The following is a 115,343-nucleotide window of genomic DNA, read 5'->3' as shown; positions in this document are numbered from 1 at the left end:
GCGGCCTGGGCACGATGGGCGTTGGGCTGCCGTACGCCATGGGCGTGCAGATGCTGCATCCGGATGCCGACATCGCCGTCATCACCGGCGAAGGCTCGATCCAGATGAACATCCAGGAGCTGTCGACCTGCCAGCAGTACCATCTCAGCCCCAAGATCCTGTGCCTGAACAACCGGTACCTGGGCATGGTGCGCCAGTGGCAGCAGATCGACTACGGTTCGCGCTACGCCGAGTCGTACATGGATTCGCTGCCTGACTTCGTCAAGCTGGTCGAGGCCTACGGCCACGTCGGCATGCGCATCGAAAGCCCGCGCGACGTCGAGGGCGCGCTGCGCGAAGCCTTCACCACGCACAAGAAACGCCTGGTGTTCCTGGACATCATCACCGACCGCACGGAAAACGTGTGGCCCATGGTGAAGGCCGGCAAGGGCCTGACCGAGATGCTGCTCGGTTCCGAAGACCTTTAAGGAGCGCACATGAGACATGCCATATCCGTGCTCCTGGAGAACGAAGCCGGCGCACTTTCCCGCGTGGTCGGACTTTTCTCGGCCCGCGGCTACAACATCGAGACCCTGACCGTCGCCCCGACCGAGGATGCCACGCTTTCGCGCATGACCATCGTCACCTCGGGCTCCGACGACGTCATCGAGCAGATCACCAAGCACCTGAACCGCCTGGTCGAGGTGGTCAAGGTGGTGGACCTGACCGAGGCGCCGCACATCGAACGCGAACTGATGCTGATCAAGGTGCGCGCGGTGGGCAAGGAACGCGAGGAAATGAAGCGGATGGTCGATATTTTCCGCGGCCATATCGTCGACGTGACCGACAAGAGCTACACCGTCGAACTGACCGGCGACAAGGGCAAGCTGGACGCCTTCATCGAGGCGCTCGATCGTGCCAGCATTCTTGAAACGGTGCGCACCGGCAGTTGTGGCGTGGGCCGTGGCGAACGGGTATTGAAAATTTAACCCCCTGATTGGTAGTCCCCCCCTACGCGCTGACGCGCGCCCCCCAGGGGGCGGCACTGGCGGACCGGCAGAGCCGGATCCGCTGTGCCCTTGGTCTCTCGGGGTCATCCGAGGGGCTGAGGTGGGGGTGGTAAGTGTTTGATTGAATTTGAACTGATTCTGAATTGAATCTTGGAGAGCATCCATGAAGGTTTTCTACGATAAAGATTGTGATCTGTCGCTGATCAAGGGCAAGACCGTGGCCATCATCGGCTACGGTTCGCAGGGCCATGCCCATGCCCAGAACCTGAACGACTCCGGCGTCAAGGTCGTGGTCGGCCTGCGCAAGGGCGGCGCGTCGTGGGACAAGGCCGCCAACGCCGGCCTGACGGTCAAGGAAGTGAACGAGGCGGTGAAGGAAGCCGACGTCGTCATGATCCTGCTGCCCGACGAGAACATCGCCAAGGTCTATGCCGAGAACGTCGGCCCGAACATGAAGAAGGGCGCCGTGCTGGCCTTCGCCCACGGCTTCAACGTCCATTACGGCGCCGTCGTGCCCCGTGAAGACATCGACGTCATCATGGTCGCTCCCAAGGCCCCCGGCCACACCGTGCGCGGCACGTACACCCAGGGCGGCGGCGTGCCCCACCTGGTGGCCGTGCATCAGGACAAGTCCGGCGCCGCCCGCGACATCGCCCTGTCGTACGCCATGGCCAACGGCGGCGGCCGTGCCGGCATCATCGAGACCAACTTCCGCGAAGAAACCGAAACCGACCTGTTCGGCGAGCAGGCCGTGCTGTGCGGCGGTACCGTCGAGCTGATCAAGGCCGGCTTCGAGACGCTGGTGGAAGCCGGCTACGCGCCCGAGATGGCCTACTTCGAGTGCCTGCACGAGCTCAAGCTGATCGTGGACCTGATCTACGAAGGCGGCATCGCGAACATGAACTACTCGATCTCGAACAACGCGGAATACGGCGAATACGTCACCGGCCCGCGCATCGTGAACGAGGACACCAAGAACGCCATGCGCGCCGTCCTGAAGGATATCCAGACCGGCGAGTACGCCAAGAGCTTCCTGCTGGAGAACATGGCCGGCGCCCCGACGCTGAAGTCGCGCCGTCGCTTGAACGCCGAGCACGATATCGAAGTGGTCGGTGGCAAGCTGCGCGACATGATGCCCTGGATCCGCAAGAACAAGCTGGTCGATCAGAGCAAAAATTAGGCCCCCCCCTACGCGCTTGCGCGCGCCCCCCAGGGGGCGATGCGGGTGGACCGGCTGAGCCGGATCCACCGCATCCTGGGTTTGGGAACCCCTCACGCTTGCGTGGGGTGTGCCCTGGGTTTGGAACCCTCACGCTTGCGTGGGGGTTTTTCTTTTGGGGGCGGGTAGGGGGCGCTGCGTTGGCCGGGGGCGGGGTCGCGTCGCCCGAGTCCGGCCGTCAGCGGCGGGGGCCGTGCATCCAGCCGCCGCGGTGCAGGGTCCATTGTCCGCCCGAGCCGTGGGTCCAGCCAGGCTGGCGATAGAACATGCCGGGGCGCGGATGTTCATAGTGCCCCGGATACCAGACGTGGCGGCTGCCCACCCAGTCCCAGTATCCGCCCACCCAGATGGCGCCGGTGAACGGCGCCACGGGCACGGCTTCGACATACGGCACGGGCGGCGCGACGGTGGCGGTCACCACGTCGCCGTACCCGTAGTCGTAGCCCGGTGCCGGCACGACGGCGCAGCCGCCCAGGAGCGCCGCGCCCAGTACCGCCGCGGCGGCATGCCCCGGCCATTTCCGTGTGCCTCGCGCAGCGCGTTCGGCAGTGGTTTGAAGCAACGCGGTCGTCTTCATGGTGAGTCTCCTCGTGCACTGGGCACAGGCGATGACGAACCCATTCTCCGGCCGCCGGCTTAGGCGATTCTTAAGGCCGGGGCGAGGCCAGCGGCAGGTTGTCCCGGGAGGCTTCCCGCGGGGCGGAAAGGCCGGACGGGGCGGGGCCGGAGCCGGGGGGGCCGGCCATCGCCGCCGGCAGGCGGATGGCGATGGTCACCAGCCCGTTGGCCTGGCTCACGAGCACGTCGCCGGCATGCATGGCGGCGATGGCCTTGACGATGGCCAGCCCCAGGCCGTGGCTCTCGCCGCTGTTGTGGCGGGCGTCGTCCACGCGGTAGAAGCGGTCGAACAGGTGCCGCAGCTGCTCGGGTGAAATCGGATCACTGGCATTGGAGATCGCCAGTTCCGCCGTCATGCCGTCGCGCAGGCCGATCCGGACGGAGATCAGCTTGCTGCCCAGGGAATGCTGGATGGCATTCTGCAGCAGGTTGCTGAGCGCCCGGCGCAGCAGCGGCGTCTGGACGCGCACCTGCGCGTCGCCGTGGACTTGTACCCGCATGCCGGCATCGTCCAGCACCATGTCGAAGAAGTCGATGATCTTGCCCATTTCTCCGGCCAGCGACACCGCCACGAGGTCGTGCGCGCGTTCGCCTTGTTCCGCGCGGGCCAGGAAGAGCATGTCCGCCACGATGCCGCGCAGGCGCTCCAGTTCTTCGAGATTCGACTGCAACACCTCGCGCAGCTCGGCGACGCCGCGGCTGCGCGAGAGCACCACCTGCGTCTGGCCGATCATGTTGGCCACGGGCGTGCGCAGTTCGTGGGCCACGTCGGCATTGAAGGTTTCCAGCTGCTGGTACGCGGTATTGAGGCGGTCGAGCGCGGCGTTGAACGAGGCGGCCAGATCGAGCAGTTCAGCGGGCAGGACGGGCAGCCGCAGGCGTTCGCCGCCCCGGTTGCGGCCGATACGCTGCGCTTCGGCCGAGAGTTGCTTGAGCGGTTTCAGGCCGATCACCGCGATCCAGTAGCCCAGCGCCGCCACGAGCAGCGCGGCGGCCGGCGTCAAGGCCATCAGCGCGGTGCGGAAGTTGAGCAGCGTGCCGGCGATGGCGCCCGCGTCCATGCCTATCATCAGTTGCACCGCGGGCCGCACGTCGTTCGCGGGCAACTGCGCGCCCAGCACGGCGAAGCTCTCCTGGCCGGCCGCGTCGGGCACCACGCGGATGCGGCCGTCGGGATCGACCTCCCGGGCCAGGCGTTCGGCGCCGTCGCCGTAGCGGTACCTGGGGTCGTCGCTCCAGAGCCAGTAGCGGGTATGGGGATCGCCGCGCTCCATGTCTTCCATCTTGGCCGCCGCCCGGCTGGCCAACTGGGGCGAGCGGCCATGTTCCAGCAGGTAGCGCAGGTCGGCAAGCCGCCCTTGCATCTGCTCGCGCTGGTAGTGGTCGAGCTCGCGGTCGAGCACCCGGTAGAGCGCCGCGCCCATCAGCGTGAAGATGGCCACCGCGGTGACGGCGAACATCAGCGCGAGGCGCGCGGAGATCGACCACGAGCGGGATGCCTTGTCCGGAGCGGATCGCGTGGGCGCCGGTTCGCCGTCAGCTGGCATCGCGTTCCTCCAGCGTGTAGCCCATGCCGCGGATGGTATGCAGGAGCGGGGTGCCGAAGGGAAGATCCACCTTGGCGCGCAGGCGCTTGACGGCCACTTCGACGACATTGGTGTTGCTGTCGAAGTTCATGTCCCATACCAGTTCGGCGATGGCGGTCTTGGACAGGATCTCGCCCTGCCGGCGCGCGAGCAGCTCCAGCAGCGCGAATTCCTTGGCCGTGAGGTCGATGCGCTGCCCCGCGCGCGTGACCTTGCGCCGGATCAGGTCGATGGCGAGGTCTCCCACGCGCAGCAGCGTCTGCTCCTGCGCGCGCCCGCGCCGGGTGAGCGCCTGCAGGCGCGCCTGCAGTTCGATGAAGGAAAAGGGCTTGACCAGATAGTCGTCCGCGCCTTCGCGCAGGCCGCGCACGCGGTCTTCGACGCCGTCGCGCGCGGTCAGCATGATCACCGGCGTGCCTTTCACGGCGCGCAGCGAGCGCAGGATGTCGAAGCCGTTCAGGCCCGGAAGCATGACGTCGAGCACGATCACGTCGAAGTCGTAGTGCACGGCCAGGTGCTGGCCGTCGATGCCGTCGTGCGCGACGTCCACCGTCCAGCCCTGCTCGGTCAGGCCCTGGCACAGGTAGTCGGCGATCTTGCGCTCGTCTTCGATGATCAGCACTTTCATGGTTCACCTATCGTAGTGGGCGCGGGTGGCGTTGTCACGGGCCGGCTGCGGCGTGCTTTCCAGGCAGCCTTCCTGCGCTCGAACCAGTAATGCGCATCGTCCAGGTAAAGATAGATGATGGGGGTGGTGAACAGCGTCAGTACCTGCGAGAGCAGGAGACCGCCGACCATGGCGTAGCCCAGCGGGCGGCGCAGCTCGGAACCGGCGCCGTGGCCCAGCATGAGCGGCAGGCCGCTCAGGAGCGCGCACATGGTCGTCATCATGATGGGCCGGAACCGCAGCAGGCAGGCCTCGAAGATCGCGTCGCGCGGCGACAGCCCCTTGTCGCGCTCGGCATGCAGGGCGAAGTCCACCATCATGATGCCGTTCTTCTTGACGATCCCGATCAGCAGGATGATGCCGATGAGGGCGATCACGCTCAGGTCGTAGCCGCCCGCCATGAGCGCCAGCAGGGCGCCCACGCCGGCCGAGGGCAGTGTCGACAGGATGGTGAGCGGATGGATGTAGCTTTCATAGAGCAGGCCCAGCACGATGTAGACGGCGATCAGCGCGGCGGCGATCAGGTAGGGCTGGGTGCGCAGCGAGTCGCCGAACGCCTGCGCCGTGCCCTGGAAATTGCCGTGCAGCGTGGGCGGTACGCCCATGTCGGCCTGCGCCTGCTGGATCGCGTCGACGGCCTGGCCCAGCGAATGGCCGGGTTGCAGGTTGAACGAGATCGTCGCCGCGGGAAACTGGCCCTGGTGGTTCACCGCGAGGTAGCCCGTGTGCGTGGTGTCGACCTTCACGAAAGTGGACAGCGGGACTTGCTGGCCGGTGATGGGCGAAGTGAGATAGAGCTTGTCGAAAAGCTGCGGATCCTTCTGCAGGGCGGGGGTGACCTCGAGCACGACGAAATAGCTGTTGAGCTGGGTGAAGTACTGCGCGACCTGCCGCTGGCCGACGGCATCGTTGATGGTCGCGTCCACCAGCGCGGGCGTGATGCCGTAGCTCGATGCGCGTTCGCGGTCTATGGTGACCAGCGCCGTGGGCGCGGCGTTCTGCTGGTCCGAGGTCACGTCGGCGAGTCCGGGCAGGTCGCGCAGCCGGGCGGCGATCCGCGGCGTCCAGGCGTTGAGCTCCTCCAGGTCGGTGTCGGTCAGCGTGTACTGGTACTGCGCGCGCGAAATGCGCCCGCCCACGTTGATGTCCTGTCCGGCCTGCATGTAGAGGGTGATGCCCGGCACTTTCGCGAGCTTGGGCCGCAGCCGGGCGATCACCTCGTCGGCCGTGGCCTCGCGGCCGTCGTCGACCGACTTCAGGCCGATGAACATGTTGCCGGAGTTGAATGTGCTGGCGCCGGCCTGCATGCCGAAGGCCGTGACGTCCGGGTCCTGGCGGACAATGTCGGCGATGGCGAGCATGCGGTCGTGCATGGCGTCGGACGAGGTGTCCTGGCCGGCAACCGCCGAGCCGAAGATGAAGCCCGTGTCCTGCTGGGGAAAGAAGCCCTTGGGTATCATGATGTAGAGGATCACCGTCGCCGTCACCGTGGCGATGAAGCTCAGCAGCGTGATGAAGCGGTGGCGCAGGACCACCTCCAGGCCGCGGCGGTAGCCCGACAGCATGAGTTCGAAGCCGCGCTCGAACCACAGGTAGAGCCGGCCGTGATGGGGGGGGCGCGGTGCGCCGGGTTCGTCGTCCTTGTCCTCGTTGTGCAGGAACTTGGCGCACAGCATGGGCGTGACCGTGAGCGAAACCAGCACCGAGACCGCGATCGTGATGGTCACGGTGACCGCGAATTCGCGGAACAGCCGGCCCACGATGCCGCCCATGAGCAGCAGGGGAATGAACACCGCCACGAGCGAGACGGAGATCGAGATGATGGTGAAGCCGATTTCTCGCGACCCTTGCAGCGCGGCCTGCAAGGGCCGCATGCCGTCCTCGATATGCCGGTAGATGTTCTCCAGCATCACGATCGCATCGTCCACCACGAAGCCCACGGCGATGGTCAGCGCCATGAGGGAGAGATTGTCCAGGCTGTAGCCGACCACGTACATGACGGCGGACGTCCCCAGGATCGCGAGCGGTACGGTCAGGCTGGGGATGAGGGTGACCGCCACGTTGCGCAGGAACATGAAGATGACGGCCACGACCAGGGCGATGGAGAGCAGCAGCGTGAACTCCACGTCCTTGACCGAGGCCCGGATGGTCTGCGTGCGGTCGACCAGCGTGTTCACGGTGATGCTGGGCGGGATGCCTGCCGTGAGGGTGGGCATGGCGGCCTGGATGCGGTCTACCGTCTCGATCACGTTCGCCCCGGGCATCTTGGTGATGGCCAGCAGGATGGTGCGGCCATTGGCGATGTCGTTGCCCCGGTCGGCCGCCGGGCCGGCGAAGGCCCAGGCGGATACCTTGGCGTTCTCGGGGCCGTCGACCGCGATGCCGATGTCGCGCACGCGGATCGGCGCGCCGTTGCGCCAGGCCAGTACCACGTCGTTCCAGGGACCGGCCTTGAGGAGCTGGTCGTTCGTGTAGACGTTGAATGCCTGCGACGCGCCGTCTATGGTGCCGGTCGCCGCGCTGACCGTGGTGTTGGCGATCACGCCGCGGATGTCCTCCAGGCTCAGGCCGAGGGCCTTGAGCCTGGCGGGATCGGCCTGGATGCGCACGGCCGGTTTCTGCTGGCCGAACACGGTCACCAGGCCGACGCCCTGGATCCGCGAGATCTGCTGGGCGAGGATGTTCTCGGCCGTGTCATCCACCTGGGTGAGTGGCAGCACCTTGGATTGCACGCCCAGGATCAGCACCGGCGAATCGGCCGGGTTGATCTTGCGGAAGGTGGGAGGGGTGGGCAGCGTCTTGGGAAGCTGGCCCGTGGCGGCGTTGATGGCCGACTGGACGTCCAGCGCCGCGCCGTCGATGTCGCGCGCCAGATCGAATTGCAGCGTGATCTGCGACAGGCCGAGCGAGCTGGTCGAGGTCATCTGCGTCAGGCCCGGGATCAGCGAGAACTGGCGCTCCAGGGGCTGCGCCACGTTCGAGGCCATGGTTTCGGGGCTCGCGCCCGGCAGCCGGCCCGTGACCTGGATGGTCGGGAAATCCACCTGCGGCAGCGGCGCGACAGGCAGCAGGGGCCAGGCCGCGATCCCGACCAGCAGCAGCGCCACCGCCAGCAGGGTGGTGCCGATGGGACGCCGGATGAAGGTTTCCGAGATGTTCATGCGGCGCTCCCCTGGCGGGCGGCGGCGCTGTCCTTGGGCGGAGTGCCTTCGGGGCGGGCTTCCACGACGTCGGCGCCGGGCGTCAGGCGGTACTGGCCGTCGGACACGACGCGCTGGCCCGCCCGCAGGCCCTTGGTCACCACGGCCAGGTCGCCCTCGGTGCCGCGGACCTCGATCGGCTGCACCTGCGCCTTGCCTTGCTCGTCCACCACGTAGGCGAACAGGCCGTCCTGGCCGCGCTGCACGACGGCGTTGGGAACGACCAGCGCATGCGGTTCGGTGCCCAGCACCAGCCGCGCGTTGGCGGATTGTCCGGGCCAGAGCTTGTGCTGCGGGTTGGCAAAGCGCGCCTTCAGCGAAATGGTCCCGGTCGCGATATCGATCTGGTTGTTCAGGAGGGTGAGTTCCCCCGTGGCGAGTACCTCGCGCGTGCCCGGGTCCAGGGCCTGAACCTGGAGCGGGCGGCCCGAGTTGATGGCGCGGTTCACCGCCTGGAATTGTTCCTGGGGCAGGGTGAATTGCAGCGCGATCGGATCGATCTGGTTCACCACGAGCAGGCCGCCGGCGTCGCTGGCGTGGACGATGTTGCCGGGATCCACCAGCCTTGCGCCCACCCGGCCGGAGATGGGCGAGGCGATGGTGGTGAAGCTCAGGTTCACGCGCGCGAGATTCTCCTGCGCGGCATCGTTGCGCACCGTCGCCTCGAGCTGGCGCACCAGCGATTGCTGCGTTTCCAGCGTCTGGCGCGTGGTGGCTTCGTCGCGGATCAGTTCCGTATAGCGCTGCAGGTCCACCCTGGCGTTGGCCAGCAAGGCCTCGTCCTTGGCGCGCTGCGCCTGGACCTGCTGCAACTGCGCTTCATAGGCGCGCGCGTCCAGGCGGGCCAGGACCTGCCCGGCCTTGACGTCCTGGCCTTCCTTGAACTCTACCCGGTCGAGCTGGCCGTCCACGCGCGTATGTATCGTCACCGAGGCGACGGTGACGACCGTGCCCATGCCGGTCACCGCGATCGGCATGTCCATTTCCCGCACCAGCGCCATGTGTACCGGCACTTTGGCGGCGGCCTGCGCGCGCGTGCTGCCGGCTCGTGGTTCCTGGGACCGGGCCTGCCATTGCGGGAAAGCGAACGCCAGCGCGATGGCGGCAGCCACCGCCGTCAGGCCCCAGGCCTTGGCGCGTGTCTTGGGAGGGCGTCCGGCCGTCGGCGCCGCGGTTTCGCGGCCCTGGTCCTGGTCAATTTTCATGATGAATGTCCTTCGAATCCGCGGCGATTTCCTGGCGGCTCGCGGCGCTGTCCTCCGGCAGTTGCCCGGTGGTCCAGCCGCCGCCCAGTGCCTTCACGAGCGCGACGCTGGCCGCGAAGGCGCGTCCCTGCGCCTGCAGCGAGTTGCGCTCGTTGGTGAGCGCGAGCGCCTGGGCGGTGATGACGCTGGTGTAGGTGGCGGTGCCCGCGCGGTATTGGCTCAAGGTCACGCTTTCGGCCCGGCGCGCGGCCAGGAAGGCGCGACGATCGGCGTCGTACTCCTGCCGCAACGCGTGGACGGCCGCGAGGTTGTCCTCCACTTCCTGGAAGCCGTTCAGCACGGTCTGGCGGTAGGTGGCGGCGGCCACGTCGAAGTTGGCCCGTGCCCGGGCGAGTCCGGCGCTGCGCGCGCCGCCGTCGAAGAGGCTGCCGGCCAGCGCCAGCCCGAGTGCCCACACCTTGCCCGGCGCGGCGGTCCAGCTTGCCAGCCCGAGTCCGACCCCGGTGTTGCCGCCGGAGGCGTTGAGCGTCAGGTTCGGATAGAACGCCGCCTGTGCGACGCCGATCTGGGCGTTGGCGGCCGCCACGCGGCGCTCCGCGCCGGCGATGTCGGGGCGCCGTTCCAGTAATTGCGAGGGCAGTCCGGAGGGGACGCCGGGCAGCGCGGGCAGCTCGGCCGGGTCGTTCGCGGCCAGGGTGAAGTCCGAGGGCGTACGGCCCAGCAGCACGGCCAGGGCGTGTTCGAGCTGGCGGCGCGTGAGGTCCACGTCGATGGCCTGCGCCTGGGTGGCGGCCAGCGTGCTTTCCGCGAGCGAGACATCGGCCTGGGTCGCCACCCCCGCGCGGAACTGGGCCTGCGCGAGTTGCAGGGACTTGCCGTAGGCTTCGATGGTGCGCGCATAGAGCGCCTGCTGGCGATCCAGGATGCGTAATTGCAGATAGTCGTTGACTACGCTGGCCTGCACGGCCAGCCGCGCGGCGGCCAGGTCGGCGGCGCTGGCCTGGGCGGTGTCGGCGGCGGACTCCACGCCGCGGCTCACGCTGCCCCAGAAATCGGGTTCCCACGACGCGTTGATCGACCAGGCATGGCCATCGGCGAGGGTGCTGCGGCCGCCGCTGACGGTGCGCGCGCGCTGTGCCGAAGCGCTCGCGCCGACGACGGGATAGTAGGCGGCCTGCGCGCCCTGCACCAGGGCCTGCGCCGCGCGGTACTGGGCCTGGGCCTGGGCCAATGTCTGGTTCGCGGTGTTGGCCTGCTCGATGAGCGTGTCGAGGCGGCTGTCGCCGTAGGCCCGCCACCAGGGCTGATCGGGGTCTGGCGCGCTGGGCCTGGCCGTACGCCAGGCGCCGTCTTCCTTGAACGCGGCCTGGCTGGCGGCGCCATCCGGTGCCGCCGGGCGTACATAGTCCGGCCCCACGGCGCAGCCGGCCAGGAGGCAGGCGGCCGCCAGGCCGGGCCAAAGAGAGGGGCCGCAGATACGGCGGCGTCCCCGCGCGCGGCGTCTGGCGGTCTGGAGTTCGAAGGTGGGCATGGACGACCTCATTGGTGAGATCACTGTAGGAATCGCCGGGTAACAAATCGCTGACGGGGAAATGACAAAACTGTCAGCAAGGCAGTGTCCGGCGGCAGCCGTGTCCAGTCCTCGGGGTTTCCGTAAGGAATACGGTAGAATGCCGTACAAATTACGGAGATGCCCGGCATGGCCAAGAGCGAACGTTTCGAAATGCGCCTGGACGAGTCGTCCGCGGCGGCCATCGATGCCTGGCGCGACGCCAGCATGGCCGGCGCGTCGCGGGCGCAGGCGGTCAGGGCGTTGATCGAGCGCGGCCTGGCGGGCGCGCCCGGCGAGGGGCCCCGGTTCAGCGACGGCGAGAAGACGCTCATGGCGTTCATGGGCGACCTGTTTCGCCATCTGGGCGCGCCGGCGGAAAGGGTGGATGCCGTGTGCAGGGGGTTTGCCACCGGCAACCATTGGGCCGTCGATCTGGAGATGGGCGGGCTGTACGGTCCGCCATCGGCGGCATCGCCCGATGATGCGCGCTTCGTGCTGTCGGTGCTCGAGATGTGGGAGGTGTTCGAGTCCGCGTTCGAGGATTTTTCCGAAGCCCAGCGGGCGCAAGTGCTCGGGGGCGGGGAGGGGGCGCAGCGGCGCGCGCGGGGAGCGCGCCGGGCCGCCGAACCGCGGTTCGGCGGTTTCGATGCGGTCCACGAGCCCGAATTGCTGCGGATCGCGGAGTTCCTGGTGCGCGAGATGCGGCGTTTCGGGCGATTCGCCGGACGCAATCTGGTGGCGGCTCAGGGCGGGGCGCGTCGGGATCATGCGGCCCGCCTGCGGTACTACGAAAGGCTGCTGCCGACGCTGGCGGGGCGGCGGCCGACGCCGGACGAGGTCCGAGAGTTCCTGTGGCTGCGGGCCGAGGCGCCGGGCCATGCGACGGAGGCCGGGGACCGGAGCGTGTCTCATCTCAAGGAGTTCTCCTTCCATCGCTTCGGCCTGTTGGCGCCGCGCGTCAACGCGCTCAGCCGGGTGCTGACGCGCAGCGCGGTGCAGTTCGCCAAGGCGGAATACGGGCTGTCGCAGGTGGAGTGGCTGGCCGTCACCCTGCTGGGCGCGTTCGAGCCGGTCTCCATTGGTGAGCTGGCCTATCACGCGATGCTGGATGCGGGGCAGATGAGCCGGACGGTGTCCGGGCTGGTCGAGCGGGGGTTCGTCGAGCGTCGGCGCAGCGAGGCGGACAGCCGCGAAACCGTGTTGACGCTGACCGGCGAGGGCGAGGAAATGCGGCGGCGCCTGGCGGAGGCGGCGGCGGCCCGCAACCGCCACGTGGTCGGGGACCTGCCCGAGAGCGAGCTTGCCATCGTCTACGCCCGCCTGGACGGGTTCATCGCCAGGGCGCGGCAATTGGTGGACTAGCGGTCTGTACGTATAAATATGATTTATTCATATTAATTCGTATCGAGGACTGATCCGGCGAGTTGCGGTTTAGCCTTGATTTATATGGAGTATTTGGTTTTCACTGCTTGATGGCTAGCATCCTAGGGAAAACTCCACCATTTTTTTATTTGACTGAATCAAATAAAAAATCGCAGAATGCATCGTGTGAAGGAAGGGGTGCCCCGGCCATGCGCCGGGATGCGCCACCTGATTGCGTTCCATCCGATTCAGGAGCCCTGCGATGCCGGCTTTATCCCTTGGTCCTTTCTCTTCGTCGATCACCGCCGCGCGGTTCTTGTCGATCCTGGCCCTGTCGGCCGCCGCGTTCCCCGCGCTCGCCGCCGACGGCGATGCCTGCGCCGCGGTGGACCTGTCCGCGGCCAAGTCCCCGCCGGTCGCGATCCGCTACGGCACGACCGGCGGCGGCGAGGAGCCGCTGGCGCTGTTGTGGGCGGACCAGGCCAGCTATCCCGGCAATGGCAGGTTCTATACCTTGCAGGTCACGGAGTTCACGTCCACTGACCGCATGACGGCTTTCCAGGCCGGGCAGATCGATGCCGGCACGATCAGCTTTCCCTCGCTGGTGACGGCGGTGCACGTGGGCATCGACGCGCGGGCGGTCGCCTCCCTGATCCAGGTCAACGAGGCCGACAACGAAGGCGCGTTCGCGGCGCTGTCCAGCGGCGGCATCCGCGACATCAAGGACTTCAAGGGCAAGAAGGTCGGCTACTACGGGCCCAATACGATCAGTGAATACTGGGTCAAGAGCGCGCTGCGGCGCGCCGGCATGAAGCCGAACGACGTCTCGTTCGTGTCGCTGCCACCGCCCGCGCAGGAGCAGGCCTTGCGCAACGGCCAGATCGACGTGGCCTGGCTGGCCCGCCAGTTCCTGTTCAAGGCGAAGTCCGCGGGGGGCGTGGAAACCATCATGACGCCGTTCCAGGCCACGGGCGGCGCCAACCAGCCCAGCCTGCTGATTTTCTTTTCGCCCAGGTTCATCAAGGCCCATCCCCAGGCCTATTGCGCATGGCGCAAGGATTACCAGCAGGCCCTGGCCAACTGGTCGGCCAACCGCGACGCGGCCTATCCGAAGCTGATCGCCGCCAAGTACGTGACGCCGTTCTCGGCCAAGGCGGGCGCCGATGGCGGACGCAGTCCCGACGGCTCGGTCCTGCTGGCCGAGTTCGACGCCACGATGAAGGACATGGCGGCTTCCCGCTTCCTGCCGCCGTCCATGGTGCAGCCCGCCGCCAAGCTGGTGATGCCGGGCTATTCGCTCGTGAAATAGCCCACCCCCTACCCGCTGCGCGGGCCCCCTCGAGGGGGCGGCACTGGCGGACCGGCGGAGCCGGATCCGCTGTGCCCTGGATTGGGTCCGGGGCTGCATGGAAGGGTTTTCGCTTCGAGGAGTTCTCTTGCTGGAAGTCAAACGCGTGACGAAGACGTTTCGTCGCGGCAAGCACATCGTCAACGCGCTGGCGGCGGTCGACCTGACCGTCCGCAAGGGCGAGTTCCTGACCATATTGGGTCCCAGCGGCTGCGGCAAGACGACTCTGCTGCACATGCTGGGCGGATTCGAGTTTCCGACCGAGGGCAGTGTCGAGATCGAGGGCCGGCCCATCACCGGTCCCGGCCGCGATCGCGGCATGGTCTTCCAGGAGGCCATGCTGTTTCCGTGGCGCACGGTACGCGCCAACGTGGCATGGCCGCTGCAGGTGGCGGGCACGCCCAGGCGCGAGGCGCACGCGCGGGCCGACGAACTGCTGGCCATGGTCGGCCTGTCGCGGTTCGGCAATGCCTATCCCGGCGAATTGTCGGGCGGCATGCGCCAGCGCGCGGCGCTGGCGCGGACGCTGGCGATGGAGCCCAGCGTGCTGTTGATGGACGAACCTTTCGGCGCGCTCGACGCGCAGACGCGCGAGGTCATGCAGGAGGAACTGACGCGGCTGTGGCAGGCCTCGGGCCTGACGGTGGTCTTTATCACGCACGATATCAACGAGGCCATTTTCCTGGGCGACCGGGTGGTCGTGATGGGGGCTTCGCCCGGCCGCGTGGTCGAGGATCGCGCCATCGAGCTGGAGCGTCCGCGTTCGTCGGAAACCAAGGCCGATCCGCGCATCCTCGAATATCGCTCGCATCTGTGGGACGTGCTGCGCCGCGAGTCGGCCAGGAGCGCGCCCGAGATGGCGGAGGCCGGACGATGAGCACGTCGGGCAGCATGGCCGCGCAGTTGATGCGCAGGCAATCCTTCCTGGGCGCCTCGCGCGAACGGACCTGGCTGGTATCGAGCCTGTTCACGGCGTCCATCCTGGCCGCATGGGAAGCGCTGGCGGTGGCGGGCGTCTTGCCTGAATACCTCTACGGGCCGGTCGAGATCGCCCGGGCCTTCGTGGAACTGGCGCGCAGCGGCGACCTGGCGGCGCAGACCGGGCCGAGCCTCTACCGGGCATTGAGCGGCTTTTTCATCGGCAGCGCCATCGGCGTCATGCTTGGCCTGCTGGCCGGTGTCTCGCGGGTGTTCCGTGACCTGTTCGATCTGACCCAGTCGTTCACCCATCCCATTCCCAAGATCGCGCTGTTCCCGGCCATCGCGGTGCTGCTGGGTTTCACCGACAAGTCGCGCATCCTGGTGATCGCCATCAGCGCCTTCTATCCGTCCTACCTGAACGCGATGAACGGCGCGCTGGGCATCAACGCGCGGCTGCTCTGGGTGGCGCGCAACGTCGGCGCCTCGAAACTGCGCACCTTCTTCCAGGTTGTGGTGCCCGCGGCCATGCCGCGCGCGCTGGTGGGCGTGCGCATCAGCCTGATGATCTCCTTCGTCCTGATGGTCGCCACCGAGGTGGTCGGGCATTCCAACGGCCTGGGCGCCGGCCTGATGGAGGCGTACCGCGATGGCGAGTACGGCGCCATGTACGCGGGCATCGTCGCGGTCGCGCTGTGCGGCGTGGCCTCGAACGCCGTGCTGCAACTGGCGGCGCGCGCCCTGGGCGGCGGCCGCCATGCGGGAGGGGCCGGCCATGGCTGACGCCGATATCCGCGCGGCGCGCCCGGCTGCCGGAGCCGTGCCGGATACGTTCGCGGGACGTGGCCTGTCGGCGGTCCTGCTGTCGAGTCCCGTGCTCAAGGCGCTGGGCCTGGCCGCGGTGCTGGGGGCCTGGCAACTCTACGCGACCATCAACGGCACGCGCCTGACGCCGGGCCTGGAGGTCATCGGCCAGAGCTTCATGCAGTTGCTCGAGGACGGCGAACTGCTGGAGCACGCGGCCATCACGCTGACGCGCGGTTTCGCGGGACTGGCGATTTCGTTCCTGGTGGCCGGCCTGCTGGGTTTCGTGGCCGCGCGCAGCTGGGTGGTGGATGCCGCGCTGGGGCCGTTCGTCACCTTCGGCTACCCGGTGCCCAAGCTGGCGTTGTACCCGGTCATCATCCTGTTGCTGGGACTGGGCGCGGGCTCGCGCATCGCCCAGGTGGCGCTGGAGTGCTTTTTTCCGATCTTCGTGCACTGCTACGCCGGCGCCCGCGCCGTCGCGCCGAAGATGGAGTGGCTGGCGCGCAATACCGGCGCCGGCCGCTGGCGGCTGCTGGCCGATGTGATCGTGCCCAGCGCGCTGCCTTTCGTGTTCACCGGCTTGCGCGTGGCGGTACCCATCATGTTGATCGTCATGACCGTGACCGAGTTCATCGGCGACTCGCAGGGCCTGGGCTATCTGATCGCGCGCTCGGCATCGTATTTCGATACCGCATCGGCCTTCGCGGTGGTCGCCACGCTGGGAGCGATCGGCTTCGTCAGCGACCGGGTCGTCGTCAAGCTGCGCGGCCGCGTGGTGTTCTGGGAGAAAGGCGCCTCGCTCTGATCGTCTCCCTTTTCTTCACATCCCATTCTTTCAAAAAGAGCACATCGTGAGTACAGAACACATCGACGTCGTGATCGTCGGCGCCGGCCTGGCCGGTCTTTCTTGCGCGGTCTTCCTCGGCATGAACGGCGTGAAGGCGCTGGTGGTCGAGCGCCGCGAAGGCACCTCCATCCTGCCGAAGGCGCGTGGCGCCAACCCGGTCACCATGGAGGCGCTGCGCACCGCCGGCCTGGCCGAGGCCATCCACAGGGCCATGCCGCCGGGCAAGCCGGCGATCACCTCGGTGGTGTCGGAAAGCCTGACCGGCAAGGTGCTCTACGACCACGTCGCGCACCGTCCCGACTTCTCGAAGTTCTCGCCCGAGCGCCCGGGCATGGCCAGCCAGGCGCGCGCGGAAGAGGTCTTGCTGCGCCGGGCACTGGAGCTGGGCGCCCAGGTCCGCTTCAAGACCCGCTGCGAATCGCTGGCCCAGGATGACGAGGGCGTGGACCTGGGGTTGTGCGATCTCGATACCGAACGGACCCGCCAGGTGCGCGCCAGGTACGTGATCGCCTCGGACGGCATACGCGGCAGCATTGCCGGCTGGCTGGGCATAGGCACGCACGGCCTCGGCGCCATCAAGTCGGTCACCGCCGTGCGTTTCAAGGCCGACCTGGCCCTATGGGCCGGCGACAACGCCATGGTCATCCACTACCTGCAGAATCCCGCGCTGCCCGACGGCGCGGGCGTGCTGGTCAGCACCGACTACAAGGACGAGTGGGTCGCCAACATGTCCGCCGATCCCGAGCGCGACGAGGCCGGCATGCGCGAGATCATCAAGATCATGACCGGCCTGCCCGAGCTGGATTTCGAAATCATCGGCACGGTCAGCTACGACTACGGCCATCGCATCGCCGACCGCTTCCGCGCCGGCCGCGTGCTGCTGACCGGCGACGCCGCGCACGTGATGCCGCCCACGGGCGGGCAGGGCGGCAATACCGCCGTGCAGGACGGCTATTACCTGGGCTGGAAGCTGGCCGCGGTCATCCAGGGCAAGGCCGGCCCGGCGCTGCTGGACAGTTACGAGATCGAGCGCCAGCCCTATGCGGAAGAAGTCTGCAACTGGCAGGTCGCCAACCTGGCCGAGCGGCGCCGCATCGGCACGCTGGCCGAACAGGTCGGCGCACCGCTGGACCACGCCACCTTGCTGTTCGGCTATATCTGCCCGCCCAACGGCGCGCTGGTGCCCGAGCCCGGCAGCGAGGACCTGCGTTTCGAGCATCCCGCGCAGGCCTCGGGGCGGCCGGGCGCGCGCGTCCCCTATGTCGAGCTGGAAGGCGTGGATGGCCAGAAGGTTGCTCCGCGCCATCTGCTGGGACCGTGGTTCATGGCCTTCACGGCCGTGCCGGGAGGCGCCGAGGCGGCCTTGGCCGCGGCCGGAGAACTCGGCGTCGAGATGAAAGCGTATCCGGTCACATCCACCGCGCCGCTGCATGCCGGGGAACAGCAGACGGTGCTGGTGAGGCCGGACGGCGTCGTGGCCTGGCGTGGCGACGACAACGCCGGCATCGGCCGTGCGCTGCGCGCGGTCCTGTGCCGCTGAGCACGCCATGATCCTGGTGACCGGAGCGACAGGCAACGTCGGCAGGTGCGTGGTGCGCCGCCTGGCGCAGGCGGGCGAGCGCGTGCGTGCCGTGGCGCGGGACCCCTCGGCGGCCGGCTTCCCCGCTGGCGTGCAAGCCTGCGCGGGCGACCTGTCCGCGCCCGGGAGCCTGGAGCATGCGCTCGAAGGCGTGGACCGCCTGTTCTTGTTCACGCCCGCCTCCGGCGCCGGATTGATCGCGCGCGTGGCCCGCGAGGCCGGGGTGCGGCGGGTCGTGCTGTTGTCCTCGGCGGCCACCCAGAAGGCCGATCCGCGCATCAACCCGATCGCGGCGCGCCATGCCGCCGCGGAGGCGGCGGTGCGGGAGGCGGGGCTGGGATGGACTTTCCTGCGGCCCGACAGCTTCGCCGCCAATGCCTGCGCCTGGGCCGACTCCATCCGCCGCGAAGGCGTCGTGCGCGCGGCGTATCCCGACGCGCAGCGCAATCCCATCCACGAAGACGACGTGGCCGCGGTGGCGGTGGCGGCGTTGCTGGATGCGGCACATGAGAACCGGGCCTATCCGCTGACCGGGCCCGCCGTCATCACCCAGGCCGGCCAGGTGCGGGCCATCGCCGAAGCCATCGGCAAACCGCTGCGCTTCGAGGTGCTGACCCGGGAGCAGGCCCTGGCCGCACGGCCGGCAGGCACGCCGGTCGAGGTCGCGGAACGTCTGCTCGACTATGCGCTGAAGTCGGTGGCGACCGCGCCCGCGATCACCGATGCGGTCGAACGGGTGACGGGCCGGCCGGCCCGCCCGTTCGCGGAATGGGCGCGCGACCGCGCTGCGGCGTTTCGCTGACCGAGCGCGCCTGGGCGTTGCCGGCGAGGCTGGGAACGGATCCCGCTCTTTGTGCGCCGGGATCGATATTCAAAAAAGTTTGAAGATTCAAGGAAACGTAATGTAACATTTATTACTATTCAGACCCAATTAGAACGAGATACCGGCATGCCCAAATTCGCGCGATGGTTCGATTCCTTTCAAGGGCGTCGCGGATCCGGACCCATGCTGCGCCGCCTGGTCGTGCCAGGCTGGACCGTATTGTGCTGTGGCGCCCCGCTGGGGGGATTCGCCCAGTCCGTCACGACCGGTCCCAATTACTACGTTGATCCGGCCACGACGTTCAAGCTCGGGGCCAACGGCGCGCCGGGCCAGGACGCCAATGGCGATGGCGGCAAATGCCGTTCGGGGCCGGTTCCCGGGACGGCTGGCCACGATGGGCCGGCCGTCAATGCGGGGCTGACCTACAACCCCTCCACGAATCCCTATGGCGGCACCATCGTCGTGGCGGGCAGTTCCGGCGGCACGGGTGGCGCGGGCGGCAATGGCGACCCCCAGGGCGAATGCGGGAAAGGGGACTTCGACGGTCGTCCCGGCGGCGACGGCGGCAATGTCCAGGTCACGGTGACGCCCGGCGCCAGCGTACCGGCGGGCGGCTATACGATCGCCAACACCGGCATCGTCGCGCTGAGCCATGGCGGCATGGGCGGCAAGGGGGGCGACAACACGCGCGCCAAGGACCAGTACAGCGCGGGCGACGGCGGGGCGGCCGGGGATGCAGGTACGGTCAGCGTCACCAACAGCGTGTCGTTCTCGGTCACCGGGGGCCAGACGGCCTTCGGGATCGTCGCGCAGAGCGCGGGCGGCCAGGGGGGCGAAGGTGGCGAATCGTCCAATGGCAAGGCCACCGGCGGCAGCGGCCTGCCTGGCGGGAGCGGCAATACCGTAAGCATCAAGAACACGGGCGACATCACGACCAGCGGCGGCATTGCCATCGCGGCCCAGAGCATAGGCGGCTTCGGCGGCGACGCGGGGCTCAACACCAAAGGCTACGGCGGGGGTGGCGGCTATGGCGGCAACGGCGGCGCGGTGTCGGTGGACAACAGCGGCAGGCTGGTGGTCGGCTCGGCCCAGGCGGCCAATTGCGCGGAAGGGCAGACCTCGGGCTGCAATCCGGCCGCCGTGTTCGGCCTGGCCGCGCAGTCGGTGGGGGGCGGCGGCGGCAACGCCGGCGGGGCGGCCGGACTGCACGCGCTCGGCGCCAGCGGCGGCACCGCGGGCAGCGGGGGCAGTGTCATGGTCGTCAATTCCGGGTCGATCGCGGTCCATGGCGGGTCGGGCATCAGCCTTTACGCCCAATCCATAGGCGGAGGTGGCGGCAGCGGCGGCATGGCGGTGTCGTCGGGCTCGCATACGACGGCCATAGGCGGCAGCGGCGGCGACGGCGGCAGCGGCGGCGCGGTGACGGTGAACAACAGCGGCGACCTCTGTACCGGCGAGGCCTGCGTGGCGGAGCGGGCAGGTACCGCCGACGACACCACGGCGGGCGGCGCGGTGGGGTTGCTGGCGCAGTCCGTCGGCGGGGGCGGTGGCGTAGGCGGCTATGCCGAGGCCAAGGGCAAGACCAACTCGATCTTCGGCAGTTCGTCGGCCGTGGCCATCGGCGGTACGGGCGGCAAGGGCGGCAACGGCGGGCGCGTGGCCGTGACCAATACTGGCTCCATCCGGACCGTGGAAATCAATTCGGCGGGCATCCTGGCGCAATCGATAGGCGGAGGCGGCGGGGCGGGCGGCGGGGCGGTGGCTTATTCCACGGCCATGCTGGGCGATTCGGCCGCCATGGCCGTGGGCGCCTCGGGCGGTTCGGGCGGCTCGGGTTCGGCGGTATCGGTCAACTGCAACAGCTTCGGCGCGTACTCGGCCATCGCCGCGTGCAACGGCCAGGCGCGTTTGTCGACGGTCACGCCGGGTGCGTCGATCACCACCGCCGGCCTGGCTTCGGCGGGTATCGTGGCCCAGTCCATCGGCGGCGGCGGGGGAGCGGGCGGGTACGCCATGTCGCTGTCGGGCAGCTTCGCGGGATCCGCGGCGTTGGGCTTCGGCGGCTCGGGCGGCGCCGGGGGCGTCGGCGGCAGCGTCTACGCCGGCACCAACGGCGCGCAGATCACCACGCTGGGGGACTATTCCCAAGGCGTGCTGGCCCAGTCCATAGGCGGAGGCGGCGGCAGCGGCGGCAGCACCATGAACCTGAGCCTCGCCTACACGGGATCATCGGTGTCGGTGGGGATCGGCGGTTCGGGCGGTTCGGGGACCGCGGCCCAGGGCGTGGCGGTAGAGAACACCGGGGGGACCATCACGACGTATGGCGACGGCTCGCAGGGCATCGCGGCGCAATCGATAGGCGGAGGCGGGGGCAATGGCGGCTCGGCCGTCACCTACGCGGCATCGGGCACCTATTCGGCCGCGATATCCGTGGGCGGGTCGGGGGCCAACGGTGGCACGGGCGGCAGCGTCGACGTCATCAATGCCAGCGGCGCGGTCAATCCGGCCTACGGCAGCGGCGACATCACCACGCATGGCTACGCCGCCAGCGCCATCCTGGCGCAATCGATAGGCGGCGGGGGCGGCAACGGCGGCTACAGCGTGGCGGAGTCCGGGGCGTTGATGGCCGCGGGTGCGGCGGCCGTCGGCGGGTCCGGCGGATCGGGCAACAATGCGTCGTCCGTCAACGTCGCCAACTACGGGAAACTGACGACTACCGGCGGCGGGGCGGCGGCCTTGCAGGCGCAGTCGATAGGCGGGGGCGGCGGGTCGGGCGGCTATGCCTATGCCGGCAGTATCAGTCAGATCGGCGCCATCAGTATCGGCATCGGCGGGTCGGGCGGGACGGGCGGCGCGAGCGGCGCCGTGACCGTGAACAACTCGGGCGCGATCGCCGTGGATGCCACGACCACCGGCAACGCGCCGGCCATCCTGGCCCAGTCCCTGGGCGGGGGCGGCGGGTCGGGCGGCTTCGCCGCGGCGGGCGCCGCCGGTTTCGCGGGCGCCGCCAGCGTCGTGGTAGGCGGAGGCGGCGGCAATGGCGGTTCGGCAGGCGCCGTCACGGTCAACAACGGGTCCAGCCTGAATGTGGCTGGCGACATGTCTGCGGGCGTGGTCGCACAAAGCGTGGGCGGCAACGGCGGGATGGGCGGCTTTGCGCTGGCGGGCGGACTCGGGGCCGGCGCCAGCCTGGCGGCGGCCATCGGCGGCGGTGGCGGCAATGGCGGTTCGGCCTCGGCCGTCACGATGAACATGTGGGGCGGCGACCAGCGGGTCGCCACGTCCGGCAGCCAGTCCGCGGCCCTGCTGGCGCAGTCGATCGGCGGCAGCGGCGGCACGGGCGGCTGGAGCCTGGCCGCGTCGGGCAGCCTGATCGCATCGCCCAGCGTCAGTCTGGGCGGAGCGGGCGGCAAGGGCGGCAAGGCGGGCGCGGTCAACGTCTATACCGAGCAAAGCCTGTGGACCGATGGCCTGATGTCGGCGGGCATCCTGGCGCAGTCGATAGGCGGCAGCGGCGGCGCGGGAGGTTTTGCCGCCGCTGGGGCGGCCAGCAGCATCGCGGCCCTGGCCACTGCGGTGGGCGGCGCGGGCGGGACGGGCAGCATCGCCAATACCGTAGCCGTGACGGCCACGGGCGGCATTCACTCCCGGGGCGACCAGTCCATCGGCATCGTCGCCCAGTCGATAGGCGGCAACGGCGGCAATGGCGGCTCGGCCATGACCGGCACGGCATCGGCCGGCAATCCCGCCTCGCACGTGTCGGTGGGAGCCTCGGGCGCCAGCGGCGGCAACGGTGGTACGGGCCAGGCGGGCAGTTCGGTCAGCGTGACCACCACCGGCGGCATCACGACATCCGGCCAGCGGTCCGTCGGTGTCCTGGCGCAATCGATAGGCGGCGGGGGCGGCAATGGCGGCGACAGCGTGGCGTTCAGCGCCTCGGCGTCCAGCGGCAACTCCTCCAGCGCCTCCGCGTCGGTGGCGGTGGGGGGCAAGGGCGCGGCCGGCGGCAACGCGGGCCAGGTGACCGTGATGATGTCGGGCACGATCATGACAGGTTCGGAGCGCGCCGGCGGCATCAGCGACAGCGACCAGGCGGTGGGCATCCTGGCGCAAAGCATAGGCGGCAGCGGCGGCAACGGCGGCTCGGCCTATGCCAACGCGATGTCCGGCACGGCGGCGATGGCCGTGGCGGTCGGCGGAGGCGGCGGCGTCGGCAGCAACGGCGGCAATGTGCTCGTGTGCAGCAACTCGAGCGCGGGCGCATGTAGCAGTGCCGCCCGCCAGCAGGCGTCAGGCAACGGCATCGCCACGTATGGCGACATCGCTCCGGCCATCTATGCGCAATCGGTGGGCGGAGGCGGCGGCAACGGCGGCGCCTCGACCGCCAGCGCGACCAGCAACAAGTACGCCGCGTCGGTGGCCATTGGCGGCTATGGCGCAGGCGGAGGCAACGCGGGTTCCGTCACGGTGGACGCCGGGGGGGCGTTGATCACCGCCGGCAACCAGTCCAGCGCCATCTTCGCGCAGTCGGTGGGGGGCGGCGGCGGCAACGGCGGTTCGGCGTCGTCGTCGGCGGCGGGTGCCCAGGGCGCGGTGCAGGAGGCGGGGGTGGCGGCCTACACCGGCTTCGTCGGCAAGACCGTCGGCAATGCCACGGTATCGGCCGCGCAGAAGTTCCCCAGCAGCAGTACGCCGGCGAACCAGTCGGGCGCGGACAACGGCGTCGGGGCATCGTTGAGCATAGGCGGCGCGGGCGGCCTGGGGGGCAACGGCGGCGCCGTCAGCGTCGCCACCGTGGCGGCGATCAGTACCCTGGGCGACCTGTCCAGCGGCGTGTTCGCGCAGTCGGTAGGCGGGGGAGGCGGCAATGGCGGCTCCAGCAGCTCGAACGCGACGGGTGGCAACAGCTCGGCCTCTGTCAGCCTGGGCGGCTCCGGTTCGGTGGGGGGCGACGGCGGCACGGTTGCGGTCGTGAACAATGGCAGCATCGCCACGGTCGGCACTCAGGCGCTGGGCGTGTTCGCGCAGTCGATCGGAGGGGGTGGGGGCACGGGCGGCGCGGCCAGCAGCACGGCCGATGCCGGCGGCAAGGCCGCCGCGTCCTTCGGGCTGGGCGGCAGCGGAGGTGGGGGCGGCAACGCGGGTGGGGTCACGGTGACGAACACCGGCACGATCACCACGCAGGGCGCGAACTCGGCCGGCGTGTTCGCGCAATCGGTAGGCGGCGGCGGAGGCAACGGCGGTGCCTCGTCCAGCGCGGCCAAGGCGGCATCGGATTCGAGCGATACCGACGGCACCAGCGCCTCGACCGGTACGGTGTCCACGGGCGCGGCGCCCAGCAACAACAGCAACTCGGCCACGGCCGGCACGGTGCCCAGTTCGGGCGGCACCGCCACCAGCAAGGGCTCGGGAGCGGGCGCCGACAGCGGCTACGCGGCCGGCCTGAGCATAGGCGGCGCGGGCGGCAAGGGCAGCGCCGGCGGGGCGGTGACGGTGAACAACAGCGGCACCATCGTCACCGGATCGCCCGGTCTTCTGTCCGGCGGCGTGCAGTCGCCGGCGATCTTCGCGCAGTCGGTGGGTGGCGGCGGCGGCAATGGCGGGTCGAGCAGCAGCAATGCCGACGCGGGCAAGGCCAGCGTGGCCTTGTCGCTGGGCGGCATCGGCAGCGGCGCGGGCGCCGGCGGGCAGGTCACGGTCGCGTCCAGCGCGGGCAGCCTCGTCACCCATGCCCACAACTCGGCGGCGATCTTCGCGCAATCGGTGGGCGGTGGCGGCGGCAGCGGCGGGTCGTCCTCGTCTACCTCGGGCGAGGGCGGGTCGGTCTCGACCGCGCTGGGACTGGGCGGCTCGGGCGCGGGCGGCGGCGCCGGCGGCGCGGTGCTGGTATGCGGCAGCGCGAGCGGCGGCAACTGCGCCAGCGGCGTGTCGGGCAGCGGCATCGTGACGCAGGGCGAGCGGTCCTACGGCATCTTCGCGCAATCGGTGGGGGGCGGGGGCGGTACCGGCGGCGCGGTCGCCACGGCGGCCACCGCCGGCGATGCGTCGTCCGCCGGTGACAACCATGCCTCGGGGGGCAGCAGTTCCACCTCGGCCTCCGCCGCCAGCGGCGTGGCGGTATCGGCGGGGTTGGGCGGGAGTGGCGGCGCAGGCGGGGCCGGCGGCGCGGTGACGGTATCGGCGGCAATGGCCATTACCACCCTGGGGGCCCAGGCATCGGCCATCCATGCCCAGTCGGTCGGCGGTGGCGGCGGCGCGGGCGGGGCGAGCACGTCCAACGCCAACAGCGGCGCCTACGCGGTGGGATTCGCGCTGGGAGGTTCCGGCGGCACGGGCGGCAAGGGCGGCACGGTGCAGGTCACGACGGCCCGAGGCAGCGCGCTGTCCACCAGCGGCGACCTGGCCTACGGCATCCTGGCCCAGTCGGTGGGCGGCGGTGGCGGTGTCGCGGGATCGTCCAGCAGCACCACGGCCGATGGCGGCAATGCCTCCATCAGCATGGCGCTGGGGGGCTCGGGCGGCAGCGGCCAGGACGGCGGCATGGTGACGGTGGCGCACGACGGCACCATCCATACCCGGGGCGTCGGCGCGGACGGCATCGCGGCCCAATCGATAGGCGGCGGGGGCGGCAGCGGCGGCTCCAGCATGTCCAGCGGTTCGTCGGGCAAGGTCGCGATGTCCCTGGCGGTCGGCGGCACGGGCTCGGCCGGGGGGCAGGGCGGCAACGTCCTGGTCGGTTTCTCCAACGGCATCGTCACCGAAGGCGACCATGCCGCCGGCATCCTTGCCCAGTCGGTGGGGGGAGGTGGCGGATCGGGGGCCTCGGCGACCTCGACCGCGGAGATGGGCAATGACGGTTCGTCTGCGCCGGTGAGCCTGTCCCTGGGCGGGTCGGGCAAGGGCGGCGGTGCGGGCGGGGCCGTGTCCGTGACAGGCAGCAACATCCTGGGCTCGGCCGTTACCGTCACCAGCGGTGGCCAGACCCGCGAGTATGCCGCGGCGATCATCACCAGTGGCGACGATGCCGCCGGGATCCTGGCGCAGTCGATCGGGGGCGGCGGCGGCCGTGGCGGCGCGTCTACCTCGACCGCGCAATCGGGCGGCGCGAATGCCGTCAGCCTGGGGCTGGGCGGTTCGGCGGGGTCCGGCAGCGCGGGCGGCGCGGTCAACGTCTGTGGCCAGGTCTCCGGCGGTGCCTGCTCGTCGGCGATGACCGGGGCCGCGATCCTGACGGCCGGTGTGCATTCGACCGGCATCCTGGCCCAGTCGGTGGGCGGCGGTGGCGGTACGGGCGGTTCGTCCAGCAGTGCCGCCAGCGCCGGCGGCACGAGCGACAGTTGGTCGCTCGGCGCGAGCCTGGGCGGCAAGAGCGGCGGTGGAGGTGTCGGCGGCGCGGTGGTGGTGAAAGCCAATGTGATGGTGCAGACCCTGGGCGACCTGTCCATCGCCGTCCTGGCGCAATCGGTGGGCGGCGGTGGGGGCGAGGGCGGCAGTGCCAGTGCCGGCGCGAGCGGCGGCAACAAGGTGTCGGCCAGTCTCGCGCTGGGTGGCGCGGGTGGGAGTGGCGGCAATGGCGGCAGCGTTGCCGTGACCCTGGGCGGCGGTGCCGAAATCGTGACCGGAGGCGCCAGTGCGCCCGCCGTGGTCGCGCAGTCGATAGGCGGCGGCGGTGGCACGGCCGGCGTGGCGGCCACGACCAGCAACGCGGCCGGGTCGTTCACGTCGAGCATCAACGGCGCTTTGGGCGGCACTGGCGGCAGCGGCGGCAATGGCGGGGCGGTGAGCCTGGACAGCAGCCGGGCGGTCACGACCACCGGCATGCAATCCATCGGCCTGCTGGCGCAAAGCATAGGCGGCGGAGGCGGCCTGGCTACCGCGTCGACCGGCAACGCCGGGATCTTCAGCGGCACGATGACGCTCGGCAGCATGGGTGGTTCGGGCGGCGCGGTCGGCACCGCCACCCTCGCGGCGTCGGGCAGCGTCACCACCCATGGATTGTTCTCGTCCGGCATCGTCGCGCAAAGCGTGGGCGGCGGCGGTGGGGTCAGCGCGGTGCGCGCGACCAATGTCGTGCTCGGCGGGACGGCCAATGATGCCAGCGGCGTGGTCAATCTTTCCAGCAGCGCGGCCGTCACGACCGTGGGCGGCGCATCGGCGGGCGTGGTGGCGCAGAGCATCGCCAGCGGCGGCCTGGCGTCGAGCGCGGGTTCGGCGACGCTGGGGGGCTCGACCAGCGGTTCCAACGGCGCCGCGGTGAACGTGTGCAACAGTTTCAGCAACGGCAATTGCGCGGGCAATGGCGCCATCGGCGGCAGCATCACGACCTGGGGCGATGCGTCCATCGGCCTGCTGGCCCAGAGCATAGGCGGCGGTGGCGGAGCGGTGCTGGCCAGCGGCAATGCCGTGTCGGCCAACTTCAAGCACGGCATCGGCTATGGCGGCGCCGTCACCACGGTGCAGAACGCCGCCATCAGCACCGCGGGCGCCGGATCCGCCGGCGTGCTGGCGCAGTCCGTCGGCGGTGGCGGTGGCGCCGTCGTGGCGGCCTACCGCGATGCCGGCAATACCGGTTATGCGGCGAACCTTGGGGGCACCGACAAAAGCAACGACTACGGCGCGGCAGTGTCGATAACCGCCTACGATCGCGCCATCGGCACGGCCGGGGTGAATGCGCCGGGCCTGGTGGCGCAGTCCATCGGCGCCGGCGGCGGCTACTACAGCGCCAGCAACCTGGCGGCGGGCGGCAAGATGGACGTCACGTTCAGGCTGGGCGCGGACGCGGGGGCGGGCATCGGCAACGCCGTGAAGATGGGCCTGGGCAGCGGCGGCGCGGCGACCGTGATCAATACGGCGGGCGCGAATTCGGCGGGGGTGGTCGCCCAGTCGATCGGTGGCGGCGGCGGTATCGCCGGTTTCTACGGCGCCCCGGGCAGCGCTTCCGTCAATGGCACCGTGACCGGCCAATTGGGGCAGGTCGGCGGCAGTGGCATGAGCGGCGCCGTCAATGTCTCGGGCAGCGCGATCATCCGCACCACGGGCCTGCAATCGGTCGGCCTGCTGGCGCAGAGCATCACCGGGGGCGGTGGCCTGGCCCTGGCGGCTTCCGGCGACGGCAGCCTGTTCAGCGGCACGGTGCGGCTGGGGTCGACCAAGGGCGACGCCGACTATACGAATCCCGTTGCGGTCAACCTGTCGGGTGGCAGTATCGCCACCAGCGGCGCGATGTCGCCGGGTATCGTCGCACAGGACATCGGCGGCGGCGGCGGGCTCAGCCTGGTCGATGCCACCAACGTGGTGCTGGGTGGCGTCACCAAGTCCAGCAGTTATACGGGGTCGGCGTCCAACAACAGCGCCACGGTAACCAACGGCGCGGCCATCGCCACGTCCGGCGCGGGCTCGATCGGCATCGTGGCCCAGAGCGTGGCGGGCGGAGGCGGCCTGGCCTACGGTTCAGGCAGCGCCACGCTGGGCGGCGGACCCAGCGGTTCGAATGCCGGCGCGGTGCTGGTCAACAGCAACGCCGCCATCACGACCGCGGGCACCAACGCCTTCGGCATCCTCGCGCAGAGCGTGGGGGGCGGTGGCGGAGCGGTGATCTCCACCGGCGGAGCGGTCACCCCGACCTTCAAGTCCGGCTCCGGCAACGCCAGCGCCGTGACCGTGAACGTCAATGCCTCCATTACCACCACCGGCGCCGGCGCCCATGGCGTGGTCGCCCAGTCGGTGCGCGGCGGCGGCGGGCTGGTGACCAATGGCACGACCACTGTGATGCAAGGAGGCACGAGCGGCAGCAGCGGCCTGGTCAAGGTCAACGTTGCCTCGGGCGTCAAGGTCGTGGCCACGGGACAGGGCGCGGTCGGCATCAAGACCTGGTCGTCGACCGATCCCATCGTGGACATCGCTTCGGGGGCCTCGGTGGTGGGGGGCGCGGGAGGCAGCGCGCTGGAGTTCGAGGGGCCGACCAACGAACTCAACAACAGCGGATCGGTGGGCAGCGTCGACGGGGCCGACGGCGCGGCCGTGCGGACGATCTCCGGCGACACCACGATCAACAACAGCGGCACCTTGCAAGGCAATATCCACCTGGCGAGAGACGGCAGCAATCTCGTGCACAACCTCGGCACGGGAACGCTGGTCGCCGGCTCGACGCTGGACCTGGGCGATGGCGGCCTGCTGCGCAACGACGGCACGCTGGCCAGCGGCATTGCGGCCGGATCGATGACGCGGATCACCGGTTCGCTCGAGCAGTCCGCTTCCGGTGTCCTGAACCTGCGGGTCGATCATGCCAACGCGCGTGTCGATACCTTCGAGGTCAGCGGATCCGCGCAACTGCTAGGCAGTTTGCGGCCGACGCTGGTCAACGGCGGGTTGGTCGCGCCGGGCACGGCGGCGCTCGGCTCATTCCTGCATGCAGCCGATGGCCTCGATGCGTCTGGCCTGTCGGTGGGCAATACGGCCATCCTGCACTTCGCATTGCAGCGCAGCGGGAATGAGGTCTCGCTCTCTTCGACCGCGGACTTCAGCCCCGGCGGGCTGGGCTCGGATGGCCGGCAGATCGGCGCGCTGATCGCGCAGGCGCAGAGCCAGGGCTTGCGGCATTTCCAGCCGCTGGTCGCGCGGCTGGTCGAGATTCCGACCGTCCTGGAACTGGGCCGGGCTTATTGGAACGTCAGCGGGGCCGCGGCGTCGTCGGTCGCCATGGTGGGCGAGCAGATGGGCACGGCGTTCAATCGCGTATTGCTCCAGCGCGCCGCCGACGCGCGCGCCAGCAGCCCTCGTCCGCCGGCGTCCGGACAGGCGGAGGGCGGCGCCTGGGAGGAGGGGCGCGACAATACCTGGGCGCAGGTCTATGGCAACAACAGCCGGATGAGCATGGATGCCGCCTACAGCAACGGCGACCTGTCCACGCGCAGCCTGGGGCTGACCATCGGCCACGATCGCAGGATTTCGCCCGATACCACGGTCGGGGTCGCGCTGGGCAGCGGAGTGGCGCATTTCGACGTGGCCGACGGCTTCAGTGGGCGCAACAATGCGCTGCAGGTCGGGGCCTATGCCTTGCAACGCGCGGGATCGGCGTATGCCGCGGCCGCCGTGTCCTATTCCTTGCACCGCATGACCACGGATCGCTCGCTGCGCGCGATCCAGGCCTCCTACGCCGCCGACTTCCATGCGCATAGCGTGGGAAGCCGGGTGGAGGCCGGCTACCGGTTCGAGGGCGAATCCGGCACGGTGACACCGTACGCGGCCTTGCAACTGCAACGCGTGAGCACGCCGGGCTATGCCGAAACCGCGGGCGGCGGCCAAGCCTCGGACCTCGCCCTTGGCTACCAGAAGCGTTCGGTCAACTATGTGCGCACCGAGCTGGGCCTGGCGTTCGACCGGACCTTCACGCTGGAGGGGGCCCGGTCGCTCGCCGTACGGACCTCGGCGGCGTGGGTGCACAACCACTCGAACAATCCCGACCTGCGAGCGTCGTTCACCGCGCTTGCCGCCACGGATTTCACCAGTGCGGCGCTGGCGCCCGCTGCCGATCTCGCGCTGGTTTCGGCGGGCGTGGAACTGCGGCTGGCGAATCGCCTGGCGTTGGGCGCGAGCGTCCATGGGGAATTCGGCCATCGGACGCGGGCCCTGGCTGGCCGGGCAACGATGCGCTATCAGTGGTGATCCGGTGTGAGGCGGTGGCGAAAACCCGCCGTCAATCGATCCGGATCTCCAGGCCGCGGATGACCTCGCCCCACATGGTGTTCTCCTGCATCATGTATTGCGCCAGTTCTTCCGGCGTGGACACCGCGACGTCCACGCCCGCCCCGGCCAGGGCTTCGCGCGCCTCGGGCCTGGATAGCCCGGCGCGCACCGCCTCGTTCAGGCGCGCGACGATGTCCTGGGGTAGTCCCGCCGGCCCCAGCAGCGCCAGCCATACCACGGCGTCATAGCCCGGGACGCCGGCCTCCGCCAGGCTGGGCACGTCCGGCAACTGGGCGTTGCGTCGCGTGCTGGTGACGCCCAGCGCCTTGATCTTGCCGCTCTTGACGTGCGGCAGTCCGTTGGACACGGCGGCGAAGCTGGTTTCCACGAAGCCCGCGGCCAGGTCCTTCATGGCGCCGCCGCTGCCGCGGTAGGGGACGTGTTCCAGCCTGGCCCCGGATTTGGCCAGGAACAGCGCCCCCATCAAATGTTGCGTGCTGCCGTTGCCGGACGAAGCGTAGCGGATGTGGGCGCCCTCCGACCTGGACAGCGTGATGAGTTCCTGCACCGACTGGACGGGCAGCTTGGTGTTGGCGAACAGCACATACGGGCTGTCCGCCAGCTTGGTGATCGGCGTGAAGCTCTTGATCGGGTCGTAATCCAGGTTCTTGTACAGCCTGTGGCTGGTGACGTGGTTGGTGGAGACGATCTCGAGGGTGTAGCCGTCTGGAGCGGCCTTGGCCACGAAGTCGGTCCCGATGGTCGACCCCGCGCCGGGCTTGTTCTCGATGATGAAGGACTGGCCCAGCGCACTGCCGAGCTGTTGGGCGACGACGCGCGCCACGACATCGGTGAAACCACCGGGCTCGAAGGGAACGATGACCTTGACCGGACGCTCCGGGTAGGTCCCGGCGGCCCCTGCGTGCAGCGAAATTGCGAGCAGCGGTGCTGCCCATGCCATGCCGTGGATGCGCTTCATGGAGTCAACCTCCGTATCGGGCGTCGGGGAGCGTGAGGAAGGCGTGCAGGATGTGATAGACGCGCAGGTAATTCTTTTGCTGGAAGCTCGCGTGCGAGATGCCCGACATGACGGTGAACTGCTTGTCCATGTTGGGAAGCTGTTCGAAGAAGCGCATCAGGTCGCCGAAGCCGGCGATGCCGTCGTACTCGCCGCGCATCAGCAGGGTCGGCACCCGCAGGCGCTCTGGGTCGATCAGCGGCAGCTTCGAGCACATGTCCACGTAGGTGCCCGTGGGCATGGAGTCGTCCAGGGTGAGGATGGCGTCGGCGAAGGCCTCGATGGTGGTGTCGTCGGCGGTGCCGGGGTGGTCGCGGTTGAAGATGCTGTAGACGAAGGCCCGGTCGATGGGGCGACGCGTCCTGGCAAGGAATTCGGGCAATTTCTTGGCGCGTTCCTTCAGGGTGGGGCTGCCTTCGCCGGTCCAGACGAAGGCATCGAGCGCGAGGCGGGCGATCCGCTCGGGATGTCGCTGCGCGAAGAGCGCCGCCTTCAGCGCGCCTGAAGAAATGCCATAGACGAACAGGGGCTTGCCGCCGTTGCGCGCCAGGATGTACTGCGATCCCGCGGCGAGGTCGTCGGCGCCGTTGGCGATGTCGAAGTTGATCGGGCGATGCTTGTCGGAGCGCCCATAGCCTTCGTTGTCCATGCACCAGGTATCGAAGCCCCGGCGGGCGAACCAGTCCATGACGGAGGAGTCCGGCCTGCCGGGGACCGACAGGTCGAAGGTGGGTTGCGAGGCCATGGACGAGCCGTGCACGAAAAGGATGGTGCCGGCGAACGGCACGTCCGCGGCGGCCGGTTTCTGCCAGAGGAACAGGCGGATGTCGCCCTTGGTGGTCCAGTGCTCGGTACCGCCGTGCCATTCGACGTGGGGCATGCTGTCTCCAATTGGTACATATATGGTTTTTATGTTTGTACCAATCTATCAGGGCGATGTTTGGGAAGTCAATAGAAAGGGCGCCGGGAAAGGGGCTGATGAATCAGGGATATCCAGGATAAATGGGCTGTTCCGTAGATGTCCAGGATGCCTGGAATGAATTAACCAATTGGTTTTAGTTTGGGTGATTGGTCTTGGTCCGCGTTTCCCGCAACCGCCGGCCGCAATTGGCCTGCCGGCACGGCATCGGTTAACCTTCACGTCATGCTGAAAACCACTTTTTCTCCTTATTCCATGGGGGGCATGGCAACGTGGGTGCACCTCGACCATCCTTCTTCCGGCGGAGTCCAGTCGTGAAAGACCTGGAGCACCGCCACCGCGGCATCTATCTGCTGCCCAACGCATTCACCACGGCCGCCTTGTTCGCCGGCTTCTATGCCATCGTGCAGGCCATGAACGATCGCTTCGAGGCGGCGGCCATCGCCATCTTCGTCGCCATGGTGCTCGACGGCATGGACGGGCGCGTCGCGCGCCTGACCAATACGCAATCGGCATTCGGCGAACAGTACGACTCGTTGTCCGACATGACCTCGTTCGGCGTCGCGCCGGCGCTGGTCATGTATGAGTGGATCCTGACCGGCCTGGGCCGCTGGGGCTGGCTGGCCGCCTTCATCTACGTGGCCGGCGCGGCACTGCGGCTGGCGCGCTTCAATACCAACGTGGGCGTGGTGGACAAGCGTTTCTTCCAGGGCCTTCCAAGCCCCGCGGCCGCCGCGCTGGTGGCCGGTTTCGTCTGGCTGGCCGTCGACAACAAGCTGCCCATCCGCGAACTCTGGATGCCGTGGGTGGCCTTCGGCCTGACCGTCTATGCGGGCGTGAGCATGGTGTCGAGCGCGCCGTTCTTCAGCGGCAAGTCCTTCGCGCTGGGGCGCAGCGTGCCGTTCTGGACCATCCTGCTGGTCGTGCTGGCGTTCGTCTTCATCTCCAGCGATCCCCCCATCGTGCTGTTCGCGCTGTTCGTGATCTACGGCCTGTCGGGCTATGTGCTGTGGGGCTTGAACTGGAGGAAGGGCAGAAGGCCGCCTCCCGCGATCTGACCAGCACCCTCGCGCGAGAAACACGAACGGCTTCGCTTCCGGATGGCGAAGCCGTTTTTTCTGTGGCGTTGCCGATCCAGGGCGCAGCGCGCAAGCGCGCGGGGGACCACCCCGGGGAGGGGGGTAGAATCGGCTCTTAGAAGGAGATTTCCATGAGCGACAAACTGATCGTTTTCGATACCACGCTGCGCGACGGCGAGCAGAGCCCCGGCGCGTCGATGACGCACGAGGAGAAGGTCCGCATCGCCAAGCAGCTCGAGAAGCTGCGCGTGGACATCATCGAGGCGGGGTTCGCCGCGGCCAGCAATGGCGATTTCGAGTCGGTACGGGCCATCGCGCTGGCCATCAAGGACTCCACGGTCTGTTCGCTGGCACGCGCCAACGACCGCGACATCGCGCGGGCGGGCGAGGCGCTGCGGGGCGCGAACAGCGCGCGCATCCACACCTTCATCGCGACCAGCGTGCTCCACATGGAGAAGAAGCTGCGGATGACGCCCGACCAGGTCTTCGAACAGGCCCGGCTGGCGGTGCGCTTCGCGCGCCAGTACACGGACAACATCGAGTTCTCGCCCGAGGACGGCAGCCGTTCGGATCCGGACTTCCTGTGCCGGGTGCTGGAGGCGGTGATCGCCGAGGGCGCCACCACCATCAACGTCGCCGACACCGTCGGCTACGCGGTGCCCGAGCAATACGGCGAATTCATCCGCAACCTGCGCGAGCGCATTCCCAATTCCGACAAGGCGGTCTGGTCGGTCCACTGCCACGACGACCTGGGCCTGGCCGTGGCCAACTCGCTGGCCGGCATCAAGATAGGCGGCGCCCGGCAGGTCGAGTGCACCATCAATGCGCTGGGCGAGCGCGCCGGCAACTGTTCGCTGGAAGAAGTGGTGATGGCGGTGAAGACCCGCAAGGACTACTTCGGCCTGGACGTGGATATCGACACGGCGCAGATCATGCCGGCCTCGCGGCTGGTGTCGGGCATCACGGGCTTCGTGGTGCAGCCGAACAAGGCCATCGTCGGCGCCAATGCCTTCGCGCACGCGTCGGGCATCCACCAGGACGGCGTGCTCAAGGCGCGCCAGACCTACGAGATCATGCGCGCCGAAGACGTCGGCTGGGCGGCCAACAAGATCGTGCTGGGCAAGCTGTCCGGGCGCAACGCGTTCAAGCAGCGCCTGCATGAGCTGGGCATCGAGCTCGATTCCGAGCAGGCCGTCAACGAGGCGTTCGCGCGTTTCAAGGATCTGGCGGATCGCAAGTCCGAGATCTTCGATGAAGACATCCACGCGCTGGTGTCGGGCGAGCAGGGCGAGGCGGGGGAGGGGGCATATCGGTTCGTCGCGCTCGCGCAGCGGTCCGAGACGGGCGAGCGGCCCCACGCCCGCGTGGTGTTCTCGGAGAATGGCAAGGAAGTGGTGGCCGAGGCGCAGGGCAATGGTCCCGTCGATGCCACGGTGAATGCCATCGAAAGCCATGTCCGCAGCGACGCCGAGCTGTTGCTGTTCTCGGTCAACGCCATCACCACCGGCACCGAATCCCAGGGCGAGGTCACCATGCGTTTGTCCCGCTCCGGCCGCATCGTCAATGGCGTGGGGGCCGATCCCGACATCGTCGTGGCGTCGGCCAAGGCTTATCTGTCGGCGCTGAACAAGCTGCAGTCGCCGGTGGAGAAGGTGCACGCGCAGGGGGTCTGATGCCAGTCTCTCCCCGTTTGCCGGCCAGCTTCGCCGTGGAGGCGATGCAGCCGGCCGACGTCGAGGCCGTGCTGGTGGTACAGGCCCAGGCCTATGCCGGCCTTGATCTGCTCGAGGATGCGGGCTTCTTCCTGAATCGCATTGAACTGTCGCCGCGCACCTGCTGGGTCGCGCGTGGCGACGGCGGGCTGCTGGGTTACCTGGTGTCCTACCCGTGGACGCTGGGCGGGCCGCCGCAGCTCAATGTCCCGCTGCGGGCCTTGCCCGCGGGCGCGCACAGCTGGTTCCTGCACGATTGCGCCGTGTCGCCCGCCGCCGCCGGCCGGGGCGTGGGCCGCGCCCTGGTCAGCGCCGGCCTGCGCTGTGCGCGGACGTCGGGCCTGGCCTGCGCGACGCTGGTATCGCTGGGGCCGGCCAGGCCTTACTGGGCCGCGCTGGGGTTCGAGCCGGTGGCGACGGATGCCGGCCTGCTCGACGGCTATGGCTCCGATGCCTGCTACATGCGCCGCCTGCTGAACGCGGAACGCTGACCTCTCGCTTTCCCCCTCGCCGCGTGAATTTTTTGTGACAACCGGTGGTTTTGCCGGCCGATTTCCGTCTTGATGCAAGGAACGGAACGACCGACATATTCCGGCAATCACACAGAGGCACCTTGTGCGGCTGACTTTTCAACGACGGGGGCGCGTGGACATGGCGGCTCGCCATCACGCGGCATCCATGGCGGCATGCGCCGCGCTGGTTTCGTCATTCGCGTGGGGGCAGGCCGCTGTTCCCCCACGGTTGTCGGCCACGGTGGAGACCCACGCCACCGGTGTCTTCCTGAATCAGGCGGGCGACGTGCTGACGGCACGGCATGCGATCGACCATTGCCAGGACATCCTGGTCGTCAAGGACGGCAGGGTGGCGCAGGCGAGCTTGCGCGCCGTCAGCAACGAGCGCGACCTGGCCGTGCTGGGCACGGACCTGACGCCTTACCTGAGCGCAACCTTTCCTGAACAGCCCCAGGGCGCCACGGGTAGCGTGGGGGTGTTCGCCGAGGCCTACAGCGTGCTGCAACGCATGCCGCAACGCGCCAGCGTGTTGAGCAATGCCCTGACCGTGCCGGGCGGCGAGGGGCTCAATCTGATCTCGGGGGTCAAGCCCGGGACCAGCGGCAGCGCGGTGCTGCGCGGCGACGGGCTGGTGGCCGGCGTGGTGGTGGAGCGCGTGGCGCGGGGGCCCGGGGCGACCGTCGGCATGCTCAGCCGCGCATCCGGCGCCGTCGCGATGCAGGGGCCTTCGCAAGTGCGCGCGGTTTCCGCCGAACAGATCAAGCAGTTCCTGCGCGACAACGGTATTCCCTTCTCCCAGAGCGACCTTCCGCAGCTTGCCCCGAACCAGGCGCCGGCCGCCCGTGCCGCCACGCTGGCCGTCGGGATCCTGTGCGGCTGATGCCGCTTCTTCATCTTTCGGCGATGTTCATCCATGGCACAGACTTCATCCTCGACCCGAACCACCCAATCCCGGCGCGACGGCCCGTTCGCCCGCGCATGGCAGCGCATCGTCCGCGCCGCCGGCGTCCTGGGCGTGGGGTTGACCACGGCGGCCGGCAATCCCGCTGTTGCCCAGGCTCCCGCGCAACCCGTGCCGCAGCACTGGATCAGCTACGCGCAGATGACCGGCAACCAGTTCCAAGCCTGGCTGAGCGATCCCGAAAGCGAAACCGTCCAACGACTGCATGCCTGGATGCAGGAGCGCATGCTGCAGGAAGGGCCGGTTGCGCCGCCACCGCCGCTCATCGTGCGTGTCTGGGTGGACGGCGCCGGCAAGGTCGAACGGCTCGAATTCGCGTCGCTCGGTCAACCCCAGGCGGATGAGGATCTGCGCGCCTTGCTGATCGCGCAGCCGTTGTCCGAGCCGCCTCCGCCTGATATGCGCCAGCCCATGGTGCTGCAACTGGAACTCAGCTTTGTGGCCAAGAGCTAGGCTGCCGGACGGCCTTCGCCTGGCCGGGCCGCTGCTGGCCGCCGTGCTGGCGCTGTCGGCGTGTGCCGGCATGCCGCCCGCGACCTGGCTGCCGGCCGCGGATTTCTCGGCACTGGTCAAGACCTATGGCCCGGCGGTGGTCAACATCGGTGTCGTGCGCGGCACCGCGCCGCGGCCCGCCATGGTCGACGGCCGGCGGGCAGCGCCAGGACGGGACCAGGTCGACGAACGCAGCCTGGGATCGGGTTTCGTCGTGAGCGGGGACGGCTATATCCTGACCAACGCGCACGTGGTGGCGCAGGGCCGGGATATCAGCGTGCGGCTGGCCGACAGGCGGGAGTTCAAGGCGCGGCTCGTCGGCCTCGATCCGGTGGCCGACGTGGCGCTGCTCAAGATCGAGGCCGCGGGACTTCCCGTGGTGGCGACAGGCGATCCGGAGCGTTCCGAGGTCGGCGACTGGGTGGTCGCCATCGGGGCGCCTTACGGCTTCAGCCAATCGGCGACGGCGGGCATCATCAGCGCCAAGGGCCGGGTCCTGCCCGGCGCCGATTACCTGTCGTTCCTGCAGACCGACGTGCCGATCAACCCGGGCAACTCCGGCGGCCCCCTGTTCAACCTGCGGGGCCAGGTCATCGGCATCAACTCGCGCATCTACAGCAACAGCGGTGGCTATCAGGGGCTGTCCTTCGCCATCCCGATAGACGTGGCGATGCGCATCAAGGAGCAGTTGCAGGCCGGCAGCAGCGTGACCCGGGGCCGCATCGGCGTCGCCGTGCAGGAGGTAAGCCAGGCGCTGGCGCATTCTTTCCGGCTGGATCGGCCCGCGGGCGCCCTGATCAGCTATGTCGAGCCGGGCGGGGCGGCGGACCGGGCCGGACTGCGGCCCGGAGACGTGATCCTGGACGTGGCGGGACGCGAGGTCCGGCAGTCGGCCGACGCGCTGATCTTCGTGGCGGAGCTGCGGCCCGGCGAAGTCGCGCCGATGGCGGTCTGGCGCGACCGGCAGAGAATGACCGTCGAAGTGTCCATCGATCGTTTCGAGACGCCGTCGCGGCCGGCCCTGGCGGCGCCGGATCCGGCGATGCCGCTGGGCATGGTCGTGCGCCCCCTGTTGCCGCAAGAGTTGCAGGTACTGCGGGCCGAGGCCGGGTTGCTGGTGCAGCGGGTCAACGCCGCGGCTTCACGCGCGGGCATGGAAGTGGGGGACGTCATCCTGGCTGTCAACGGGCAGCCGGTGGGGTCGCTCGCGGCATTGGCCGAAGCGGTGACGGAGGCGGATGGATCGGCGGCGTTGCTGGTGCAGCGAAGGGGAGCGAGGATATTCGTCGCACTGGAACTGCCCGGGGGGGCGCCCCGGTAGAGCGGGTGTCGCGGATCGGACGCCGCAAGAGCATGGGGCTGTGTGCGCAGGCCTGACACCAAACTGTCGCGAAAGCTGCCTACCATGCGGGGCGCGAACGGGAATGGCGACAGCATGCACAGCCAGGTCGAGGACGGGGGGGAATGCCGCATGGCCGCGGCCCGTGCCGCGGCGAAATTCCGGCGCGCCGTGGCGGGCGCGGCGGCGTGGATGGCCGCGGCGACGTGTGCCTGTGCCGCGGCGGGCGTCGATCCGGCATTCCAGCGATACGTATTCGATATTCCGGCGCAACCGCTGGCGGCCGCATTGGGGGCCTATGCGCAGGTGACCGGCGAGTCGTTGTTCTTCGATGGAGAGCTCGCGGCAGGCAAGCATTCGGCCCGGGTCTCCGGCGAACTGGCGGCCGGGGCTGCGTTGAATCGGCTGTTGGACGGCACGCGTCTGGTCGCCCTGTATACGCCGGCCGGAATGCTGACCTTGCGGGATACCGGGGGGGACGCCCGATTGCCGGACGAGCCGGCGTCGCCGGCGTCGCCGGCGTCGCCGGAGCCGCCCGGCATGCTGGCGGCATCCCAGGCGCGCCGGGTGCAGGCGGCGCTGGAGTCGTCGCTGTGCGGGTTCGCGGCGACCCGGCCGGGAAGTTATCGGGCTTTGCTACAAGTGGGCGTGGATACTGGGGGGCGTGTGAACAAGGTGAGAGTGGTGACCTCGACAGGGTCCGGGGCGCGGGACAGGGCGATCCAGTCGGCATTGCAGGGCGTGCCGGTCGCGGCGGCGGGCGAGGCCGCGGGCGACGAGCCCTATACCATTCTGCTGCTGCCCCAGGCCAGCGCCAGTACGCCCCTCTGCGGCACCGACACAGCATCCGCGCCGCATTGACGTGACCCTGGACAGTTCCACTCCCGCCATCCTGCGCCGGCTGCTTGTTGCCGGCTACGGTGAAATCCGGAGCCGCCTGAGGCGGCGCCTGGGCTCGGAGGATGTCGCCGACGACGTCCTGCACGAGACCTGGCTACGCGTCGAACGGATGAGCGACCCCGGGCCGATCAAGAGCCCGATGGCCTACCTCCTGCGCATCGCGGCAAATGTGGCCGAGGACAAGCGGCAGGCCAGCGCGCGCCTGCTGGACTTCGTCGAAATCGAGGAGCTCCTGCATTTCGCGGACGAGACCGCCGAGCCGAGCCGCATCGCCGAGGCGCGGGCCGACATCACGGCTGTCGAGCGGGCCTTGGCGGAACTGCCGGTGCGGCGCAGGGAAATCTTCCTGGCTTCGCGGGTGCATGAAACGCCTCATCAGGAAATCGCCCGCCGCTATGGCGTATCCGTGCGTATCGTCGAGCGGGAAGTGAAGGCGGCGCTGTTGCATTGTGCCGAGCGGTTGGGCCGGGAAGCCGTCCAGCGGTTCGGTCCGGGTGCCGGAAAACGGTCTTAATCGATATCATGGCCTACGTGAATACCGAGAAAGAAGACCGTCCCGCCCTCGAAGCCCAGGCGCGGGACTGGCTCGTGCGCCTGACCTCCGGACGCGCGACCACCGACGACGCCCAGGCCTACAAGCAATGGTGCGCGCGCAGTCCCCTGCATGCGCAGGTCATGGCCGAGACCACGCGCGTATGGGACCTGGCCAAGGAAGCCCGCCTCCTGCCCGCGGCGCCCTCGATCGGACCTGGCTTGCGTGGGCGGACGTTCTCGCCGGGCCGGCGGGCATTTTTCGGATCGGCGGTGGCCGCCGGCGCGGCGGCCTACCTGGTCGTGCGTCCGCCGGCCCGGCTCTGGCCCGCCTTTTCCGACCTGACCGCGGACTACCGGACCGGCACGGGCGAGCAGCGCGACATTCCGCTCGATGGCGGCATGGTCCGCCTGAACACCCAGACCGCCGTGAACATGCATCCGGCGGGCGCTGGTGCCGCGGATGCCGTCGATATCGAACTGCTGTCCGGCGAGGCCATGATCGCGCTGGAGCGCGGGCAGGCGCTGCCCGTGACGGTACGCGCCGGTGGCGGGACCTTGCGGCTGGCTTCGGCCGCGAGATTCAACGTGCGCGCGACGGGGGGCGATGTCTGCATCACCTGTCTCCAGGGCCGGGGCGAGGTGGACGCCGCGGGCCGGGCCCGCTCCTTGGAGCCGGGACAGCAGGTGATCTACGGTGGCAAGCGGTTCGTCCTGAACGAGGGGACCGACCTTGCAGCGGTCGAAAGCTGGCGCGACCGGATCCTGGTATTCGACGGCGTATCGCTGGCGGCCGCGATCGACGAAATCAACCGCTATCGTCCAGGCCGCCTGATCGTGACCAGCGCGGCGCTGGGGCGGCGCAAGGTGCAGGCCCGCCTGCGGGTGGAGCAGTTGCCGGAGGTGGTGGCGATCATCGAGGCCACGTATGGTGCCAAGGCTACCGTCCTGCCAGCGGGCATCGTGTTGCTGAGTTGAGGCCGCGGCGCGCGGGCCGGCGATCCGTCCGGGCCATGCGCGCTCATCTTGTCCAAGCGTGGGGTTTTTTTACTTTCGGTGTTCGGTCGTCCACCGCCAGAACGGTCTCTATGGCATACGACGGCGGAATGCCGTCCCGGCGCGTGGGGCCGGGACGTTCCGGCCGGCGCTGGAGAACGGAATGAATTCACGTAGTCGAAGCGCAGCGGCGATCGCGGGCACGGTCTCGAAACGGCAATCCTTCAAGCTGGCGCCGCTGGCACAGACGATGGCGATGGCGATCGCGCTGGCCGCGGCCAGCGAGCCGGCGCCGGCGCAGCAGGCGTTCAGTCCCGCGTGGTTTGCGCAGAAGGGGGCGACGCAGAACCTGGCCGCGAGTACCGGGCGGCTGCCCAATGGACAGCCTGCCAGTTCATTGAATCTGTCTGAGCGAGCCCAGCAGGCGGCGCGGCAACAGACTCAGCGGTCCGTGGCCAATCTGAGCCGGGCGGCCCAGGCCATCGCGGCGCAGCAGGCCGCCCAGAAGGCGGCGCGCGCGGCGGCGCTGGCGGCAGGGTCTCCGGTGCCGGACGGATTGGCCGAGGGCGGGCTGAAGGTGGACACGAACTCGCTCACCGCCGGCTGGCTCCATGCCCGGGATCCGGTGCAGACCTCGGAAGGCGGGCGCACCACGGTGGCCATCGAGCAGACGGCCGACAAGGCGATCCTGAACTGGGAAACGTTCAACGTGGGCGCCAACACCACGGTGAAGTTTGGCCAGCAGGCCAATTGGTCGGTGCTGAACCGGGTCAATGACCCGCAGGCGCGGCCGAGCCAGATCGCCGGGCAGATCGTGGCGCCGGGCAGCGTATACATACTGAACCGCAACGGCATTCTGTTCACCGGCAGCAGCCAGGTGAACGTGGGCAATCTGGTTGCCAGTGCGGTCCACATCACTGACGAGAAATTCTCGGCCAATTTCCTGACCACGGCCTGGGACGCCAGCGGCCCGACGTTCGAGATCGAGGACGCCACCCAGTTGGCCGGCGCAGTCACCGTCGAAGCGGGCGCCGAGCTGACGGCGGCCTCGTCCGGCCGCGTCGCGCTGTTCGGCGGCGAAGTGCGCAACGATGGCACGCTGCGCGCCGACAATGGCCAGGTGCTGCTCGCCGCCGGCCAGCAGATCTACCTGCGCGCCAGCAGCGACAACGGCATGCGCGGCCTCTACGTCATGCTGGGCGAGGGGGGCCGCGCGGTCAACAACGGCTACCTGGTGGCCGAGCACGGCAACATCACGCTGGCCGGCCGGGACGTCGGCATCGGCGCCCTTGCACAGGGCGGCCGGGCCACCGCCGCCGTGCTCAGCACCTCCACCAACCTGATCGGCAACGGATCGATCATCCTGCACGCACTCGATGCCGCGCGCGCTACCCAGGTCAGCGAGTTCGACAGCTCCTTCGCCGGCTGGGAAGCAACGGCCACCGGCACCGTCAACATCAGTGAAGGGGCAGTCCTGTCGGTACTGCCGGACCTCGGCGATACCCGTGTCGCCGCTTCGGATGCGCTCGACCGGCGGTCCTTCATCGACGTCGCCAGCGGCAAGGTCGCGGTCGGCGGAGGTGCGCTGCTGCTGGTGCCGTCCGGCGAAATCCGCATGGATGCCCGAGGCAGTACCGGCCCGACCGAGATCGACACGGTGGGATTCGCCGACAACAGCCTGATCCGCATCGAAAACGGCGCCATCCTCGATGTTTCCGGCACGCGCGGCGTGCAGAAATCCGTGCTCGACAATTTCGTCCGGGTCGAGCTGCGCGGTGCCGAACTCGCCGACAGTCCGGCCTACTACGACGCGCTGTACGGCAAGAAAGTCTGGGTCGACATCCGCGACACCGGCCGCTTCGAGGATCCGCTCCTGGCCGGCGTCGAATGGGTCGACGGCCAGCCCGGCACGTGGCAGGGTTCGCAACTGTTCAATGCCGTCGGCTACATAGGCATGATCGAGCGAGGCATCGGCGAGTTGACCACCACCGGCGGCGACATCAGGCTCGTCAGTACCGGCAATATCGTCCTGCGCGAAGGATCCTTGCTCAACGTCAGTGGCGGCACCATCGATTATGCCGCCGGCAACGTGCCGGTGTCTTATGTGCTGGATGCCGTCGGCAACCGCGTCATCGCCGGCCGGGCCACCAACGGCCTGGCCTATACCGGCGTTGCCGGCCAGTTCGGCGTCACCCACAGGCGCTGGGGCGTGACCGAGACCTGGGCCAGCCCTGTCGTCGGTCCCCAGTTCGTCCATGAAAGCGGCTACACCGACGGCGCCGCCGCCGGCACCATCACGCTGATCGCGCCCAAACTCGCCGCCGAAGGCGATTTTCTCGCCGTGCGCGAAGCCAGTACACGCGTGCTTTCGGCTTCGCCGGTGGGCGGTACGCTGATCGTCGGCGATGCCGACGCGCCCGGACCGACACAGGTCTCTCCGCGTCTGTACGGTTTCGACCGCATCACGCTGCAAGCCGGGAAATCGATCGTCGCCGACGAGGATTACGTCGGCGAGCTGCTGCCGGACCGTTACGAAACCGTGCTGTCCACCGATGCGCTGAACGAAAGCGGCATCGGCCGCATCGGCATCTACGCCAATCGCCACATCCGGCTTGCGGCCGATGCCAACCTCGACCTGGGCGACCTGGGCAGCGCCGGGTTCCATGCGCGCAACATCGAGATCGAGGGCCGGATCCACGCCGCCGGCGGCAATATTTTGCTCGAGACGATGCACACCACGGGCCAATCGGATGGCGCCGAACATCTGCTGCACCTGGGCGGCGGCGCCGTGCTCGACGTGGCGGGCCGCTGGAGCAACGGGTTCGATGGCGGCCGGCCGGGGCCGGTCGATGGGGGGCGGATCGTTCTTACCGCCGAGGATCGCAGCGCCGGCGCGCACTTCGTCGCCAATGATGTCTATGCCGGCGAGGCGCGCGTCGTGATCGACAGTGGCGCCGTGCTCGATGTCTCCGGCGGCGCGCGCATCGGCACGGACGGCCGGGTCAAGGCGCTTGGCGACGCCGGCAGCATCGCCATCGTCGGCCGCGACGTGAGCATCGCCGATGGCGCCGAACTGCGCGGCTATGCCTATGCGACGGCCACCAGGGCCGGCCGGGGAGGTTCCCTGCTGATCACCGATCAGCACGATACGGTGATCGCCGCCCGGCTTGACGACGCACTGCGCGCGGTAAGCGATGGCGTGCTCGAAGCCGGCGTCGCCGCGCCGATGGACCTGCGCCTGGCCGAGGATCTGCGGGTCCTGGCCGGCACACCGCTCCCGGTCCCGGCGGAATACTCCTCGGCGGTACTGGCCCCCGGCATCGAGGTCGCCGCCAACGCCAGCTTCTGGTTCCAGGACAACGGCTATCCGCCGACACAGGTCGTCCTGAAGGGCAACTGGGTGGTACCCACGGGGCTCCAGGTCTACATTTCGACGACCGGCCAGTGGTACTACGCGGGCAATACCGTTCCCGCCGGGACCGGCATATCCCGGATCAGCGGCACCTTGATGGCGGGCACGGTCTTGCCGGCCAGCGCCTTCGCCACCAGCCTGGCCAACGCCAACGGCGCGATCCGGCAACTGGCGCCGGTCGGCTCGACGCTCGACTATGACTATACGGTTCCTGCCGGCAGCACCCTGGGCGCCGGCATTGTCCTATCGGTCGACGTGGCTGTCGTCGCGCCGCGGTTGGTCAGCCCGGAATTCTTTGCGAAAGGAGGCTTCGCCAGCTATAGCTACACCGCTGGCGCCTCGCTGTCGGTGAGCGAGGGGACGCAGGTCGTGCTTGCGCCGCAGCACCGGGTGCTGCCGAACGTGGTCAGCGGCATCGCCAGCGGCTCCGGAGCCTCGGCGATAAGCATGCCGGCCACGATCGATCCCGCGCTGAGCGGGACAGCCAGCCTCGACCTCGCCGCGGGTTACTACGTCTATGAACTGGACCAGTACGGGGTTCCGCAGTTGTCCGCAACCCTGGGGCGTCTGGACGTCGGCACCGGCGCGCTGCTCGACGTCGGCATCGGCGGCAGGATAGCGCTGAACTCGGTGCAATCGCTGTACGTAGACGGTACCTTGCATGCGCCGGGGGGCGAGATCACGTTGAACAAGGGCGCCGCCGTCTACTCGCAGCGCAATTACGTCGCCGGCCCGTATACGGGGGCAGCTGCGGCCGACACGCTATGGATAGGTTCGAACGCGCGGCTGCTCGCGCCCGGCGTGCTGGCGCCCAGCTTCAATCGCCACGGCCTGGCCACCGGCACTGTGCTAGACGGCGGCACGGTGACGCTGAACGTTGCCACCGCCGGTTATCTGGTCAGCGAGGCCGGGTCTGTGATCGATGTCTCGGGCGGCCTGGCGCAGGTCGATCTTCCAGTCGAGGGCAGCGTCCGGACCGCGCTGTCCGGCAAGCCGGTCGACGGCAAGCCCGTGCGCGAGTCGACGACGGTATGGAGCGCCGGCGGCAGGATCAACATCCTCGTCAACGACGGTGCCTGGCTCGACGGCGACTATCGCGCCGCCGCGCTCGACCCGCGCGCCAGCGGCGGTACGTTCGCGCTGAACTTCGGCGAGCAACTGCGCGCGTACTACTACGGCTATGGCAATGACGTCGGCTTCCAGCAGGATGTCGGCCGCCGCAGCGTCATCATCCGCCAGCGGGCGGCAGCCACGCTGCCCGACGGCGTGGGGTTCGGCGATGTGCTGCCGACACGCACTTCGGCCTACGACACCGCGGCTGGCCGGCCGTGGGCAACGGGCACCGTCGAACTGTCGGCCGATCGCCTTGCCGCCGCGGGATTCGGCACCGTCGATATCGAATCGCACAGCCATATCGTCTTCGACGGCGACGTCGACCTTGGCGCCGGCCGCGCGCTGATCCTTGCCGCCGGGGTGTTCGCCGCGCTCGATCCGGCGGCGTCGAGCCGTGTCTCGCTGAGCGCACCGTATGTGCGGCTTGGCGATAGCGACGACAGCATCGTCGACAATCGCCTGACGACCTATGCCTCGCAGGGCTACACCACGTTCACCACGCCGACCGCCGGCGCGGCCAGCCTGGCGGTGCAGGCGGGACAGGTACTCGAACTCGGTGGCCGCACCGTGCTGCAGGGTTTCGACGGCGGCCGCTTCATCAGCGCCGGCGATCTGGTGTTCAGCGGCGCCCCGTCGCTCGGGACCACGGCGGCAACCGTGCGCAGCGGCTCGCTGTCGGTGGCCGGAAACCTGGTCCTTGGCGGCACGCAGCTCTATCCGGTGTCCAGCAGCGCATTCACCGCCCGGGCCACGGCGGTGCCGAGCAGCGACGAGGCAGGCAGCCCCGGCACGACCGGCGGCACGCTGACCGTCCTGCCCGGCAGCGGCGACGCGGCGACGCTGCCGCTGTCGATCGGCGGACAGATCACCTTGCAGGCACCGACCATCGTCCAGGGGGGCACGCTGCTCGCGCCGCTGGGCAAGATCACGCTGGACGCCGGCAGCACCGGCAGCGTCACGCTGGCCTCCGGCAGCCTCACCGATGTTTCGCTGCAGGGCCGCACGCTGCCGTACGGTACGTTGATCAACGGTACCTGGTACCAGGGCTACGGCGCCGAATACGACGCGGTCGGCAACCAGGACGCGCTGCGCATCGTTTCGACGCCGTCGTCGAAGGCTATCGTCATCAATGGCGACAGCGTGGACATTCAAGCGGGTTCGACTCTGGATCTGTCCGGTGGCGGCGATGTGGCCGGTGCCGAATTCACCGCTGGCACAGGCGGTTCGCGCAACGTATTGAGTGGCGGCGGCGTTTACGCCGTCATACCCGGCGCGCAGCCTGCTTTCGGCGCCGTGGCCAGCGCCGAAAGCCCCGCGCCGGCCGTCGGCAATCGCGTGTATCTTGACGCCGTGCCGGGCTTGCCGGCAGGCTGGTACACCCTGCTGCCCGCCGAGTATGCCCTGCAGCCGGGCGCGTTCCGCGTCGAACGGGTGGCCGCTCAGAGCGATCGCGTCAGTGGCGCCGGCGCGCGCCTGGACGGCGGTTATTACGTGAGCGGCCGCCTTGGCTCGAATTTCGATGGCAGCCAGGACGCGCGCCGCTCGACCTTTCTCGTGCTCTCGGGCGACGTTGCGCGCCGCTACAGCGAGTACCGGGAAACCACGTTCAGCGCCGCCTTCGCCGGCACCGGGGCGGCAATACGTCCGGCACTGCCCGCCGACGCCGGCCAACTGTCGCTGATCGCCACGCACGCGCTGACGCTCGAGGGCCGGTTCGCCTTCGGCATCGCCGAAGGCGGCCGCGGAGGGCAGGCTGACATCGCCGCGCAGTCGATCGCGGTGATCGCCGACGGCGCCGCGCCGGTCGAGGGCTACGCGCTCAGTATCGGGGCCAGTGCGCTCAATGCGATCGGCGCGCAATCCCTGCTGCTCGGCGGCACTCGAGAGCCGGTAGACACCGATGCCGACAACGTCACCGACAGCGTGAAGCTGACGGGGGTTTCCGAGTCGATCCTGATCGCCAACGACGAGGCATCCGCGTTGGTCGCACCGGAAATCCTGCTGCTGACCGGCAACGGCCAGGCCGCAGGCGGCGCCAGCAGCATCAGGCTCGCCGACGGCGCCGTGATCCGCGCCGAGGGCGGATACAGCGGCGACGCGCAGCCACTGGCGATAGGCACGATTTCGGCCGCCGACACGCGTGCCGGCACGGGTCAGGGTGCGCTGCTGGTGCTCAGCAACGCCGCCAACGATCTTGCCGTCAAGCGCCACGACCTCGGCAACGCAGCGGGCACGCTGGCCGGCCACATTGGCATCGGCAGCGGTGTGTCGTTGGTGGCGGGCGGCGCGATCCTGTTCGACGCCGTGGCCGGCGCCGATATCCCGGCCGACGCGCGGATCACCGCGCGTTCGCTGGAACTGGCCGCCACGGCGATCCACTTCGGCGATGCCCCGGCCGACGCCGGCGGCTTCATCGCCAACGCCGAGACGCTGTCGCGCCTGTCGCAGGCCGAGCGCCTGGTGCTGCGCAGCTATGGCAGCATCGACCTGCACGATGGCACCGACCTCCGGTCGCAGACCGCCGCGCTGGTACTCGACGCGGCCTCGCTGCGCCAGCAGGGCACGGGCACGGCGCGCATCGAGGCCGACCAACTCGTGTTGCGCAATACCAGCGGGGCGCAGGCCGCGGGCGCCGAGCCGGCGACGAACGCCGGCGTCCTCGATCTGGTCGCCGGGCGGCTGATGCTGGGCGACGGCGACAGCCGCATCCTCGGCTTTGGCGAGGCGCGGCTTGCCGCGCGGGAAACCCACTTCGACGGCATCGGCACCTTGACCGCCGGTAGCACGGCGGCCGCGTCCGACCTGCTGCTGACGACACCCTTCATCAGCGCCGCGGCGGGCACCGACGCTACCGTGACCGCGACCGGCGCAATGCGCGTCGGGCGCGGTGGACAGGCCGCGCTGGATGACCGCGACGAGCGCGTGGGCTCGGCGGGCCTGCTGACCTTCGCTGGCAATACCGTAGACTTCGGCACCGATGTGCGCCTGCCGGCCGGCTCGCTGACGCTGAAGGCGCAGCAGAATCTTGCCGTCAGCGGCAACGCCCGGATCGATGTCAGCGGCCGCACCGAGACCTTCTTCGACCAGCAGCGCACATTGCCGGCCGGCGATATCAAACTCGTTTCGCAGGCCGGCAACGTCCGCGTCGACGCCGGCAGTGTGCTGGATCTTTCCGATCCCGATGGCGGCGGTGAGCTGACCGTGACCGTGCCGGTGGGCAATTTCACGATCGAGGGCGAGGCCGTCGGCGCCAAGTTTTCACTCGATGCCGGCAGCCTGCCGGGCTTCGGCGCGATGCAGTCGGTGCTCAATGCAGGCGGTTTCGCCCGTTCCCGCGAGATCCGGCTGCGCAGCGGCGACGCGGTGCTCGACGGGGTGACCCGGACCCGCGATTTCAGCCTGATCGTGGACGAGGGGGGGATCACCGTCACCGGCACCATCGATGCTTCCGGAAAAACCGGCGGCAGTATCGAGCTGTCCGCGGCCGACGACGTGATTCTTGCGTCCGGCAGCAAACTCACCGTTGCCGGCGAGGACTTCGACGGTTCCGGCCAGGGCGGCAGCGTGTTCCTGTCGGCCGGCGCCAACCGCATCGTCGATGGCGTGGACGTGACCCACCACGACGCGGTGGTCGATATCCAGGCCGGTTCGCTGATCGATCTGGGCGTGGCCAGCGCCGCGGCCGCGGCGAAGGTCGTGACGCTGGACGCGATCGGCAGCAGCATCACGCTGCCGTCGGGCAATACCATCGGCTTCCCCGGCGGCACGCCGGGCAGCAAGATCAGCAGCACGGTCGCGGCGACGATTACCCTGGCCGATGGCAGTACCCGGAACCTGGCCGCCAACACCCCGGTCGAGCTCACGGCCGGCAGTACGCTCACGCTCAGGGGGGCCGGCGAAGTCAAGGTGGTCGAGGGCGTAGCCGGTGTCGCGGTGGCGCTGCCGACCAGCGGCGCGTTCGACACGCACGGCGCTACCACGGTCGCCTCGGTGCCGCTGACGCTCAACGCGCCAGGCAGCTCGGTGCACCTGGCGGGCGGCACGCCGGTGGTGCTTCCCAATGGCACGCCCGGCGACAACATCATCACGACCACGGCCGACAGCGTCAGCGTCACCACCGTCGGCAACGGCACCCAGGTCACGGTCACGGCCGGCCAGAGCGCGTTGCAGCTCTCCGCAGGCAGCGCGCTGACGCTGCTGAGTTCGACCGGGAACTGGACGCTGCCGGTCAATCGGGTGACGGTAAGCGCCAGCGGGCAGACCTCGGTCACCTTGACCAAGGCGGGCAAGAGCAGCATCGTCGGCAGCACCGTCTTTACGTTCTCCAACGGCCTGCCCAAGGGCGGCTCGGTCGTGTTCAGCAACCTCGTAAACCAGTTGCAGAATATCGGCCTGCCGGTGGGCGGCGAACTGGCGATCAAGGTTTCGCCAACCGAGGTGTTCAGCGGTAGCGGCGGCTGGCGCATGGCTTACTACAATTCCGGATCTGGCGCGCTGGACCTGGAGATGTACTTCCCCAGCGGCACGCCGGCGGGGGTGCAGATGCTCGGCGCGACCAATCTCAGCCTGGTCCTGGCCGACGGTACCGTGCGCGCCACCGAGACCAATGTCGGTTTCTCGGTGCCAGCCGGAGCGACGCTGAAGTTCTCCACGAACAGCTACAGCTCGGTGGCCTTCGCACCCGGTTCGATCGGCGCGGTCGATGTGGTGTTCCGCAACGCCGGCAGCGCGGCCATGACCGGCATGCAGGTCTATGGCCAGTCGTTGACCGTCGCCGGAGCCACCGCGGGCGTGGCGGTGCAGCCCTATGACAGCAAGACCTATTCGGCCAGCCTGAACGCGTCTTTCCTCGGTGCTGGCTCGCTGGACGTGTTGATCGGCACCACCTATGGCACGACCGATTTCAGCGTGACCGACGCGGTCGTCACCGGTGCCGGCGCCAACACCAAGTTCACGCTGCTCTCGGCCGGCAGTTTCACCCCGGTCGGTGACGCCGTGCTCAGCTTCGGCCTCGATGGCGGCGGAAAATTCGACCTGACCCATGCCGCCATCGGCAAGGTCTCGGCCGGCTCGGTGCTGACGCTCGCCAAGGATGGCGACCTGAGTTTTGCCCGCGGCGGCAGCGGCGCGATTCCGTTGGTGTTGCCGGCTTCCGCACAGTTGGCGGGTCTGAGCGGCGCCAGCGTGCTCGACCTCGGAGGCGGCCAGGCCGGCACCCTGCACCTGCGCGCGCCGCAGACGGCGGCCGGAACCGATCTCAACGTCAAGCCGATCGCCGGCAATGTACTCGGCGCCGCGCACATCATCGCCGAAGGCTACAAGGTCTATGACCTGTCCGACAGCGGTGGCCTGATCGACGACGCCGTGCGCACGCAGGTGCAGGCCGACGGCAATCGCTTCGCCAGCAATACGGCGGCAATCCGCAATCGACTGCTGGCATCGAATCCCGGCCTCGTCAACGTGCTGGAAGTCACGCCGGGCGCCGAAGTCATCAATGCCAACACCAGCCTGCCCGATACCATCGCCGCGATTCTCGACCCGGGCGCCGCGCTCGGCATACCGTCGGGAGGTTCGCTGAGCTTCACGGATGGTTTCAGCGAAGGGCGGCTGGTCGTCACCTCCGAGGGCGTGCGCAGGCAGAATACGAATTACGAAATCACCACCATCCGCGACGGCCTGGTCGTGGTGATGCAGGCCGCCGACACCTTCGTCGTTCCTGTCGGGGTACCGATCCTGCTGCCGGAAGGCTCGGGCACCGGTACGGTCTTGATCAACGGCGGCGGCTACGCCATCCTGCCAGACGGCAGCCGGATGACGATGGAAGGCAACTACTACAGCACTTACACGTTGCCGCCCGGGACGGTGGTCTACGCCAGCGGGACCGGCAATGCCAACACGCCGTACATGCAGATCAGCGTCGCCGGGGTGAGCGTCGTGTTGCCGGCCGGTGGCTACGAGTTCAACGAGAACATCCAGATCGCATCGCTGCCGGCCGGCAGCACGTTCAAGGCCAGCGGTGCGGCGATCAAGATATTGCAGTCGAGCGAGCGGCAGGTGGCGGTCGCGCTGCCAACCAGCGGCACCTATCGGCTCAATGGCGTGACGATCGACGCGCTGGGCGTCGCGGTGCCGGCCACTTCATCCAGCCACGATCAGATCGCGATGCGCAATAGTGTTGTCAGCGGCAGTTGGCTGAACCTCAGCGCCGGTGCGCGCGTCAAAGTGAACTGGATCAACGCCAATGGCAGCACCAGCGGCACCTTCCGCAGCAGCGTGATCGGCGTCTTCAACATCTACGATGCCAAGGGAAGCTTCCTGCGCAGCGTCAACCGCACTACTGTCAATACCAACATATTGGTGAACACCGGTGAGATCGTCGAGATTCCCGCCGCCGGCCAGTTGACGCTGTTTACCAACGGCCTGGCCGCGACGGTCGAGATCGCCAACAACACCGTGCCGGCCGACCGGCTGTTCGGCGGTACAACGGCACTGGAGCACGTCGTCGTCACGCCGCTGACAGATAGCGTGACGCTGCCGACGGCCGACCTGATCCTGGCGCGGGACTGGGATCTGTCGGACCTGCGCTTTGGCGGCGGGCAGACGCCCGGCATCTTGACATTGCGTGCCGCCGGCAACGTTATCTTCAAGGCCTCGTTGTCGGACGGTTTCACGGGCGGCGCGGGGATCCTCGACAGCAACCTGCTGCTCGACGATCGCTCATGGTCCTATCGCTTCGTCGCGGGCGCCGACTTCAGGGGCGCCGGCGTGCTCGGCGTGCAGCCGGACTTCGAGGTCGCGCAAGGCAAGGGCGAGGTGATCCTGCGCGCCGCGGACGCCGTATCCGGCACCGGCAACAACGGCTACGGCGGACGCGGCGTGGTCGTGCGCACCGGCACGGGCAGCATCGATATCGCCGCCGCGCACGACATCGTCACCGGCGTGCTGCGCACCAACGGTGTTCCGTATTCGTCGAGCAGCGTCGGCAGCGTCCTGCACTACAGCGCGATCTACACCGCCGGCCGCCCAGCCAACATCCAGCCGGGCGGCGGCGCGTTCGCGCTGCTCGGCGACGGTCGCCGCGCCTACGGCGGCGGTGCGTTCACGCTGGCCTATGGCGGCGGCGACATCACGCTCGACGCGCAGCGCGACGTGATTGGCGAGCGCAAGGACAGCAGTTCGGTGGGCATCAATCCGCAGAAGCCCGAGAACTGGCTGGCCGCGCAGGGCGGTTACAACGCGACCAGCGGCATCTACACGCAGCAGGTGGCGTGGGGGCCGGTGTTCCAGAATCTCCGCGAGGGTGTGGCGACGCTCGGTGGCGGCAATCTGGCCGTGACGGCAGGCCGGGACATTTCCGGCCTCAACGCCGCGACTTCGGACGCCGGCGTTTACCAGGGGACGACGCCGGGTGACCGCAACCTCTTGACGGTCGGCGGCGGCGATCTGCTGCTGTCGGCCGTGCGCGACGTCAATGGCGTCAATGTCTACGTCGCCAGCGGCAAAGGTACGGTCGACGTCGGCCGCAATCTCGGTACCGCGCCGTATCAGTCCTATCATGTCCAGAGCTGGCTTCAGAACAGCGCCAGCCAGTACAACTCCAACTTCGCCATCGGCGCCGCGGCACTGGATCTGAACGTGCGCGGCAACGTCGACATCGGTTCGATCTACAACCCCTTTACGCTGTTCAAGACCTACGGCGGCAGAAGTGCCTTGAACCTGACGACGCTGACCGGCGACATCGTGCTCGGCGGAAGCAGCGCGTATTCCGGTGGAGCGCCGAACGCGACGACGGTCAACTTCGGAACCTTCCTGCCCGGCAACGTCGAACTGGTAGCGTTCAACGGCGATATTTCGCTGGGCAACGACGGCAATGGCGTCTACATCGCGCCGGCCGCCGACGGCGATCTGACGGTACTGGCGAGCGGCTCGCTGACGCTCGGCCACCTGGTGTTGTCCGATGCCGATCCGTCGGTCTTTGCGACGCCGGGCAACAACATCCAGTTCGCCGCCGCGCTGTCCGAGCTGATTCCGGGCTTCTGGCCGAGCTTCGACCGCAGTCTGACCCACAGCGCCAGCCTGTATCGCGCCGAAGACGCGAATCCGGTGCGACTGTATGCGGTGCAAGGCGACGTTCTGGGCAAGGCGCAGAATATCGCCTACAACAATCTGGCGGGCTTCGTCTCGCTGGCCAAGCCGGCCGAGATCCGCGCCGGCCGGGACGTGACCAACCTGCAACTCGTTGTGCAGAACTTCCGCGAGGACCATGCCACGGTGGTCGAGGCCGGCCGCGACGTGCTGTTCTACACGCCGCGCACGCCCTACCTCAACAAGGCGCCGGACGGTGCCGGTATCTGGATCAGCGGCCCCGGCAGTCTGGAAATCACCGCCGGCCGAGATCTGGACCTGGGTACCAGCAACGGCATCCAGAGTGTCGGCAATCGTCTCAATCCGTACCTGCCGGAGGGGGTCAGCGCCAACGTGGTGCTGACCGTCGGCGCGGGTGCGAAAGGCCCGGATTACGCCGGCTTCGCCGGAGCGTATCTGGCGCCGGGCAGCACGTCCGGCAGGCAGTCCTACGTCCACGACGTGACGCTGGCCAACGGCGAAAGTACAACCGTGATACAGGGTCTCGTCAGTTTCATGCGAAAGCAGACCGGGGATGAGACGCTGGGCGAGGCGGCGGCCTGGGAAGCGTTCCAGATGCTGCCGGCAGGCCAGCGGCATGCGTTCATCCGTTCGATCTACTTCGCGGAGATCAAGCGCTCCGGCATCGAGGCCGTGTCCAGCGGCAACTACAACGATGGTTATCTGGCGACCACAGGGTTGTTCCCGACCGATCCGGCACTGTTCCCGACCGACCGGCCGTTGACCGAGGCCGAGTTGAAGACGTTCAGCGAGCGTTGGAGCGGCTATCAGGCATTGCTGCGGGACTATTACGGCGGCGATCTATCGCTGCGCTACTCGCAGGTGCGTTCGCACTACGACGGCAGCATCGACATCCTGGTGCCGAATGGCGCCATCGATGGCGGCCTGGCGCAGGTCGGCCCGGACATCCTGCAGACCGGCCGTTACGCGTTGAACGGCTATCCGGCTTCGACCATCGTCTACCGCGACTATCTGAAGCAGCCAGGCGAACTCGGTATCGTGGCGCTGCGCGGCGGCGACGTAAGTATCGCTTCGCATGGCGACGTGATCGTCAACCAGAGCCGTATCTTCGCGGTCGGTGGGGGCACGCTGGCGATCTGGTCGTCGGAGGGCGACATCAACGCCGGCAAGGGCGCGAAGACGGCCGTGCTGGCGCCGCCGCCGCGCCTGGTGTTCGATCCGGCCTCCGGTAGCTTCGAACTGGAGCTGACCGGGGCGGCGACCGGGTCGGGCATCGCGACGCTCATCACGGAACCGGGACAGAAGCCGGGGGATGTCTACCTGTTTGCCCCACATGGCACGGTGGACGCGGGCGATGCCGGCATCCGGGTATCGGGCAACCTGATCATCGCGGCACAGCAGATCCGCGGTGCGGACAACATCGAGGTCAAGGGCCTGACCTTCGGCCTGCCGCAGAACACCGTGAACGTGGCGGCACTGACCAATGCCAGCCAGGCGGCCAGTTCGGCGGCGACGGCGGCACAGGATATGATCCAGCGCGAGCGCTCGGCGGCGCGGCGGGCATTGCCTTCGGTGTTCACCGTACGCGTGCTCGGTTTCGGCAGCGAACCGGCGCCTGTATCGCAACCGTCTTCCGCGGCTCCGGCTACCGTCGGTATGGGGTACGACCGCAACAGTCCGGTGCAGGTGCTGGGCAGGGGTCCGCTGGGCGACGCGCAGAAGGCCAGTCTGACGGCCGAGGAACGCAGGTTGTTGGGAAGGTAGGGCAACGGGGGCGGGCCGGCCGGCGTAGCGGGGCGCGGTAAGGCGGATGTAATCCGACTGTCACGCCAGCCGGCTACGATGCGCCGGCCTTGCCGCATGTCCGGTCCAGCGGTGCGGCCCACGAAAAACTGCCGCGTTTGGGGTGGAATGTCCTGCCTGCCGTTGCCCGCCTGTCCGCTCGTCGTCTGCGCGTCCGCCGTGTGCGCATGATGTTGCTCGCCTGGATCGTGGGGCCGTTCTGCTGTGGCTTCGTCAATATGGCCGCCGCGGCGCAGGCCTCCGGGCGAGAGGCTGGCGCGGCTTCCCGCAGCGAACCCGCCGCGTTCGCCATCGATAGCCAGCCCCTGCACGATGCGTTGCAGGCGTACAGCCGCGCGACGGGGCGGTCCGTTCTCTATGATGCCGGGCAGGTGGCTCACCTGAGGTCGACGGCCATCAACGGGCGCCTGGATCCTGATGCCGCCTTGGCTGCCCTGCTTCGCGGAACCGGGATGCAGGCCCGGTTTGCCTCGACCGGGGCATTCGTGATCGTGCCGGTCGAGCCACCCGCGCCAGCCGCGGCGGAAGGTGAACGACGGATGGCGCTTCATGCCGCTTTCTACGGCAGAGTGCAGCGGGTGGCCACCAGCATTCTTTGTGCCGACGCCGGTTTGGCGATCGGCCAGTACCGGCTGGCCATCAGTGCCTATGTCAGCGGCTCCGGTGTGCTGCAGCGGGTCAGGGCCGCCGCCCAGGGCCATGCCGAACTCGAGCCCCGAATCGAGGCCAGCCTGGAAGGAGCGCGACTGGATATCGGGCCACCCCCCACGCTGGCCCAACCCATCGTGCTGCTTGTGACGCACCAGGCTGGTCGCCTGAAGGCTTGCGCGTCATGACGGGACGTGGCCTGGCCGAATTGAGGCGGTTGTTTACCGAGCGTTATGAAACGCTTAAAGCGCAATTGGTCCGTCGTCTGGGGTCGGCGGAACTGGCAAGCGACGCGCTGCACGACGCTTATGTGCAGTTGGCGGATCGCGAGGGCTTGAACGAGGTGCGGCATCCCCAGGCCTATCTGCTGCACACCGCCGTCAACGCCGCCATCGACAGGCTGCGCGGCACCCAGCGCTACCTGAGCGCCGACGAAGTGGCCGATCTGTATGAACTGGCCGACCCCGCGCCGGGACCGTCGCGTGTGGTGCAGGCGCGTTTCGACCTGAGCCGTGCGGCTGATGCCCTGGCCGCTTTGCCGGCCAGGCAGCGCGACATTCTCTACGCCGCGCGGGTCGATGGCCTGACGCTGAAGGAGCTGGCGCAGCGCTGGGGGGTATCCACGCGGCTGATCAGCAGAGAGCTGCAGGTGGCACATGAATTCTGCGCGCGCCATATGGAGGCAGTGGAGGAAGCGGTGGACGCAGCTTCCGGCCGTGTCGCGAGAGATGGCAACAAATTGTCAGATCCCGCGGAAAAACGTGCGCATATCCGAGTCTCCAAACGTCTATAAGAAGAAGGAAAAACCGAATATGGACACCGAGTTCCATGGCATGACGGCAGGAGATCCCATGAACGATCCCGGCGCGGACAGCGCCGACATCGTGTTGCAGCAGGCGCGTGCATGGGCGCGGCGGTTGGCCGTCGGCCGCCCGACCCGCGCCGATGCCGAGGCCCTGCGCCGCTGGTGCGCGCAGAGCGCGACGCATGCGCAGATGTGGCGCCGGGCGAGCGCGGAATGGCGCGAAATGGGCGAAGTCCTGCGGACGGTCCGGTGCCGGATCCCGGCGGCGCGGATGGCCCGGCCGGTCTCGCCGGGCCGCCGGTGGTTCGTCGGTGCCGCGGTCGCCACGGCCGCGGGCGTGGTGGGCATGGCGCATCCGCCCTTGGGGCTGTGGCCTTCGTGGTCCGAAATGGGGGCGGACTATCGCACGGCCGCGGGAGAGCAACTCAGCGTGGCCCTGAGCGCGCACATACAACTATTGCTGAATACCCAGACCAGCATTTCGGTGCGGCAGGCAGATCCCCTGCGGGTCGAGTTGATCGCCGGCGAAGCCGAGATCCGCAGCGATGGCCGGGCGCCGCTGGAGATCCAGGCCGGGTCGGGCCGCATCCAGCTCGCGGCGGGATGCGTCGAGATCAGGTACCTGGACAATGGGGAAACCCGCGTGCTGTGTACCGAGGGCCGGGCCGAAGTGCGCCATGCCCATGGCGTCCTGACCCTGAACGCCGAGGAGTCGGCTTCGTACGGTTCCGGCCGGGCTCTTGCCGTCATGAATGAAGGTCCCGCCGCGCCCTCGGGATGGCGCCAGGGATACATCGTCTTCCACGATACGCCGCTGACCGATGCCGTAGCCGAGATCAATCGCTACCGCAGCGGACGCGTGATCCTGATGAGCGACGAACTGGCGCGCCAACGGATCAGCGGCCGTTTCACCATCAAGGACACCGACCAGGCCATTGCCCTCATCCAGCGGCTCTACGCCGCCCACGTCCGCCGCGTGGCGAACGTCGTGATGCTGGGGTGACCTGTCACCAAAAATTCATGTGGGTTTCTGTTCCATCTTTTTCCCGGGTGGCGTCTATACGGACATAGGGGTGCGCGGCTTGCGCGCCCGCGTTGATTCATCTGTCTAGGATCCGACCCGATATGTCCGTGCCCGTCCAGCCTATCGCTTCGTCCCGTGTTTCCAACCGGCGACAGGAAGCGATGTTCTCAATCCGATCCGGGCGCCACCTCGCATGGCGGCATACGCCGATGGCGGCGGCGATCGCAGCGCTGGCATTGACGGGGGCATTCGCGGAACCGGCCCGTGCGCAGCATGCGTTCAGTCCGGCATGGTTCGCGGCGAAGGGGGCGGCGCAGGGCACGGCAACGGCGACGGGGCGGCTGCCCAATGGCTTGCCGGCTTCGTCGCTGACGGCGCCCGAACGGCAGTCGGCGGCGGCGCGACAGAAGCTGCAGACCTCGATCAACAACCTGAACCTGGCGGCGCAGGCGATCGCGGCGCAGCAGGCCTTGCAGAAGACGGCGCGGGAGGCGGCGCTGGCGAACGGAACGTCGGTGCCGGATGGCCTGGGCGAGGGCGGCCTGAAGGTGGACACGAACAGCCTGACGGCGGGCTGGGTCAACGCCAGGGATCCGGTGCAGACGGCATCGGGCGGCAAGACGAAGGTGACGATCGAGCAGACGGCGGACAAGGCGATCCTGAACTGGGAGACGTTCAACGTCGGCAAGGAGACGACGGTGGCGTTCGACCAGCAGGCGAGCTGGTCGGTGCTGAACCGGGTGAACGATCCGCGGGCGCGTCCGAGCCAGATCGAGGGCCAGATCGAGGCGCCCGGGACGGTGATGATCGTGAACCGCAACGGGATCGTGTTCAGCGGGTCGAGCCAGGTGAACGTGCGCAACCTGGCGGCGGCCGCGGCGGGGATGACCGACAGCCAGTTCAAGAAGGGGCTGTACAGCGAGGGGCAGGGCAGCGGGCATATCCCGACCTTCGCCAATGACCTGGAGACGACGGCCAGCAGCAACAGCCATGGCGCGGCGACGGGACAGGTGGTGGTGGAACGGGGGGCACGGATCGCCACGCACGTTCCGCAGACGGTGACCGAAGGCGGCGGCTATGTGCTGCTGCTGGGCGGCGAGGTGCACAACGCGGGCCAGATCACGACCGATGGCGGCCAGACGGTGATGGCGGCGGGCGATGCCTTCGTGATCAAGAAGGGCATGGGCACCGACGCGAACCAGAACTCGACCACGCGCGGCAACGTCGTTGCCACGCAGCGTCTGGACGGCAGCGCCAGCGGCCTGGTGAGCAACACCGGTCTGGTCCAGGCGTCGACAGGGGACATCACGCTGGCGGGCCACGACGTGCGCCAGGGTGGGGTCGCGGTGGCGACGACCTCGGTGCACACGCGGGGCACCGTCCATCTGGCGGCGAGCGGCGGCAACACCGCGAAGGTCAGCCTGGAGGAGGGTGGCGTCACCGCCATCGTGCTCGATGCAAGCGCTTCGACGGCGCTGGACGTGCAGCGGGAGACCCTGGTCCAGGACAGCGACAAGGCGGGCGACGGTATCGCCCACCGGCGCGATCAGTCGCTGGTGCAAGTCACCAGCGGTGGCGACGCGCGCTTCGAAGGCGGTAGCCTGACCCTGGCCACCAGCGGGCAAGTCTACGTCGATGCGGCAGGCACCAGCGAGGTCAAGGACGGAGCCGTGATCGACGTCTCCGGCTACGTCGGCGTGCGCATCGCGATGGAGGCGAACAATGTCCTGGTCAACGTGCAGGGTTTCGAGCAGCGCGACGCCTCGGTCAATCGCGATGGCGACAAGCTGCGCAACAGCGACATCTGGCTCGATCGCCGCGACCTGGTCCTGGTGCCGGCCGGCACCAATGGCCATGAAACGGATCGCTGGTACACGGCGGGCGGCCTGCTGGAGGTAGGCGGCTATCTCGGCATCACCGGCCATGGCATCGGCGAATGGTCGGCGCAGGGCGGGACCGTGCAATTCAGCGGCGGCAACCTGCTGACCCGCCAGGGTTCGCTGATCAATCTGTCGGGCGGGGCGCTGGACGTGCAGACCGGCTATGTGGCCCAGACCTGGCTCAAGGGTTCGGACGGCAGCCTGTACAACGCCTCGACGGCGCCGGGCGACCTGCTGTATGCCGGCTTGTACAGGGGCTTCGAAACCGATGCTTCGCGCTGGGGAGACAAGGCCAAGGAAAATTTCTACAACCCGATCATCGCGCCGCGAGGGCGGCTGGAAAACGGCTATACGGTGGGCCGCGACGGCGGCCGCCTGGTGGTGGCGACGAGCGCGGCGACGTTGCAGGGCGATGTCGAGACCAGCACCTATCAAGGCGAGCGGCAGCAGCGCGCGCGCGATGCGGGCCTGGACGGCTACCGGCAGGCACAGACGGCCGTCGCGCGTAACGGCGAGCTGGTCATCGGCACCTGGACGCCGGTCTACGACGCCGATAGCGGCGACCTGCGCCACAGCCCGGGCGCCGTGGTCGACTCGGTAAAGATAGGCGGCACGGGCGGCGCCATCGCGCTGGAGGCGGCCTGGCTCAACGCGCTGAACCTCGGCGGCCTGCGGGTCTATGCCAAGGGCGGCATCGAGGTGGGCGAATCGGTGGCGGTCGCTCCGGGCGGAGAAATGGCCCTGCACGCCGCGCAGGTCGACGTCAACGCCGACCTGGCGGCGCGCGGCGGCGCCATCGTCCTGGGCAATATGGTCGACCTGCACGTCAATGCCAGCACGGGTTGGCAGCAGCTGCCGCTGACGACGGCCGTGCCGGCGGGCTATGTGGCGCGCGTTTCCATCGGCGAGGGCGTGACGCTGGACGCACGGGGCCTGTGGAGCAATCTGCTGCGGGATGGCGCCGATATCGGCGGTCTGCCGTTCATCAACGGCGGCCGCATCGACGTGCGCAGCAGCGGCGACGTACGGGTGGGCGCGGGCGCGCTGCTCGACGTTTCGTCGGGCGCGGCGCTCATGGCCGACGACAGCCTGCGCGGCGGCAAGGGCGGCGACATCACGCTGGTCGCCGATGCCTACTCGGCAGCCGGTGGACGCAAGGGCAAGCTGGTGTTGGAGGGCGAACTGCGCGGCCACGGCGTCAAGGGCGGCGGCACGCTTACCCTGCAAACCGGCAATGCCGTGATCGTCGGCGGACAGGTCGCCGGCAGCGATGGCGTCCTGCGGGCCGGCGAGACTTCGCTGGTCGATCTCGTGACGGACGAGGCTTTCACCGTCGCCGAGGGCGCGGTGCTGCCGGTGGACTATCACTACGTCCGCACGCATGCCAGTCCGGGCGAAGCGATCGGCGGGGCGCCGCAGATCGTCGCCGGCAACCCCGCCAGCTGGGTCACGCTGGGCGCCGCCTGGACGCTGCCGAAGGCGGCCAACCAGAACGTCAGCTACAGCGTGACGCTTTCCAACGGCCAGTACCTGACGGTCGACGGCTATAGCTGGAGTACGCCGCCGACGCTGCCGGCGGGCACGGTGATCACCTCGGTCGTGAATCCAGCGAATTTTCCCATCCATTACGTCGTGGATGCCGCCATCCTGCCGAACGGCATCCCGATCGCGCCGACGCCCGGCGTGATCAAGGCCGGAACCGTCGCGGCCAGCGAGGTGACCTATGCCGCGGGCACCGTGATCCGCGCGGGGTCGTCGCTGCCGCAGTCGGTGGCGGTTGAATCCTTGCTGCATCTGGACGCCGCGCGTTTCCAGCAGGGCTTCTCGCGTTACGAGGTGACCGGCGGCGATGGCCTGGCCGTGGCCGAGAGCGCCGACCTGCGCGTGGCCATGCCGGTCTTGCACGCCGATTTTTCCGTTGCGCGCGGGACGGCCACCGGCACCGATCCGCAAGAGGCACTGGCGCAGCGACTTCCGCCGCTGTTCGCCGAGGATGCCCGGAAAGGACGGCTGACGCAGCGCGGCGGCGCCGATCTCGTGTTGACCGCCGGGAACGCGCGCAGCATGGTCGAGGGAGGGGAGCGGCCCACGCTCGCCATCGGCGAAGGCGCTCGCATCGAAGTCGATCCGGGACGCAGCATCGTCTTGCAGGGCAACGGCCAGATCAATATCGACGGCCGGCTGCGCGCCGCCGGCGGCCGCATCGGCGTGTACGGCCTGGGGTTCGGCGTCGAGGATGTCGGCCACTTGAAGGGCCATGACGGATCGGTCTGGGTAGGGAGCAAGGCCGTGCTTGACGTCGCGGGCCTTGCCCGGACGGCGACGGATGAGCAGGGACGCCGCTATGGCCTGGTGCTCGATGGCGGCCGGATCGAAATCGGCGGTAAATACCAGGCCTATGCTACCAAGGCCGATGCCATCGACAACTTCATTGTCATCCGTCCCGGCGCGCGCCTGGACGCTTCGGGCGCCGCAGCGACGCTGGACCTGCCCGGACTGGGCGAGACCCTGCTGGCTTCCGACGGCGGCGTGATCCATCTGGCCAGCTTCAACGGCCTGTATCTCGATGGCGACATGCAAGCCGCGGCGGGGGGCGCCGGCGCTGCCGGCGGCACGCTGTCCCTGGCGCTGGAAGCGCCCGCCTATCGGGATGCGGGCAATCCGGCCGATCGCGTGCTGGTGCACCGAGAATTGCAATTGGTGCAGGAACAGGCGCCTGAAAGCCTGGCGGCCGACCTGCATCCGGGCCTGGCCGATCCGGGGCTGGTCTACGGCCATGGCCGCCTGGGCGTGGATCGGGTCGAGGCGGGGAGGTTCGGCAATCTGTCCATGCTGGTCAACGGCATCCTGTCCCTGGGGGATGGCGTGGACCTTGCGCTGGGCCAAGGCCTGCACCTGGCATCGCGCGCGATCATTCTCGCGGAAGGGGCGCCGGCCGGCGCCAACGTGAATCTGGCCGCGCCCTACGTGCGCCTGGCGGGGACCTCCCGCCTGGGCAAGGACAAATACACCATACCGTTCCTGAACGACCCCACCTCTTACCAAGGCGGCATGGTTGCGTTGCGGGACGACTCGCGACTGCGCGTCGAGGCCGGCGTGCTGGACGTGCTCAACGGGGTGCGGTTCGGCGCCTATGGCTACTCGATCCAGGGCGACAAGGCCCTGGTTTCGCGCGACGGCTTCGAGCTACTGGAGCTGCGCAGCCAGAACGACTTGCGTTTCCTCAAGCATACGGTCGGCGACCGGACTTCCCTGACGACCGAGGGCGACCTGATCTTGGCCGGCAGCCAGATCTATCCGGCCACCGGCGCGGTGGTCGACGTGATCGCGGGGCGCAAAGGGGTTTTCGACCAGTGGGGGAGCTATCAGATCACCTACGATCCCGAGCGCAGCCTGCGTATCGAGCGTAGTGGCGCCGGCGCGGCGCCGCCGGCGCCGTACTCGGCCTTCGGCACCTTGCGCCTGCGGTCGGCCAATATCGATCAGGGCGGCGTGGTCCGCGCGCCGCTGGGCATACTGGAGCTTGGCGTCCAGGCAGGGAACCACCAGGAACCAGGCAGGATCGTGCTGCGCCCGGGCGGCGTCACGTCCGTCAGCGGGGCTGGACTGGTCATGCCCTACGGCGGCACCGTCGACGGCCTGACCTATAGCTATGCCGGCGCGGAAGCCTGGTTCTCCGGCCTGGGCGGTGGCTTGGGCAATGTGCAACTGACGGCGGACAGCATCGAAGTCCAGGACGGTGCGCGGATCGACCTGTCCGGCGGCGGCGAACTGAAAGGGGCGGGCTTCCTGACCGGGCGCGGCGGCTCGACCGACGCGCGCCTGCATCCGCTGGTGCAGATGAGCGGGGAAGGCTTCGTGCTGCCCGGGCTGTCCTCCAATCCGGTCTATGCCATCGTCCCCGGCGCGCAGCCCGCCGTGGCGCCGATCGCGGCGGAGAAGGGCGCGGGCGATCCGATGATCGGCCGGCAGATCACCGTTGGCGAAGGAGTGCCAGGCCTGGCGGCGGGTACCTACACCCTGTTGCCGTCCACCTATGCGCTGCTGCCGGGCGCCTTTCGCGTGGAATTGAACGGATTGGCTTCGAGCCAGGCCGCCTTCGGCAGCGGTACCGCCATGCGCAACGGCTCCTACGCCACCGCCGCGCGCCTGGGCATCGCCCATACCGGCATCGCCGGCGCGCAAACCACCCAGGCGGTGTTGACGCCGGCCGACACCTTGCGCACCTATGCGCAGTACAACGAGACCAGCTATGCGCAGTTCGGCCTGGACTGGGCGGCGCGCGACGGCGCGCCGAGGCCGCAACTGGAGCGCGATGCACGGCAACTGGGCCTGTCGCCGGGCAGCCGTCTCGATATCGCCGCCGGTACGGCGGACTTCACCCCCGCCGAAGGCGGGCGCGGCGGCACCGTGGTGCTGAACGGCAGCCGCATCGAGATTCTTGCCGATGGCGCGGCGCCCACCGAGGGTTTCGATGGCATGTCGGTCCACGTCGGCACGCTCAATGGCCTCGGCGCCGCCGGCATCAGCATTGGCGGTGCGCCGGTGTCCACGTTCGCGATGCAGAACGATAGCGGATCGTCGACCCAGAATGCCTGGCAGGTCGGCCTGGGTAACGGCTCGACCGGCGAACTCATCCTGCGCCAGGGCGCCGTGCTGGAAGCGGCATCGGTTTTCCTGGTGGTCAACAACAAGAACCAGGGCCTGACCATCGAGCAGGGAGCGGGCATCAATACCCTGGGGCGAGGCAAGGCGCCCTGGGACTCGGCCGATGGCTATGTGTTGATGCCGGGCCAGGCCGGGGTGCTGGCGGTAACCAACGGCTGGCTGAACGTGACCTCGCCGACGGCCGACGACGTGTCGGGCTTGTCTGGCTCGGGCTATCTGCACGTCGGCACCTGCGCCGCCGGCGCGGGCTGCGCCGGCGAAACCTTGCTGTATTCGGAAGGCACGATCACCGCCGCCACCAACAAGTCCTTCGAACTGGGCGAGTCGGTGCGCTATGGCACCCGCAACCTGGTGCTGGCCATGGGCGGCATCAACGTGGGCAGCGCCGAGGCGCTGGCACAAGCAGGGGCCGCGGGCGTCCTGCCCTCGGGCCTGACATTGAACCAGGGCGTGCTCGACCGCCTGCTGCGAGGCGATACCAGCACCGGCGCGCCGGCCCTGGAAAACCTCGTCCTGACCGCCGGCGATTCGGTCAACTTCTACGGCAGCGTGGACCTGAGCACCATCGACCCGGCCACCGGCAAGTCGGCGCTGGAGCGGCTGGTGCTCGGCACGCCAGCCATTTACGGTCATGGCGGCGCGGGCGACGTTGCCCGCATCGAAACCGGCATCCTGGTCTGGAACGGCGCGACCACGCCGGCGGCCAACGTCATCGCCGGCGGCGCCGGCACCGGCAGCGGCAGGCTCGTGATCGACGCGGACGTCATCGAGTTCGGCTACGGCCCCCAGAGCCAGCCTGATACCGTGGGCACGCACGAGCGCCTGGCGCTGGGTTTTGCCAGCGTGGACCTCAACGCCGGCGAACGCATCACCGCCAACCACAAGGGCGCGCTGGCGGTGTATCAATCCCGCGGCGCCTGGGACGACGCGGCCAAGGCATGGACCTACAGCGGCGGCGATTTGAACCTCAACACGCCGCTGTTCACCGGCCGGGCCGGTTCGGTTAACCGCATCAAGGCGGGCGGCTCCATCACGGTCGCGGCCCCGGCAGGCGCCGCCGCGCCGCTGGCGGACAACGCCGCCCTGGCCGACTCCCTGGGCGCCGAACTGGCGCTCGACGCCGGCGCGCGCCTCGTGCTGGACACCGCGGTGCTGCTGCCCAGCGGCAAGCTGTCACTATCGGCGCAGGGAGACGTGACGCTGGCGGACGGCGCGCAACTGGATCTCTCCGGCGGCAAGGTCGATTTCTTCGACGTCAGCAAATACAGCTGGGGCGGCGACGTGACGCTGTCGAGCCGTCAGGGCAGCGTCGTCCAGCATGCCGGTTCGACGATAGACCTGGCCGCCGAAAACAACCGCGCCGGCAAGCTGACGGTCCTGGCGTTGGAGGGAACGGCCAACCTTGCAGGCGGCATCCTGGGCGGCAGCACCGGCCACTACGATGCGGGCGGTACCCACGTCCCGTTCGCCGCCGGCTACGTCGACGTGCGGGCGCAGCGCATTGCCGATTTTGCCAGTCTGAACGAACGGTTGACGCAGGGCGAGGTCTTCGGTGGCCGCAGCTTCCAGCTCAAGCAAGGCGACCTGGTCATCGGCGACGAGATCAAGGCCCGCGAAATCAACGTTTCGGTGGACAACGGCAGCCTGACGGTAACGGGCAGGGTCGATGCCAGCGGCGAGCAGGCCGGCAGCATCCGCCTGGCCGCCAATCAGGGTGTCACCCTGGCCGGCAGCGCGGTACTCGATGCCAGCGCCAGCGTATTGCGCAAGGACAGCTACGGGCAGGCGATCGACGCGCCCAACCGCGCCGTCATCGAGATCGACTCCGGCAGAGGCCGTCTGGTGCTGGCCGACGGTGTGCGCATGGACCTGGGCGTGGCCGGCGCGAGCGCGAATTACGGCACGGTGGCGCTCAACGCGCCGCGCCTGGGCGGCGCCATCGGCAACGACGTCGACATCGATGCCAGCGGCACGGTCGCGATCAACGGTGCCAAGTCCATCGCTGTCAACGCCTTCCATACCTACGACGATGCGGCCGCTGGCGTCGAGTCCACGGTGGACGGCCGCAGCTACCAGACCATCGACCAGGCCTACCTGGACGGCAAGCACGCCGACAGCCGCGCCTTCATCGACAATGCGCTGGCCAACGGCGCGCTGATGAACGGCAAGCTTGGCGGCCTGCGCGCCCATGCCGACCAGTTCCATCTGCGTCCTGGCGTGGAGATCGTCAGCAACGCGGCGCTCAATCCCGACGGCAACCTGCATGTGGACGGCGACATCGATCTCTCCGGCCACCGCTACGCCAGCGTCAATCCACGCACGCAGAAAACGTCCGTCCATGGCTCGGGCGAGGCCGGCGCGCTGGTGCTGCGCGCCCAGGGCGACCTGGCGATTTTCGGCAGCATCACCGATGGCTTCGATACGACGAAACTGGGCGTGACGGCGGATGACAAGGGCTGGGTGCTGCCCGCGGGACGCATGCCTTTCGGCGGGGATCTCATCATCCCGCACGGTGGCATGGCCACGCTGGACGCCGGTACGCAATTCGCCAGCGGCCGCACGCTGAACTACGACCTGCCGGTCGCGAGCCTGACCCTGCCGGCCGGCACGTTGCTGCCCGCCACCATGCCGCTGGCGCAGGGGTTGACGCTGCCGGCCGGCACGGTATTGGGAGGTGCCGTGCTCGACGCTGGAGGCAACGTGGTGCACGCGGCCGGCACGGTGCTGCAGGCGCCGCTGACGCTCGACGCAGGCATGCAGTTGGCCGCCGGCTTCCGCCTGCCGGCGCTGGCACAGATCGGGGCCACGACGTGGCCCAAGGGGGCGAGGCTGCCGGTGGCGATGAAGCTCGCCCGGCCGCTGGCGTTGGACAAGGGCGCCATCGTGCCATCGGAAACCGACGTGGTGTTGCCGGACGGTGCCGGGTTGGTGAACCTGCGTCCCACCGGTACCGACGGCACACAGGGCCGAACCTTGGCGCTGGCGCCGATGCTGGCGCCGGGATCCCAATCATGGGACCTTCGCCTGGTGGCCGGCGCCGATACCACGGCGGCCGACGCACGCCTGACGTTGCCGGACAGTTCGGCGCGCCTGCTCCTGTCCGACACGCACTTCGGCATGGGGCATGTGCTTACGCCGATTCCAGGCACCGGCACGCCGGCCATATATGAGGCCGCGGCGTCGCCAGAAGCAGAGGCCTTCTTCGCCGAGCTCACGGCATGGTTCGGCATCGTGCTGACGCCGGGGCAGGCGATCTCGCAAAGCGACGTGCAGATGGCCATAGACTACGGGCTTATCGCGGAAAGCATTACCGAGCTTAACGGCTGGGGTTACGGTGAAGTGATCCATGTGGTGGATGCCGGGACGCCGCCGGACATGGCGTTCGCCCCCAAGCTGGCGCGCCAGCAGTTGTTCAGCGTCCTGCGCACCGGTACCGGCGACCTGGACCTGGTTGCCGGCGGCGATTTCGAAATGACCTCGCTCTACGGCGTCTATACAGCCGGGACGTCTTCGGTGCCGCCGGGCGGTGGCTATGGCCAGGCGCGAGGCCGCCTGGCCGATGGGACGGTGCTGCGCTCCGAAGGGGCGATTTTCGAAGCGCTGGTGGATGGCGGCGCCGACAGCCTGTACGCGGCCTGGTACCCGGAGCAGGGCGGCAATGTGTTGCTGCGTGCCGGCGGCGACCTGAAGGGCGACCTGGTCGGCAACAATGACGACAAGGGCGATATCGGCTACACATTCGCCAATACCCGCCAGCAGATCGCCAGTGCGGCGGTCGGCAACTGGCTGTGGCGCCAGGGTACTGGCAGCGTCGAGGCGGGCGCGGACGGGGTCCCGACGGCGTGGTGGATCAACTTCGGCACCTATGTCGCCGGCGACGCCATCGGCCAGACCAATCCCTACAATACGAGATTGTTCAACAACGATCCCTTCCTGGTGGGTTTCACCGGCATAGGCACGCTCGGCGGCGGCAATCTTGTCGTGGAGGTCGGGGGCGATGCGGGCATGACCGATGCGCGGGGCATCCAGGCGACCTGGAACCAGCCATCTCATACGCCGCGCAGCCAGGGCCTGCACCTGGCCGTGGCCAGCACCGGCCGCATCACGCGGGACGGCGCGCTGATGCAGACCGGCGGCGGCGACCTTGCGCTGCGCATGGGCGGCGCCTTGAATCCGAATCCGGCGCTGCGGCTGAACGAGTACGACCTCAACAGCACCTTCGCCAACCTGCGTGGCGCCATCCTGATCGATGCCGGCGCCGTCGGCGGTGTGAAGCTGGGCTATGGCGGACGGGACCAGATGGATACGCGCCGGGGCGATGTGTACGCGGCCGGGGGCGGGCTGGCCACCGGCGGGCCGATCCTGGTGCTGGGCGATTCGGCGGTCCGTATCGAAACCCGCGGTGATCTGGTGCTGGGCGGAACGGCGGATCCCGGCCGCACGCTGCTGCTCAGCTCCATGCCGTTCACTTACCAAGGCAAGACCCATGACGGCGACGGCTGGAGCTGGTTCTCGCTATGGACGCCGGCCACCGCCATCGATCTCTTCAGCGCTGGCGGCAACCTGACGCCGACCACGGCCTGGGACGAAAGGGCTGGCAACGAGGATGTGCGTTGGGGCAGTTCGGGCCGCAACCAGTCGGCCAACGGCGACGGCTCCTTCTACCCATCCATCCTTCGAGCGGTTGCCGCCAACGGCAGCCTGTACTACGGCGCCAGCGCCAGCGGCGCGACCCATAGCGGCACCGGAACCTTGCGCTACGGCTTTGGCACGGTGCTGGCGCCTTCGCCCGTGGACGCACAGTTCGTCAATGCGGTCGGCAAGGGCGAATTGCAACTGTTGGCGCGGGATTCGATCCGTGGCGCGGGCTATGTATTCTCGGCGTCCACCGCGGATCCGCTGGCCATGACCAGTCCCTTCCGCCCGGGTTTCGTCGGCGTGGTGGCGCAGACGGGCGGTGGGCAATATGGCAACAGCCCCCTGCTGGCCACCAATGCTGCACCCGAAACGCGAAGAACCAACGACTGGATCTCGCAGGCCTACAACGGCGAACCGACGCGCGACGGCGGACGCCTGAACACCGCCGCGCTGTTCACCTTCGGCAGTCCCGCGACCGTGGCGCAGGCGGTGGCAGGCCGGGAGCCGGCGCGCTACTACGCGGTGAACGGCGATATTGTCGGTCTGCGCGTGGGCCAGGCGGTCCTGTCGAACGTCCAGCTGGGTTTCGAGGACGCGCGCTACGAGGCGTCGATCCCGGTGGCGATCCGGGCCGGCCGCGACGTCACCGACTCCGGGACGCCGCTGGGCAAGAAGGATGCGACGGTTGGCGCCCGTTCGGCGGGCTTCCCCTCGACGCGCGGCAACCTGATCGCGCATGCCTATGCCGACGAGATCTCGGTGGTGGAGGCCGGCCGCGACGTGCGCAACAGCAGCTTCTACATCCTGGGACCGGGCCTGCTCGACGTCTCGGCCGGCCGCCACGTCTATCTGGCGAACAACGGCGAGATCAAGAGCCTGGGGCCGCTCACCGGTGCCGCGCCGTCGGGCGACCGCAGCGGCGGCGCCAGCATCTCGGTGTCGGCGGGCCTGGGCAAGGGCGCGCATTGGGATGCCTTTGCCGCGCGCTACCTGGACCCGGCCAACCAGGCCGATCCGGAACTGCCCTTCGCCGACCAGCCCGGCAAGGCCCTGACCATCTATAGCGGCGGCCTGAGCCTTGCCCAGTGGCTCAAGCGGGAGTTCGGCTATGCCGGCGACGAAGCCGGCGCGCAGGGCTTTCTTACGCACAAGCAGGCGGAACTGGACGCGGCGCGTGCCGCGGCATTGGCCGAAGGCCGTACCGACGAAGCCAATCGTTCGCTGGCTCGTGAGTACAAGGTAGAAAGCCAGCTCCACCTGGTGAACTGGCTGAGCGATCGCTTTGGCGGCGTCAACGGGCTGGATCTGCACTTCGATCCGGCCACCGCGGACGCACGCGCATTCTTCAATGCATTGCCGCTGGAACAGCAGCGTGCCTATCTGCGCAATGTCTATTACGCCGAACTGCGCGAGTCCGGCCGCGAGTACAACGACGCCGACGGCAAACGCTTCGGCAGCTATCTGCGCGGCCGCGAAGCCATCGCCACCCTGTTCCCCGGACAGGACGCGCAAGGCAACAAGCTGGCGTACGAAGGCGACCTGACCATGTTCAGCAGTGCGCTGTACTTCTACGACATCGTGCACAACAGCGCCGGCCAATCGCGCCCCATCCCGGGAGTCGACTACATCACCAAGGCGCAGTGGGAGGCGATGGGCAGCCCGGCCAGCAGTGTGGGGTTCTATGACGTGCTGGATGCTGGCATCCATACCAACTTCGGCGGCGACATCAGCATCCTGACGCCGGGCGGCCGCACCCTCGTCGGGGTGGACGGTGGCTTCAATCCGGGGCCGGGCTCGGGCGTGATGACGCAGGGCGAGGGCGACATCAGCATCTACGCGCTGGGCAGCATCCTGATGGGCCAGAGCCGGGTGTTCACCACCTTCGGCGGCAACATCCTGGGCTGGTCGGCGCAGGGCGACATCAACGCCGGCCGGGGCAGCAAGACCACTGTCGTCTACACGCCGCAGCGCCGCGTCTACGACGACGTGGGCAACGTGGCCCTGTCGCCGCAGGCGCCGAGCACGGGCGCGGGCATCGCGACGCTCAATCCGATCCCGGAGGTTCCTCCCGGGGACATCGACCTGATCGCGCCGCTGGGCACGATCGACGCGGGGGAAGCGGGTATCCGTGTCTCGGGGAACGTGAACCTGGCGGCGCTGCGGGTGGTGAACGCGGAGAACATCCAGGTGCAGGGCAAGGCGGTGGGGATACCGGTGGTGGCGGCGGTGAACGTGGCGGCGCTGAGCAATGCGAGCGCGGCGGCCTCGCAGGCGGCGACGGCGGCGCAGGAGGTGATGCAGCGCGAACGGGCGGCGTCGCGCCAGATCTTGCCGTCGGTCTTTACCGTGCGGGTGCTGGGGTTCGGCAACGAGGCCGCGCCCGCTTCGCTGGAACCTGCCTCGCCGCGCGCGCCAGAACCGTCGGCCTATCGGCCGGAGGGACTGGTGAAGGTGGTGGATGCGTCGGCGCTGACGGTGCAGGAACGGGCACGGCTGGGGTTGTAGCGGCCAAGGCTGTTTCCGCCCGTGCATTGTCATGAGAGTGAACAATTTGGTTCATGAGGCTGCCACCTGTCGAGGGCATGGTCGCATGGGCGAGAAATGCGCGGCCAACCGCAGTGCGCCGGGTCCCCATGAGTCGATGCGCTGTCGTTGAGCATGAAGAGCAATAACCGGTGAGTTCAAGAGCTGAGGGAGTTATCAATGACGAAAACGACACTGCGAATCTCACGTTTCATATTGACCGCTGCCGCCATGGCTTGCGCTGGCACTGTATCGGCGCAAGTCGTTCTTGGGGCCGGAGCGACTTTGCCGCAGTCTCTCTACAACGACATCTTCAGTTCAAATGGCATCGACGGTGTCGTGGGAGCATGGGACTACGAAGGGGGAGGAAGTGGAGAGGGCAAGAGGCGCTTCCTGGACAAGTTCAGTTCGGACACCGTGTCCTTCGCGGGCAGCGATTCGGTCCTCAAGATGGTGGAATTTGCCGACTATAACCAAAAGAATCTTGGAACCTGGGGGCCGTTGATTCAGCTTCCCGCGCTTATCACGCCGATCGTGCTGGGGTACACCAAGCTGAATCTGCCTGAGCTCAGCCTGGCCCGCGCCCAGGTATGCGATATTTTCGCCGGGCGCGTTCAGACTTGGGGGCAAATCCTTGGAAATGGCGACCCCCAACTCATTCGTGTGGCCTATCGGTCGGATCGGAGCGGCAGCACCGAAATACTGTCGAAATTTCTGTCTGACACGTGCAGCGGAGACGGATTCCTGATATCCGATTCGTTTGCAGCCATGGTCGGAGGCGCCATGGCGAACGGTATTCCCAATCATTGGCAGGGAGTGGCCAGCGAAGAAGACATGTCAGCCGCGGCCAGCGCAAATGGCAGCTTCGGCTATCTTGGGCCGGCATACGGTTTTCCGCCAGATGACCCTGCAAAGGTTGCCAAGGTGGACGGGTTTCTTCCCTCCACGCTTAACCTGCTCGGTATTTCCACCCCTCCCGTAGGAACCGCTGCCCAGGATCCAATGAACTGGATCCCATCCTTCTCATCATCCACGCCGGGCACTGGCTATCCCATATACGGCACCACGAACTTGCTGGTTGCTCAGTGTTACGACGGCGGATTCGGAGTCGGATCGAAGGGGTTGGCCATCCGGTCATTTCTGGCCAGGCTATACAGCGGTGCGAGGCCGTATGCTCAGAAGATCTCGTCGCACCACTTCGTTGAGCTGCCCAATCTCTGGAAGGTTGCCATCCAACAAACCTTTCTCCCGCCTTCATCCAACGGTCTGGCTATTGGAAATTCCGCGGTTTGCAGCAGTGTCGGCCATCCATAGGCGTTGATCGCTGTTCTGATCATTGCCGGCGCTGACCGTCCCGGTTGTCACGCGACGGTCACGCGGCATGGATAGCATGCGCCTCGATCTTCTCGATTCATCGGGCCGTGCCGGCGGATTGGCGCCGGCCGTGTCCTTTTCGAGCGCATTGATGAAAACCTTATGGCAATCTCGGCGGCAACCGTCGGCTTCTGCGTGCTGGCGGGGTGCATAGTGGGACTGCCCGCGCAATGTGCCTGGGCCGGCCAGGCGAACGCTCCGGATGTCGCCCGCAGCGTGGCGAATACGGCGATGCGGTTCGATCTTCCGCGCCAGCCCCTGGCGGCCGCGCTGGAGCGGTATGGGCAGGCGACCGGCCTGCCGGTGTTTTTTGACGCGGTCCTGGTGCAGGGCCGCTGGTCGTCGCCGGTGGCCGGCTCGTACACGCCACGGGAAGCGTTGGGGCGCATGCTGGAATCCACGGGTTTGCATCCGCAAAGCGCGGGCGCGGGGCAGCGCGAGGCGTTCGTGATCCTGCCCGACCCTCCGTCGAGCGGCGCTGCGCCGCGCGGCGAACCGTCAGCGCCGCCGGCCTCGCCGGGGCTGGTTTTCCGGCGCTACGATGGCCTGGCCCAGACGCGCATCCGGGAAACTTTCTGTGCCGATCCCCGCTTGGCGCGGGGAGATTATCGCGCCGCCGTGCAGTTCGGCATCGACCCGGCGGGACGTATCGTCGAAGCCTGGCTGCTGCATACGACCGGTGACGGTGGACGCGATGCAGCGATCATCGCGGCGCTGCACGGCGTCAGGCTGGATCGACCGCCTCCGGCGCACATGGAGCAGCCCATCACCCTGGTGATCCAGGGCGAGAGCGGGCGGGCGTTCTGCCCCGCCGGCCGCTGAGCGGTCGCGCGATGCCCGATGCCACGATTCCCGCGCTCAGGAGTTTCCTGGTCTCCCGCTACGCCGACCTGAAGCGTACGTTGACGCGCCGGCTGGGGTGCGCCGACCTGGCCGGCGACGCGTTGCAGGATACGTGGCTGAAGCTGGAAAGCCGGGACGATGCCGAGGGCGTGAGAGAACCGTTCGCCTACCTGCTGAGGACCGCGGTCAATGTCGCGTACGACCGGCAGCGCAATCAGAGCCGGCTGGTGTCCGGGAGCGAGATCGAAGCGTTGCTGGCCGAACAGCCGGACCCGGCTCCCCAGCCGCCGGATGCGTTGACCGCCCGCCGCGAGCTGGACACGCTCATGGCGGCCATCGAGAAGCTTCCCGAGCGGCGGCGCCAGATCCTTGTGATGGTGCGATGGGAGCACGTGCCGCAGCGGGAAGTGGCTGAACGCCTGGGGGTGTCGCTGCGCACGGTCGAACAGGAATTGAAGAAGGCCCACGATTTCTGCGCCGCGCGGGTGGACCGGACGAGGCAGGGAAAATGAGGATGTGGTTTTTGCCGTGCCGATCCGTCGTTCATGTAGGCGGCACACCCATGGACGGCCACGCGGCAGAGGCGGGGCGATGAAGACTTCGACGGAGCGGGACGCGTACGGCGACGCCTCGCGCATACAGCGGGAGGCGCAGGCCTGGTTGCGCCGCCTGACTTCGGGCGAAGCCACGCAACTCGACGTGGACGGATTCCGCCGTTGGCGTGGCAGCAGTCCGGCGCATGGTCAGGCCTTCGCAGAGGCCCGGCGGGTATGGAACATGCTCGATCCTGCGGCCGCGCGGCTGGTCTCGGCCGGCCTGGGAGCGGTTCCCGCCGCGCCGGCGGATCGGGCATGGCGACGCCGTGCTTTCCTGGGCGCGGCCCTGGGCGCCGCGGGGGCGGCCGGCGTGGCGGCGGTCGCGCCGCTGTCGCTGTGGCCCGGCGTCGGGGAGTGGGGAGCCGATTATCGGACCGGCACCGGCGAACAGCGCCGGCTCGATTTTACGGATCAGGCGCGGGTCGAACTGAATACCCGTACGGCGTTGAACCGGTATGAAGTCGATGGCCGGATGCGGGGCGTGCGGCTGATCCAGGGGGAGGCGGCCGTGGACCTGCCGGCGTCTTCCACGCCATTCGAAGTCGTGGCGGGGGCGGGCCACGTCATTGGGGAAGCGGGTGGGTTCATCGTGCGCCATCTGGACGGGTCGAGCTGCGTCACCTGCATCGAAGGCCTGGTCCGGGTGGAGCATCCCCGGGGCGTGCGCCAACTCGCGGGAGGGCAGCAACTGTCCTATGACGATGCCGCGGTACGGGACGTGGCCACCGTGAATCCCGAGGAGTGGTCGGCCTGGCGGCAAGGCCTGCTGGTTTTCAGGAAGGCGCCGCTGTCCAGGGTGATCGACGAAATCAATCGCTATCGCTCCGGCAAGGTGGTGTTGTGGGCGGATGCCTTGCGTGATCGCGAAGTAAGCGGCCGGTTCTCGATCGCCTCGCTCGACACGGTGTTGCTGCAGATCCAGCGTTCGTACGGGCTGCGGTCGCAGTCCCTGCCCGGCGGAGTGCTGATTCTCAGCTGAAAGGCCGCTCGGCTCCGCCCGCACATGACAAAAGAAAGTCTAGTGGGTTTTGCCGCCAGGATCCGTCAATCCAGTGAGGCTCGCATGGCGCTTTCCGGCGCATGGGGAGCGAGACGACTCGAATCATCGCTGGGGATCAGATGGGCACTCATGAACGCCGCGCAGGCACCTTCAATTACCTTCGCAACCACCAGGCCAGGCTGCGTCGATCGCCGTTGACCCATGCCATCGCGCTGGCCTTGGCGGCGGGAGGCGCGGCCGGCAGTGCGCATGCGCAGCATGCGTTCAGTCCGGCATGGTTCGCGGCGAAGGGGGCGGCGCAGGGCACCGCGGCGGCGACGGGGCGGCTGCCCAATGGCTTGCCGGCTTCGTCGTTGACGGCGCCCGAGCAGCAGTCGGCGGCGGCGCGGCAGAAGCTGCAGACCTCGATCAACAACCTGAACCTGGCGGCGCAGGCGATCGCGGCGCAGCAGGCCTTGCAGAAGGCGGCGCGGGAGGCGGCGCTGGCGAACGGAACGTCGGTGCCGGATGGCCTGGGCGAGGGCGGTCTGAAGGTGGACACGAACAGCCTGACGGCGGGCTGGGTCAACGCCAGAGATCCGGTGCAGACGGCATCGGGCGGCAAGACGAAGGTGACGATCGAGCAGACGGCGGACAAGGCGATCCTGAACTGGGAGACGTTCAACGTCGGCAAGGAGACGACGGTGGCGTTCGACCAGCAGGCGAGCTGGTCGGTGCTGAACCGGGTGAACGATCCGCGGGCGCGTCCGAGCCAGATCGAGGGCCAGATCGAGGCGCCCGGGACGGTGATGATCGTGAACCGCAACGGGATCGTGTTCAGCGGGTCGAGCCAGGTGAACGTGCGCAACCTGGCGGCGGCCGCGGCGGGGATGACCGACAGCCAGTTCAAGAAGGGGCTGTACAGCGAGGGGCAGGGTAGCGGGCATATCCCGACCTTCGCCAATGACCTGGAGACGACGGCCAGCAGCAACAGCCATGGCGCGGCGACGGGACAGGTGGTGGTGGAGCGGGGGGCACGGATCGCCACGCACGTTCCGCAGACGGTGACCGAAGGCGGCGGCTATGTGCTGCTGCTGGGCGGCGAGGTGCACAACGCGGGCCAGATCACGACCGACGGCGGCCAGACGGTGATGGCGGCGGGCGATGCCTTCGTGATCAAGAAGGGCATGGGCACCGACGCGAACCAGGGCTCCACGACGCGGGGCCAGGTAGTGCAGGCGCTGTCGGCGCAGCAAGGAGGGGCTGGCAGGGTGGTGAACCGGGGCCTGGTGCAGGCCAGGACCGGAGACGTCAGCCTGGTGGGCAAGGAGGTGCGCCAGGACGGGGTCGTCGTGTCGACCACCTCGGTGCACACGCGGGGCACGGTGCACCTGCGCAGCGGCGCGGAGCATGCCGAGGGCAGTGTGGTGCTGGGTGAAGGCAGCGTGACCAGCATCCTGCTCGACGAGAGCGCGACCACGGCGCTGGATGTGCAGCGCGAAGCCCTGGTGCAGGAGAAGGGCGAGATCGCGGACCGCCGCGACCAGTCGCTGGTGCGCATCGACAGCGGCGGCACCGTCGGTTTCGAGCGCGGCAGCCTGACCCTGGCCACCGGCGGCCAGGTCTACGTCGAGGCGGCGGGCGGTACGCAGGTGCGCGACGGGGCGGATATCGACGTGTCCGGCCACGTGGGGGTACGCATCGCCATGGAGGCGAACAACGTATTGATCAACGTGCAAGGCTTCGAGCAGCGCGACACCCCGGTGAATCGCGACGGCGACAAGCTGCGCAACAGCGAGATCTGGCTCGATCGCCGCGATCTGGTCCTGGTGCGCGCCGGCACCAACGGCTACGAGGGCGACCGCTGGTACACGGCGGGCGGCCTGCTGGAGGTGGGGGGCTACCTGGGCATCACCGGCCATGGCATAGGCGAGTGGTCGGCCCAGGGCGGCACGGTGAAGTTCAGCGGCGCGGACGTGATCACGCAGCGCGGGTCGCGCATCAATCTGTCGGGGGGAACCCTGGACGTGCAGACAGGATGGGTCAACCGGACCTGGCTGAAGGGTTCGGACGGCAATCTGTACGCGGCCTCCACCGCGCCGGGCGACTTGCTGTACACCGGCCTGTACCGGGGTTTCGAGACCGACGCTTCGCGCTGGGGCGATGCGGCGAAAGAGAGTTTCTACAACCCGATCATCGCGCCGCTGCGGCGCCTGGAAAATGGCTATACGGTGGGCCGCGATGGCGGCCGACTGGTGGTGGCGACGGCTGCGGCGACGCTGCAGGGCGACATCGAGACCAGTACCTACCAGGGCGATCGCCAGGTGCGCGCGCGCGAGTCTGGCCTGGACGGGTATCGCCAGGCGCAGACGGCGGCCGCGCGGCGGGCCGAATTGATCGTGGGCAATCTGCGGCCGGTCTACGACAAGGAAACCCGTGACCTGCGGTACAGCCCGGACGCCGTGGTCGAACGTGTGGTGATCGGCGACGGCACCGCGCCGGACTCGGGCATCGGGCTCGAGGCCGCGTGGCTGGACAGCCTGGCGCTTGGCGGCCTGAAGGTCTACGCCTCCGGCGGCATAGCGGTGCGCGAGGCGGTGGGCGTCGCGCCGGGCGGCGAGATCGGGCTGCATGCGACCCAGGTGGACGTGCTGGCCGACCTGACGGCGCGGGGCGGCAGTATCGCGCTGGGCAACATGGTCAACCGCCAGACGGGCGCGAATGGCGGATGGGTGGAGGCGCCGATTGCGTCCGCTCCGCCCCAGGCTTACGAGGCGCGTACCCTCATCGGCGAAGGCGTGACCCTGGATGCCCGGGGCATGTGGACCAACCTGTGGCAGGACAAGACTTCCGCGGGCGCAATGCCTTATGTGGATGGCGGGCAGATCTTGCTGGCCAGCTCTGGCGATGTGTTGCTGGAGGCGGGCAGCCTGGTGGACGTGTCCTCGGGCGCGGCACTCAAGGCCGATGGCAGGACGCTGTCCGGCGGACGCGGCGGCAGCGTGTCCCTGCATGCGAATGCCTATACGGCCTCGGGTGCGGCGGCGGGGAAGCTGGTGCTGGAGGGCGAGATCCGCGGACACGGCGTCAAGGGAGGGGGGCGTTTGTCGCTGCGGTCCGGAGAGGCGATCGTGATCGGCGGTCAGGTACAGGGCAGCGACGGCGTCCTGCGCGAGGGCGAGACGTCGCTGGTGGACCTGGTCACGGACGAGGCCTTCACGATCGCGGCCGGCGCGGTCCTGCCGCTGGATTACCAGTACACCCGCACGCATGCCGCGGCGGGTGAGGTCCTGGGTTCGGCGCCACGTGTGGAAGCGGGCGACCCGGGCAGTTGGCTGACCCTGGCCACCACCTGGACGCCGCCGCGGGCGACGGGAAGTTCGAGCTACACGATCCAGACGCAGGATGGCCGCCGGATCGTGGTTTATTCATGGCTCAATCCGGCGCCCATCGAGGCCGGGACGGTCATTGTCGCGATTTCCGGCCCGAATTACTTCCCCACGAGCTGGGTCGTTCCCGCTTCGGTATTTCCCCAGGGCATGGCCGTGGCACCGTCGATGGGCGTCTACAAAGCGGGCGCCGTGTCGCCGGTCGACGCCGTTTTTGTGCCGGGTACCGTGCTCGCCGCGGGCAGCCGCCTGCCGCAGTCGGTGGCGGTACGCACGCCCATGCATCTGGATGCCGACACTTTCCAGTTGGGTTTTTCGCGCTACGCGGTGCAAGGCATGGGGGGCGTGGCGGTGGCGGAGCAGGCGGTGGTCGACGTCTCGATGCCGGTGCTCCGTTTTGACTCCCAGTCGGGGCGCGAGGTGGCTTCAGGCGCCGAGCCGGCCGACGCCTTGGCGGTCTGGCTTCCGGACTTGACGCTGGATGACCCTGCCCGGGCCCGCCTGACGCGGCGCGCTGGAGCCAGCCTGGAACTGCTGGCCGGCGAGCGTGGCATCGGGCAAGTCGCCAGCTTGAGCATAGGCCGGGGTGCCACCCTGCGCGTGGACCCGCGCCAGACGATCCGTCTGCTTTCCAACGGGCAGATCCGGGTCGATGGACGCCTGGAAGCCCACGGCGGCGCCATCGAGGTCCTCCCCGCCGGGTTCAGGCAAGCGGGCCTGGCCCAGCGCCATGCCCGCTCGATCTGGATCGGATCCGAAGCTGTGCTGGATGTGTCGGGCCAGGCCTACGTGGCGCGCGACGCCAAGGGCCTGCGCTACGGGTTTGTCGATGATGGCGGCCGCATCGAGCTTGGCGGCACTTATGGTCGCGATGCCACCGTGGCCGAGGTGGCGGACGCTTTCGTGATCCTGCGGCCGGGCGCCGAGCTCAACGCCTCGGGCAGCGCCGCAACCGTCGACATCGAAGGCCGGCGTGATACGCCGCTCGCCTCCAATGGCGGCCTGATCTACCTGGGCAGCCAGAATGGCTTGTACCTGGACGGCACGCTGCGCGCCGCGGCCGGTGGTGCCGGCGCCGTGGGCGGCACGCTCGCCGTGGCCCTGGAGTCGCCGAACTATGCCAATGCCGAGAATCCGGACGACGCGGTGCGCGCGCTGCGCGAACTGCACCTGGTGCGCGAGCAGTCTCCTGAAACCCTGCTAGCCGACTCGCGGCCCGGGCAGGCCGACGCCGCGCTGGTCTATGGCCACGGCCGCCTGGGCGCGGACGCGATCCGGGCGGGCGGCTTCGACACCTTGTCCACCCTGGTCAATGGCGTCCTGAGCCTGGAAGGCGGGCTGGAGCTCGACCTGGGCCTGGGACTGCGTCTGGCGGCCGGGTTCATCGGCCTGCGGGAAGGCAGCGAGCCCGGCGCGCAGGTCCGGTTGTCCGCACCCTATGTGCGCCTGGCCGGCGCCACGCGCAACCAACTGGACTACCACGTCATGCCCTTTCCCCAGGGCAGCGTGTCGCCTGGGATCCTGCCGGGTTCCGCGCTGACGATCGACGGCTACCTGATCGATGTGATCGAGAACGTGCGCTTCGGCACGCGCGGTTCGATCACGCAGGCATCGGGCGAGTCGCGGGCGGTCGAGCGGGACGCCTTCGACCACACCACGCTGCGCAGCCAGGGCGACCTGCGTTTCCTGAAGTCCCGGGCTGCCGACCGCAGCAAGCTCAACGTGCCGGGCGACCTGCTCCTGGCGGCCAGCCAGATCTATCCGGCCACCCATGCCCGTGCGGAGATCTGGGTGGGCCAAGGGACTACAGGCTTCGACCCTGGGCGCAGCTTGAAGATCGAGCGCATCGGCGATGCGCAGGCCGCGGTTCCTTATTCCGTCTTCGGCTGGCTGACGCTGGGCGCCGCCCACATCGAACAGGGCGGCGTGCTGCGTGCGCCGCTGGGGCAGATCAGCCTTGGCGGCGATGCCGTGCAGCGCCTGGATCTGCTGCCGGGCAGCCTGACCTCGGTCAGCGCCGCCGGCCTGGTCATGCCCTATGGCGGGTCCATCGATGGCCTGACCTATCTCTACGACGGCGTCGACGTTGCCTACGATGGCGTCGGGTCCGGTCGCGTCGGGCAGGTCGGTCTGGCCGCCCGGCGCATCGATGTGCAGGAGGGCGCGGTGCTCGACTTGTCGGGCGGCGGGGAACTGCGTGGCGCCGCGTTCCTGACGGGACGCGGCGGCTCGACCGATGCGCGCCTGAACCCCTTGGTGCAGAGCGCCCGCGCTGGCTTCGTGCTGCCGGGCCTGGCGACCAATCCGGTCTACGCCATCGTGCCGGGCGCGCAGGCGGGCCAGGCCCCCGTGGCCGCGGAAGCCGGAGCGGGGGATCCGCTGATCGGCCGGCAGGTCGTGATCGGGCAGGGCGTGCCGGGGCTGCCCGCCGGTACCTATACCTTGCTGCCCTCCACCTATGCGCTGATGCCGGGAGCGTTCCGGGTGGAGCTCAACGGGCTGGCGGCCAGCACGGCCGCGCCTGGGGAGGCCAGCCCCATGCGCAACGGCTCGTTCACCGCGCCGGTCCGCCTGGGCTATGCGGGCACGTCCCTGATCGACGGCCTGTCGACGCCGGCCGTCCTGACGCCGGCCGATACCCTGCGCCGGTATTCGAACTACAACGAAATCAGCTATGCCGAGTTCGCGCTGAACTGGGCCAGCCGCGACGGCGTGCCGCGCCCGCTGCTGGAGCACGATGCCAAGATCCTGGCATTGGCGCCGGGCAAGGGCGTGGATGGCGAAAACGCCCTGGAAGTGGCGGCCGGCGCCGTTCGCTTCGCCCCCGCCAAGGGGGGGTATGGCGGCAGCCTGAAGCTGGAGGGTGAGCGGATCGAGATCCTGGCCGATGGCCAGGCGCCGACGGAAGGCTTCGAGGGCACCTCGGTCCACGCCGGTGTGTTGAACGGAATCGGGGCGTCCACCCTGGGCGTGGGCGCGTTGCCCACGGCGCGTTTTGGATTGGATGCGACCCAGGACGCCAACATGGTCGACTTCGGCACCTCGGGGACGGGCACGCGCGCCATTACCCTGCGCGACGGCGCGGTGCTGAAGGCGGCGCAGGTTTTCCTGGTCACTGGCGATCCCCGGGGCGGGATCACCATCGAACAGGGCGCGGGCATCAATACCTTGGGCCAGGGCAATGTCTCCTGGGATTCGCGCAACGGCTACGTCTTCCTCCCCCGCCAACGCAGCGTGGTGGCCGTCTCCAATGGCTGGCTGGACATGCTGGCGCCCGCCTCCGGCGATACCATTTTCGGCCCGGGCACGATCTCGATCGGGGAGTGCGCCGCCGGCGCGGACTGCTCCGGCATCACCCAGCTCTATTCGGAAGGCACGATCACGGCCGCGACCGACAAGGCTTTCATCCTGAGCGAATCGGTACGCTATGGCACGCGCAACCTGGTGCTGGCCATGGGCGGCATCAACGCGGGCAGCGCGCAAGCGCTGGCGGCGGCCGCGGCCGCGCAAACCCTGCCGCCCGGCCTCACCTTGAACCAGCAGGTATTGGAGCGCCTGCTGCGGGGCGACACCAGCCTGGGTGCGCCCGCGCTCGAGAACCTGGTGTTGACCGCGCGCGACGCGTTCAACTTCTATGGCGACGTGACGCTGAGCACCCTCGACCCGGCCACCGGCAAGTCGGCGCTGGAGCGCCTGGTGCTGGGCGCGCCGGCCCTGTATGGCCATGGCGACGCGGGGACCGTGGCCCGCATCGAGACGGACACCCTGGTGTGGAACGGCGCGGCCACGGCGCCGCAGGCGCCGGTGGCGGGCGGGCCCGGGACCGGGTCGGGACGACTCGTCGTCGACGCCAAGGCGATCGAATTCGGCTTCGGGCCGAACAGCCGTCCGGACACCGTTGCCGGCTATGACCGCCTGGCGCTGGGTTTCTCGACGGTCAGCCTGAACGCCAGCGAACGCGTGACCGCCAATCACAAGGGCTCCTTGTCGGTGTACCAGTCGCAAGGCGCCTGGGACGAAACCAGCAAGTCCTGGACCTACCAGGGCGGCGACCTGCAGATCACCACGCCCTTGCTGACCGGCGCGGCGGGTTCGGTCAATGCCTTGCGCGCCGGCGGCAGCATCGTGGTCGTCGCGCCGCAGGGATCGACGGCGCCGCTGCCCGATTCCGCCGCCTCGACCGCAGCCCTGGGAGCCGAGCTGTCGCTGGAAGCCGGCAAGAACCTGGTGCTGGACACCGCCGTGCTGCTGCCCAGCGGCAAGCTGACCTTGTCCGCCCAGGAGGACGTGAACCTGGCGTCCGGGGCCCGGCTGGACCTGGCGGGCCGCGAGATCGGCTTCTTCGATGTCAGCAAGTACAGCTGGGGCGGCGACGTCCTGCTTTCGAGCCGCCACGGCGACGTCCTGCAGCATGCCGACGCCGGCATCGATGTCTCGGCCCGGTTCAACCGGGCCGGCAAGGTCGAAGCCACCGCCCTGGAAGGCACGGTCGAGCTGGCCGGCCAGATCCTGGGCGGCAGCACCGGCCACTACGACGCCGGCGGCACCGCGGTGCCCTACGCGTCGGGGTATGTGGACATACGCGGCCGGCACATCGCCGACTTCGCTGGCCTGAACGCTCGTCTGACGGCGGGCGAAGTCTTCGGCGGACGCAGCTTCCAGTTGAAGGAAGGCAGCCTGGAGATCGGCAGCGAAATCAAGGCGCGCGAAATCAATGTCTCGGTCGATAACGGCAGCTTGCGAGTGACAGGCCGTGTGGACGCGAGCGGCGAACAGGCGGGCAGCATCCGTTTGGCCGCCAACGAAGGCGTGACCATCGCCGGCACGGCGCAATTGGACGCCAGCGCCACGGTGTTGCGTCGCGACAGTTACGGTCAGGTCATCGAGGCGCCCAACCGGGCCGTGATCGAACTGGACTCGGGCGATGGCCGCCTGGTGCTGGAATCCGGCGCCAGGCTGGATGTGAGCGTGGAAGGCGCGCCGGCGGCCTACGGCACGGTGGCGCTGAACGCCCCGCGCCTGGGCGGGGCGCGGGGCCGGGACGTGGCGATCGATGCCAGTGGCACGCTGCTCATCGACGGCGCCAAGACCATCTTTGTCAATGCTTTCCAACGCTACGACGATGCCCGGGTCGGCACGGACGAGACGGCCGATGGCCGCAGTTACCAAGTGGTCGACCAGGCCTACCTGGACGAGAAGCACGCCGACAGCGTGGCTTTCATCGGGAATGCGCTGGCCAACGGCGCGCTGAGGGGCCGCTTGAAGGGCTTGAGCCGCTACGAGGATGCCTTCCACCTGCGTCCCGGCGTGGAGATCGTGAGCGACCGGGCGGTGAACCCGGACGGCGACCTGCACGTCGATGGCGACCTGGACTTGTCGGGCCATCGCTATGCAAGCCTGAACCGGCACACCCAGAGGACCGGCGTCTACGGCTCGGGCGAAGCGGGGGCGCTGGTGCTGCGCGCTGAAGGCGATCTGGCCGTCTACGGCAGCGTCACCGACGGCTTCGATACTTCCCGGCTCGGCCAGACCCTGGACGACAACGGCTGGATCCTGTCCGCGGGCATGCTGCCCTTCGGTGGCGAGCTCATCGTGCCGGAAGGCGGGCGGGTCACGCTGGCCGCGGGCACTACCTTCGAAAGCCGGCATGTCTTGAACTACGCGGTGCCGCTGACGGGCTTCACCATGGTGGCCGGCGGCGTGCTGCCGGTCGCCGCTCCGCTTGCACAGCCACTGACGCTGCCGGCCGGGACGGTGCTGAGCGGCGCCATCCTGGATGCGAAGGGAACGGTCCTCCACCAGGCGGGCACGGTGTTGGCCGAACCCGCCATCCTCGAGCCCGGCATGCGGCTGGGCGCGGGCTTTCGCATGACGGTCGACACGACAGTGGGCCCCGTGACCTGGCCCAAGGACGTGCCGCTGCCCCGCCTTTTCCACCGCTCGTCACTGGTGACGCTGGCCGAGGACGTGAGCTTGGGGAAGGGCGCGCGGATTCCGTCGATGACGCGGGTCGTGCTGCCGGATGGCGCCCCGTGGGTCGATTTGCGGGCGCCGGATGCCGAAGGCAACCACGGCCGGGCGTTCGCGCTGGCGCCGATGCTGCCTTCGGGTTCGCAGTCTTTCGACCTGCGCCTGGTGGCGGGGGCCGACCTGGCCGCGGCCGATGCCAGGCGGGTCAACGCCCTGGGCACGGGCACGCTGCGCCTGGCCGACACCCACTATGGCCGGGGTTACTTGCGCACGCCGATCCCGGGTACGGGTACCCCGGCGCAGTACCGCTGGTCGCCCAAGGTCAACCTGGAGTACTGGACCTGGCTGGGGATGGACATCGTGCCGGGCGCTCCCATCGAGGGCGAGGCCCTGGAGCTTTTCCTGGCCTACGGCGGCATCGACATGAACCAATGGGGCTCCGGCCCGCTTGCCGAGATCACCGTGCGGGAAATCCCGCCCGACCACGATCTCGAGGCGGAGTCGCTGCGCCAGGAGTTGTTCAGCGTGCTGCGCACGGGCACGGGCGACCTCGACCTGCTGGCCGGCAAGGATTTCGTGATGGACTCGCTGTACGGGGTCTATACAGCCGGCGCGCCGTCCGCGGCGCTGGCCCAGTGGGCCAACCGCTACGACCTGCCGCGCGGCCGCCTGCCCGATGACAGCCTGTTGTCGCGAGAGGGCCTCGAGTTCGAGGCCTGGATCGACGGCGGCTCCCGCAGTCTGTATCACGCCTGGTATCCGGAAGGGGGCGGCAACGTACTGCTGCGCGCGCAGGGCGACGTGAAGGGCGACGTGGTGGGCAGCGGTGGCGGGGCGCGTATGTATAACGAGCCGCTGGGCGACCTGAGGACCCAGCCCGACAGCATCAGTGTGGGCAACTGGCTGTGGCGCCAGGGCACCGGCAGCGTCGAACCCGATCCGGACCACGCGGTGCTGACCGCCTGGTGGGTCAACTTCGGAACCTACCTGCCTTCGGAGACTACCCCGAACCCGAACGCATCCGCGCCCTACGCGACCCAGCCCTATCTGATCGGCTTCACGGGCGTTGGCACGCTGGGCGGTGGCAACCTCGTGGTGGAAGCTGGCGGCAATGCCGGGTTGATCGATGGGCGGGGCAATGCCGGCCGGGAAGTGGGCCGCACCAACGTGGCGAGCCGCCCGCGCGGCCAGGCCCTGCATCTTGTGGTGGGCGGCACGGGACGCGTCACCCCGACGGGCGAACTGGTGCAGACCGGCGGTGGCGACCTCGATCTGCGGGTGGGGGGCAGCCTGAACCCGAACCCGGCGTTGCGCCATTTCGACCACGATCTGAACAGCACCCTGGTGAACCTGCGCGGCGCGCTGAACGTGCAGGCGGGAGCGGTGGGAGGCATCCAGGCCCAATACGGCATGCGCGACCAGATGGATACGCGCAGCGGCGACCCCTTCGAGGCCGCGGTGGCCATGTCCTCGGGGGGGCCGGTGCTGGTGCTGGGCGACAGCCTGGCCCAGATCCAGACGCGTGGCGACCTGGTGCTGGGGGGCGCCGCCGATCCGGGCCGGACGCGCCTGCTGACCGGACCCGCCTTCAGCGCCGATGGCGTCGCATTCGCGTATGAGGGCTGGAGCTGGTTTTCCTTGTGGACCCCGGCCACCGGGATCGACCTGTTCAGCGCCGGGGGCAACCTGACGCCCACCACCGCCTGGATGGAGGGCATCGACCAGGAGTATCGCCGCACGCCAGCCGACAGACGAAACCAGAGTTCGGAGTACGACATCGTCTATCCGGCCATCCTGCGGGCCGCGGCAGCCAGCGGCAGCCTGTACTACGGGGTCAGCAGCGCGGCGGGCTACCTGAGCCGCCCGGGCGGCTACCAGCAGATCGCCCGGCCGCTGACCCTGGCGCCCTCGCCGCTGCTGCCGCAGTTCCGGGGGGCGACCGGCAATGGCCAGTTGCAGTTGCTGGCCATGGACTCCATCCACGCGGGGGGGTACGCGATTTCGGCCTCCACCGCGGATCCCCAGGCTTTGTTCCATCCCCTGCAACCCGGCTTCAGCGGCATGACCGATCCCTTTGGCGGCGAGTGGGGCGGCGCGCTCTATGCGAACAATTCCGGCCTGGATCCGCTGGGCTGGTCGCTCTCCAGTTGGGCCTCCAGCGGCGGGCGCGGCAACGGCGCGGGTTTTTTCACCGTGGAGCGAGGCAATGTCTCGTCCTTCCTGCCGACGGCGCGCGAATCGGCGCGCTACTACGCGGTGCAGGGCGACATCGTCGGCCTGCGCGCCGGCCATATCTTCGCCCTGGGCGAGGGGGCAGGTTCACGCTACGAGGCGGGCGGTCCTGCCGAGATCCGTGCGGGGCGCGACATCAGCAATTCGGGTACGCCGCTGGGGAAGGACGATCCCAACGGGCAGATGCGAGGCAACGTGTTCGCGCATGCCTATGCGGACGATATCACCGTGGTCGAAGCGGGACGCGACATTCGCCACAGCAGCTTTTATGTGGTCGGCCCAGGCTTGCTCGAGGTGTCGGCCGGCCGGCACGTCTACCTGGCGGACCAGGGCGAGTTCAAGAGCCTGGGACCTGTGGTCAACGTCACGCCGGGCACCCGCAACGGCGGCGCCAGCATCGTGGTGTCGGCCGGCCTGGGCAAGGGCGCGCGGTGGGACGACTTTGCCGACCGCTACCTGGATCCGGCCAACCAGGCCGACCTGGAGCTGCCCTTCGGCGACCAGCCGGGCAAGGCCCTGACCATCTATAGCGGCGGCCTGAGCCTTGCCCAGTGGCTCAAGCGGGAGTTCGGCTATGGCGGAGACGACGCCGGCGCGCAGGCATTCCTGATCCAGAAGCAGGCGGAACTGGATGTGGCGCGCGCGGCCGCGCTGGCCGCGGGCCGCACCGATGCAGCCAATCGTTCTTTGGCGCGCGAGTACAAGGTCGAAGGCGGTCTCCACCTGGTGAACTGGCTGAGCGAGCGCTTTGGCGGCAGTAATGGCCTGAACCTGCACTTCGACGCCACGACCATGGACGCGCGCGAATTCTTTGCGCAACTACCGGAGGCACAGCAACGCGCCTATCTGCGCAATGTGTATTACGCGGAACTGCGCGTGGGGGGCCGGGAGTACAACGATCCGGACAGCCGGCGCTTCGGCAGCTATCTGCGGGGCCGCGAGGCCATCGCCACGCTGTTCCCCGAGCAGGATGCGCTGGGCAACAAGCTGGCGTACGAGGGCGACCTGACCATGTTCAGCAGCGCGCTCTACTACGACCAGTGGGTCGACGGCATTCCGAAGAACCGTCCCACTCCGGGCAAGACCTACCTCCCCAAGTCGGAATGGGAGGCGATCGGCAGTCCGGGCTACGGCGTCGCCTTCTACGACGTGCTCGATGCCGGCATCCATACCAACTTCGGCGGCGACATCAGCATCCTGACGCCGGGTGGCCGTACCCTCGTCGGGGTGGATGGCGGCTTCAACCCCGGCCCCGGATCGGGCCTGCTGACGCAGGGCGAGGGCGACATCAGCATCTATGCGCTGGGCAGCATCCTGATGGGCCAGAGCCGGGTGTTCACCACCTTCGGCGGCAACATCCTGGGCTGGTCGGCGCAGGGCGACATCAACGCCGGCCGGGGCAGCAAGACCACTGTCGTCTACACGCCGCAGCGCCGCGTCTACGACGACGTGGGCAACGTGGCCCTGTCGCCGCAGGCGCCGAGCACGGGCGCGGGCATCGCGACGCTCAATCCGATCCCGGAGGTTCCTCCCGGGGACATCGACCTGATCGCGCCGCTGGGCACGATCGACGCGGGGGAGGCGGGTATCCGTGTCTCGGGGAACGTGAACCTGGCGGCGCTGCGGGTGGTGAACGCGGAGAACATCCAGGTGCAGGGCAAGGCGGTGGGGATACCGGTGGTGGCGGCGGTGAACGTGGCGGCGCTGAGCAATGCGAGCGCGGCGGCCTCGCAGGCGGCGACGGCGGCGCAGGAAGTGATGCAGCGCGAACGGGCGGCGTCGCGCCAGATCTTGCCGTCGGTCTTTACCGTGCGGGTGCTGGGGTTCGGCAACGACGCCGCGCCGGATGGTTCGTCGCCCCATGTGCCCACGATCACGCCGGCCGAGCGCACCAGCTACGACCCGGACAGCGCTTTCAAATTCGTCGGCCATGGCCCGCTCAGTCCCGGGCAGGCCGCGATGCTGACGCCGGAAGAAAGGCGCGGGCTGGAAGCAGGGCGGCGGCCGGCCCTGCCCAGGTCATGAACAGGCAGGCGCGGCTAGGGCCGCGCGCCGAAGATGGGGCTGCCGTATTGCGGGGTGGGCGGGCGCTGCGGATAGACCGAGGTGCCGAAGGTGTTGCCCATCCGATTGGCCATGGCCGCGCGGTTGAACAGACCCAGCTGATTGGAGGCGCGCTGGACGATGGCTTCGGAGGCGAGTTCGGGGCCGCCCTCCATTTTTCCTGGCGCGGGATTCGGTTGCAGCTTCTGCGTCAGGCATCCATAGGAAGGCGCGCGCTGGCCGTTGACTTCGACGTCGAAGCAGGACGGTTGGGCGTTGTCGGGCGCGGCTGCCGCGGCGGCGCCCGATACGAGGGCGCAGGCGAGGGCGGCGAGGGGCAGGTGCAGTGTGCGGTTCAGGTTCATGGCGTTCTCCTGCCTGCCAGCGTAGCACCCGGCACCGATTCCCTCTACCTCGCTGCCGCGTCATTCGCCGGGGGTCGCCAGCCGCCGGTTTTTCATGAACTTTTCATGACAAACGACAGTCCGGGGCCGCCCCATCCGTCTAAGCAAACGTATGCAACGCCGACATGGGGCTGTTGGACCTGTCCAGCGATGAACGACCCGGATCCCGTGCCTCTTCCGGCATGACGCCGGGAGGGGATGCCGCGAAGGCTACTACTTGAGAAACGAATTCGACACATGCATGAGCTGAGAAAGAACGGGCCGTCGGCGGCATGGCGGGCCCTTTGTATGGCGGCGCTCTCGCTGGGAGCGCAGGGCCTGACGCTGGCCCAGGAGCCGGGCGCGGCGGCGCCGGCCGGAGCGTCGAGCGAGGCGGAACGCCGCGTGGACATCAACGAGTACATCGTACGAGGCAATACGGTGCTGGACGTGCGGTCCATCGAGAAGGCGGTGACGCCTTTCCTCGGGCCGGGCCGTACGCTCAAGGACATGGAAGGCGCACGCGACGCGTTGTTGTCCGCCTACCAGACCAAGGGCTATCAATCGGTCTATGTCGACCTGCCTGAACAGCAGGTCGTGGGCGGCATCGTCTACCTGCAGGTCTCGGAAACCAAGGTGGGACGCGTTCGCGTGGTAGGTGCCGAGTATTCGTCGCCGCTGGAGGTCAGGGACCAGGTTTCGGCGCTGAAGGAAGGCCAGGTGCCTGATTTCAACAAGGCACAAGCCCAACTGACCGAGCTGAACCGGACCGGCCGCCGGCAGGTGATGCCGCTGGTCCGGCAGGGCAAGCTGCCGGGCACCATGGACGTGGACCTGAAGGTGGAGGACAACAGTCCGTGGCGCGCCAGCGCCGGCCTGAACAACGACCACAGCCCGGATACCAGGTCGCTGCGGGCCACTGCCTCCATCGGCCACGACAATCTGTGGCAGATGGGGCATAGCGCGTCGCTCAGCTTCTTCGGCGCGCCGCAGGACCTGGACCAGACCAAGGTGTGGTCCGGCTCGTACATCGCGCCGCTGCGCGATTCGAACTGGAGCATCGAGGCTTCGGGCTACGTCTCGGACAGCAACGTCTCCACCGTGGGCGGTACCTCGGTGCTTGGCAAGGGCCATGCCATCGGCCTGAAGGCCACCTACACCGTTCCCAACGCGGGCGACTGGTGGCATGCCTTCAGCGCCGGCATCGATTTCAAGAGCAACAAGGAACAATTGCGCCTGGGCGCCACCGGCGACGAGGTGCCGCTCAAGTACGCGCCGATCACGCTGTCCTATTCGGGCTTTCGCCAGACCGAGCGTGGCCAGTACGCGCTGGGCATGTCGTTCGTGACCGGTACCCGCAGCCTGTTCGGCTATGGCAGCAATTGGGAAGCGTTCAACTACAAGCGCTACAAGGCCAAGCCCGCCTTTATGGCGCTCAAGGCCGACGTCAACGCGACCTACAACTTCGTCGGCGAATCCCAACTGGGCTTCAGGCTGGCCGGACAGATGACCGATTCGCCGCTGGTTTCGGGCGAGCAGATCGCCGCCGGCGGCATGAACTCGGTGCGCGGCTACATGTCGGCGGAGTCCACCGGCGACTACGGTCTGGTCGGCTCGGTCGAGTGGCGCACCAAACCCCTGCAATGGGCCGGAACCTGGGTCGAGAACTGGCGCGCGTACGCGTTCCTGGATGCCGCCCAGCTCCGCCTGCAGGATCCGCTGCCCGAGCAGCAGTCACGTTTCACGCTGGCTTCGGTGGGCGTCGGAACCAGCTTCCGCATCGGCCAGCGCGTGTCCGGCCGGCTGGACTTCGGCTATCCGCTCAGGGACGGCCCCCGCACGGAAAAGCACGATCCGCGCGTGACCTTCAGCATCAACGCCAGTTATTGATCATCGCCACTCGCTTCCACTCATGTCTTCCAGCAAAGATTTCGGAGAGTTTTCCATGCGACGCATTCTGCTTCTCGCGCTCACCATGTTGAGCGCGATCCTGCCCGGCCTGGCGCAGGCCTGGTGGCAGCCCGACTGGGCCTACCGCAAACCCATCACCATCGACGCCACGCCGCAGGGCGCGGCCCTGGGCGGCGAGGCCGGCCGCACGCCCGTGCTGGTCCGCCTGCACACCGGCAACTTCAGCTTCGAGGGAGTCGGCGAGAACGGCTCCGACCTGCGCTTCGTCGCGGGCGATGACAAGACCGTGCTCAACCACCAGATCGAGCAGTTCGATCCCCTGCTGGGCATCGCGCTGATCTGGGTGGACGTACCCAACGTCTCGGCCGGCGGCGCGCAGCAATTGTGGATGTATTACGGCAACCCCAAGGCGCCCGCCTCGGCCAACGGCCAATTGACTTTCGATCCCGACTACACGCTCGTCTACCACTTCGCCGAGGCCAACGTGCCGGCGCGCGATACCACCGCCTATGGCAACCATGCGCAGACCGCCGTGGTCAGCGTCGACGGCACCGTGATCGGCAAGGGTGCCCAGCTCGGCGCCTCGCCGCTCATGCTGCCCGCCTCGCCCTCGCTGTCGCAACAGGCCGGCGCGCCGTTCACGTTCTCCGCCTGGGCGCGTCCCGACCAGCTCGGCGCCGAACAGGCCTTGTACGTCCGCCGCGATGGCGCCAACGAGTTGGTCGTGGGTGTGAACCAGGGCGTGCCGTTCGTGCAGGTCAATGGCCAGCGCAGCGCCCCCGGCCAGCCGATCCAGGCGGGACAGTGGTCGCACATCGCGGTCAAGTCCGACGCCGGCAACGTCACGCTGTACGTCGCCGGCCACCAGGCCGCGACCGTGGCCGCCAGCCTGCCCGCTTTCAATACGTCCGCGTCGGTCGGCGGCGACATCGCCCGCCCGGCCACGCCGGGCCAGACGGCCTCCATCCCGGCGTTGGCGGCGTTCACCGGCGCCATCGATGAGCTGCGTCTGTCCAAGACCGCCCGTCCCGACGCGCTGATCCTGGCCGACGCCATCTCGCAGGGCGCCGATTCGCGCCTGACCGCTTTCGGCGCCGACGAGCAACAGGCCGGCAAGAGCCACTTCGGTTTCATCCTGGCCGCCATGCCGCTGGACGCCTGGGTGGTCGTGGCGATCCTGGGCCTGATGATGCTGGTCTCTTGGGCCATCATGATCGGCAAGGGCCGCAGCTATGGCTCCATGTCGCGCGCCAATGGTTCGTTCATGGCCTTTTTCCGCGAGTCGGCCGGCGCGCCGCTCGACAGCCTGGCCAACAGCAACCGCGTGCCGGAAGACGTCAGGCAGGATTCGTCGTTGTGGCGCCTGTACGAAGTGGCGGTCGAGGAAATGCGCCGCCGCCAGGAGCGAGGCTACGACATCAACGCCGTCTCCGACGCCACCATCAGTGCCATCCGCGCGGCGATGGACGGCGTGATGGTGCGCGAGAACGAGCGTATGTCCAAGCGCATGAACTGGCTGTCCACGACCATCGAAGGCGCGCCTTATGTGGGCCTGTTCGGCACGGTGATCGGGATCATGCTGGTGTTCGTGGTCGCGGCCATGGCCGGCGCGGTCGACATCAACTCGGTGGCGCCGGGCATGGCTGCCGCGCTGCTGTGTACCGCGGCCGGCCTGGGCGTCGCGATCCCCGCGCTGTTCGGCTACAACTGGCTGGCCTCGCGTTCGGAAGCCATCGGCGCCGACATGGCCGTGTTCGTGGATGAGTTCTCCACGCGCCTGGCCGAAGAGCAGGGCGCGGGCCGCCAGGTCCGTCCCTCCTTGCAGCGCGCTTGACGGAGCGGGCGACCATGGCAACCGCAGTCAAGTTCGGCACCAAGAAGCGTGCCAACGGCATCAACATCACGCCCTTCGTCGACGTGCTGCTGGTGGTGCTGGTCATTTTCATCCTGACCAGCAACGCCAGCATCCCCGGCATCCGCGTGGACCTGCCCAAGGCGAGCGCCTCGGTCCCCCTGGAGAAACCCAAGACCAAGGCCATCACCATCGATAACGCCGGCCAGGTGTTCCTGGATGCCTATCCGGTCACGCTGCCCGAACTGGAAGAGCGGTTGCGTACGGAAAAGGCGCTGTCGCCCGATTTTCCAGTCATCGTCCGCGGCGATGCTTCGGTCCAGTACGCGAAGGTGGTCGAAGTGCTCGACCTGTTGCGCCGGATCGAGCTCAACCAGGTCGGCCTGGTGACGGGCAAGCCGGCCTGAGGAGAGCAATGTGAGCAGTCGTGATCCCGTCTCCCGACCGGCCTCGCCAGGCAGCCGCCTGTGGCGGCGCTGGGGCGGGCTTGTCATCGGGTTGGGCGTGGCGTCCATTCTTGCCGGATTGCTGTGGTATCTGCTTGCGGATACCGCCAGTACCAGGCGCGAGGTGGCGGCAACGCCGATGCTGATGTTGCCCCCGCCACCTCCGCCGCCGCCCGAGCCGGAGAAACTGCCCGAGCCTGAACCGGAGATCAAGCCGGAAATCGTCGAGCCCGAGCCTACGCCCATCGAACCGCTCGATGCGCCACCGGAGGACGCGCCGCCGAGCCCGTCGCAGGACCTGGGTGATCCCGTCACCATCGATGGCGCCGCCCAGGCCGGCACGGACGCCTTCGGCGTCGCGGCTGGCCGCGGCGGTGGATCGGCGGGAGCGGGGCGCGGGGGAATGGGCAATTCCTCGTACGCCTCGTACTACTCGAGCGCCTTGCAGCGACTGCTGGCGCGCGATGCGCGGACCCGTCAACTGGCGTTCCAGGACATACGCATCGATCTCTGGCTGACCGCGGACGGCCGCGTGGCGAAGGCCCAGCTGGTGCAGAGCACCGGCGATGCCGAAGTCGACAAGACCGTGTTGGCTGCGGTGCGGGACGCGGACGCGATCGATGAACGTCCCCCCGCGTCGATGCGCTATCCGATGCGCCTGACCATCAAGGGGCAACGTCCGTCATGAACACGCCGCAGCAACCTTATCCGTTTCCACCCCATTCCGTGAATTCGCTCATGAATCAATCGACAGCATCCGATCGCCGCGCGACCCGCGGCAGCCATACCCGGCCGTGGCGGCCGGCCGCGGAAGCGGCGCGCAGCCGTCCCGGCCTCCGAGCCATCGCAGCAGCCGTCGCGTCGGTCGTCGGGCTGCTGGGAAGCGTCCCGGCGCAGGCCCAGACCGCGGCATCCAATGAAAGCGCGATGGTCCGCCTGATCCGTGGCCTGATCCAGAGCGGCGCCCTGACGAAGGACGTGGGCGAGGCGCTGCTGGCGCAAGCGCAGACCGAGGCGCTTGCCTCCCAGCAGGCGCAGCGCCAGGCGGCCACAGCCGCCGCAGCCGCCACGGCGGGCGCGGCCGGTGGCGCGTTGCGCCCCGAAGCGGGCGACGTGCGTATTCCGTACATTCCCGAGACCGTGCGCGACCAGATCCGCGACGAGATCAAGGGCCAGGTGATGGCCCAGGCCAAGTCCGAGGGCTGGGCGGCTCCCAACGAGACGCCCGAGTGGACCAAGCGCATCCGCATCGAGGGCGACATGCGCGTGCGCAACGAATCGCGCTTCTACTCGGACGGCAACAGCAATATCGAGGTGGACTGGGCCGCGATCAACCGAGGCAGTGGCTATGACGTCAACGGCAACACCAACCTGTCGCTGCCCAATACCATCAATACCCGCGAGAACCGCAAGAACGTGTTCCGCGCGCGAGCCCGGCTGGGTATCTACGCCGACCTCTCGGACCGCACCGAAGTGGGCGTGAGGCTGGCCACCGGCAGCGACGAAAGCCCGGTATCGACCACCCAGACGCTGGGCGGCGGCCTGGGCAAGAAGAATGTCTGGCTCGACCAGGCCTACCTGGCGCACAAGCCGCTCGACTGGCTGACCGTGGTCGGCGGCCGTTTCGGCAATCCCTTCTTTTCGTCCGACACCCTGTTCTCGTCGGACCTGAATTTCGACGGCCTGGCCATGAAGGCGGAGCGGCCGTTCGCGGCGAACCCGGATGTATCGTTGTTCGGCAGCCTGGGCCTGATCCCGCTCGAGTACTCGTCGGACAGTTTCCCCGGCACCAGCCAGGACAAGGCGCGCAGCCACAACAAGTGGCTGATCGGCGCGCAGGTCGGTTCGAGCTGGAAGGTGAACGAGGACAACCGCCTGCGCGGCGCGGTGGCGTACTACGACTTCCGCAACATCAGCGGCAAGGTGTCGCAGCCCTGCTCCCTGTACGCGGGCGCCGACCATTGCAGCACCGACTGGTCCCGTCCGGCTTTCATGCAGAAGGGCAACACGCTGATGTTGTTGCGCAATATCGCGCTTGATCCGCTGGACCCCGCCAATACGAAGATGCCGCAGTATGTCGGATTGGCGTCCAAATTCCAGCTGCTGGACCTGAACTTCCGCTGGGACACCAAGGTCGCCGGCGGCTACGGCCTCAGGCTGGATGCAAACTACATCCGCAACCTGGCCTATGACGCCGACGAGATGTGGAACCGCGCCGGTGGCGGCATCGTCAACAACTTCGGCGGCACCGGCGGTACCGGCCGTTCGGACTTCAAGAGCGGCGCCAATGCCTACATGGTGCAGGTCACGTTCGGCAAGCCCGCGCCCATCGCGCGCGGCGACTGGAACCTGCTGGCCGGCTACAAGCGCATCGAACCGGATGCGATGCCCGACGCCTACAACGATTCGTCCTTCCACCTGGGGGGAACGAACGCCAAGGGCTACTACGTGGGCGGTTCGTATGCCATCGACAAGAACACGTGGTTCACCGGCCGCTGGATGTCGACCAAGGAAGTCTACGGCGCGCCGTTCTCCGTCGACATGCTGCAGGTCGAATTCAACGCCCGCTTCTAAGGAGAATGACGTGCATCTCGCATCCCTAGTGCCGTCGGTGGCCGTACCACGCCGCGCCGCCTGCGCGGTGGTGCTGCTGCTCGCCGCCGCCGGCGGCGTCCAGGCGCAGCAGGCACAGAGCATGGAGGAAAGGCTGCGCGCCCAGTTGCGCATCACGACTTCCCAGCTCCAGCAGGCGCAGAACGAACTGGCGGCGCTGAAGGCCGGCCAGGGGGCCGCTGCGGCGCCAGCCAGGGCCGACGAGCTGGCGGCCATGAAGGAAGACCTGTCGCGCGCCAAGGCGCAACTGGCGGCCGAGCGCGAATCCCGGCAGAAAGCCCGCGACGACAGTGTGCAGCTCAAGGAACAGGCCGAGGCCGCCCTGGAGAAAGCGGGCGCCCAGGTCGCCCAGTACCGCAATGCCTACGACGAACTGCTGAAGATGGCGAAGGCGTCCGAGGCCGAGCGGCAGCGGCTGGCGTCGGAGACCTCGGCGCAACACACAGCGATCGGCCAGTGCGAGGCGAAGAATGCCCAGTTGTATGCCGTGGGCAAGGAGATCCTCCAGGCCTATGAAGCCATGGACGTGGGCACCGTGCTGTCCGCGCGCCAGCCGTTCGCGGGCGCCGCGCGGGTCAGGCTGGACGAGGCGGCCCAACAGTTCGGCGACAAGTTGTACGAGGGACGGTTCGACGCCCGTGGCGCGGCGTCCGCCGCGGCCCAGTAACCGGGGCGTGATGCAGTTTGGCGGCGGCCGAGGTGGTTTTGTCACATTGCTTCGTTGCAATAGAGGCCACGGAGTCCGCCACGGCTCCGCCATCACCGGCTGGCGGTCACGATCAGAGAAGGAAGTTGAAGTCATGAAGCTCAAGCAAAACCCCTCCACGTATTCCAGGCCAGTTGTCGTGGCGGCCCTGCTCGCCGCCTGGCTGGGCGCCGCCGCGCCGGTCCATGCGGCGGACAGCGGCACTTCGGTCGCCAGCGTGGGCAGCGTCTCGATCAAGCAGCAGGAGGTCGAGCAACTCCTGCGCGGCATGCCCGATGCCGAGCGCGATGCCGTCAAGGGCAATCGGGCCGGCCTGGAGAACTGGCTGCGCCAGCGCCTGGCCAGCGAAGCGCTGCTCAAGGAAGCCCAGGGCAAAGGCTGGGACAAGCGCGCTGAAATCAAGACGCGCGTGGACGCGGCGGTACGCGAGGCCACGGATCGCATCGTCGCCACCTCGTACCTGGATTCGGTGGCGCAGCTTCCCGAGGGCTATCCCTCGGAGGCTGACGTGCGAGCGGCCTACGAACGCGCCAAGGAAGGCTTCCAGCTTCCCGCGACCTATCACGTCGCCCAGATCTTCCTGGCGGCGCCGGCCAATGACGGCGCGGCTGTCGCCAAGGCCCGCGCTCAGGCGCAGGACCTGGTGGGCCAGGCCCGCAGCGGCGATTTCGCCGAGCTGGCGCGCAAGAATTCGCAGGACGAGCGTTCGGCCGCGCGCGGCGGCGACGTCGGAACCCTGCCCCTGGCGCAGTTGCTGCCCGAGGTGCGCGACCCGGTGTCCCGCCTGCAGCCCGGCCAGGTGAGCGAGCCGGTCCAGTCGTCGGCGGGCATCCACGTGCTCAAGCTGCTCGACTCGCAGGCCCCGCGCATCGCCACGCTGGACGAGGTCAAGCCACGTCTGCAGCAAGTGCTGCGACAGCAGCGCAAACAGGAACTGATCGAAGCCTACATGGCCAGGCTGGCACCCGCCGGTTCGATCAAGATCGACAGCGCGGCGCTGGATGCCGCGATGGGCAAGGTCAACTGAACAGCATTCATCATCAGGACAGAACATGAGCAAGAACGACAACCAAGCCGCCGTGGAAACCATCGCGGCACAGATGCTGACCTTCGTCGGCGCAGACCAGGTGGCCGAAGCCATCAAGGCGGCCGGTTGCGCCGTGACCCCGATCGAACAGGACGGCGTGGTCCGCCTGCACAGCGCCAGCCACGGCGTCGGCTTCCAGGTGCTCTGGGGCAATGCCCAGGCCAAGGACGAGTATGCCGACTTCACGTTCAGCTGCCCGCTGCGGATACAGGGCGGCGAGCTGCCGGCAGGCCTGTTGACTGAATGGCATCGCACCAAGCGTTTCGCGCGTGTCTCCCAGCATGGCGATTTCGTCGTGCTGGAGATGGACGTGGTGGCGGCCGGCGGCGTCTCGCCCAGCCATCTGGTCGTGGCGGCGCAGATCTGGACGCAGATGATGGGGCAGTTCTTCCTGTACCTGCGCAACTTCCGCGCGGCCGAAGGCGCCCGGGCGGTGGAAGGCGAACAGGTCGAGCAGGCCGGGAGCGAGCCTGCCGCCGTGACGGCTTGACGATCCGCGGCCGCCGGATCGCTCGGTGACACGGGAGAAACCTATGCAGGAGACGGCAGTCACCCATGACGCCGAAGGCGCCGTGCAGGAAGCCATCCAGCGGCGGCTGAACGCGACGGCGCGCCAGCTTGAGCGCACGCGGCGAGTGGAGACCGCGCGTGTGCGGCAGCGCGAACGGCTGCTGCGGATGCTGGCGGAATCCATGGCGGAACTTGGCATATCCGGCGCGGAACTCCAGGCGGCGTGCCGCGCGTACAAGTCGAACAAACGCGGATCGGGAGGCAACGACGGCGGAGCGAAGCAGCGCTAATGCCGGAGCCGGCGGCATTGCCGGTTTTCATGAAAACGTCATATTTCATATCGCCGTCATAGAGCGCGACTACGATCCCCGCACCCCGGATTGGAGTGCAGGGTTTGTCCGTTCATCTCCTGGCAACATGTACGCATCGGTCCTTCCACGTTACGGACAAGGCAAGCGCCGCGCTGCGGTTGGTGGCCGCGCTTCATTGGCCCCTGGGCCTGGCGGCGCCTGTATTGGCGCAGGCACCGCCTCCGGCGGCCGTGCCGCAGGACGCCCGAGTTTCGTTCGACCTGCCCGCGCAGCCGCTGGCCGCGGCGCTGGACGCCTATGCCCGGATGGCGGGACGTCCTGTGCTGTTCCGCGATATCTTGGTCGCCGGTAGGATGTCGGCGCGCGTCGATGGCATGCATACGGGGCGCGAGGCGCTCGACCTGATGCTGGCGGGAACGGGCCTGGTCGCCGATGACGTCGGTAGCGGGATGGTCGATGCGTTCGTACTCAAGCCCGCGCCGGGGGAAGGAGAAAGGGCGTCGCCGCAGGCTATCGACCGATACGGGGGCATGGCACAGGCAAGAATCATGGATGCGTTGTGCGGCGACAGCTTGACGCGACCGGGCGGGTATCGAGCCCTGTTGCGGATTTCCGTGGCCGGCGACGGCCGTGCCGAGGTCCGGCTGCTCGGCACGACAGGCAAAGGCGAACGCGACGCGGCCGTGCTGCGGGCCATCGCGCATACCCGGTTCGCGCCACCTAACGGCGTACCGCAACCCTTGACGCTGATCGTCCTGCCGCGCACGGACATCGCCGGCCGGGACTGTCCGGCGCGAGGGCACTAGCATGACGCAGAAGGGCGATGCGCGGCCACTGCTCCGGTCGCTTCTGGTGCAGCGCTACAACGACCTCAAGCAACAGCTCATACGCAGGCTGGGCAATGCCGATCTGGCCGGAGAGGCCTTGCAGGATACCTGGCTGCGGTTGCAGGTCCAGGACGAGCGGGACACGCTGATCGCCAGCCCCTATTCGTATTTGCTGCGCATGGCGGTGAACGCGGCGGTGGATGCCCAACGTGCGCAGACCCGCATGCTTTCCGCCGACGAGATCGAATCCCTGGCCGAATTGCCCGACCCGGCCCCGGGGCCCGCGCAAACCGCCGAGGACCGGGCCCAGGTCCAGGCCCTGGCCAGGGCGATCGAGCGCATGCCCGAGCGCTGCCGCCAGGTGTTGATCCTGGTCCGCTGGGAGGGATTGCCCCAGGCAGAGGTGGCCAGGCGGCTGGGCATCTCCTTGCGTGCCGTGGAGTACGAATTGAAAAAGGCGCACGACTATTGCATGGCGCGGACAGGGCGCGGCGAGCGATGAAAAATCTTGGGGATCTGGCGGTGCCGGTACGTCTCTTCATTACCAGCCTGGAAAGGTCGAGCCGATGACGGTCTTGCCTGCGCCCCCCGCGGGGCCCGAATCCGACGAGATGCTGCGCAAGCAAGCGCGGGCCTGGGTGCGCCTGCTCATGTCCGGGCAGGTCAGCCAGTGGGACGCGCTTGCCTTCAACCGCTGGAGGTGTAGCAGTGACCGGCATGGGGAGGCTTTCGCCCAAGCCCGGCGCGAGTGGCAACTGATGAGACCGGCGATCGGGCAGGTGCTTGCCGGGGATACCGCGCTTGGCGGACGCCGCGGCAGGCCACGGGCGGCGGCCACGCCGGCGGGCCGCCGGGCGTTCTTCGGCGTGGCTGCGGGCGCGGTGGCCGGGGCGGTTGCCGTCGTGGTCCAGCCGCCATTCGGCCTGTGGCCGGCCATGGACCAGTGGGGCGCGGATTTCGATACCGGGCCGGGCGAGCAGCGGCACGTCGCGGTGGCCGACCACGTCGATATCGTGTTGAACACGCGGACCCGGGTTCGCCGGCAGGCGGCCGGGGGGCAGCCCGCAGGCATGGAAGTGCTCGAAGGCGAAATAGCCGTCGACCTGGACGCGGCGGGCGCGCCGTTCCTGGTGCGGGCCGGGGCCGGCACCAGCGTGGGCCGCGCCGGCAGCTTCCAGGTCAAGCTTACGGAAGGACGCTCGTGCGTGACCTGCCTGGCCGGCACGGTGCGCGTCGAGCACCCGGCCGGGGTACGCGTGCTGGCGGCCCGCCAGCAGGTCTCGTACGACGGCCGGCAATTGGCGGATATCGCACCCGTCACGCGCGAGGATGCTCTCGCCTGGCGGCAGGGCATGCTCGTATTCCGGCGGGACCGGCTCGCCGATGTCATCGCCGAGATCAATCGCTACCGCGCCGGCCGCGTCGTGCTGTTGGCCGGCGGCCTGGACGACAGTGCGGTCAGCGGCCGGTTTTCGATCAAGGCGCTGGATGCCGCATTGCTGCAGATCCAGCATTCGTTCGCATTGACCGCGCGTGCGTTGCCCGGCGGGATTGTCCTCCTGAGCTGAACGACACCGAAATTTAATTCGGGGATTCGTCGGGCGGTGCGCGTCTCTATGAGTAACAGACTTCGTTACTCGAGCGAGAGATTCAAATGGAAAAACGCGTACGCGCCACAGTTTCCCGTGCCGCCCATGCCGACCCCTTCGGCGCCGGACTGTGCTTGGCCCCCGTGGCGCGCGCGCTGGCGCTGATGCTGGCGACAGGGGGCCTGGCCACGGGCGCCCAGGCGCAGCAGGCTTTCAGTGCGGCCTGGTTCAGCGCCAAAGGCGCCGCGCAGAACACCGCCGCGGCGACCGGGCGCCTGCCCGATGGCCGGCCCGCGTCTTTGTTGACCGATCCGGCGGGCTACCAGGTCCGGGCCAACGAGCAGGTCCAGCGCTCCATCCGCAACCTGAACCAGGCGGCACAGTCCATCGCTGCCCATCAGGCGGCCCAGGCGGCCGCGCGGCTGGCAGCTCGGAACGGGCAGTCGCCGATACCGGATGGCCTGGCCGAAGGTGGCCTGCAGGTCGATACGAATTCCCTGACGGCGGGCTGGCTGCACGCCAAGGCGCCGGTACAGTCCAGCGGTGGCGGCAAGACCACCGTGACGATCGAGCAGACCGCCGAGAAGGCGATACTCAATTGGGAGACGTTCCATGTCGGTCGCGACACCACGGTGAACTTCGACCAGCGTGCGGGCACCAACACCGCCGATGGCAGCAACCACTGGATCGCGCTGAACCGGGTCAACGATCCGTCCGGCCGTCCGAGCCAGATCGCCGGCCGGATCCAGGCCGACGGCGCGGTCTACATCGTCAACCGCAACGGCATCGTCTTCACCGGCAGCAGCCAGGTCGATACGCGCAGCCTGGTGGCCTCCAGCCTGAGATTGACCGATGCGCAGTTCAACAAGGGAATCAATTCGCCTTCGTACTATCCGGGGCAGGCAGGCACCGACTACGCCATTCCGACCTTCGGCGACTATGGCGAGACCTACCTGCCTCTGTTCGGCCCGGAGCGGTACACGCCCGGCGCGGCACCCGGCGCCGTGGAGGTGCAGGCGGGGGCCCGTCTCGACGTGGATGCCGGGGGCAAGCTGATGCTGTTCGCGCCCAAGGTGCGCAACGCCGGCCACCTGTCCGCGCCCGAGGGCCAGATCATCATGGCGGCTGGCGAGAACGTCTTCCTGAAGACGGCGGAGAACCAGACCAGCCTGAGCGGGCCGCCCGAGGTGCGAGGGCTGGACGTGGCGGTCGCCGCGCCCGCGCCCAAGCATTTCAGCTACCACCAGATTCGCGAGGGCGTATACGGCCTGGGCAGCGGCGCGGCGGCGGCGGGCGAGGTCATCGCCATCATGGATGCCCGCGCCGCCGAGATCGGCTACGAGGCGGTGAACACGGGAGTCGCCGAGTCGGCGCGCGGCAACATCACGATGCAGTCGATGAATGTCGAACAGCGTGGCGTATTGTCGGCCACGACGGCGTTGAACAACCGCAACGGCTCGATCTTGCTGCGCGCCTGGGGACAGGGCACGCACGCCTTCGCCGACAGCGTCAAGCAATTGCGCAACTGGTCGTCGGGCACACTGACGCTTGCCCCGGGCAGCGTGACGGTGGTCATGCCGGATGCCGCCGACACCGAGGAGATCGAGACGTCGGCGCTGGCAACCCGGTATGCGCCCGGCAGCGTTCGCCTGTACGGCAAGCTGGTCGATGTGCAGTCGCAGGCCACCGTGCGCGTGCCGGCCGGCATCATCGACCTGCAATCGGCCGCCAGCGCCTTCACGATCCAGGAGTCGGACCTGCCCGGCACCGCGCCCGACGGCAGCCGCATCTACCTGGACCAGGACGCGTTCCTCAGCGTGGCGGGCCTGCAGGAGGTCGAGGTGGCGATGTCGCGCAACTTCATCGAGGCCGAGCTGCGCATCAACGAGTTGCGCGATTCGCCCTTGCTGCGCGACTCGTGGCTGCGCGGAAAGAAGATCGTCATCGACCGCCGCGCGGCCGGCGTGTATGGCGATGGCCCGATGGCGGGCGTGCAGTGGGTGCCGGACGGCCAGGGCGGCTATGTGCCCGGCGCCTGGGTCGGTACGCCGCTGGGCGACGTCACGGGCTGGGTGGGCGTGGGCAAGACCGACCTGGCCGAAATTTCCACCGGCGGTGGCAGTATTTCGCTGGTGACCGAGGGCGGCGATGTGATCATGCGCCCGGGTTCGCTGCTGGATATCTCTGGCGGCTCGGTGCGCTACACGGGCGGCATGAACAACGCGACCAAGCTGCTCGGCATCGATGGCCGGATCTATCCCGTCGCCCAGGCCAGCCCCGACATGATCTATGTGGGCATCGCCGGCAGGTACGAGCTGCGGCATGACCGCTGGGGCGTGTCGCAGACCTGGAAGAGCGCGGTGATGGGCGCTGATCACTACGAACCGGGTTACCTGGAGGGACGCACCGCGGGTGCCATCCAGGTCAATGCCGGCGCGGCCATCGTGATGGAGGGCGACATCTGGGCGGGCGTGCAACGGGGCGAGCGCGATCCGCAGCGGCCGGCCCAGCCCGGCGGCACGCTTACCGTGGGTGGCGGCGCGTTTACCGACACGACCTGGTCTCCCGGCCATATCATCGTCACGCCCACGCCGTTGCAACTGGGCGCGGACTTCCGCGCCGACACGGCGATTCCGGACGACTGGTATGTCGCCCAGCGCCCGCTTTCCGAGGCGTCCGACGGCACGTCGTTCGAAAAGCACACCTATCTTGCCGACGGCATGCTGAACCGTTCGGGCCTGGGCACCATCAATCTGTATGCCACCGACGATTCGGCCATCGTCAGGGACGCAGTCCTGGATCTTTTCCCCGGGACGCGGTTCAATTTTCTTGCGGTGGAGAACGCCGGCATCGACATCGCCGTGCAAGGAAGTATCCATGCCCCGGGCGGCGTCATCCAGCTGGAGCCCCAGGGCGGCGATGTCCTACTGGGCGCGGCCAGTCGCCTGGATGCCGGCGGGTCCTGGGTCAACGGCTGGCACGACGGGCAGGCCGGGTACCCTTGGGCCATCGACGCCGGACGTATCGCCATCCTGCAAACCAACCCCGGCGAAGGCCGCCTGATCGCCGAGACCGGCGCTACGCTCGACGTCACGGGCGGGGCAAGGGTCCATCGCAACGGTAGCGGCAGGCCGGCACTCCAGTTCGGCGACGGCGGCAGCATTCTGCTGGGCGGCATCGATACCGCCAGCGGCCTCGCGGGCCTGGAACTGAATGGGCTGGCTCCAGGCGCGGGTGCGAGCCTGAGGCTCGACGTCGCGGCCGACGTGCAACTGGGGGGCGTGTCCGTGGACGGCGGGATCGTGCTGCCGCCGTCGCTGTATGCGGATCGCGGTTTCGGCGAGCTGATCCTCAATGCGGGTGGACATCGCGTGTTCGTGCCGGAAGGCGTATCGATCGTCCAGGAGACATACAGCATCGATCTGAGCGGCATCGCCGCAGCGCAGGTGCCCACCGGCGCGGATACCGCGCAGACGGGCCGGACAGGCAGGCTGCGTCCGGAGCAAGGGATGGCGTGGCGGGTCCCCCGCCTGGCCGTCGAGGCGGGCGAGATCTCGGTCGGAGCAGGGGCGGTGCTCCGTACCGACGCAGGCGGCCGTATGGCGTTCCTGGCCCGTGGGGGCAATGGCCTGGTCGACCTGCGCGGGACGCTCGAGGCGCCTGCGGGCGCGATCGATATCGACGCCAGCCGTATCGTGTTGGACGAGGGGGCGCAACTGTTGGCCCGTGGTGTCGATGCGACGTACGAGAACGCGCAGGGAGTGCGGACAGGCCGCGTCCTGGCGGGCGGCAGCGTGGTATTGGCCGCCGGGAGCCTGCACTTGCGCGCGGGCTCGCTGATCGACGTGTCCGGGACATCGGGCCGCATCGATGGGGTGCCCGGGGCAGGGGGCACCGCGTTCGCCGCCCGTCCTGTCGTGACGCTGGCCAGCGATGGCGGGGCGATCTCGATCCACGGCAGCGGAGTGGTGGAAGGCCGGCTGCGCGGCCACGCCGGAGGCGTTGGTGCGGCAGGCGCGCGCCTGGACGTCGCTTTCGCTCCGCCGTTGGTGGACCCGAACGGCTCGCCAGCGGAGCAGGTGCAGCAGACCTTGATGTCCATGGATCCCGATTGCTATGGGATCGCCGGCGACGGCGTGTGCGGGACGGGAGACTGGAAGGAAGCGCTGGGTGTGGATTGGCAGCCTTTCTTCAGAGACTTCTGGGGTATTCCGGTCGAGACGCCCGTGATCCTGCCGGTCGAACTGATAACCATGGCGAGCGGCGGCAACCGCTTCATCGTATCGGACAGCGCACCGGGCAGCACCGAGCCCAAGCTGCCGCGCGATCCGGCCGAATTCGGCCTGACGCCCGAGGTGCTGGACCTGTTCCGGGACTACATGATCTACACCGACGCGCTGCGCGAGATCTTCCAGGAGCCAACGCAAGACTACGCCATGGTGTTCCGGCCCGGCGCCATGGCCGACGGCGGGTTCGCCGACCTGGCCCTGGGCGGCGGCGCCACACCGATCCGGCTCGACGGCGCCTCGCTGTCGCTGGGGCGGTCGATCTCCTTTGATGGCCAGATCGTGCAGCATGGCCAGGCCGCGTCCCGTCTTGCCGCGCCGGTCATCACGCTGGCCGGGGCACGGGCCGACGGCGCCCCGCTGCGGGCCGGGGACGTCGCGCTGGCAGGAAAACTGGTGGTGGACGCGGGGGTGCTGGAGGTCCACGGCAATATCGCGGAGTCAGGCTGGGGCGGCCGCATTGGCGGTTTCCAGCAGACCCAGATGCGTGCGGACCACCTTCGGCTGGGGCGCCTGGCGGGCGAGTCGGTCACCCTCGGCGTCGATGGCGAACTGGTGATCGAGGCCGGGCAGGTGTATCCCGCGATGGCGGCCAAGGCCAGTATCCGAGCGGGCGATCTCCTGCGCGTCGAACCGCTGGGCCAGGTGGCGCCGCCTCTGTCTGCGGGCGGATCCCTGACCCTGCAGGCGCCCGTGATCGAGCAGTTCGGGGTACTGCGCGCGCCGCACGGCCAGATCGTGCTGGAGGCGTCCGAGCGCCTGGTCCTGGGGGCCGGCAGTTCGACGTCGGTATCGGGCGAGGGCGTCATCGTGCCGTACGGAGTGCTGCGCAACAACGAGCACTGGCGGGACCCGGCGCAGGTCGTCATCGACGAGAGCGACCCGACCCAGGGCTTGTTGACGGCTCCGCCCGAGAAGCGCATCGAGCTCAAGGCGCCCGACGTCGCGATGGCGGACGGCGCGGTGGTGGACATCGCCGGTGGTGGCGATCTGTACGCCTGGGAATTCGTGCCCGGCCCTGGCGGTTCCCACGACATCCTGACCCAGCCCGGCATGTACGCCATCTTGCCAGGCTACCAGGGGCCCGCGCTGGGAGCTGGCGCCGCGGCTGGCGACCGGGTATGGCTGGCCGGCGGCGATGGCCTGGCGGCGGGCTGGTACACGTTGCTGCCGGCGCGCTATGCGTTGTTGCCCGGCGCCTTCGCGGTGCAAGCGACGAGCCGCTCGTGGACGGGGATCGCGGCAGAGTCCGTCGCTGCGGCGGACGGCAGCCTCGTCATGCCGGGATGGCGCGGCAGCGCCTACGGCGGCACGCAGGATGCACAAGCCTCGGCGTGGCGCGTGCTGTCCGGCCAGACCGTCCGGCGCTACACCGAATACAACGAAGCGATGGCGAATGACTTTTTCTCGTCCGACGCCTTCAAGCTGACCCGGTACCGCCTGACCGGCCAGGACATCGTGACGCCGCGCCTGCCGCGCGACGGCGGCGCCGCCGTGTTCAGTGCCGGGCAGGCGTTGACGCTGGACGGCGAACTGCGGTCCCGCGCAGCCGTGGGCGGGCGCGGCGGCCTGGTCGACATCACGGGCGACAAGATCGCCATCGTCGGCGCCGGCCTCGATGCGTCGGACCTGATCGGCCAGGGCTTCCTGATGATCGATGCCCAGGACCTGAGCGGATTCGAGGCCGGCAGCGTGCTGATAGGCGGTACGCGACGGGGTGATCCGCTGGGCCTGGCGGTGGACGTGACGGCGAGCAACATCGTCGTGCGCAACGATGCGGGCTCGGCCCTCGAGGCGCCGGAGATCATCCTCGCCGCCAGCGACCTGCTCCGCATCGACGCCGGCAGCGTGATCGAGGCGAGCGGCGGCCCGGCGCCGGCCAGCGACCTGATCGTCGCTCCGCGGCAGGCCGCCCAGTACAACGACAACGGCACGCCCGGCGATCCCGCCGACGATACATTGCTTGCCCCCGAGCGCGATTGGGGAACCTTGATCCGCGTGGCCAGCGGCGACGCGGCGCGGGTGGTGCGGCGCGGCGTCGATACGAGCCTGGGCGGCCAGGTCAGCATAGGCGAGCAGGCCCGGCTGCAGGCTTCGGGCGCGTTGTTGATCGACGCCACGCGCACGACCGACATGGCCGGATCCGCCATGCTCGGCGCCAGGAGTCTTTCCGTATCCTCCGGCCGCATCGGTTTTGGCGGCTCGGGCGAGGGGCTGCTGCTCGAGGCCGGCGCATTGACGCAGTTGTCGCGCACCGAGGAACTCACGCTACGCAGCTATTCGAGCTTCGATTTCCATCAGTCGGTGAACCTCGAGGCGGCCGGTCTGCGTGCCGTCGTGCTCGATGGCGGCGCCCTGGCGGGCTACGGCGACGTCGATGTCGTCGTGAGTGGCAACCGCGTCACCCTGGCCAACAGCGGCGGGGTGACGGATCCGGTGGGCGCGGGCGCGGCCAGCCTGACGCTGGCCGCCGACACCATCGTCCTGGGTGCCGGCGAGAAGCGGGCCTCGGGCTTTGACCGAGTATCGCTGGTTGCCGCCGACCGCATCGTGGGGCAGGGCCAGGGCGTGCTCGACGCCGGGGCCGCCGACCTGGCGCTCGATGCGCCCGTGTTGACCGGCAGCGGAGCGGCCAATCTGGTGCTGCGCACCCGTGGCCGGCTCGACGTCTTGTCCGCCGCGGCTGCCGCACCCGGGACCGAGGCGTCGCAGGACAGCCTGGGATCGCGCCTGGCCTTGTCGGGCGGCAGCGTACGCGTTGGCGGACGGATCGAGGCGCTGGGCGGCACGGTGTCCATTACCGCGACAGCGGGCGATGTGACGCTGGTGGACGGCGGCGTTGTCGACGTGGGGGGCTTTGCCAAGCAGTTCTTCGACCTTTCGGAATACGCCGACGCGGGCCGTGTCGAACTCGCGGCGGTCGACGGCAGCGTGCGGGTCGAGGCCGGCAGCACGCTGAATCTGTCGGCCCAGCCCGGCGGCGGCAGCGCCGGCACGCTGGCCTTGACGGCAGGCAACGGCGGCAGCGTGCTGCTCGCCGGCGACGTCGGCGCCCACGCAGGCGAAGATGGACAGGCCGGATCCTTGTCCCTGGATATTGACGCATTGCCGGATTTCGGCGCCTTCAACGCCCGCCTGAACGAGGCCGGCTTCCTGCAGGCGCGCAACTTCCGCATTCGCAATGGCGATGTGACGGTCGATGGCCACACCCGGGTGGAGCAGTTCACGCTGTCCGCCGATCGCGGCAGGATCGATGTGGTCGGTACGGTCGATGCCCGCGCGGGATATGGGGGAGTCATCCGCATCATCGGCGGCGGCGGGGTGGCGTTGCGGGACGGCGCCGAGCTGCTGGCGGGGGCGACCGAAGCCATCGGTAGCGGCCGCGTGGCCCTCGTCGCGGTGGACGGCACGGCCGACCTGGCCGGCGGCCTCATCGACGTGGCCGGAGGCCAGGGTGGCAGGGTGCTCGTGCGTGCCCGGCGTCACGCCGACAATCTCGACCTGGCCGTGGACCGGCTTGCCACGCGCGTGATCGGGGCGCGATCGGCCGTGGTCGAAGGGACACGCAGCTACGACAGCGCGTCCGTGGGCGCCGTCAGGCAACGGGTGGTCGACGAAGCCCTGGCGTTTGCGTCGAATCGTGATGCGATGGCGGCGCGGCTGGGCGGCGCTGGCGGCTGGACGGTTGCCGCGGGAGTGGAAATCGTCGCCGACGGCGACCTCGCGCTCGATACCGACTGGAACCTGTACGAGGATTTCGCGGCCGCGCGGGGCGGCAGCCTGACCTTGCGCGCTGGCGGCAATCTGGTCATCGGCGGCCACCTGAGCGACGGCTTCGACCGCGCCGGCCGCGACGGCGCGCTGCAGGATACGGACGCCTGGAACCTGAGCCTGGTGGCCGGCGCCGACTTGTCGGCGGCCGACACACTGGCGCTGCGTCCGCAGGCGCTCATCGCGGCCGACAGCGGATCGGTCATCGTCGGCACCGCCGACACGGATCCGGGCGAGGGCGACAACGGCGCCGGCAAGCTGGTGCGCACCGGGACCGGCGACCTGACGGTGCGCGCCGGCCGCGACATCCGCCTGGCCCACCGGCAATCGGTCATCTACACCGCCGGCCGCCGCGACCCGTCCACCTGGGACGACTTCACGACGGCGCGCGCCGGCGCCGTCTACGGCATCGAAGGGGGCAACCTGGACATCGCCGCGCGGGGCAGCGTGTCGGCCGAGCCGTCGGGCCAGCGTTTCGTCCAGTGGCTGAACCGCCAGGGCGCCGTCAATGCCGAGTACTACTTCGGCGACTACCTGGGCGGCGAGTACGGCGAGCTGCCCGACGGCAGCTACGGCCCCATCCGCCGGCCGGCCGAGCAGTCGAGCTGGTGGATAGACTACGGCATGTTCGAGCAGGGCGTGGGGGCCCTGGGCGGTGGCAATGTCTCGGTCGATGCCGGCGGCGACCTCGCCAATCTGGTCGTGGCGCTGCCGACCAACATGCGCATGCGCGGCGGCCGGACTGCCACCGAGGAAAAGATCATGGAGACGCGCAATGGCGGCTCCTTTGCCATCGAAGCCGGTGGCGCCATCCTGGGCGGCCAGTACTACGTGGCCCGCGGCGAAGGGCGCATCAGGGCCGGAGAAACCGGGGTCGGCAATGCCGTCACGGTGACCATCGGCGACTGGGGCGGCGACCGCAGCTACGCGTTTGCGCTGGCGCCCGTGCTGGCGGTCGGGGACGCCACGCTGAGCGTGCGCACGCAAGGCGACATGGCCGTGCAGTCCGTGATCGACCCTTTGATGGTGCGCTACGGCAGCGATGGCAGCGGCGACTTGCCGTCCATCGTGCGCGGCGCTTACATGAGCGGCTATACGGACCGGACCGCGCTGCAGCTGGTATCGGTGGGCGGCAATATCGCGCTGGTCAACCAGGCGGACTACGCCTTTCGCGACGTCCGCCTGGAGAGCTACACCACCGATCAGGACAATCTGATCGGCCTTGGCGGCAATCTCTACCCCGCGCACCTGAAAGCGATCGCGATGAACGGCGGCATCGCGATCCAGGGGCCGTTGTACGTGCTGCCTTCCCGTGATACCAACGATGTCACCGTGGCCGCTCAGGCCGACCTGCGTTTCGGCCGGCCGGATGCCGCGCGCTACGCGCGGGACGGCATGCGACTGCAACTGGCCGAGCCGGGCCTGTACATGCCCTATGCCACGGCGGCGATGGTGCCATCGCCGGCCATGCCGGTGGGTTTCGGAGAACACTCGATCAGCAGCATGGCCATCCTGCTGCGCAACGAGATCGGTACCGCGTCCGTGCCGATCGGTTCGGCCTATTTCTCGAGCGCGGCCAATCCCGCGGTACTGCCGCTGATGGACGACCATGAGCCCAGCCGCCTCTACGCCGGCGGTTCCATCGACGGGCTCAAGCTCATCGCCAACGAACAGACCTGGGTACGCGCGGGCCGCGACATCCGGGGCCTGGACCTGCTGGCACGCAACCTGCGCCCTTCGGACGTGACGCTGCTGGAAGCCGGCAACGATATCCTGGAGGTGGGGGCGCCGCGGTCCGACTATTTCAACCATATCGATATCCAGGGTCCCGGATCGTTGCTGCTGTCGGCGGGCCGCGACATCTATGCCGACCGGCTGCGCATCGTGAGCCTGGGCAACGTCGGCCGGTACGACGACAACAACCGTCCCTTGCCGAGTTCCGTCATCAACGGATTGCCGGCGCAGGGCGCCGGCATCACGGCGATGGCGGGCATCAACGGCGAGGTCGCCTACGGAGCCTTCGCCGACGTCTACCTGAACCCGGCCAACGTGGCGGGCATGCCGGCCTACCTGAGGCAAGCGGGCGACGACGGCACCTTGTTGCCCGTCTATCTGACCGACGGCGCGGAAGTGCGCGACGATGGCACGAGCAAGACCACGCGCCGGGGCCTGGTGTCGTACGTGGAGGCCATGACCGGCGAAGAATTGGCGCCGCTGGCGGCCTGGGAACGTTTCCAGACGCTTGCGCAACAGGCGCAGCAGCAATTCCTGCGGCAGGTCCTGCTGCTGGAGTTGCGCGATGCCGGCCGGGACCAGAATTTTCCCGGCGAGAACGGCCTGCCGCGCAATGGCGGCTACAACCGCGGCTATGCCGCCATCGAGCGGATGTTCCCGGGAACGGGGTGGAGCGGAAACATCGCCGCCAACAACCTGATGCTGCGCACCATGGCCGGCGGCGATATCAACGTGCTGACGCCGGGCGGCGGCCTGCAACTGGCGGCGCTGGGCGCCACCGTGCCCGCCGGCTACGGCCTGGTGACGCTGGCTTCGGGGCACATCAACGTTTTCGCGCATGACGACGTCGTCGTCAATCGCTCGCGGCTGCTGTCATTCGTGCCAGCGATCACGCGCGAGGGCAGCGACCAGATCGTCTGGTCCACCGTGGGGGACGTCGACGCCGGCAGGGGGGCGAAGACGGTGAGGATCCCTTCGTCGGCCGATATCGTGACCGACACCGACGGCAATACGGAGATTCGCGAACGCTCGGACATGAGCGGCAGCGGTATCGGCACCGTGGGCGACGGGGACGTCGATCTCGTGGCTCCCGTCGGTACCGTCAACGCCGGCGACGCCGGCATACGGGTGGCGGGCAACCTGAATATCGCCGCGCTGCATGTGCTGAACGCGGAGAACATCCAGGTCAAGGGCAAGGCCACCGGCTTGCCGGTGGTGGCGGCGGTCAATATCGGCGCGTTGACGGCGGCCAGCGCCGCGGCGTCGCAGGCCGCCGCGGCGGCGCAGGATGTGCTGCAGCAGGAGCGCAAGGCCACGCGCAACAGCCTGCCGTCGGTGTTCACTGTGAGGGTGCTGGGATTCGGCAGCGAGCCGGCGCCTGCCGGGGGCAGGCAGGAAGGCGCCATGACCGACCTGCCGTCGGCCGGCGGCCGGGGCGGCGATCCGGCAAGCTACGTCCAGATGGTGGGGGCCGGCCGCCATTTCGATGCGCGACAGCTCGCCCGCCTGACGCCGGCCGAGCGCAACCTGCTGGCGAAGGAAAGGTAGCCGTGCCGGCCAACCTTCCGGATCTCGCCGGGGCCACGGTTCCGGCGAGATCCGCCGCCTTGCTCGGCGGCCGGCTGCAGGAAGTTCTCACCGGTAACTATGTCGGGTTCCACAAGCGACTCACGCGGCACCTCGGTTGCGCCGACCTGGCCAGCGAGAGTTTGCACGAGGCCTGGTTGCGACTGGGGGGAGCCATGCTGGTTCGGGAGCCGGGCAACCCCCAGGGGTATGTGTTTCGCGTTGCTTGCAATGCGGCCATGGACTTGTTGCGTGCCGACCAGGTGCTTCGTCCGGTCGATGGAAGCACGGCGCTCGAGGGCGTCGTGGACGAGGCGCCGGGACCCGAGCGCATCGCCGCCGCGCGCGCTTCGGTGCGGGCGCTGGACCGGGTCTGCCGTGGTCTGCCGGGACGGCACCAGGCGATCTTGTTCGCCTTGCGGATCGACGAGGCGCCGCGGCAGGAAGTCGCCGCCCGCTACGGGCTGTCCGTGCGCAATGTCGATACCGTCCTGCGTCAGGCGCTCCGCCGGTGCGAAACGGAACTGGCATCCACGAAAGCGCGGAATTGTCTACATCGTTAAGTATTTCGGGCGCCGTTGGCGGGCTGCGCGGAGCGCCTGGCCCGGCACGGGGTGGGGCCACGCAGGAACGAAAAGAAAAGCCGTCATCGAGGAGACCCGCCCATGAAGATCCCGCACATGCCGTTGTCCGCTCTCGTCCTCGCCGCCCGGCCGGCCAATCCGGGCGCGGCGCGGACACGGCCGATGTGCCGGTCGGCGATGCGGCCAGCTTCGCGTGTGTGACGGAGTAGGAAGCGATGGGCCGGGGCGTCCCGGCCCATCCGCTCACTTCGACGCCGTCAGCGTGTCGTAGCTGGTGATCAGGTTGCGGTAGTCGGGGATGTGGTTGGAGAACAGCGCCGCCAATCCTTCCACGTCGTTGCGCCAGTCGCGGTGCAGTTCGCAGGCGGCGCCGAACCAGGTCATCAGTTGCACGCCGGCGCGCGACATGCGGTCCCACGCGGCATCGCGAGTGAGCGCGTTGAAGGTGCCCGACGCATCGGTGATGACGAAAACCTCGAAGCCTTCCTCGATGGCCGATAGGGCGGGGAAGGCCACGCACACTTCGGTGACCACGCCGGCGATGATGAGCTGCTTCTTGCCGGTGGCCTTGACGGCCTTGACGAAGTCTTCGTTGTCCCAGGCATTGATGTTGCCCGGGCGCGCGATGTAGGGCGCATCGGGGAACTGGGCCTTCAGTTCGGGAACCAGCGGGCCGTTGGGGCCGTTCTCGAAGCTGGTGGTCAGGATGGTGGGCAGCTTGAAGTATTCGGCCATGTCGGCCAGCGCCAGGACGTTGTTCTTGAACTTGTCGGGGTCGATGTCGCGGACCAGCGACAGGAGGCCGGTCTGGTGGTCCACCAGCAATACGGCGGCATCGTTCTTGTCGAGGCGGATGTAGGGCTTGCTCATGGTCATGCTCCTGGTCGGGTGGGACTGGGTGAGTCCCCGGGGAAGCGCGAAAGGCGTCCTCCGGGGGTGGGTCAGGCGGCCCGTTCGAAGCGGCCGGCGTTGTAGTCTTCGATGGCCTGCTGGATCTCGGCCTGCGTGTTCATGACGAAGGGACCGTAGCCCACGACCGGCTCGTCGATGGGCTCGCCCGCCAGCCACAGCAGGATGGCGTCATTGTTGGCCTCCAGCGTGACACCCGTGCCGTCGCGTTCGAAATGCACGAGCTGCCCCTCGCGAGCCAGCGTGTCGCCGTTCACCAGCACCGTTCCGCGCAGCACGACCAGCGCCAGCGTGTGGCCGGGCGTGCCGTCGAAGCGGGCCTGGCCTCCCTGCGCCAGACGGATGTCCCACATGTCGATGGGCGTGTGGGTCCGGGCCGGGCCCTTGCCGCCGCCGTATTCCCCGGCGATCACCCGCACGCGGCCGGCGCCGTCGGGCAGGTCGACCGAGGGGATCTGCGCATCGAGCAGCGTCTGGTAGCCCGGGGCGCTCATCTTGTCCCGCGCGGGCAGGTTGACCCACAACTGCACCATTTCTATGGTGCCGCCGCGCTCGGTAAAGGCACGTGAATGGAATTCTTCGTGCAGGATCCCGCCCGCCGCCGTCATCCATTGCACGTCGCCCGGGCCGATCAGGCCGCCGGCGCCGGTGGAGTCGCGATGCTCGACCTCGCCCTGGTAGACGACGGTGACGGTCTCGAAACCCCGGTGCGGATGGCGGCCCACGCCGCGTGGACGGGCCGCGGGCGGGAAGGGGGTGGGGGCGGCATGGTCCAGCAGCAGGAACGGGCTGAGGTGGCGGCCCAGTCCGTCGTAGCCGAACAGCGAGCGCACGGGAAACCCGTCGCCCACCCAATGGGGCCGGGGAGCGCTGTAGACGCCGAGGATCTTCTTCATGCCGATCTCCTGGAAGGGGAACCGTGGTAACGGTCGATGGAGACATCATATGGACGGGACGAAATTCCCGGTAGATGGCAGAATTCGCATGGAGCGTTCTATTCAAGGAACGATGGTCATGCAAGACCTCAACGATCTCTATTACTACGTGCAGGTGGTGGACCACGGCGGCTTCGCCCCGGCCGGCCGCGCCCTGGGCATTCCCAAATCCAAGCTCAGCCGCCGCATCGCGCTGCTCGAAGAACGCCTGGGGGTCCGGCTCATCCAGCGTTCGACCCGCCGTTTCGCGGTGACGGAGATCGGCCAGACCTACTATGGCCACTGCAAGGCGATGCTGGTGGAGGCCGAGGCCGCCGATGACGCCATCGCGGTCATGCACGCCGAGCCGCGCGGCATCGTGCGCCTGGCATGCCCGGTGGCGCTGCTGGACGCGCGGGTGGCCGACATGGTGG

Annotated in this window: 56 protein-coding genes (2 of these 56 cut by a window edge); 45 read left to right on the top strand and 11 right to left on the bottom strand. The window is 68.7% G+C overall.

Annotated features, from left to right (window positions below; all coding sequences use genetic code 11):
- The 3 genes from AC1Q6E_RS13850 to ilvC form a co-directional block, all read left to right on the top strand.
- Nucleotides 1-467, top strand: partial view of an acetolactate synthase 3 catalytic subunit gene (locus AC1Q6E_RS13850; protein ID WP_152800216.1) — the 3' portion only. 1,255 nt of this gene lie to the left of the window's left edge; the window shows 467 of its 1,722 coding nt (coding positions 1,256-1,722); its start codon lies beyond the left edge, outside the window; its stop codon occupies nt 465-467.
- Between the two features lie 9 nt (nt 468-476).
- Nucleotides 477-968 (top strand): acetolactate synthase small subunit, encoded by a 492-nt coding sequence (ilvN, locus tag AC1Q6E_RS13845; protein ID WP_087841377.1) that lies wholly within the window; start codon nt 477-479, stop codon nt 966-968.
- Nucleotides 969-1,152: 184 nt separating this feature from the next.
- Nucleotides 1,153-2,169 carry a ketol-acid reductoisomerase gene (gene ilvC, locus AC1Q6E_RS13840; RefSeq protein WP_152800215.1) on the top strand — a complete coding sequence of 339 codons (1,017 nt, stop codon included), beginning with the start codon at nt 1,153-1,155 and terminating at the stop codon, nt 2,167-2,169.
- Between the two features lie 217 nt (nt 2,170-2,386).
- On the opposite strand, the gene AC1Q6E_RS13835 is transcribed toward ilvC, so the two are convergent.
- The 6 genes from AC1Q6E_RS13835 to AC1Q6E_RS13810 form a co-directional block, all read right to left on the bottom strand.
- Complete coding sequence (locus AC1Q6E_RS13835; RefSeq protein ID WP_296560953.1) at nt 2,387-2,785, bottom strand: hypothetical protein; 399 nt, start codon at nt 2,783-2,785, stop codon at nt 2,387-2,389.
- Nucleotides 2,786-2,855: 70 nt separating this feature from the next.
- Nucleotides 2,856-4,373, bottom strand: a complete 1,518-nt coding sequence (locus tag AC1Q6E_RS13830; RefSeq protein ID WP_296560951.1) for a heavy metal sensor histidine kinase — start codon at nt 4,371-4,373, stop codon at nt 2,856-2,858.
- Complete coding sequence (locus tag AC1Q6E_RS13825; RefSeq protein ID WP_152794841.1) at nt 4,363-5,040, bottom strand: heavy metal response regulator transcription factor; 678 nt, start codon at nt 5,038-5,040, stop codon at nt 4,363-4,365. The genes AC1Q6E_RS13830 and AC1Q6E_RS13825 overlap by 11 nt, the downstream gene beginning before the upstream one ends.
- Nucleotides 5,037-8,240 (bottom strand): efflux RND transporter permease subunit, encoded by a 3,204-nt coding sequence (locus AC1Q6E_RS13820; protein ID WP_492572946.1) that lies wholly within the window; start codon nt 8,238-8,240, stop codon nt 5,037-5,039. Before AC1Q6E_RS13820 ends, AC1Q6E_RS13825 begins: the two co-directional genes overlap by 4 nt.
- On the bottom strand, nt 8,237-9,484 hold the full coding sequence (locus AC1Q6E_RS13815) for an efflux RND transporter periplasmic adaptor subunit (protein WP_296560946.1): 1,248 nt from the start codon (nt 9,482-9,484) through the stop codon (nt 8,237-8,239). The genes AC1Q6E_RS13820 and AC1Q6E_RS13815 overlap by 4 nt, the downstream gene beginning before the upstream one ends.
- Nucleotides 9,474-11,015 carry an efflux transporter outer membrane subunit gene (locus tag AC1Q6E_RS13810; protein ID WP_492572945.1) on the bottom strand — a complete coding sequence of 514 codons (1,542 nt, stop codon included), beginning with the start codon at nt 11,013-11,015 and terminating at the stop codon, nt 9,474-9,476. The genes AC1Q6E_RS13815 and AC1Q6E_RS13810 overlap by 11 nt, the downstream gene beginning before the upstream one ends.
- A 168-nt stretch (nt 11,016-11,183) precedes the next feature.
- Here AC1Q6E_RS13810 and AC1Q6E_RS13805 point away from each other — a divergent pair, with 168 nt between their 5' ends.
- The 8 genes from AC1Q6E_RS13805 (at nt 11,184) to AC1Q6E_RS13770 (ending at nt 30,384) form a co-directional block, all read left to right on the top strand.
- Nucleotides 11,184-12,398 (top strand): MarR family transcriptional regulator, encoded by a 1,215-nt coding sequence (locus AC1Q6E_RS13805; protein WP_296560943.1) that lies wholly within the window; start codon nt 11,184-11,186, stop codon nt 12,396-12,398.
- A 262-nt stretch (nt 12,399-12,660) separates the two neighbouring features.
- Nucleotides 12,661-13,707 (top strand): ABC transporter substrate-binding protein, encoded by a 1,047-nt coding sequence (locus AC1Q6E_RS13800; protein ID WP_152794308.1) that lies wholly within the window; start codon nt 12,661-12,663, stop codon nt 13,705-13,707.
- Nucleotides 13,708-13,834: 127 nt separating this feature from the next.
- On the top strand, nt 13,835-14,623 hold the full coding sequence (locus AC1Q6E_RS13795; RefSeq protein ID WP_492572944.1) for an ABC transporter ATP-binding protein: 789 nt from the start codon (nt 13,835-13,837) through the stop codon (nt 14,621-14,623).
- A complete protein-coding gene (locus tag AC1Q6E_RS13790) occupies nt 14,620-15,447 on the top strand; it encodes an ABC transporter permease (protein WP_296560938.1) in 828 nt (275 codons plus the stop codon). Before AC1Q6E_RS13795 ends, AC1Q6E_RS13790 begins: the two co-directional genes overlap by 4 nt.
- Complete coding sequence (locus tag AC1Q6E_RS13785) at nt 15,440-16,276, top strand: ABC transporter permease (RefSeq protein ID WP_296560937.1); 837 nt, start codon at nt 15,440-15,442, stop codon at nt 16,274-16,276. Before AC1Q6E_RS13790 ends, AC1Q6E_RS13785 begins: the two co-directional genes overlap by 8 nt.
- 46 nt (nt 16,277-16,322) lie before the next feature.
- Entirely contained in the window at nt 16,323-17,858 is a 1,536-nt protein-coding gene (locus AC1Q6E_RS13780) for an FAD-dependent monooxygenase (protein ID WP_296560935.1), read from the top strand.
- Between the two features lie 7 nt (nt 17,859-17,865).
- Complete coding sequence (locus AC1Q6E_RS13775) at nt 17,866-18,699, top strand: NAD(P)H-binding protein (protein WP_492572943.1); 834 nt, start codon at nt 17,866-17,868, stop codon at nt 18,697-18,699.
- A 204-nt stretch (nt 18,700-18,903) separates the two neighbouring features.
- Complete coding sequence (locus tag AC1Q6E_RS13770; RefSeq protein ID WP_492572942.1) at nt 18,904-30,384, top strand: hypothetical protein; 11,481 nt, start codon at nt 18,904-18,906, stop codon at nt 30,382-30,384.
- Between the two features lie 31 nt (nt 30,385-30,415).
- On the opposite strand, the gene AC1Q6E_RS13765 is transcribed toward AC1Q6E_RS13770, so the two are convergent.
- Both AC1Q6E_RS13765 and AC1Q6E_RS13760 read right to left on the bottom strand, forming a co-directional pair.
- The gene (locus AC1Q6E_RS13765; protein ID WP_492572941.1) at nt 30,416-31,384 is read right to left on the bottom strand and encodes a Bug family tripartite tricarboxylate transporter substrate binding protein; all 969 of its coding nucleotides are present in this window, start codon (nt 31,382-31,384) and stop codon (nt 30,416-30,418) included.
- 4 nt (nt 31,385-31,388) lie between these two features.
- Complete coding sequence (locus AC1Q6E_RS13760; protein WP_152792377.1) at nt 31,389-32,303, bottom strand: alpha/beta hydrolase; 915 nt, start codon at nt 32,301-32,303, stop codon at nt 31,389-31,391.
- 311 nt (nt 32,304-32,614) lie between these two features.
- Between AC1Q6E_RS13760 and pssA the strand changes: the two genes are divergently transcribed.
- The 19 genes from pssA (at nt 32,615) to AC1Q6E_RS13665 (ending at nt 88,892) form a co-directional block, all read left to right on the top strand.
- Nucleotides 32,615-33,400, top strand: a complete 786-nt coding sequence (gene pssA, locus AC1Q6E_RS13755; protein ID WP_492572940.1) for a CDP-diacylglycerol--serine O-phosphatidyltransferase — start codon at nt 32,615-32,617, stop codon at nt 33,398-33,400.
- Between the two features lie 152 nt (nt 33,401-33,552).
- The gene (locus tag AC1Q6E_RS13750) at nt 33,553-35,094 is read left to right on the top strand and encodes a 2-isopropylmalate synthase (RefSeq protein ID WP_152792378.1); all 1,542 of its coding nucleotides are present in this window, start codon (nt 33,553-33,555) and stop codon (nt 35,092-35,094) included.
- Complete coding sequence (locus AC1Q6E_RS13745; RefSeq protein WP_152792379.1) at nt 35,094-35,624, top strand: GNAT family N-acetyltransferase; 531 nt, start codon at nt 35,094-35,096, stop codon at nt 35,622-35,624. Before AC1Q6E_RS13750 ends, AC1Q6E_RS13745 begins: the two co-directional genes overlap by 1 nt.
- A 160-nt stretch (nt 35,625-35,784) precedes the next feature.
- A complete protein-coding gene (locus tag AC1Q6E_RS13740) occupies nt 35,785-36,525 on the top strand; it encodes a S1 family peptidase (RefSeq protein WP_152792380.1) in 741 nt (246 codons plus the stop codon).
- Between the two features lie 33 nt (nt 36,526-36,558).
- Nucleotides 36,559-37,059 carry a YbaB/EbfC family DNA-binding protein gene (locus AC1Q6E_RS13735; RefSeq protein WP_152792381.1) on the top strand — a complete coding sequence of 167 codons (501 nt, stop codon included), beginning with the start codon at nt 36,559-36,561 and terminating at the stop codon, nt 37,057-37,059.
- Nucleotides 37,043-38,419: a trypsin-like peptidase domain-containing protein gene (locus AC1Q6E_RS13730; RefSeq protein WP_492572939.1), complete on the top strand. Its 1,377-nt coding sequence runs from the start codon at nt 37,043-37,045 to the stop codon at nt 38,417-38,419. Before AC1Q6E_RS13735 ends, AC1Q6E_RS13730 begins: the two co-directional genes overlap by 17 nt.
- Before the next feature lie 114 nt (nt 38,420-38,533).
- Nucleotides 38,534-39,298 (top strand): TonB-dependent outer membrane receptor, encoded by a 765-nt coding sequence (locus tag AC1Q6E_RS13725; RefSeq protein WP_492572938.1) that lies wholly within the window; start codon nt 38,534-38,536, stop codon nt 39,296-39,298.
- Between the two features lies 1 nt (nt 39,299).
- Nucleotides 39,300-39,851, top strand: coding sequence for an RNA polymerase sigma factor (locus tag AC1Q6E_RS13720; RefSeq protein WP_296555098.1), 552 nt, complete (start codon nt 39,300-39,302; stop codon nt 39,849-39,851).
- Between the two features lie 8 nt (nt 39,852-39,859).
- Nucleotides 39,860-40,846: a FecR family protein gene (locus AC1Q6E_RS13715; RefSeq protein WP_152792383.1), complete on the top strand. Its 987-nt coding sequence runs from the start codon at nt 39,860-39,862 to the stop codon at nt 40,844-40,846.
- 181 nt (nt 40,847-41,027) lie between these two features.
- Nucleotides 41,028-55,259 (top strand): filamentous hemagglutinin family protein, encoded by a 14,232-nt coding sequence (locus AC1Q6E_RS13710; protein WP_492572937.1) that lies wholly within the window; start codon nt 41,028-41,030, stop codon nt 55,257-55,259.
- A 206-nt stretch (nt 55,260-55,465) separates the two neighbouring features.
- Nucleotides 55,466-56,134 (top strand): STN domain-containing protein, encoded by a 669-nt coding sequence (locus AC1Q6E_RS13705; RefSeq protein WP_152792385.1) that lies wholly within the window; start codon nt 55,466-55,468, stop codon nt 56,132-56,134.
- Entirely contained in the window at nt 56,131-56,739 is a 609-nt protein-coding gene (locus tag AC1Q6E_RS13700) for a sigma-70 family RNA polymerase sigma factor (RefSeq protein WP_152792386.1), read from the top strand. The genes AC1Q6E_RS13705 and AC1Q6E_RS13700 overlap by 4 nt, the downstream gene beginning before the upstream one ends.
- A 19-nt stretch (nt 56,740-56,758) precedes the next feature.
- The gene (locus tag AC1Q6E_RS13695; protein ID WP_296555091.1) at nt 56,759-57,754 is read left to right on the top strand and encodes a FecR family protein; all 996 of its coding nucleotides are present in this window, start codon (nt 56,759-56,761) and stop codon (nt 57,752-57,754) included.
- A gap of 182 nt (nt 57,755-57,936) precedes the next feature.
- Nucleotides 57,937-71,466 carry a filamentous hemagglutinin family protein gene (locus AC1Q6E_RS13690; RefSeq protein WP_492572936.1) on the top strand — a complete coding sequence of 4,510 codons (13,530 nt, stop codon included), beginning with the start codon at nt 57,937-57,939 and terminating at the stop codon, nt 71,464-71,466.
- 198 nt (nt 71,467-71,664) lie between these two features.
- The gene (locus AC1Q6E_RS13685; RefSeq protein ID WP_492572935.1) at nt 71,665-72,798 is read left to right on the top strand and encodes a substrate-binding domain-containing protein; all 1,134 of its coding nucleotides are present in this window, start codon (nt 71,665-71,667) and stop codon (nt 72,796-72,798) included.
- 162 nt (nt 72,799-72,960) lie between these two features.
- Nucleotides 72,961-73,680, top strand: coding sequence for a hypothetical protein (locus AC1Q6E_RS13680; RefSeq protein ID WP_492572934.1), 720 nt, complete (start codon nt 72,961-72,963; stop codon nt 73,678-73,680).
- Between the two features lie 11 nt (nt 73,681-73,691).
- Nucleotides 73,692-74,213: an RNA polymerase sigma factor gene (locus tag AC1Q6E_RS13675; protein ID WP_152800342.1), complete on the top strand. Its 522-nt coding sequence runs from the start codon at nt 73,692-73,694 to the stop codon at nt 74,211-74,213.
- 79 nt (nt 74,214-74,292) lie between these two features.
- Nucleotides 74,293-75,276 (top strand): FecR domain-containing protein, encoded by a 984-nt coding sequence (locus tag AC1Q6E_RS13670; RefSeq protein WP_152800343.1) that lies wholly within the window; start codon nt 74,293-74,295, stop codon nt 75,274-75,276.
- Between the two features lie 140 nt (nt 75,277-75,416).
- On the top strand, nt 75,417-88,892 hold the full coding sequence (locus AC1Q6E_RS13665) for a filamentous hemagglutinin family protein (protein WP_492572933.1): 13,476 nt from the start codon (nt 75,417-75,419) through the stop codon (nt 88,890-88,892).
- Nucleotides 88,893-88,906: 14 nt separating this feature from the next.
- Here the strand turns inward: AC1Q6E_RS13665 and AC1Q6E_RS13660 are convergent, their stop codons facing one another.
- Nucleotides 88,907-89,275, bottom strand: a complete 369-nt coding sequence (locus tag AC1Q6E_RS13660; protein ID WP_152800090.1) for a hypothetical protein — start codon at nt 89,273-89,275, stop codon at nt 88,907-88,909.
- A gap of 276 nt (nt 89,276-89,551) precedes the next feature.
- Between AC1Q6E_RS13660 and AC1Q6E_RS13655 the strand changes: the two genes are divergently transcribed.
- From AC1Q6E_RS13655 to AC1Q6E_RS13590, 14 genes are all read left to right on the top strand, one after another.
- Complete coding sequence (locus tag AC1Q6E_RS13655) at nt 89,552-91,183, top strand: ShlB/FhaC/HecB family hemolysin secretion/activation protein (RefSeq protein WP_152800092.1); 1,632 nt, start codon at nt 89,552-89,554, stop codon at nt 91,181-91,183.
- A gap of 55 nt (nt 91,184-91,238) precedes the next feature.
- A complete protein-coding gene (locus AC1Q6E_RS13650) occupies nt 91,239-93,038 on the top strand; it encodes a DUF2341 domain-containing protein (RefSeq protein WP_492572932.1) in 1,800 nt (599 codons plus the stop codon).
- 14 nt (nt 93,039-93,052) lie between these two features.
- Complete coding sequence (locus tag AC1Q6E_RS13645; RefSeq protein ID WP_087781292.1) at nt 93,053-93,463, top strand: ExbD/TolR family protein; 411 nt, start codon at nt 93,053-93,055, stop codon at nt 93,461-93,463.
- A gap of 10 nt (nt 93,464-93,473) precedes the next feature.
- Nucleotides 93,474-94,190, top strand: a complete 717-nt coding sequence (locus tag AC1Q6E_RS13640; protein WP_492572931.1) for an energy transducer TonB family protein — start codon at nt 93,474-93,476, stop codon at nt 94,188-94,190.
- 50 nt (nt 94,191-94,240) lie between these two features.
- Entirely contained in the window at nt 94,241-96,076 is a 1,836-nt protein-coding gene (locus AC1Q6E_RS13635) for a putative porin (RefSeq protein ID WP_152800095.1), read from the top strand.
- Between the two features lie 10 nt (nt 96,077-96,086).
- Nucleotides 96,087-96,782, top strand: a complete 696-nt coding sequence (locus AC1Q6E_RS13630) for a hypothetical protein (protein WP_296556861.1) — start codon at nt 96,087-96,089, stop codon at nt 96,780-96,782.
- A gap of 133 nt (nt 96,783-96,915) precedes the next feature.
- Nucleotides 96,916-97,848 (top strand): peptidylprolyl isomerase, encoded by a 933-nt coding sequence (locus tag AC1Q6E_RS13625; protein ID WP_492572930.1) that lies wholly within the window; start codon nt 96,916-96,918, stop codon nt 97,846-97,848.
- A 25-nt stretch (nt 97,849-97,873) separates the two neighbouring features.
- A complete protein-coding gene (locus AC1Q6E_RS13620; protein WP_152800099.1) occupies nt 97,874-98,398 on the top strand; it encodes a YbjN domain-containing protein in 525 nt (174 codons plus the stop codon).
- A gap of 43 nt (nt 98,399-98,441) precedes the next feature.
- On the top strand, nt 98,442-98,708 hold the full coding sequence (locus AC1Q6E_RS13615; protein ID WP_152800100.1) for a hypothetical protein: 267 nt from the start codon (nt 98,442-98,444) through the stop codon (nt 98,706-98,708).
- A 104-nt stretch (nt 98,709-98,812) separates the two neighbouring features.
- The gene (locus tag AC1Q6E_RS13610; protein WP_152800102.1) at nt 98,813-99,535 is read left to right on the top strand and encodes a TonB C-terminal domain-containing protein; all 723 of its coding nucleotides are present in this window, start codon (nt 98,813-98,815) and stop codon (nt 99,533-99,535) included.
- A 1-nt stretch (nt 99,536) separates the two neighbouring features.
- Nucleotides 99,537-100,058, top strand: a complete 522-nt coding sequence (locus AC1Q6E_RS13605) for an RNA polymerase sigma factor (protein WP_152800104.1) — start codon at nt 99,537-99,539, stop codon at nt 100,056-100,058.
- Between the two features lie 64 nt (nt 100,059-100,122).
- Nucleotides 100,123-101,124 (top strand): FecR family protein, encoded by a 1,002-nt coding sequence (locus AC1Q6E_RS13600; protein WP_492572929.1) that lies wholly within the window; start codon nt 100,123-100,125, stop codon nt 101,122-101,124.
- An 86-nt stretch (nt 101,125-101,210) separates the two neighbouring features.
- Nucleotides 101,211-112,484: a filamentous hemagglutinin family protein gene (locus AC1Q6E_RS13595; protein WP_492572928.1), complete on the top strand. Its 11,274-nt coding sequence runs from the start codon at nt 101,211-101,213 to the stop codon at nt 112,482-112,484.
- 2 nt (nt 112,485-112,486) lie between these two features.
- A complete protein-coding gene (locus AC1Q6E_RS13590) occupies nt 112,487-113,065 on the top strand; it encodes an RNA polymerase sigma factor (RefSeq protein WP_492572927.1) in 579 nt (192 codons plus the stop codon).
- A 264-nt stretch (nt 113,066-113,329) separates the two neighbouring features.
- Here the strand turns inward: AC1Q6E_RS13590 and ycaC are convergent, their stop codons facing one another.
- Both ycaC and AC1Q6E_RS13580 read right to left on the bottom strand, forming a co-directional pair.
- Entirely contained in the window at nt 113,330-113,956 is a 627-nt protein-coding gene (gene ycaC, locus AC1Q6E_RS13585) for an isochorismate family cysteine hydrolase YcaC (protein ID WP_152800112.1), read from the bottom strand.
- A gap of 71 nt (nt 113,957-114,027) precedes the next feature.
- A complete protein-coding gene (locus tag AC1Q6E_RS13580) occupies nt 114,028-114,891 on the bottom strand; it encodes a pirin family protein (RefSeq protein WP_152835793.1) in 864 nt (287 codons plus the stop codon).
- Between the two features lie 118 nt (nt 114,892-115,009).
- On the opposite strand from AC1Q6E_RS13580, the gene AC1Q6E_RS13575 reads away from it, so the two are divergent.
- On the top strand, nt 115,010-115,343 hold the start of the coding sequence (locus tag AC1Q6E_RS13575; protein WP_152799694.1) for a LysR family transcriptional regulator. 569 nt of this gene lie beyond the right edge of the window; 334 of the gene's 903 nt are visible here — the first part of the coding sequence; the start codon lies at nt 115,010-115,012; its stop codon lies off the right edge, out of view.

This window comes from Pigmentiphaga sp. MLSB6-MA01 (assembly GCF_058793475.1).
The sequence above is the reverse complement of the archived record's forward strand: the minus strand, read 5'-3'. Positions and strand labels throughout refer to the sequence as shown.

What these genes read in the sequence shown, in the direction of transcription:
- AC1Q6E_RS13800 (WP_152794308.1), top strand. Translation starts at nt 12,661, where the DNA reads ATGCCGGCTTTATCCCTTGGTCCTTTCTCTTCGTCGATCACCGCCGCG.
- AC1Q6E_RS13830 (WP_296560951.1), bottom strand. Translation starts at nt 4,373, where the DNA reads ATGCCAGCTGACGGCGAACCGGCGCCCACGCGATCCGCTCCGGACAAG.
- AC1Q6E_RS13685 (WP_492572935.1), top strand. Translation starts at nt 71,665, where the DNA reads ATGACGAAAACGACACTGCGAATCTCACGTTTCATATTGACCGCTGCC.
- AC1Q6E_RS13770 (WP_492572942.1), top strand. Translation starts at nt 18,904, where the DNA reads ATGCTGCGCCGCCTGGTCGTGCCAGGCTGGACCGTATTGTGCTGTGGC.
- AC1Q6E_RS13635 (WP_152800095.1), top strand. Translation starts at nt 94,241, where the DNA reads ATGAATCAATCGACAGCATCCGATCGCCGCGCGACCCGCGGCAGCCAT.
- ilvC (WP_152800215.1), top strand. Translation starts at nt 1,153, where the DNA reads ATGAAGGTTTTCTACGATAAAGATTGTGATCTGTCGCTGATCAAGGGC.
- AC1Q6E_RS13735 (WP_152792381.1), top strand. Translation starts at nt 36,559, where the DNA reads ATGGCACAGACTTCATCCTCGACCCGAACCACCCAATCCCGGCGCGAC.
- ilvN (WP_087841377.1), top strand. Translation starts at nt 477, where the DNA reads ATGAGACATGCCATATCCGTGCTCCTGGAGAACGAAGCCGGCGCACTT.
- AC1Q6E_RS13655 (WP_152800092.1), top strand. Translation starts at nt 89,552, where the DNA reads ATGCATGAGCTGAGAAAGAACGGGCCGTCGGCGGCATGGCGGGCCCTT.
- AC1Q6E_RS13660 (WP_152800090.1), bottom strand. Translation starts at nt 89,275, where the DNA reads ATGAACCTGAACCGCACACTGCACCTGCCCCTCGCCGCCCTCGCCTGC.
- AC1Q6E_RS13650 (WP_492572932.1), top strand. Translation starts at nt 91,239, where the DNA reads ATGCGACGCATTCTGCTTCTCGCGCTCACCATGTTGAGCGCGATCCTG.
- AC1Q6E_RS13665 (WP_492572933.1), top strand. Translation starts at nt 75,417, where the DNA reads ATGGGCACTCATGAACGCCGCGCAGGCACCTTCAATTACCTTCGCAAC.
- AC1Q6E_RS13690 (WP_492572936.1), top strand. Translation starts at nt 57,937, where the DNA reads ATGTTCTCAATCCGATCCGGGCGCCACCTCGCATGGCGGCATACGCCG.
- AC1Q6E_RS13705 (WP_152792385.1), top strand. Translation starts at nt 55,466, where the DNA reads ATGATGTTGCTCGCCTGGATCGTGGGGCCGTTCTGCTGTGGCTTCGTC.
- AC1Q6E_RS13825 (WP_152794841.1), bottom strand. Translation starts at nt 5,040, where the DNA reads ATGAAAGTGCTGATCATCGAAGACGAGCGCAAGATCGCCGACTACCTG.
- AC1Q6E_RS13600 (WP_492572929.1), top strand. Translation starts at nt 100,123, where the DNA reads ATGACGGTCTTGCCTGCGCCCCCCGCGGGGCCCGAATCCGACGAGATG.
- AC1Q6E_RS13625 (WP_492572930.1), top strand. Translation starts at nt 96,916, where the DNA reads ATGAAGCTCAAGCAAAACCCCTCCACGTATTCCAGGCCAGTTGTCGTG.
- AC1Q6E_RS13790 (WP_296560938.1), top strand. Translation starts at nt 14,620, where the DNA reads ATGAGCACGTCGGGCAGCATGGCCGCGCAGTTGATGCGCAGGCAATCC.
- AC1Q6E_RS13620 (WP_152800099.1), top strand. Translation starts at nt 97,874, where the DNA reads ATGAGCAAGAACGACAACCAAGCCGCCGTGGAAACCATCGCGGCACAG.
- AC1Q6E_RS13710 (WP_492572937.1), top strand. Translation starts at nt 41,028, where the DNA reads ATGAATTCACGTAGTCGAAGCGCAGCGGCGATCGCGGGCACGGTCTCG.
- AC1Q6E_RS13680 (WP_492572934.1), top strand. Translation starts at nt 72,961, where the DNA reads ATGGCAATCTCGGCGGCAACCGTCGGCTTCTGCGTGCTGGCGGGGTGC.
- AC1Q6E_RS13725 (WP_492572938.1), top strand. Translation starts at nt 38,534, where the DNA reads ATGCACAGCCAGGTCGAGGACGGGGGGGAATGCCGCATGGCCGCGGCC.
- AC1Q6E_RS13615 (WP_152800100.1), top strand. Translation starts at nt 98,442, where the DNA reads ATGCAGGAGACGGCAGTCACCCATGACGCCGAAGGCGCCGTGCAGGAA.
- AC1Q6E_RS13715 (WP_152792383.1), top strand. Translation starts at nt 39,860, where the DNA reads ATGGCCTACGTGAATACCGAGAAAGAAGACCGTCCCGCCCTCGAAGCC.
- AC1Q6E_RS13580 (WP_152835793.1), bottom strand. Translation starts at nt 114,891, where the DNA reads ATGAAGAAGATCCTCGGCGTCTACAGCGCTCCCCGGCCCCATTGGGTG.
- AC1Q6E_RS13675 (WP_152800342.1), top strand. Translation starts at nt 73,692, where the DNA reads ATGCCCGATGCCACGATTCCCGCGCTCAGGAGTTTCCTGGTCTCCCGC.
- AC1Q6E_RS13745 (WP_152792379.1), top strand. Translation starts at nt 35,094, where the DNA reads ATGCCAGTCTCTCCCCGTTTGCCGGCCAGCTTCGCCGTGGAGGCGATG.
- AC1Q6E_RS13740 (WP_152792380.1), top strand. Translation starts at nt 35,785, where the DNA reads ATGGCGGCTCGCCATCACGCGGCATCCATGGCGGCATGCGCCGCGCTG.
- AC1Q6E_RS13835 (WP_296560953.1), bottom strand. Translation starts at nt 2,785, where the DNA reads ATGAAGACGACCGCGTTGCTTCAAACCACTGCCGAACGCGCTGCGCGA.
- AC1Q6E_RS13695 (WP_296555091.1), top strand. Translation starts at nt 56,759, where the DNA reads ATGGACACCGAGTTCCATGGCATGACGGCAGGAGATCCCATGAACGAT.
- AC1Q6E_RS13750 (WP_152792378.1), top strand. Translation starts at nt 33,553, where the DNA reads ATGAGCGACAAACTGATCGTTTTCGATACCACGCTGCGCGACGGCGAG.
- AC1Q6E_RS13700 (WP_152792386.1), top strand. Translation starts at nt 56,131, where the DNA reads ATGACGGGACGTGGCCTGGCCGAATTGAGGCGGTTGTTTACCGAGCGT.
- AC1Q6E_RS13605 (WP_152800104.1), top strand. Translation starts at nt 99,537, where the DNA reads ATGACGCAGAAGGGCGATGCGCGGCCACTGCTCCGGTCGCTTCTGGTG.
- AC1Q6E_RS13815 (WP_296560946.1), bottom strand. Translation starts at nt 9,484, where the DNA reads ATGAAAATTGACCAGGACCAGGGCCGCGAAACCGCGGCGCCGACGGCC.
- AC1Q6E_RS13595 (WP_492572928.1), top strand. Translation starts at nt 101,211, where the DNA reads ATGGAAAAACGCGTACGCGCCACAGTTTCCCGTGCCGCCCATGCCGAC.
- AC1Q6E_RS13785 (WP_296560937.1), top strand. Translation starts at nt 15,440, where the DNA reads ATGGCTGACGCCGATATCCGCGCGGCGCGCCCGGCTGCCGGAGCCGTG.
- AC1Q6E_RS13670 (WP_152800343.1), top strand. Translation starts at nt 74,293, where the DNA reads ATGAAGACTTCGACGGAGCGGGACGCGTACGGCGACGCCTCGCGCATA.
- ycaC (WP_152800112.1), bottom strand. Translation starts at nt 113,956, where the DNA reads ATGAGCAAGCCCTACATCCGCCTCGACAAGAACGATGCCGCCGTATTG.
- AC1Q6E_RS13645 (WP_087781292.1), top strand. Translation starts at nt 93,053, where the DNA reads ATGGCAACCGCAGTCAAGTTCGGCACCAAGAAGCGTGCCAACGGCATC.
- AC1Q6E_RS13810 (WP_492572945.1), bottom strand. Translation starts at nt 11,015, where the DNA reads ATGCCCACCTTCGAACTCCAGACCGCCAGACGCCGCGCGCGGGGACGC.
- AC1Q6E_RS13765 (WP_492572941.1), bottom strand. Translation starts at nt 31,384, where the DNA reads ATGAAGCGCATCCACGGCATGGCATGGGCAGCACCGCTGCTCGCAATT.
- AC1Q6E_RS13805 (WP_296560943.1), top strand. Translation starts at nt 11,184, where the DNA reads ATGGCCAAGAGCGAACGTTTCGAAATGCGCCTGGACGAGTCGTCCGCG.
- AC1Q6E_RS13760 (WP_152792377.1), bottom strand. Translation starts at nt 32,303, where the DNA reads ATGCCCCACGTCGAATGGCACGGCGGTACCGAGCACTGGACCACCAAG.
- AC1Q6E_RS13775 (WP_492572943.1), top strand. Translation starts at nt 17,866, where the DNA reads ATGATCCTGGTGACCGGAGCGACAGGCAACGTCGGCAGGTGCGTGGTG.
- AC1Q6E_RS13820 (WP_492572946.1), bottom strand. Translation starts at nt 8,240, where the DNA reads ATGAACATCTCGGAAACCTTCATCCGGCGTCCCATCGGCACCACCCTG.